Here is a 113,738-nt window from a genome sequence, read left to right on the forward strand (position 1 = left end):
GGTACGGCGTGAGTGGAGGCGGGACTCGCGTGATCAGGGACGTGACTCGCGTGACTGGATGCCGCACTCGCGAGTTCCGCCTCTGATCACGCGAGTTCCGGCTTCGATCACGTGAAGGCGGCGCCACGTCTCGTGAGTGGTAAGGATGGCTAGAACCAACCGTGTCCTGGGTACCTACTGGCGATCTCGCGTGATTGGCGGATGACACGCGTGTCGTCCACGCGCGGCCCGCCCTGGGCTAGGCGACTCGCCGGTCCCGCCGGGTGCCGGCCTTGGCCCGAGGGGTTACGAAAGCCACTTTCGCAACGTTGAAGGTTGCGAAAGTGGCTTTCGCAACGTCGGCCGTGGCCGGGCCCGTTAGGTAGCCAAGACACCCTTGGTTAAAACTCGAATCGCCACTCACGACCACCTGTACCGACGCGCGTCCGCCGGCGTTACGCCGACCGGCCGCTCGGAAGCCATCCGGTTGGACCTGTCGCGTCATCGGGGCGAGCCCTACTCTCCAGTATTGAGAGTGACACAGGACACACCACGGTCTTGGGAGGCTCCATTGGGTTGGCACGTTCGCGAGACGATCGACGAGGATCAGCGCGAACGGCGGATCCGCCACGTCACCCGCTGCCTGAGTTGCACGCTCACCTGCGTCCATTGTGGACTCCCCGCGAGATTCTCCGTGCCCGCCGGACATCCCGGCCTCGGCGTCGTCGAACACCTCCCCGGCGTGACCTCCCCCGGTCTCCCCGATCTCGCGCTGCTGCACCGATTCTGCCGGGACAACCTCGCCGCGGAGCCGGGGATCGCGCTCCGGCGCGCCTATCTCGGCCTGGCGACCGAACTCTTCGAAGCGGGGCGGCGGATCCGCCGTCACCGCAGGCTCGGCGTGCATCCGCCACGGCCGGGACATCTCGAGGCCTACCGAAAACGGTGGCGAGTGGCCAAAATGCGGTACGCCTGCAAGGCGTGCCGGTACTACACCGGCTCTCACTGAGCCGATTCTCCCCCGGAGGACTCGTGCTCGTTCGTCTCATCCTCGGTCTGCTCATCACCGTCGCCGGCCTCGCCTTCGCCGCCCGTCGCGCCGCCTGGCTCTACAAACTGATCCGCTCCGGCCAGCCGGACGAGAAACGCTCCGACGTCATGGCCGTCCGCGCGAAAACGCATTTGGCCGAGGTCTTCGGACAGCGCAAGCTGCTCAAGTGGTCCGTCCCCGGGCTCGCGCATCTGTTCACCTTCTGGGGTTTCGTGATCCTCGGCTCGGTCTACGTCGAGGCGTACGGCGCCCTGTTCGACCACGACTTCCACATCCCGCTCATCGGGCACTGGGCGGTGCTGGGTTTCCTGCAGGACTTCATCGCGGTCGCGGTGCTCGTCTCACTCGCGGTCTTCGCGGTCATCCGGATCCGCCAAGCACCCGAACGGAAAGAGCGCGCGTCGCGGTTCTTCGGCTCGCACACCGGTGGCGCCTGGCTGATCCTGTTCATGATCTTCAACGTGATCTGGACGATGTTCCTCTTCCGCGGCGCGTCGGCGGCGGTCGGCGTCTTCCCGTACGAGTCGGGCGCGTGGGTCTCGCTCGGCGTGGGCGAACTCCTGGAGCCGCTGGGCACGTCGGTCACCGAGCCGCTGGAGACCGTCGGGCTGCTGCTGCACATCGGCGTGATGCTGGCGTTCCTGTCGATCGTGCTCTATTCGAAGCACCTGCACATCTTCCTGGCGCCGGTCAACGTCACCGCGAAACGGCTCCCGGACGCGCTCGGCCCGCTGCTGCCGATGGAATCCGGCGGCAAGCCGATCGACTTCGAGGATCCGGGCGAGGACGACACGTTCGGCCGCGGCAAGATCGAGGACTTCACCTGGAAGGGCATGCTCGACTTCGCCACGTGCACCGAATGCGGCCGCTGCCAGTCGCAGTGCCCGGCGTGGAACACCGGGAAACCGTTGTCCCCCAAGCTGTTGATCATGGATCTGCGGGACCACCTCTTCGAGAAGGCGCCGTACATCCTGGACGGCAAGGAAGCCCCCGAGGAGCGTCCGCTCGTCGGCACCAAGGAGGACTTCGGCGTCATCGACCCTGACGTCCTGTGGTCGTGCACCACCTGCGGCGCCTGCGTCGAGCAGTGCCCGGTCGACATCGAGCACGTGGACCACGTCGTGGACATGCGCCGCTACCAGGTGATGATCGAGTCGGCCTTCCCGAGCGAGCTCGGCGTGCTGTTCAAGAACCTCGAAACCAAGGGAAACCCCTGGGGCCAGAACAACTCCGATCGGCTCGCCTGGACGAAGGACCTCGGCTTCGAGGTGCCGATCTTCGACGGTGAGCTCGCCGGCGACGTCGAGTACGTGTACTGGGTCGGGTGCGCGGGCGCCTTCGACGACAACGCCCGCAAGACCGTCCGCGCCACGGCGGAACTCCTGCATCTCGCCGGGGTGAAGTACACGATCCTCGGCACCGACGAGTCCTGCACCGGCGACCCGGCGCGCCGCTCCGGCAACGAATTCCTCTTCCAGATGCTCGCGCAGCAGACCGTCGAGACGCTGAACGCGGTGTTCGATGGCCGTGAACCGGGGACGCGCAAGATCGTCACCACCTGCCCGCACTGTCTCAACACCCTCGGCCGCGAGTACCCGCAACTGGACGGGCACTACGAGGTCCTGCACCACACGCAGCTGCTGAACCGGCTCGTGCGCGCGGGCGAACTGACGCCGGTCAAACCGGTCGACGCCGGCCCGGTGACCTACCACGACCCGTGCTACCTCGGCCGCCACAACAAGGTCTACGAGCCGCCCCGCGAACTCGTCGGTGCGACCGGCGCGACGCTCAGCGAGATGCCCCGGCACGCGGACCGCTCGCTGTGCTGCGGCGCCGGTGGCGCGCGGATGTGGATGGAGGAGCAGATCGGCAAGCGCATCAACCTCGAACGCGTCGACGAGGCGCTCGGCACGGACGCCGAAACGATCGTCACCGGCTGCCCGTTCTGCCGCGTGATGCTGAACGACGGTCTCGTGCAGCGGCAGAGCGAAAAGCGTGGCGAGAACGTCACCGTGCGCGACGTCTCCCAGCTACTGCTGGAGTCCGTACGGGAGCGGGACCGGACCGCGACCGAGATTTAAGGCACACGTGAGTTGGAAGTTCGGCACACCGAACTCTAGACTCACGGGATGGCGAATCTGCGCAAGACCGTGTGCGCGCTGGCGGCGTCGGCACTCGTCCTGTCCGCATGCGGAGGGCCCGCCGGCGGCACGGACGACAAGCGGCCCGTGGTGCTGACGACGTTCACGGTGCTGGCGGACATCGCCTCGAACGTCGCGGGCGACAAGCTGAAGGTCGAGTCGATCACCAAACCCGGCGCGGAGATCCACGGCTACGAGCCCACTCCGGACGACATCAAGAAGGCCGCGAAGGCCGACTTGATCCTCGACAACGGACTGAACCTGGAGGCGTGGTTCGCCCGGTTCGTCAAGGAGAGCGACGCTCCGCACAAGGTCGTCAGCGAAGGCGTCCAGCCCATCGCCATCGGCGAAGACGCCTATCAGGGAAAGCCGAACCCGCACGCGTGGATGTCCCCGAAAAATGTGGGTATCTACGTGGACAACATGGTGAAGGCGTTCAGCGAGCTCTCCTCCGGCGACGCCGCCGTGTTCAAGGCCAACGGCGATGCCTACAAGGCGAAACTGCAGCAGGTACAGGACGAGATGACGAACGCGCTGAGCACCCTGCCGAAGAACGAACGCGCCCTGGTGACCTGTGAAGGCGCCTTCTCCTACCTCGCGCGCGACACCGGTCTCACCGAGCGGTACATCTGGGCGGTCAACGCCGAACAGCAGGCGACCCCGCAGCAGATCACCCGCGCCATCGGGTTCGTCAAGGAGAACAAGGTCCCCGCCGTGTTCTGCGAGTCGACCGTCTCCGACGCGCCGATGCAGCAGGTCGTCTCCGCGACGGGGGCCGCGTTCGGCGGCGTGCTCTTCGTCGATTCCCTGTCCGGGCCGGAAGGTCCGGTGCCGACGTACCTCGACCTCATCCGCCACGACTCGAAGACGATCGTCGCCGCGCTCACCGGGGCGAAACCGTGACGGCCGCGATCCGCGTCGAACGCGTCACCGTCCACTATGGCGACGTCCTCGCGCTCGACGGTGTCGACGTCACCCTCGACCACGGCCGCGTCTGCGGGCTCGTCGGGATGAACGGTTCCGGCAAGTCGACGCTGTTCAAGACGATCATGGGCATGGTCCGGCCGGACACCGGCACGGTCTCGATCGACGGCGGCACCCCCGTCCGCGCGCGTAAGACCGGTGTGATCGGGTACGTGCCGCAAAGTGAGGACGTCGACTGGTCGTTCCCGCTCTCCGTGCGCGATGTCGTGATGACCGGCCGCTATGGACGGCTCGGCTTCACCCGCCGTCCGCGTCGTGCCGACCACGAGGCCGTCGACCACGCGCTGGAGCGGGTCGAACTGACCGACCTCGCCGGACGGCAGATCGGCCAGTTGTCCGGTGGGCAGCGCAAGCGCGCGTTCGTCGCGCGGGGAATCGCCCAGGGCGCGCGTGTCCTGCTGCTGGACGAGCCGTTCGCCGGGGTGGACAAGCGCTCCGAGGCCACGATCACCCGGCTGCTCAAGGAACTCGCGGCCGACGGCGCCGCGGTCCTGATCTCCACCCACGACCTGCACGCGCTGCCCGGCCTGGCCGACGAGGCGATCCTGCTGATGCGCAAGGTGCTCGCGCACGGCTCCCCCGGCGAGGTGCTCCGCCCCGAGAACCTCGCGCTGGCCTTCGGACTCGACGTCCTGCAACGGGAAGAAGAACCCGCGTGAGTCTCTACGACCTGTTCCTCGAACCACTGAGCTACGACTTCATGGTGCGGGCGCTGGCGTCCACGGTCGTCGCGTCCGCGGTCTGCGCGGTGCTCTCCTGCTGGCTGGTGCTGATCGGCTGGTCGCTGATGGGCGACGCGGTCTCGCACGCGGTACTGCCCGGCGTCGTGCTCGCGTACGTCCTCGGCGCACCCTTCGCGCTGGGCGCCGTGGTGTTCGGTTTCCTCGCCGTGGCGCTGATCGGCGTCGTCCGGGACACCAGCCGGGTCAAGGAGGACGCCGCGATCGGCATCGTGTTCACCACGCTGTTCGCGCTCGGGCTGGTGCTGATCTCGGTGACGCCGAGCCAGACCGACCTGAACCACATCATCTTCGGCAACCTGCTCGGCGTCGACACCTCGGATCTGATCCAGATCGGCGTCCTCGGCGCGATCACGCTCACCGTGCTGGTGCTCAAACGCCGCGATTTCACCTTGTACGCCTTCGATCCCACGCACGCGCACGCGATCGGGCTCAACCCGCGGGTGCTCGGCGCCGCGCTGCTCGGCCTGCTCGCGCTGACCGCGGTGGTGGCGCTGCAGGTGGTCGGCGTGATCCTGGTGGTGGCGATGCTGATCATCCCCGGCGCGACGGCGTACCTGCTGACCGACCGGTTCGGCCGCATGCTGGTGATCGCGCCGTCGTTCTCGGTGCTCGCGGCGGTGGCCGGGCTGTACCTGAGCTACCACCTCGACACCGCGTCCGGCGGGATGATCGTGCTGGTGCAGGGCGCCGGGTTCACGGTGGTGTACCTGTTCGGGCCGCGGCACGGGATCGTCGGGAAGCGGCTGGCCAGGCGCCGCCGGGAGACCGCACGGGCCGCGTAACCGGACAATCACCCCGCGCTCTGTGTCTCTCGTGACATGGGTCCGGGCCTCCTCTTAGGTTAGGCTCCCCTCATGTCTACGGAAGACGCGCTGCTCACCGGCCATGACCTGGTGCTCGCGCACCAAGAGCGGGCCGTGGTGGACGGGGTGTCCCTGTCCTTGCGCGCCGGTACGGTGACCGCGCTGGTCGGGCCGAACGGCTCCGGCAAGTCGACGCTCCTGCGTTCGCTGGCGCGGCTGCACAAGCCCCGCGAGGGCGGCGTCCGGCTCGGAGAGCGTGCCGTCTGGGGCGGCAACGCGTTGTCCGGCAAGGAATTCGCCCGTCAGGTCACGCTGCTGACCCAGCACCGGCCCACCCCGAGCGGGGTTTCCGTGCGCGACGTCGTCTCTTACGGCCGGTATCCGTACCGCTCCGGCTGGCGCGGGGTCGACATCGACGGCGCCGCCGCGATCCGCCGCGCCATGGAGCTCACCGGCGTGACGGCGATGGCCGAACGCGGTGTCGACGAGCTCTCCGGCGGCGAGCTCCAGCGCGTCTGGCTCGCTTCCTGCCTCGCGCAGCAGACCTCGGTGCTGCTGCTCGACGAGCCCACCAACCATCTCGACCTGCGCTATCAGGTCGAGATCCTCGACGTCGTCCGCGATCTGGCCAACGAAGGCGTCGCGGTCGGCGTGGTGCTGCACGACCTCGACCACGCGGCGATCATCGCCGACGAGGTCGTCCTGCTGAGCGAGGGAACCATCGTGGCCACGGGTGACATCGGGCAGGTGCTCACCTCCGAGCACCTCTCCCAGGCCTACGGCGTCACCGTCCACGTCGCGAACGACCCGGTGACGGGCGCGATCCACTGCAGGCCACTCGGGCGGCATTCGCCCAGGCCCGCCTGAGAAATCCAGGAAGAACCATGCGTTTGCTGCCCCCTGCCGCCCTCGTCGCGGCGACGGCCCTGCTGTTGTCCGCCTGCGGCACCACGGAGAACACCGCGGCCGCGCCGAGCGAATCCGCCGCCGCGAGCGGACCGGTCACGGTGACCGACGCGCGCGGCAAGGCCGTCACCCTCAAGGCCCCGGCGAAGCGCGTCGTCGCGCTGGAGTGGGGCGAGGCCGAGATGGTCGCGTCGCTCGGTGTCATGCCGGTCGGCGCCGCGGACGTCGCGGGCTACAACGTCTGGGACAAGGCCGCTCCCCTGACCCCGGAGGTCAAGGACGTCGGCAAGCGCAACGAGCCCAGCGTCGACGCGATCGTGGGGCTGAACCCCGACGTCGTCATCATCGCCGACGAGCGCGATTCGACGCTGGTCCCGCAGATCGAGAAGTACGTGCCGGTCGTGGTGACCAAGTCCAGCGACGCGAGCCGGAACTTCGACCGGCTGCGCGAGGACTTCAAGCTGATCGCCAAGACGGTCGGCAAGGAGGCCGAGGCGGACAAGCAACTGTCCGAAATGGACGCCAAACTCGCCGAGGGCAAGAAGGCCGTCGAGGCCAAGGGCGCCGCGGGCACCCCATTCCTGATGGCCGACGGCTACCTCGAAGGCAGCACCGTCAGCATCCGCCCGTTCGGCAAGGGTTCGCTGGTCTCCGACACCGCCGAGGCCGTCGGCCTGAAGAACGCCTGGACCGGCAAGGTCGACCCGCAGTGGGGTCTCGGCCAGACCGACGTCGAGGGCCTGACCGCGATCACCGACCCGAAGACCGTGCTGTTCTACAGCGCTTCCGAGGAAGACGTCTTCACCACCGGGCTCGCGCAGAACGCCGTCTACCAGCGGCTGCCGTTCGTGGTGTCGAAGAAGATCCACAAGCTCGAGTCGGGCACGTGGACCTTCGGCGGACCGAAGTCGATCATCATGACCGCCGATCAGATCGTGAAGGCAGTCACGACCTGATGCGTGCCCGCACCATCGCGGTGTCGGCGGGGCTGGTGGTGCTCATCGCCGTCCTCGCCGGCATCCACCTGACCCAGGGCACTTCGACGTCCGGTCCGCTGGACGTGGTGAAGGCGATCTTCGGCCAGGGCGACGCGCAGACCCTCGCGGTACTGGAGGGCGCGCGCGTCCCCCGGCTGCTCGCCGCGTTGCTGCTCGGGATCGCGCTCGGTGTCGCGGGCGCGGGAATGCAGTCCGTGGCACGGAATCCGCTCGCCTCGCCGGACACGCTCGCGGTCAACGCGGGCGCGCATTTCGCCGTGGTCGCCATCTCCGCGTTCGGGCTCTCGCTACCGCTCGTGCCGGTGGGCGGTGCGGCGTTCGTGGGCGGGCTCGCCGCGGCCGTCGTCGTCCTCGGTCTCGCGGGCGGCGGTGCCGCGAGCCCGCGGCTGGTGCTCGTCGGTTCGGCGATGCTGCTGGCGCTCCAGTCGGTGACCGTCCTGCTGCTGCTCCTGTTCGAGGAGGAGACGAGCGGGCTGTTCGCCTGGGGCAGCGGTTCGCTGACGGTGGCCGATCTGCGCGCGACCGGCCAGATGACGCCGATCGTGGTGATCGCCGTGGTGGCGCTCATCGCGATGGGCGGCAGGCTCGACATCCTCGCCCTCGGCGACGACAACGCGACCGTGCTCGGCCTGCGCGTCCGCCGCACGCGGGTCACCGCGATCGTGCTGACCGTCGCGCTGACCGCGGCGGCGGTGACCGTCGCCGGACCGGTCGGGTTCGTCGGGCTGAGCGCGCCGGTGATCACGCGGCTGCTGCTGCCGATCGCCAAACATCGTGCCCTGCTGCCGGTTTCCGGGCTCGTCGGCGTCGTCACGGTGCTCGGCGCCGACGTCGTCCTGCGGGCGATCATGGGTTCGGCCGCCGCCGTGCGGGTGCCGACCGGGGTGGTGACCACGATCGTCGGCGCCATCGTGATGGTGTGGCTGGCGCGGCGCGGCCGGGGAAGCGGCTCGCGCCGTCCGGCACCGGCCGGGCGGGTCGGGGTCGCCGGATCGACCCGGCGGCTCGTGCTCATTTCCGTCGTCCTGGTGGCTCTCCTCGCTGTCGTCCCGGTGGTGGGCCTGATGCTGGGCGACCGCCTGGTGCTGCTCGGCGATCTCGCGAACTGGGTCACCGGCAACACCGGGACCGCGCTCACCTTCGTGCTGGACCAGCGACTTCCGCGGGTGCTGGCCGCGCTGCTCGCCGGTGCCGCGCTGGCCGTGTCCGGCTGCGGGATCCAGTCGGTCAGCCGCAACCCGCTCGCCGAACCCGGCCTGCTCGGCATCACCGCGGGCGCCGGGCTCGGCGCGATCACGCTGATCACCATCGTCCCCGCGGTCGGCGCCTGGTCGATCGCCGGTGCCGCCGGCGTCGGCGCGACCGTGGTGTTCCTGCTGGTCTACGGGCTGGCGTGGCGGTCCGGGCTGGATTCGGACCGGCTGGTGATCATCGGCATCGCGGTCTGGTCGGCCGGGATGGCGCTGATCACGCTGCTGATCGTGGTCTCCGACCCGTGGAACTCGGCCAAGGCGCTGACCTGGCTGTCCGGTTCGACCTACGGCCGCACGCTGGAGCAGGTCGTGCCGGTGGCGCTAGCGCTCGTCGCGCTGACGCCGTTGCTGTGGATCAAGCACCGCGAACTCGACCTGCACGCCCTCGACGAAGACACCCCGCGCGTGCTCGGGGTGCGCATCGAACGGTCACGGCTGGTGGTGCTGGCGGCGTCCGGGATCCTGGCGGCCACCGCGGTGTCCGCCATTGGCGTGGTCGTCTTCGTCGGCCTGGTCGCACCGCATCTGGCGCGCTCGCTGGTCGGTGGACGGCACGGGCGGGTCGTCCCGGTGGCCGCGGCGCTCGGTGCGCTGCTGGTGAGCGTCGCGGACACGCTGGGGCGGACAGTCATCGCGCCGGCCCAGATCCCGGCGGGTCTGGTCATCGCGATGGTCGGGACGCCGTACTTCGTGCTGGTGCTCTGGAAGACCCGGCCGTAGCGAGCCGTCAGGATGCCGGGAAGGCGAAGGTGCGTGATGGAGTCGGCGGTGCCAGCGGGCTCACCACTGAGGCCTAGCGTCCCCGGACTGTCCAAAAAGGTCACTTTTCGAGATGAAAGCGTCCGATTTGGGTACTTTGCGTAGTATTGCCCGGGGGTCGTGAGTGGCAATGGTCGTTCTAACCCTCTTTACCACTCACGACCCCAGCACAAAGCGCTCAAATCGGGCATCGAACCAGTCTCGGCGTCCCTGGTGGACAGTTCAGCCACGATCGGCCACCGGGCAGGCGGCTGCAGTGCCGTGAGGCGTGTCGCGCCCCCACGGGTCGCCTGGGCTGAAGGGGCCCTTCACCGCATGCGATGCGGCGAAGGGCCCCTTCAGCCCACGGAACTACAGGGTCTTCTGAAGGTGCGTGGCGAGCAGCTTCGTGAAGCGCGCGGGGTCGGCCAGTTCGCCGCCTTCGGCGAGCAAAGCCATGCCGTACAACAGTTCCGCGGTCTCCGCGAGACCCTCGGACTCGCCCTTCTCGGTGAACGAGGACCGCAGCCCGGACACCAGCGGGTGCCCCGGGTTCAGTTCCAGGATCCGCTTGATCTGCGGCAGTTCCTGGCCCATCGCGCGGTACATCTTCTCCAGCGTCGGGGTGACGTCGTTCGTGTCGCCGACGATGCAGGCGGGCGACGTCGTCAGCCGCGACGAAAGCCGGACCTCCTTGACCTGCTCCCCGAGCGTCTTCGTCAGCCAGGTCAGCAGCCCGGAGAACTCTTCCTTCTGCTCGTCGGTGGTGTCGGAGTCGAGTTCGACCTCGCCCTTCGCGACCGACTGGAACTGCTTCTCCTCGTAGCCGGCGACGGCGTCGACCCACATCTCGTCGATCGGGTCGGTGAGTACGAGCACCTCGTAACCCTTGGCCTGGAAGGCTTCCAGATGCGGGGAGTTCTCGATGCTCTGCCGCGATTCACCGGTCAGGTAGTAGATGTGCTCCTGGCCGTCCTTCATCCGCTCGATGTACTCACGCAGCGACGTGAGCTTCTCCGGGTCGTTCGTCGAGGCGAACGAGCAGATGTCGAGGATCGCGGTGCGGTTCTCGTGGTCGTCCAGCAGGCCTTCCTTGACGGCGCGGCCGAACTCCTTCCAGAAGGTGTCGTACTTGTAGCGGTTCTCGTCGGCCATCAGGGTCTTGACCGTCGAGAGCACCTTCTTGACCAGGCGACGGCGGATCAGCTGGATCTGCCGGTCCTGCTGCAGGATCTCGCGCGAGACGTTGAGCGAAAGGTCCTGCGCGTCGACGACGCCCTTCACGAAGCGCAGGTACTCCGGCATCAGCGCTTCGCAGTCGTCCATGATGAAGACGCGCTTCACGTACAGCTGGACGCCGCGTTTGCGCTCCCGCATGAACAGGTCGAGCGGCGCGTGTCCCGGCAGGAACAGCAGCGCCTGGTACTCGAAGGTGCCCTCGGCCTGAAGCCGGATCGTCTCCAGCGGGTCGTTCCAGTCGTGCGCGACGTGCTTGTAGAACTCGTTGTACTCGTCCTCGGTGACGTCGGACGACGGGCGCGCCCACAGTGCCTTCATCGAGTTGACCGTGACGACCTCTTCGCCTTCGGTCATCCGGATGGGCCAGGTGATGAAGTCCGAGTACTTCTTGACGATCTGCTTGATCTTCGTCGCCGAGGTGTAGTCGAAGAGCTGGTCTTCGGCGTCCTCGGGCTTGAGGTGCAGGACGACCGACGTGCCCTGCGGCAGGTCCGGGACCGTCTCGATGGTGTACGTGCCCTCACCCTCGGACTCCCAGCGGACGCCCTCGTCCGATCCGGCGCGGCGGGTCAGCAGCGTGACCTTGTCGGCCACCATGAAGCTGGCGTAGAAGCCGATGCCGAATTGGCCGATCAGATCCTGCGACGCCGCGGAATCCTTGGTCTCCTTCAGTTTCTTCAGGAATTCGGCGGTGCCGGATTTCGCGATCGTGCCGATCAGCGCCACGACGTCGTCCCGGCTCATCCCGATTCCGTTGTCCCGCACGGTGAGGGTGCGGTTTTCGGGGTCGGTCGCGATCTCGATGTGGAGATCGTCGGTGTCCGCCTGGAGTTCCTTGTCGCGGAACGCCTCAAGGCGGAGTTTGTCCAGTGCGTCGGAGGCGTTGGACACCAGTTCCCGCAGGAAGGTGTCCTTGTTCGAGTAGATCGAGTGGATCATCAGCTGAAGCAGCTGACGTGCCTCCGACTGGAACTCGAGTGTTTCGGCAGAGGTTGTCACGGGCCGATATTACCGAGCGCGTGACCGGCTCAAACCAGCCTCTGCCGGGCCACCTCGGTCAGCCCGTCACCGGTGGCCTGTTCGATCGTCGTGACGGCGGTCCGGCCCTCGGTCTCGACGGTCGCGATCACATTGCCGAAATGCGGTCCCGACGTCTTCCTCCAGTCGAGGGGAAGGGGTGCGACGCCACCTCGTTCCGCCCACCGGCGGGCGAGCGACGCGAGCCGGGAAGACCAGGTCACGGCGAAGGCCGTCCGGAGCGGCCGCGGCATCGCGTTGTGCACCGGCGAGCAGGTGAGCTGGTACACCGCCGACGCCACCGGCTCCGGGTATCGCGCCTCGACGATGTAGGCGTGGTGGACGTCGCCGGAGAGCACCGCGATGGTGGCGGGCGGATCGCCCCGGCGGCCCTCGCGCGCGATCATCGCCGCGAGCCGGTCGAACGACGCGCGGAACGACGCCCAGTGTTCGAGGTCGCCCGCCTGCCGGATCTTCTCCGCGAGCCGTCCGCGCCATCCGGGACGGTCACAGGCACGCTCGTTCAGCGATTGCAGGTGGGACACGACCGGCGGCAGCAGCCACGGCAGCGAGGATCCGATGAGCAGGTGGTCGCACGGCGCGGCGGCGTTCTGCTCGATCCAGGCGAACTCGTCGTCGTCCACCATGCACCGGGCGCCGCCCACCAGGATCCGCCCCGCCCGGCTGTCGATGACCAGCAGCCGCACGGAGCCGAAGTCGCGGCGGTAACTCCATCGCGCGCCCTTGGTGCCGTCACGGTCGTCGTCGGCTTCGTCGGCGAATTCGGTGAGCAGGCCGGCGTTGTCCCCGCCGGAGGCGATGGCCTTCTGGAAGGTCGGGTCCTCGGCGAGTTCGGCGGGGCCGAGGTTCCCGAGGTGCTGGTAGACCCAGTACGACATGATCGCCCCGCGCAGGCGCTCCCGCCACCACGGCCGCGCGCGCATCTCCTGCCGCCAGATGTGGGAGGTGTTCCAGTCGTCGCGGACGTCGTGGTCGTCGAAGATCATCGACGTCGGCACGGTGGACAGCAGCCAGCGGATCGACGGCTCACCCCACGCTTCGAGGTAGAGGTGCGTGTACTCCTCGAAATCCGTCACCTCGGTGCCCGGCGGTTTCGACGTGTCACGGCGCCGCTTCAGCCATTCCTGCGTCTCGTCCGTGGTCTCGTCGGCGTAGACCTGGTCGCCGAGCATCAGCATCGCCTGCGGCCACTCGGCTTCCTCGCCGCCGGCCATCCGGCGGGCGTACGCGGCCAGCGCGTCCGGGCCGAAGGCGTCGTCTTCGTGCGGTTTGCGGCAGGAGCCGAACACGAGCCGGACCCGGGACTCGTCCGAGGGCAACGTCCGGATCCGGCTGGGCGGGAACCCGGAATCCTCCGGGGGCCAGACCTTTTCGCCGTCCACGCGCACGTCGTACTCGTGGGAGGAGCCGGGTTCGAGGCCGGTCAGCACCAGCAGGGCGTAGTGGTGACCCCGGATCTCGAACGTCCTCGCGGTCGTGCCGAGGACCTCGACCTCACTCGCGGTGGCGGTCTCGACCCACACCGTCGCCGACGTCTCGTCGACGTGACGCAGCAGCGGACCCAGGCGCAGGCTCATTCCCGAAACGGTGCCACAGCGGAGCCATGATCGTGCGCTGAGCGGCGCCTCACCGGTGCGGATTACCGGCCCGCGGGCCCCGTCCAGCCCGCGGGCACGTGGCCGATCCGGATCCGCTGCGGGTGGTCGCCGACCGGGACGGACTTCACCTTCGCGCCGGTCGCGAAGTCGATCGCGGTCACCTGGTCCGATCCGCTTTCCGAGATGACGCAATGCCTTCCGTCACCGCTCACGGTCGCCCAGTACGGCTTCGCCGCCGCCACGAGCTGCGCCTCCCGCAGGCTCGCGCGGTCCACGATGGTCGCGTAATCGTCCATCGTCCCGGCGACGCAGAGCTTGTCGCCCGCCGGGCTCATCGAGAGCCCGTGGTGCCGCGAGTCGTTGACCCAGGTGGTGCGGTCTTCACTGGTGTTCGGGTTCTTCGGCAGCGTCTTCGACCGCGTGATCCGGTCGGTGGCGACGTCGTATTCGAGAAGGCCGTTGAAGAACGACACCTGGAAGTACAGCTTCGACTCGTCGGGGGTGAAGGCCACCGGCCGGACCGCGTCGGAGAGGTCCTTGCGCCCGAAGGCGTCCAAGCGCTCACGCATGTCGATCACCTTCACCTGCTGGAAGGTGGTCGCGTCGACGACGGTGAGCCGCCGGTCGCCCTTGGTGAAGTCCTGCCATGGCGCGTCGAGCGCGGTGTTCACTTCGCCGATCGAGCTGTTCCAGAGGTACCGGCCGCCGTCGGTGTAGGTGTTCTCGTGCGGTTTGTCGCCGGTCTTGAACGAGCCGAGCTGCCGCCCGGTCTCGATGTCGAGCACGTGGACGGTGTTCGACGTCGAGGCCGACACCGCGATGCTGCGGCCGTCCGGCGACACGGCCATGTGGTCGGAGCGGAAACCCGACACCGGGAACCGCCAGTTGACGCGGCCGGTGGCGAGGTCGATCGACACGACGTCGGCGAAACTCGGGCGCGACGCGACCACCGCGCGGCCGTCCGGGGTGGTGTAGAGGTCGTCGACGAGCTGGTCGTGTCCCTCGCCGACGCCGTTGCGGATGCCGAGGAAGAACGCGAGCTTGATCGGGTTCAAATAGATCTCGGTGAGCCGTTCGTCCTTGTCCGGCACCATGTTCACGCGCGCGATCTTGGCGTAGTCGCCGGAGGGCGCGATGACGTCCGCGGTCCCCTCCCAGTTGTTGCCCACGAACAGGACCTGTCGCAGTTCGTCCGCCGCGGCGGCGGGCGCCGAGCCCAGTGCCGCGGCGAGGCAGGTCACGAGGACGGTGGTCAGCAACCGGCGTTTCCGCATCACGCGCACCTTTCGGCGAGGGCCTGTTACCTTTCGGTAGCTCACAGGAAACCAACCGGCCGGACACCCTCGGTAGGGGACGGTCGCCAAGGACCGCCGGCTTCGTTGTGCACCGGGCACAATCCGCGCGGGAAGGCGGTGGCGATGGCGCACCGGTCACTCCACGACGTGCTGGCCACGATGGCCGCCGACGCCGACGTCGTCGACGAAGTGGTCCGGGCGGCCCGCACGGAGTCGCCGGAAGTCGCGACCCTGCCGGTGAGCGAGAACCGGCGGCACGTCGCGATCGTGCTCGCCGCCGGGCTCGCCTCCTTCGACCGGCCGGGCGGGGCCGGGGAGCAGGACTACGCCGCGGCCGCCGTCCTCGGCGCGGACCGGGCCGCGCAGGGCGTGCCGCTCGCCGCGCTGCTGCGCGGGGTGCAGGCGGGCCGCAGCCGCGCGGTCGAGATCGCCGTCGAACGCGGCAAGGCGGCCGGGGTGCCGGACGACGTCATGCTGGCGGCGCTGGTCGACTTCGACCGGAACACGCGCGCGCTCGAACGGCAGGTCATCGCCGGGTATCACGAGGCCGAACTCGAACTCTCCCGGACGGTGCACGACAGCCGTGCCCGGGTGCTGCGGCGGTTGCTGGGCGGCGACACCACGGCGCCCTCGGCCGAGGAGGTCGCGAACGCCGGGCTGAACCCGGGCGGGCGCTATCACTGCCTGCTCTCCGACGTCGGCGATCCGTACCAGGCGCGGGTCGTCGAGCGACGGCTCGGCGCGACGGGCGGCGTCTTCGGCCTGGTCGACGGGCGGCTGACCGGGCTGGCGCCACGGCTACCCGCCCCGTCGGCGCTCGGGGACGACGTCCTCATGGTGGTCTCGCCCGCCGTCCCGCTCGCGGAGGTCCGCGGGATGCACGCGCTGTGCGTGATGGCGCTGCCGACGGCCGCGCGGTCCCGCGGTCTGCACGCGGTGGCCGATCTGGCCGTCGAGACCGCGCTCGCCGCCCAGCCGGGACTCGCGGCGCTGCTCGGTGACACCCTGCTGAGCGCGCTGACGCCGGGCGACCCCTTCCACGAACAGCTCGTCTCGACCGCGCTCGCCTACCTCGACCACGGGCGGCGGCTCGACCAGACGGCCGCGGCGCTGCACGTCCACGCGAACACGGTGCGGTACCGGCTCGCCCGGCTCGGCGAGATCACCGGCGCGTCGCTCGACCCGCCGGAAGACGACGGCGGTACGCATGTGCGGCACACCGTCGGCTGGTGGTGGGCGCTGCGTACCTGGCGCTCGGGCTGAACCGCCGGGGTCCGTCGTCCGTGTAATCCGGTGAAGGCTTCTCCACCCGGAAGGAATCCGCCTTGTCGGTTTTCACGCGCCCCGCCCTCGTGGGCCTGCCGGGCGACCGGACGGCCGCCCGCGAGATCGCGTCCAGCGCGGTGACCACCCTGTCCGCCGTCCTCGTGCTGTTCGCGCTGCTCGCGCCGAACGACCTCGACGCGCTGACGCCCGAGGCGTTCGTGCGGTTGCCGGTGGAGGCGCTGCTCGGGGTGGCGGTGGTGCTCATGCTGCGCGACGGCGCCCGGCGGATCGTCGCGGTTTCGGCGGGCGCGATCCTCGGGCTGCTGACCGTGTTCAAGGCAATCGACATCGGTTTCGGGCTCACGCTGAACCGGCCGTTCAACCCGGTTTTCGACTGGGGTGTGCTGGGCAACGGCGTCGATCTGCTCGGCACGTCCATCGGCCGGGCGGGCGCGATCGCGTCGTTCGCCGGGCTGACGCTGCTCGCCGTGGTGGTGATCGTGCTGATGGCGCTGGCCGTGCTGCGGTTGAGCCGGGTGGTGGCCGGACGGCGTACGGCGTCGACCCGGGTGACGGCCGTGCTCAGCGTGGTCTGGATGGTGTGCGCGGTCTCCGGCGCGCAGCTCGCTCCGGGGCAGCCCCTCGCTTCGCGCAGCGCGGTCGCCTTCGCCTACGACGACCTCCGCCAGGTTCGGGCCGGCATCCGGGACAGGCAGGCCTTCGCCGAGGAAGTCGCCGTCGACGCCTTCCGTGGCACGCCGTCTTCCGGACTGCTGAACGCGTTGCGCGGCAAGGATGTGCTGTTCACCTTCATCGAGAGCTACGGCCGGGTGGCCGTCCAGGACTCCGATATCGCGCCCAAGGTCGACGCGGTCCTCGACGCCGGGACGGCACGGCTGAAGAACGCCGGCTACGGCTCGCGCAGCGCGTTCCTGACGTCGCCGACGACGAGCGCGGGCAGCTGGCTGGCGCACTCCACGTTCCAGTCCGGGGTGTGGGTCGACAGCCAGCACCGCTACGACGACTTCGTGAAGACCGACCGGTTCACCCTCGGCGGTGCGTTCAAGCGCGCGGGCTGGGAGACCGTCGGCGTCGTTCCCGCGCACACCGAGGACTGGCCGGAGGGCAAGGTCTACGGTTACGACCGCTATTACGACTCGCGAAGCATCGGGTATCACGGCCCGCAGTTCTCCTACGCCACGATGCCGGACCAGTTCACGCTTTCGGCTTTCCAGCGCGCCGAACGCGGGAGAGCGGACCGTCCGCCGCTGATGGCGGAGATCGACCTCGTCACCAGTCACTGGCCGTGGACACCACTCCCCCGCATGATCGACTGGGCCGCCGTCGGCGACGGATCCGTCTACGACCCCATGCCCTCGCAAGGGAAAACGCCCGAAGAGGTCTTCACCGACCCCGCCAAGGTGCGCGGCGCGTACGGCGACTCGATCGCCTATTCGCTGGACTCGCTCATCTCGTACGTGGAGACCTACGGCGACGACGACCTCGTGCTCGTGTTCCTCGGCGACCACCAGCCGAACCCGATCGTCGCCGGCGCGGGCGCGGATCACGACGTCCCGATCACCGTGGTCACGCGGGACGAGGCCGTGCTCGACAAGGTCGCGGCGTGGCACTGGCAGGACGGCCTGAACCCGGACCGGAACGCGCCGGTGTGGCGGATGGACACGTTCCGGGACCGGTTCCTGACCACTTTCGCCCGCTAGCCGGTGGCGTCGCGATACCGGTCGGCCAGCTCGCGCAAGTAGTCGACCAATTGCGGGGGTTCGGTGACCCGGAAAGGGGCGTTGAGGAGTCCTAAGTGGACGGCCATCGTCTCGATGCTGTCCGCGCCGGTGTGCAGGACGCAGGTGTTCGCGTCGACGGCCTCCACCGTCCCGACGGCCGGGTTGATCCGCGCGGTCACCTCTTCGGCGGACGCGTGCACGGTGACGTCGGCGCGGTATCGCCAGGCGGCGGACGACACCCCGCGCCGCACGCGGTCCGTGACGTCTTCGGGCAGTTCGCGCGCGGTGAACCGCGGACCGGTCGGGACGCGCGGGGTCAGCCTGTCGACGCGGAAGGTGCGCCAGTCGCCGCGGTCGAGGTCCCAGGCGACCAGATACCAGCGGCGTCCCCAGTTCACCAGGCGATACGGCTCGACCTTGCGGGTGCTTTCCGAACCGTCGTGGGTCCGGTAGCCGAAGCGCAGCACCTCGCGATCCCGGCAGCAGGCCGTCAGCACGGTGAGCGTCCCGGCGGCGACGCGCGGGCCGGGCTCGTCCCTCGGCACCGGGACCGTGTACGCCTGCAAGGCGTTCACGCGGCGCCGCAACCGGGACGGGAGCACCTGCTCCAGCTTGGCGAGCGCCCGCAACGACGTCTCCTCCACGCCCGCGATGGTGCCGCCTGCCGCGGTGCGCAGGCCGATCGCGACCGCGACGGCCTCCTCGTCGTCCAGCAGCAACGGCGGCAGATCGGCGCCCGCGCCGAGCCGGTAGCCACCGACGGAACCTCGGGTCGCGTTCACCGGGTAACCGAGCGCGCGGAGACGCTCGACGTCGTTGCGGATCGTGCGGGCGCTGACCTCCAGGCGTTCCGCCAGTTCGGTGCCGGTCCAGTCACGGGGAGTCTGCAGCAAGGAGAGCAAACGGAGTAATCGTGCCGAAGTTTCCAACATTTCTTCAGACTGCTCCTCCATTAGGAACGGGATGTTCCTAATGGCACTCTACCTTGGTCTCATGAGCGAAAACACCGAGATCAAGCCCTTCCGCGTCGAGGTCCCGCAGGCCGAGCTGGACGACCTCGCCGACCGCCTGGCCCGCGTCCGCTGGGCGAACGAACTGCCCGCCGACCAGGTGACCGACGGGGTGCAGCGCGGACCGGTCACGCCGGGCTGGGAGTACGGCGTGCCGCTGGAGTACGTGCGACGGCTGGTCTCGTACTGGCGCGAGGGCTACGACTGGCGGAAGTGGGAGGCGAAGCTCAACGAGTACCCGCAGTTCACCACGGAGATCGACGGACAGAACATCCACTTCCTGCACGTCCGCTCGCCGGAGCCGGACGCGACGCCGCTGATCCTCACCCACGGCTGGCCGAACTCGGTCTTCGAATACCTCGACCTGATCGACCAGCTGACGGACCCGCGCTCTCATGGGGGCGACGCGGCGGACGCGTTCCACGTGGTCATCCCGTCGCTGCCCGGATTCGGCTTCTCCGGTCCGACGCGCGAGAAGGGCTGGAACCGGTACCGCACGGCCCGGGCCTGGGCCGAGCTGATGCGCCGCCTCGGCTACGAACGCTATGGCACGCACGGGAACGACGCCGGTTCGTTCGTCGCCCCCGAGGTCGGCCGCGTCGACGCCGAGCACGTGCTCGGCGTGCACGTCACGCAGCTGTTCTCGTTCCCCAGCGGCGATCCGGCGGAGTTCGAGGGCATGACCGAGAAGGAACTGGAGTACATGCAGTTCCTCCAGTCCTTCAACGACGACATGTCCGGCTACGCGAAACTCCAGGAGAGCGCGCCGCAGAACCTCGCGCACGCGCTGGCCGACTCGCCGACCGGGCAGCTGGCCTGGAGCGCGCAACTGCTGTCGGCCACGAGCGACGACCACGTGCTCACCAACGCCACGTTGTACTGGCTCACCAACACCGCGGCTTCGGCTGCGCGGTTCTACTACGAGGACAAGCACAGCGAGCACCCGGCGGAGCCGACGACCGCGCCGACCGGGCTGGCCAGCTTCGCCTACGACTTCCGGCCGCTGCGGCGCTTCGCCGAGCGGGACCACGCGAACATCGTTTCGTGGCAGGAATTCGACCGCGGCAGCCACTGGGCGACGCAGGACGCGCCGGACCTGCTGGTGGGGGACATCCGGGCGTTCTTCCGGAAACTTTCCTGAGCGGCGGAACACACGAGTTCGGCCTCCAGTCACGCGAGTCACGTCCCTGATCACGCGAGTCACGCCTCCGCTCACGCCGTACCTGGTCCGTGAAGGCCCCCTTCATTGCGTCTAGCGCAGTGAAGGGGGCCTTCACGGACTGGGGAAGGTGTGAAGGTCGAGTTTCCTCGGCTGAGCCGAGGGAAGGGGGCCTTCACGCGCCACCGTGGTGATCGCTGTGGTTGCTGGTGCAGGTGAGCTGCAGGTGGCGATCCCTGAAGGCCGTGAAGGCCTCCTTCACTACCTTCAGGGTAGGCAAGGAGGCCTTCACGGACCCGACCCGTGATCAGAGGCGAAACACACGAGTGCGGCCTCCAGTCACGCGAGTCACGTCCCTGATCACGCGAGTCACGCCTTTGCACACGCCGCGCTGCGTTCCCGACCAGGACTCGCTACCACTCACGAGGTCACTCGGCCATGCGGTGCAACAGGAAGATCCCGTTCAGCAGCGGCCGGTCGAGCCGCTGCCCGTCGGTCGCCACGTACTCGTCGAGGATGTCGAGGATGCGGTTGTCGAGTTCGGTGGCCTCTTCCGGCGACAAGTGCAGCGCGAACCGCTCGACCACCCGCACCGAACCGGGCCCGGCCTCGCGGAGTTCGTCCTGGAAGGCCTCGATCGGGCCGAACCGGGTGTCTTCGTCCTCGTCGTTCAACGGCCCATTCAGCCACCAGCTCTTGCCGGCACTGCGATAGGGCTTTTCGAGCGCGCCGCTCGCGCCGGTGCGCACCGGCGCCTGCTCCAGCAGACCGGCCTCGGTGAGCTGCCGCACGTGGTAGAGCACGGTGCCGGGGTCCTTGCCGAGCCGGTCGGCGAGCTCCTTGTTGGTCAGTTCCCGCTCGCCGCAGAGCCGGAGAATGCGCAGCCGCAAGGGATGCCCGAGCGCTTTGGCCTCGCGCGCCGTCGCCTCGCGCCGACGGTCCGCGACCCTCGCGGCGACCTGATCGTCCATGAGCGCAGCGTAGCCGACCGATGGGGAAGAGACACATCGATGGAGTTTTCTCAATCGATGTGCGATCCTCGATCGATGACCTCGCTGGGGAGCGTTTACTGGCGGCTGTGGAGCGCGTCGGGCCTGTCGAATCTGGCCGACGGCATCGTCAAGGTCGCGCTCGGCCTGGTGGCCGTCCAGTTCACCCGGTCGCCGTCGCTGGTCGCGGGGCTGGCGGCCGTGTCTTCCTTGCCGTGGCTGGTGTTCGCCCTGCACGCCGGGGTACTCGCCGACCGCGTCGACCGTCGCCGCGCGATGCTCGCCGCGAATCTGGTCCGCGCGGCGCTCGTCGCCGTGCTCGCGGCGGCGATCGCACTGGGGTTCGGATCGATCTGGCTGCTTTACGTCGTCGCGCTGGGACTCGGGATCGCCGAAACGGTCCACGACACGGCCGCGCAGGCGATCCTCCCGCAGATCGTCGGCCGCGACCGGCTGACGCGGGCCAACAGCCGTCTCTTCGCCGCCGAACTCACCGCCAACGAATTCGCCGGCCCACCACTGGGCGGTTTCCTCGTCGCAGCGGGCGCTTCTGTAGCATTCGCGGCGCCCTCGGCGCTCTGGATCGTCGCGCTCGCCGCGCTTTTCTTCGTCCCCGGCTCGTTCCGCGCCGATCGGCCCCAAGGCACGAGCGTGCGCGAAGATCTGGTCGAAGGCCTGCGTTTCCTGTGGGAGAACCGGATTCTCCGGATCCTGGCGATCATGGTCGGCGGATTCAACTTCGCCACGAGCGCCGTGATCACGCTTTTCGTGTTGTACGCGGTGGGCCCGTCGTCCGCGATGGGACTGTCCGAACAGGCCTACGGATTCCTGCTCGCCGTCATCGCCCTCGGCAGTCTCGCGGGGTCGTTCGTGGCCGAGCGGATCGAACTCGCGCTCGGCCGCTCCCGCGCGCTGGTGCTCAGCCTGCTCACCGGCGCCGCGTTCGCCGGGATTCCCGCGGTGACCACGGATCCGTACGTGATCGGCGCGGTGTTCTTCCTCGGCGGGGCCGGGGTCGTGCTGTGGAACGTGATCGTCGTTTCGCTGCGGCAGCGGATCATCCCGGACCACCTGCTGGGCCGGGCCACCAGCGGCCACCGGCTCGTCGCCTGGGGGACCAAACCGCTGGGCGCGGCGGCGGCCGGGCTGCTCGCGGAGGTCTTCGGGCTGCGGCCGGTGTTCGCGGGGGCGGCGGCGGTGATCCTGGCGCTGCTGCCGGGACTGCGGGTCTTGACGAACGAACGGCCGGCGGCCTGACCTCGGCGACCTTCACATCGCGCGGGATTCACCGGTCCAGCATCCGGCGAGCGTGGTCGAGCAGGTCCGCGGCGGAGGCACCGGCCGCGTACCGGGCGGCGTTCAGCGTGCCGATCGCGGCTCCCAGCGGATCCGGGTTGGTCGCGCGGTGGATCGCTTGCCACAACCAGGCGTGTTCCCGGTGCGCGTGCAGTTGCGATCTCCTGGCCAGTAGCTCCGCCTCCGGGCTCAGCCCGCGGCGCGCCAACGTATCCGCGAAGGCGGGCTCGCCGACCACACCAGCGTTTTCGGCCGCGACGGTGGCGGCGTGCCAAGCCAGGTCCCGCAACGTCTCGTCGGCGAGGAAGGCCAGGCGGTCGGTGTCGGCGCCCAGCGGGCCGTCGCCAGGGTATTTCCGTGAACCGTCCGCGTTCCGCACCTCGGGATACAGCCGCGGCAGCCGCGGCACGATCCGGTACGCGACGTCCGCCGCCGTCATCCGCTCGATGTCCTCGGCCTTCATCCGGTATCCGGTGTACCGCTCGACGGCGACGAACGCCTTCTCCCGCCGGTCGCGATAGCTGCCGAAATCGAGGTCCGCCAAGGCTTCGCGCACGCCCTGGTCCGCGATCTCCTCCTGGTGCCCGAGTTCGAACCCTGCGAGGACCTTTCCCTTGTCCGCGAACGACAACCGGGTCAACCCGTTGACGTTCCAATACATACTCGCCGTCCGGCCCGCCAAGGACAGCGGCTCCAGGACCGGCTCGTACGAACCCTGGTAACCGTTGAACTCGGCGGCCAGCACCCCGCCGTCGACGCGGAGCACGACCACCCACGGGTCCAGCTCGAACAGCTGCGACAGTTCCAGCGCGGACACCGGCTCGGCGGGATCGGCACCGAAGCCGCGGAGCACTTCGGCCGCGTCGCCTCCCGCGATCACAGTGACAGTCGCCGCATCACCGAGCGCGCTCTCGCCGATCCACCGGTAGTCGGCCTCCGGCGGGCTACCCCTCTCCGGTACGGGCTCGCCGCGAAGCACGTGGCCGAGCCGATCCGCTTGCTTGTGAACGACGTCAGGCGCAGGCGACGCTTCCCAGAGCATCAGTTCATAGCGTTCGCGCTCGTCACCGTCCCGGCCGATCGCGTGCACCCGGACCCGGAAATCTCCCGGCCACGGTGGGGTCACGGGCCGACGGCGGTCATCTTCGCCGAAGGTCGCGTCACCCCGCTCCGCCCGCCAGGAGATCTCGACGACCTCGTCCCACCAGTCGACGTCCAGCCTGTCCGGTGGCCCCTCGAGGATCTGCGTCGACACCTGCATCTGCCCATCGCCGAGCCCGGTCCGGACGGCGACTCCACCGGGAACCGTTGCGACGAGGCCATTTCCGCTGAAGTCGGCCTCGTCTTCCACCGGCCGCTCGGCCAGCACGAAGCGATGCCCGCGCACGGGTGCCGAACCCGACGAATGCGACGGGAGCAGATACTCGGCTCGGCGTTTCTCGAGCAACGCGGCCGGATACGCGGACGGCATCGGACTTTCACGCAACAGGGCCGAGACGGCGCCGAGCGCGACACCCACGACGACCGGCGGCTTTCCGGCGAGCAGCGGAGCCTCGATCCGCTTCAGGATCGGCATCGCGACCGCGACGGCCAGCGCGAGGTGGGCCGCGCCGTGTTCCGCGGCGAGTTCCTCCTCGCCGTCGGACTCCGGCGCCGGCCGCAGCATCGGGCTCACGTCCGCGTGCGCGGCCAGCTCCGCGACCAGCGCCACGATCAACCCGGACACCCCTGGGCTGAGCTGATCGAGCAACCGCACCTGGGTCACGGTCTCGGCGACCGGCCCGTCGATCATCATGAAGCCGAAGGAGCGCGGTGTCCCCTCCGGCTCCCGCACAGCCGCGGCGACCTCGTCCGGGACAGCGACCGACAGCCCGTCCAAGGTCAGTTCGAGCGCGCCGAGCAGCCGTTCGGAGACCGGGTCGCCGAGAGAACGCAACAGGCTCAACGCTTCCGACTCGCCGTGCCCGGTCATCAGCCGCCCTGCTCGCGGGGTGAAAGCGTCCGGCCTGGCCTCCGGCGCGCCCAGCCTGCCGAGGGCCGCGGCCGGACCGCGAGGGATCCGGGCGCGGATCACCGGGGCCAGCTCGGCGACCACCGGCACGAGTGCCTCCACCAATCCCGGCGGTGTTCCGACGTGCTCGTCCACCCCAGACCTCCTGCGCTTCGTCGTCGGCAGGCACCGTAGCGATTCCCACCGACAACTTCCGGCGCCGTCAGCCGGGCAGCACCGATCGAACGGCCTCCGGGGTCCGCCCGACCACGGTCGTGCCGTCGTCGGCGGTGATGATCGGCCGCTGGATCAGCTTCGGATGCGTCGCCAGCGCCTCGATCCACCGGTCGCGGTCGGCGGGAGTGCGCCCCCACGTCTTGAGTTCGAGTTCCTTCGCGATCGGCTCGGCGGTGCGGGTGATGTCCCACGGCTCGAGCCCGAGCCGCTTGAGGACGGCCTTCAGTTCCTTCGCCGTCGGCGGCTCCTCGAGGTACTTCCGCACGGTGTACTCGGCCCCCGCCTCGTCCAGCATCGAGACCGCGGACCGGCATTTGGAACACGCCGGGTTCACCCAGATCTCCATCCGGGACCACCTCCCTTCGAAAAGTACTCACTCGATGAGCACTTTGCTTCCGATGATGGTCACAGACCCTACGACGAAAGGACTCCCGGCCATGGACGAGACCATCTTCAGCGCCGCCTCCCCCGCCGAGTGGCGTGCCTGGCTGGCCGAGCACGCCGGGACCGGAAGGGAGGTCTGGCTGGTCATCCGGCACAAGGACAGCGGCGTCCCCAGCGTCCGGATCGAAGAGGCGATGGAGCAGGCGCTGTGCTTCGGCTGGATCGACGGGCTGCACCGCAAGAACGACGCCACCAGCTCGCGGCTGCGGTTCACGCCGCGCAACCCCCGGAGCACGTGGAGCCGGGTCAACCGCGAACGGGCCGCGCGCCTGATCGCCGAAGGGCTGATGACCGAACGCGGCCAGGCGATGATCGACCTCGCCAAGGCGAAGGGCCGCTGGCAGGTCGTGCCGGACGGCGACGGCGTCCCGGAGGACCTGCGCGCCCGGCTCGACGCCGACGACGCCGCCCGCAACCACTTCGAGAAGTTCCCGCCGTCGTCGAAGCGGCTGATCCTGGAATGGATCCTGACGGCGAAGAAGCCGGAGACCCGGGAGCGGCGGATCGCCAGGACCGTCGAACTCGCGGCCGTGAACGTCCGCGCGAATCACCCGGTCCGGTGACTCAGTTCGGTTCGAACCGGGTGACGAGGAGGGCGATGTCGTCCTGCGCCGGGATGTTGCCGACGAGCGCGGCCATCACGCGTGCGCAGACCACATCGGGCCGGTCCGCGGAGATCACGCCCGCGAGCCGCTGCAGGCCGACGTCGATCAGCTGGTCCCGGCGCTCGACGAGACCGTCGGTGTAGAAGGCGAGCACGGCGCCGGCCGTCAATTCGACGACGGTTCTTCGGCGCCCCGGCCCGGTGACCCCGATGGGCGGATCGACCGGCGCGTCGACGAACACCGACGGCCCGCCGGGCGGCGCGAGCACCGGCGGCAGATGCCCGGCCAGCGAGATCGCCATGCTGTCGCGCGAAGCCGTCACCAATCCGTACACGACGGTGGCGAGCGAACCCGGTTCGAAATGCTGCACCTTCCGGTCCAGTTTGGTCAGCACTTCCGCCGGGTCGTCCGATTCGAGCGCGTAGGCGCGAAGCGCGCTGCGCAGCCGTCCCATGATCACGGCGGCGTTGAGGCCGTGCCCGGCGACGTCGCCCATCACGATGCCGAGCCGTCCGCCCGGCAGCGCGAACAGGTCGTACCAGTCACCGCCGACCCCGGGTTCGGTACCCGGTACATACCGCGCGGAGAACTGGATCCCCGGGACGGCGGGCAGCCGCGCGGGCACCAGGCTCCGTTGCAGCGCCGCCGCGGCCGCGCGATCGGTCGACGAGAGTTCGATCTGCGCCGCCAGCGCGAGCCGCGCGGCCACCAGCTGCAGCAGCTCGATGTCGGTCTCGGAGAACTCCCTCGGCGTCAGCGACCCGACGTGCAGGACCCCGATCAGTTCGTCGCCCGCGAGCATCGGCACGCCGAGCAGCGTGCTCAGCCCCCGTTCCCACAGGAGCGAGTTCACCACCGTGGTCTCGTCGACGTGGTCGATGACCACCGGACGGCGTTGCTCGGCGACCTTGCCCGCGAAGCCGGCGCCGACGGGCACTCGCACGTCCTGGTAGACCTCTTCCTCGATCCCCGAAGCGGCGATCGCCAGCAGCTGGTGGGCCGACGGGTCGTGCCGGAGCACCGTGGCGGTGTCGACGCCGAGCACCTCGCGTACGCGCGCCAGGATGGTGGCCATCACCTTGTCCTGGCCGAGGTGCCCCAGCTCCGTGTCGGTGATGGCTTCGAGCACCTGGAGCCGGTCGTCGGCGGTCGGGGTCTCGGGCATGCGCAGAGCCTAGCCAGCCCGGTCGGCGGCCACCGCCCAGCCCGCCGCCAGTCCGTCGAGGTCAGCCGTCAGTACGGCACTCGGCGGAATGGCGTCCCGCGGGACCCGGCAGGCGAGTGCCGTACCGAGCCCGGCCATCCGGATGACGCTGTCGATCAGCGCCTCCGGCTCCTCCGGCCAGTCGAATCCCGGCTGGGCGATCAGCAGGCTCACGCAACCGTGCATCGCCGACCAGAGGCCCATCGAGAGGACCTCCGGTTCGCCGCGCAGGATCCCGGCCCGCACGCAGGCGGCGGTCGCGTCGGCGAGATACCGGAAGCAGGCGACCGCGCCGGGCGACGAACCGCCGGAGGGACGCATTAGGAGCACGCGGTACTGCACCGGATGGTCGAGGGCGAACCGGGCGTACACCCGCGCGCGGCGGCTGAGGGCTCGCATCGGATCGGCGACCTCGACGGCGTGCTCGCGCATGCGGCGGGCGAGTTCGTCCCACACCCGCAGGCAGACCGCCTCCAGCAAGGCGTCCCGGCTGGGGAAGTGCGCGTACACCGACGGAGTGGAGACCCCGGTGCGGCGCGCGACGGCCCGCAACGTCAGCGCCTCGTCGGTGCCCGCCTCGCCGAGCAGGGCGTCGGCGGCGGACAGGATCTCGCCGCGCAGCCTGTCCCCTTCACCCGGCCGCGCCTTCGTCCGCTTCGCGCCCATGCCGTGATGCTGCCAGCATTGACTTGACACCGTCAACTTGACAGTGTCAGCTTGACGGCATGGCGCATTTCCGGACCGCGACCGCCCTCCGCCGCCGAGGCGGCGACCCGGTCTTCGACACCGAGCTCGATCCACAGTGGACGATCGGGACGAAACTGCACGGCGGCTACCTCCTCGCCGTGCTGGCCAAGGCGGCCGCTGAGGTGTCCTCGCATCCGCATCTGACCGCGATCAGCGGCTCGTTCTCGGTGGCCCCCGAGCCCGGCCCCGCGGTCGTGGAGGTCGAAGTGCTGCGCGAGGGCCGCGGCCTCACCCAGCTGCGCGCGCGGCTGAGCCAGGGCGGCGCGCCCTGCACCGAAGCACTGATCACCCAAGGCGTCCTGACCGACGGCGACGCGTGGTGGTCCGGAGTGGACCCGGTCGAGATCCCGCCGGAGCAGGACTGCCTGCCCGTGCCCGCCGACGGCGGTGGCGGCTTCCGCATCGGCCTGATGGACGTCGTCGAGCAGCGCCTCGACCCGGCCGCGGCGGGTTTCGCGGTGGGACAGCCGTCCCGGAAAGGCGTCATCTCGTCCTGGCTGCGGCTCGCCGACGGCAGCGACTGGGATCCGGTGAGCCTGCTCGTCGCGCTCGACCCGGTACCGCCGATCTCCTACGACCTCGGCATCGCGGGCTGGGCGCCGACCGTCCAGTTCACCGCGTACCTGCGTGGCCTCCCGGCGCCGGGTCCGGTGCGGGTGCGGATGCGCGCGGGCGAACTCGGCGGCGACCGGATGGACGAGGTCGCGGAGCTTTGGGACGAAAAGAACCGGCTGATCGGGCAGGCGACCCAGATCGCCGCCGTCCGTCTCCCCTGAACCACCCGAAAGCGGGTTCATGACGCGGCGCCGGGAGCTAAGATCCGGCTTCGACGTCATAGTTCTGGGGGCAGGACCATGGAAGTGGAACCACGTCGCGCGGGCGAGAACGAGATCACCCGGCTCTGCCGGGCCCTGGTGCCGCTGGCCGCCGCCGGCAAGTACGCCGAGGCCGCGTCGACCTATCGCTGGGTGAGCAGGGCCTCGTCCGGCGACCCGCTCCGGTACGGCGATCACGCGCTGCGGCTGGAATTCTGCGCCCTCACCGGCAACGAGCACACCGGCCTCGACCTTCTGTCGCTTTTGGACGGTGTCGGCGACCATTCGGACGCCGTCGGCAGGCTCGAGTTCTTCGCCTCGGCGGCACTGCTCACCCGCCGGTTGACGGAAACCGGATACGGCGAGATCCCGTTTGTCCTCAACGGCCCGTACGACGGCGTTTCCCTGAGCAGGCTGCACGAACGGATGCGGGCGGCGGCCTTCGTCGAAGCCGAAGAACTCGACGGACGCGAGCACTCCGGCTACTTCACCGGCTACGCCGAACGGAAGATGGCCGCGAAACCGGTCGCGGAATTCGTCCCGCTCCTGCCGTCGGCGCTCCCCCGGGCGCCGGTCCTGCCGCCGCCCGGACTGTCCGCGGAGGAACTCGTCATCCGGGCGGAGATCCACAATCACCGGTGCGAACCGGAGGAGGCGCGAGCCTGTCTCGACGCGATCGAAAGCGTTCCGGACGAAATCGCCCCTCGGCTGAGCGAACTGCGCGCGATCTTCTTCCAGGGCGAGGACACCGAGGAGCGGCTGCGCGAGGCCGCCGCCGGTTTCCGGCGCCAGGGCGACGAAATCCGGTTCCTGCTCACCCAGTGCTGGCTCGGCCTGTGGCTCGTTTTCGACGATCAGGCCGAGACCGGGGTGGCGCTGACGACGGTGGCCGCGTCCCGCTTGCGCGCCGGGACGGACGAACGCGCCGCCTGCTGGGGCGAATACTGGCTGGCGCACGTGCTTTCCGGGCAGGGCCGCACTTCCGAGGCATACGAGGCCTTGCGACGGGGCGCTGAGCGGGCCGGCGCGGTCGGTGATCCCTTGCTCCTCGGAACCCTGCTGTGTCTCGAAGCGTCGTTGCGCAACGGCGACGGCGAGGATCCGGTGACCACACTGGAACTCGCGCGGTCGGCGACGGACGCCTTCATCGTCGGGAACGTCGGCGAGAAGGCCGTCGAGGCGGTCGAACAGGTCCGGATCGCCTACGAGCGCACGGGATCGCTCGACGAATTGGACGTCTTCGTGGAGCACATGCTGGCGACGCTGCCCGTGGGCGGCCCGGAACGGTTGCGCGGACATCTCCGTCACCTACGGGCGTTGTCGCTGATCGGCACCGGCAGGTTCGCCGAAGCCGTCGACGACGCCTACGCGTCTCTCGGTGTCTCCGCGTCGAAAGGCAAGGACACCGCGGAACATTGGTACGTCCTCGTCACCGCACTGCACGGTGCGGGCCGCTACGACGAGGTGCTCGACGTCGCACCGCGCGCCATCGCCCTGCTCGCCGCGTCACCGGACTGGGGCCATCGCTGCCGGTGGATGTACGCCGACAGCTACCGCGCGCTCGGCGAATCTTCCCGCGCCTTCAACGAATACGCCGTCCTCGCCGAGATACTCCACGATTCGGGCGACACCGGGCACTCCTACATCTCGGTGAGCATGGCCGCCGCCGAACAGCTCGATCTGCTCGGCTACGGCGCGAACGCCGCGGATTTCTACGCGCGGGCCGCCGACGCGGCCTTGGCGATCGGCGGCGGCTACGTGGCCGCCACTTGCCGTAACGCGGCGACGCTTTCCCGGCTGCGGTCCGGCGATGTCGACGCGGCGCTGAGCGCGCTCGACGCCGCGGAAACCGCCGTGCAAGCGGTGGAAACCGAGACCGTGCCCGCCAGGGAACATCTCGTGGCGCAGCTCGACCACGTCGCCGCCCACGTGCTCAGCGCCGCCGGCCGGGTTCGCGAGGCCGCCCGCCGCGCGCTCCGCGCCGCCGAAACGTTCCACCGGATAGGCGAAGCCGAGTCCGCCCGCGACGTCGACCTGTTGCTCGAACAGATACTCCTCGGCGACCAGAAGTGACGTGCCGCTTCGGTCCAGTGGGTCGTGAGTGGNNCCGAAACGCCACTCACGAGGCCGGTTGGGCACCCGAGTGCGGCATCCGGTCACGCGAGTCACGCCCGTGCTCACGCCGCGCCCTGCGTTCCTAGTCCGTGAAGGCCTCCTTGAGGGAACCAGAGTCCCTCAAGGAGGCCTTCACGGACTTCCGGCCGGTAGGTATCCAAGGCACCTTTCGCCCTGAACCGAATCGCCACTCACGACCCACTGGACCGAGGCACGCCTTGCCAGCCCCGCTCACCAGGAGAAAGATCCCCGGCATGTCCGGACGAAGCCTGCCCATCGGCTCGATCGTGCTGTGGGTCGTGCGCATCGCGCTCGCAGCCGAGTTCCTCTACAGCGGCTACCTGCTGTTCTCGGGCGGCCACACCGAACAGGTCTTCGCCGAGATCGGGCTCGGGCAGTGGCTCCGGTACGTCACCGGCGTGCTCGAGGTCGCCGGCGCGATCGGCCTGCTGATCCCCCGCTTCGGCGGGCCGTCGGCGTTGCTGCTGGCGGGCGTCATGGTGGGCGCGAGCGTCACGGAACTGTTCATCCTCGCCAAGGGCGGCCCAGTCCTCCCGCTGATCCTGCTGATCGTCTGCGCGACACTGGCGTGGTTCCTCCAGGATCAGACGCGCGCGCTGCTCGGGATCCAGCCGCCCGAAGACGGCGACGACGACCGCTAGCCGAACGCGCGCCACCCTTACACCGAACGGCGCAAAGCTCGCCCGCCGAATGCCCCGATCACCGGGACGGACAAAGAAAAACCGCATGTCAGTCCGCCTCGCGAGGCGCTGACGAGCAGACCGAAATCCGATCATCAGCGTGATCATCCGCTCACTCAAGGTTATGGATTGCGGCTCGTTTACAACGAACCGGCCACCCGCTTGACAGTCGGAGTGGTACGTACCACGCTGCCCGCATTGGTCTACACCATTTTGTGGGAGCTCGGCATGGTGGCCGGGCATCGAAAGGACGGCACGAGTGAAGCGCTGGCTCAAGATGGCTGCGGGCGCCGCCGCCATCACCCTCGCGACGGCGGGCTGCGCCGGTTCCGGCAGTGGCGACAGCACGAATTCGAGCGCTGCGGCCTCGAACGGCTCGCTCACGGTCTGGCTCATGACGGGGACCGCCCCCGAAGCACTGACGAACTCGCTCCACAAGGAATTCGAAGACGCGCACCCCGGCGTCAAGGTCAAGTACGAGATCCAGCAGTGGAACGGCATCCAGCAGAAGCTGACCACCGCGCTGGCCAGTGACAACCCGCCGGACGTGATCGAGCTGGGCAACACCCAGACCCCCGCGTTCGCGAACCAGGGCGTGCTCGCCGACCTCACCTCGAGCGTGAACGACTTCAACGGCGCGCAGTGGCTGCAGGGCCTCAAGGCTTCGGGCGAGTTCGACGGCAAGACCTACGGCGTCCCGTTCTACGCGGCCAACCGCGAGGTCATCTACCGCAAGGACATGTTCGAGCAGGCGGGCATCACCGCGACGCCGAAGACGCGCGCGGAGTGGCTCGACGCGATCACCAAGCTCAAGGCCAAGTTCGGCAGCGACCCCGAGTTCCAGGCCCTCTACCACCCCGGCCAGAACTGGTACGAGCTGCTGTCCTACATCTGGGACGAGGGCGGCGACATCGCCCAGGCCAACGGCAAGTCCTTCAAGTCGACCCTGGACTCCCCGCAGGCGAAGGCCGGGCTCGAGTTCTACAAGCAGCTCACCGACGCTTCGGGCACCAAGGCCCCGAAGGACGCCGACGAGGCCACCCCGCAGCAGGCCGGCATCTACGGCGCGGGCAAGGTCGCGATGATGATCGGTGTCCCGGGTGAGGTCGACACCGCGGCGAAGACCGACCCGAAGATCAAGGAGAAGTCGGGCGCCTTCGCGATCCCGGGCAAGACCGCCGACAAGTCGGCCCCGGTCTTCCTCGGCGGCTCGAACCTGGTCATCCCGGCCAACAGCAAGAACGCGGCCGCGGCGAAGGACTACGTCAAGCTGTTCTCCACCCCGAAGTACCAGACCGAGCTGGCCAAGGCCGGTTACGTCCCCGGTACCTCGACCGACGTGTCCGCGCTCGACGCGAACCCGCTCACCAAGGTGATGGCCGAGGCTTCCAAGAACGGCCGCGCCGTGCCGACCAGCCCCAAGTGGGGTGACGTCGAGTCCGGTCAGAACCCGATCAAGGACATGCTGACCGCCTACCTGACCGGAACGAAGACGCTCGACCAGGCGACCGCCGACGCCAACGCAGCGCTCGACAAGCTCATCGGCGGATGACCACGACGAAAGATGTGACGATGCCGGCGGGGGCCACCCCGCCGGCATCGCCGCGCATCAAACCCCCGAAGTCGAACCGGCGCCTCCGCCTCGGCGAGCGGACGGCGCCGTACCTGCTGATCCTTCCCGCGCTGGTCGCGATCCTGGTCCTGCTGGGCTGGCCGACGCTGCAGCTGATCGGGATCAGTCTCCGCAAGCTCGACCTCCGTGAGCTGGTCTCCGGGGAGATGGTCTGGGTCGGATTCGAGAACTTCTCCGAGATCCTGTCCGACTCGGAATTCTGGGAGATCACCGTCCGGACGCTGGTGTTCACCGCGTCGGTCGTCATCCTCACCCTGCTGCTCGCGCTGCTCATGGCGGTGCTGATGCGGCATCTCAACCCGGTGGTCCGGGTGATCGTGCAGGTCGCGCTGATCCTCGCGTGGGCGACGCCGGTGGTCGCGACGACCACGGTGTTCCAGTGGATCTTCGACCAGCAGTACGGCATCTTGAACAAGACGCTCGCGAAACTCGGTTTCGAGAGCTTCATCGGGCATTCGTGGTTCTCCACCGGCCCGAGCACGCTCACCGTCATCGGGATCCTGGTGGTCTGGCAGGCCGTGCCGTTCGTGGCGTTCACGCTCTACGCCGGGCTCCTCGGCGTTCCCAAGGAGCAGTACGAGGCCGCGGGGATCGACGGCGCCAACGCCTGGCAGGCGTTCTGGGCGGTCAGCTGGCCGGCGATCCGGCCGATCCTGACCATGGTCACGTTCCTGTCGGTGCTGTGGGACTTCAAGTTGTTCGCCCAGGTGTGGGCGATCCGTCAAGGCGGGCCGGACGGCGCAAGCACGACGCTGCCGGTCTACATGTACCTCAAGGGCCTCGCGGGCAACCACTTCGGCCTGGCGGCCACCGCCGCCCTGCTGATGATGCTCGTGCTGATCCTGCTCACCGCCCGGTACGTCCAGCTGCTGGTGCGCACGAAGGAGGCCGACCTGTCATGAGGAAGTCCCTGACCCAGCGGATCGGCCTCGGCACGCTCGGCGTGGTCGTGGCCCTGCTGTTCGTCTTCCCGACGTACTGGATGTTCACCTCGTCGCTGAAGACCCCGGGCCAGGTCCTGTCCCCGGACTACGACCTCGTCCCGCTTTCGGTGACGTTCGAGAACTTCGTCTCGGCGCTGACGAAACCCGGTTTCACCACCTACCTCGCCAACAGCCTGATCGTCACGCTCGGCGCGGTGCTGTGCTCGCTCGTCGCGGGCGTGCTGGCCGCGGTTCCCTTGTCCCGTATGCGTTTCCGTGGACGCAAGGGGTTCCTGCTGCTGGTGCTCGTCGCGCAGCTGGCGCCGTTCGAAGCGCTGCTGATCCCGATGTACCTGCTGATGCGCGACGCCGGGCTGCTCAACCAGCTGCCTTCGCTGCTGCTGGTGTACTTCGCGGCGACGCTGCCTTTCACGTGCTGGATGCTCTACGGCTTCGTCAACGGCATCCCGTACGACCTCGAAGAGGCCGCGATGATCGACGGGTGCAGCCGGGCGGGTGCCTTCCGCCGGGTGACGCTGCCGCTGCTCGCGCCCGGACTGGTGACCACGTCGGTGTTCAGCTTCATCACCGCGTGGAACGAGTTCCTGTTCGCGTTCGTGTTCATGCGCGACCAGAACAAGCAGACGCTGCCGGTGTGGCTCTCGTCGTTCCGGACGGCGTTCTCCGTGGACTGGGGCGGCATCATGGCGGCGTCGGTGATCTACGCCGTGCCCGCGCTGGTGTTCTTCATCATCGTCCAGCGCAAGCTCGTGTCCAACCTGACCGCAGGCGCAGTGAAGGGGTAATCCTTGTCTTCACCGGAAAAGCTCGCCGCATCCGTTCTCGTATCGGGCTTCGACGGCACCACCGCGCCGGATTGGCTGCGCCGCAAGGTGGCGGACGGTCTCGGCGGCGCGATCCTGTTCGGCCGCAACGTGGTCGACGACGAGCAGGTGGCCGCGCTGAGCGCGCAGCTGCGGGCGGAACGGCCCGACGTGCTCGTCGGCATCGACGAGGAGGGCGGTGACGTCACTCGGCTCGACGTCGCCACCGGCTCGTTCGTGCCGGGACCACTCGCACTCGGCGCCGCGGACGACGTCGAGCTGACGACCTCGGTCGCGGCGGCGCTCGGCGAGCGGCTGGCCGCGTGCGGGGTGACGATCAGTTTCGCCCCGTGCGCGGATCTCACGCTGGCGGCCGAAGATCCCTCGATCGGCGTCCGGGCGTTCGGTTCGGATCCGGTGAAGGCGTCGCCGCATGTGGCGGCGTTCATCACCGGGCTGCAGAAGTACGGCGTGGCCGCGTCGGCCAAGCATTTCCCCGGGCACGGGGCGGCGACGGACGATTCGCACCACGCGCTGCCGGTGCTGCCCAGGACCGAGGCGGAACTGCACGAGATCGAACTCGTCCCGTTCAAGGCGGCGATCGCGGCGGGGGTGCGCGCGGTGATGACCGGGCACCTCGTCGTGCCCGCGTGGGGTGAGCTGCCCGCGACGCTCAACCCGAAGGCGCTCACCGACGTCCTGCGCGGCGAGCTCGGCTTCACCGGCGCGGTCATCACCGACGCGCTGGACATGGGCGCCGTCGCGGGCGAACTCGGCAAGACCGAGGGCGTCGGACGGGCGTCGGTGCGGGCGCTGATCGCCGGCGCCGACGCGCTGTGCCTCGGCGGGGTGTCGTTCGAAGAGGACGAGCTGAACCGGATCGCGGCGGTCATCGCGGCCGCCGTCGAGTCCGGTGAGCTGCCGCTGGAGCGACTGGTGGAGGCGTCGGAGCGGGTCGCCGCGCTCGGCACTCCCCCGGTGTCGACGCCGATCTCCCCGGTGGATCACCGGCTCGGCCTGGAGGCGGCGCGCAAGGCGTTGCGGATCCAGGGTTCGCCGAAGCTGGACGGGCCGCCGCTGGTGATCGACATCGAGACCGAGCCGATCATCGCGGCCGGACCAATGCCGTGGGGGCTCGGCTCGCATCTGACCGAGCTCGTGCCCGGCACCCGGGCGCTCAAGGTCGGCGCGGACGGGATCGCGACCGCGATCGAGGCCGTCCACGGTGCCCGCGACCTCGTGGTGGTGACCCGCGAGGCGCACCGGCACCCGGAGGTCCGCGAGTTCCTGAGCTGGCTGCGCGAGTCCTCTGTGGACTACATCCGGGTCGAGACCGGCGTACCGGGACCGGAGACCGACGGCCCGCGGATCGACACGTTCAGCGGGTCCTACGTCAGCCTCCGGGCCGCCGCTGAGTACCTGGCCTGATTTGCGCGTGAAGGCCCCCTTCCCTCGGCTCAGCCGAGGGAAGGGGGCCTTCACGCGCGTTATTCGGTTGCGAGGCCGGAGCGGGGGTGTTGTAGTCCTGGGGATCGGTTCCCGGCCTAGGAGATGATCGTCTTGCGAGTGACCACGTCCTTCCCTCAGGTAATTCCCGCCTACCTCAAGGACGAGACCACTCGTGAAGACCCTCAATCTGGGGATTCTGGCGCATGTTGACGCCGGGAAGACGAGCCTGACCGAGCGGCTGTTGCACACCGCCGGGATCATCGGCGAGCTGGGCAGCGTCGACGACGGCAGCACACAGACCGACACGCTGGCACTCGAACGCGCCCGCGGTATCACCATCAAGGCGGCCGTGGTGTCGTTCGCCCTCGGCGACGTCACCGTCAACCTGATCGACACCCCCGGCCACCCCGATTTCATCGCCGAGGTCGAACGCGCGCTCGGCGTGCTCGACGGCGCGATCCTGGTGCTGTCGGCGGTCGAAGGCGTCCAAGCCCAGACCCGTGTCCTGATGCGGACCTTGCGGCGGCTGGGCATCCCGGTGCTGCTGTTCGTGAACAAACTGGACCGCCGCGGCGCCGATCCGGAGCGCGTGTTCCGGGAGATCACCGAGAAACTCACGGCGTCGGCGAGCACGATGGCTCCCGATCGGGTGATCGATCTGCTGGCGACGCTCGACGAGGACTTCCTCACCGAGTACCTCACCACCCCGGAGGCTTTCACGCCGTCGCGGCTCCGCGCCGAGCTCACCGCGAAGGTCGCCGAAGGTCTCGCTCATCCCGTCTACTTCGGGTCCGCGATCACCGGCGCCGGGATCGACGCGCTCCGCGACGGTATCGAGAACCTGTTGCCCAGCAAGGACGCCGACGTCCACGCGCCGCTGTCCGGCACGGTGTTCAAGGTCGAGCGCGCGCCGGGCGGCGAGAAGATCGCCTACGTGCGGCTGTTCTCCGGCAGCGTCGCCGTGCGCGACAAGGTCCCGCTCGGTGACGGCGAAGGCAAGGTCACCGCGATCAGCGTTTTCGACAACGGCTCGGCCGTGCCGTCCGCATCGGCCGAAGCCGGGCGGATCGCGAAGATTTCGGGGCTAGACGTCCGGATCGGCGACGTGCTCGGGGCCCGGCCGCCGATGCGGGAAGCGCGGTTCTCGCCGCCGACGCTGGAAACCGTCGTCTCGCCGGTGCGCCCGGCCGATCGCGGGCCGCTGCATCAGGCGCTCACCCGGCTGACGGAACAGGATCCGCTGATCGGCCTGCGGCACGACGAGGTCCGCCAGGAGACTTCCGTTTCGCTGTACGGAGAAGTGCAGAAGGAGGTCATACAGGCGACGCTCGCGGACGAGTACGGCATCGACGTCACGTTCAGCGAGACGACCACGATCTGCGTCGAACGGGTCCGCGGCACCGGGTCGGCCGTCGAACTCATCGGCACGGCGTCGAATCCCTTTCTGGCCACCGTCGGACTGCGCGTCGAACCGGGAAGCGGGTTCTCGTTCCGTCTGGAGGTCGAACTCGGCTCGATGCCGTATTCCTTCGTCAAAGCCGTGGAGGACACGGTGAGGAAGACGCTGCGCGAAGGCATCCACGGCTGGGAAGTGCCCGACTGCGTCGTGACGATGACGCATTCCGGCTACTACGCCAGACAAAGCCACGCTCACGGCACCTTCGACAAGAGCATGTCCAGCACCGCGGGCGACTTCCGGGATCTGACGCCACTGGTGCTGATGGCGGCGCTGCGCGAGGCCGGGACGACCGTGCACGAACCGCTGCACCGGTTCACCCTGCAGACCCCGGCCGACACGCTCGGCCCGGTGACCGCACTGCTCGCGCGGGCACGCGCCGTCCCGCGGACGACGCTCACGAAAGGCGGGACGGCCGAGCTCGAAGGCGAGATCCCGGCGGCGAAAACCCATGAGGTGCACCAGCTTCTGCCCTCGGCGACCCGAGGCGAAGGCACGATGGAGACGACGTTCGACGGCTACCGGCCCGTCCGGGGAGCGGCGCCGTCGCGATCGAGGACCGATCACAACCCGTTGGAACGCAAGGAATATCTGTTACGCGTGCTGCGGCGCGTCTGAAGAACGGAGAACGTCATGGTCTCACGGCTCGGGGTCAGGATCCCGCGCGAGCTGCCGGCCGCCCGGCTGAAGAGCCTGGCCCAGCGCGCGGAGCAGGAAGGCTTGGACGAGGTCTGGATCGTCGAGGACTGCTTCTACGCGGGCGGGATCGCGACGGCGTCGGCGGTGCTGGCGGCGACCGAGAAGATCACGCTCGGCATCGGCATCATGCCCGCCGTGGCGAGGAACCCGGCCATCGCGGCGATGGAGATCGCGGCGATGGCGGAGCTGTACCCGGGACGGCTGATCGCCGGGTTCGGGCACGGGGTGCCGAGCTGGATGCGGCAGATCGACGCGTGGCCGAAGTCGGCGCTGGCCGCGTTCGAGGAGACGCTGACGGTCATCCGGCGGCTGCTGGCGGGTGAGCGGGTTTCCTTCGAGGGCAAGCACGTCCGGCTCGACGGGGTCGAATTGGAGTTCCCGCCCGCGCTGCCGCCGAAGCTCGTCGCCGGCGTCCGCGGCCCGAAGTCGCTCGCGGCGGCGGGCCGGGTCGCCGACGGGACGCTCCTCGCCGAACCGGCGACTCCGGAGTACGTCCGCGCGACGCGGGACCTGATCGGCGTCGAAAGCCATTCGATCGCCACCTACAACTGGCTGGCCCTCGACGCCGATCCCGAGCGGGCCCGCGAACGCGCCCGGTCCGACGTCGCGTCCGCGATCGGGCCGAACTCCGGCCCGGCATTGGAGCCGCTGGACTTCGGCGCCGAACTGCTGGCCGAGGTGAAGGCCGCCACCGACCGCGAAGACCTGGCGCGGCGGTTGCGGCCCGAGTGGATCGACAGGCTGAGCATCAGCGGCCCGCTCGACCGGTGCGTCGAGCAGATCCGCGCGCTGTACGCGGCCGGGACCGAGTCGGTCATCCTGCTCGGCGAGCCGGAAGAGGAGTCCTTCGCCGCCGCGGGCCGGATCGCCTCGGCCCTGCGCGGCTGACCCCTTCCGCATTTCGTCCTATGAATGCGGTCGGGGGCGGCGGTGCCTGAGGTGAAGGGTACTTTCCCCACATCTGATGCGGCGAAAGCTCCCTTCACAACATCCAAGCGACCGTGGGCACCGTCGTGAAGGCCTCCTTGGGGACGTTAGATGTCTCAAGGGTGGCCTTCAGGACATCGCCGGGCCCTGCCCCAAGCACCGCATTTAGAGGACTAAATGCGGTCCTTGCACACGCAACGACCGCGTTTAGTCCTCTGGATGCGGACGGGTGTCGAGCGCCCTGATCACGGCGACCATGTCCTCCTCGCCGAGACCGAGCCGCGCGGTCTCGGCGTAGAGGGCGCGGGACGCCTCGATCAGCGGCAGCTCCAGGCCCGCGTCCCCGGCCGCCGCCGCGATCAGCTCGACGTTGGCCAGCACGTTCGCGATCGACGCCTGCGGCGCGAAGTCCTCGTCGACCAGCTTGGGCGCCTTGACCCGCAGGATCGGGCTGGCGAGCTGCCCCGCGCCGAGAACGTCGGAGAGCAGGCCGAGATCCAGCCCGTGCGCCCGGGCGAAGTGCACCGTCTCGGCCAGCGAAGTCACGACCGCGGTCAAGTGCACGTTGACCGCCAGCTTCATCAGGAGCCCGTTCGGGACCGGCCCGCAGTACACGGTTTCCCGGCACATCGGCCCGAACAGCTCCCGGATCTCCTCGACCGCGCCGGGGTCGCCCGCGAGCATCGCGACCAGCTCCCCTGCCTCCGCCGGGACACGCGAACCCGAAACCGGCGCTTCGACGTACTTCGCCCCCGCCGCGACGAGGTCCGCCTCCAGCGCACGCGAATGGCCCGGCGCCGTCGTTCCCATGTGGACGATCGTGCGGCCGGCCACCCGCCCGGCGAATTCGGGCCCGCCGCGGTCGAGCACGGCGTCGACGGCGTCCGCGTCCTTGAGCATCAGGATCACGACGTCGCAGCGCGCGAAGAGGTCGGCGACGTCGGCCACCTGGTCGGCCTTGCCCGGCGTGCGGTTCCACCGGAGCACCGGGACCCCGGCCCGCACCAGGTTCCGTGCCATCGGCTCGCCCATGCTGCCCAGCCCGGCGAAACCGACTCGTTCGAGGTCCATGGGCTCCACTCTGCTGCACCGGAGGACGGCACCGGACCCGGTGCGACGATTGCGGCGGAAATCGCGAGGAATGCCTCGCGCCGCGATGACGAGGAGTGAGCACGATGGCCTGGCCCGAGAAGGACACTCGTCGAGTCTCGCTTCGCAACGGCCAGACGTTCCTCTGGCACCTCGACGCCGACTGGGAACGAACGACGCGCGCGATCCGCGTCAAGGAAGACGGCACCGACGGCCAGATCCTCGTCCTCGACCCGTACCACCACGCCTTCCTGCCGACTCAGACGCAGGTCCGCCGCGCCATTCGCGACGCCTTCCGCGCCGGGTGGCGGCCTGGCATCAGGCTCCCGCCACTCGAAATGGTCTTCGACGGCGAGCGCTTCCGCCGCCGCGAAGACTGAGCCGATCAGAACGGGTGCTCCATCCACACGTTCGCCTCCACGTACACCCCGCAGTCCCGCTCGATGTCCGCGTGCACCGGCGCGATCCCGCCGGGGATCACGTTGTCGCCGTCGACGAGGTCGACGCCGCTCCACTCCTTCCAGTCCGCGATCGAGCCCGAAATGGTCACCGCGAACGGGCACACCTTGATCATCCGCGCGCCGAGCCGTTCGTGGGTCCGCAGCCAGCGGTCGGCGAACAGCCCGTCCTCGCGCCGCCGGAGGGCGTAGTCCTCCATGAGCACGCCGGGTTCGTCCTCCTTGCCGATCGGGCGCACGGAGACGATCAGCCGCTTCAGCCCGGTCTCGGCCGCGCGCGCCTTCAGCGCCTTGAGCATCGGCGTGGACAGGCCGGTCCCGCGCATTCGCGGCGCCACAACGACTTCGAGGGCACAGAGGGTGTCCGGCGCGCGGCCGTCCATGACGTCCTGCGCGGCCCACTGGATCGCCTCGTCCCATCCGTGCGACGGCAGCTCGTGGCGGTCTTCGGCCGGATAGGTCAGCGGGACCGACAGGGCCCGCGCGATCGGCGCACCGTCGTCATCCAGCGCGATCAGGAAATACCGGGACCAGTGGCGCAGGAACCGGTCCGGCGTGATCATTTTGCCGCTGAACCCGGCGTAGATGAACTCACCGCCGACGTCGCCGAGATTCAGCGCGGCATCGAGGAGATCGGGACGGGACGCAAGGTCGACGATTCGCATGCCGCCCAGTCAACCGATCCGGTGATCTCCGCCGATAGCTGCTTCCGGGCGATGATCAAACCGGCTGACGCGGCGCCGCCTGCAACCGGGAGAGGACGTCGGTGAGCCTGCCCGCGGCGACGTCCCATTCCTCGAGGACGCTGCTGCGCGCGAGCGCCGACGTCCGCAGCGAATGGCGGAGTTCGGCGTCGAGCGACCAGCGCAGCAACGCCGCCGCGAGTGCCGAAGGGTTGTTCGGCGGCACCAGTATGCCGGGCACACCGCCGCCGGGAGCGGTTCCGAGCGCGTCGTGCGCGCCGGCGGTTTCCGTGGCCACCACGGGAATCCCGCGCGCCAGCGCCTCGGCGACGACCAGTCCGGACGTGCCACCGCGGGCGGGCAGGACGAGCAGATCCGCGCCGTCGTAGACCAGATCGAGGTCGCCCGGCGGCTGGATGAGGCTGATCCGGGAGCCGAGCCCGAGCCGTTCGACCGTCCAGCGCAGTTCGTCGACGTACGCGGGATCGTGGTGCGTCGCACCGGCGAACACGCATTTGAACGCCAGTTCGTCCACCATGGAAAGCGCCCGGATGAGCACGTCCTGGCCGTGACGCGCGGTCATGGGCGCGAGACACAGCAGCCGCGAGACGCCGTCGGCCCCGGCGGCGAGCGGCGCCGCGTCCGTACCGGGTGTCGCCACGTAGACGCGGGTCGGATCGAGGTCGTGGCGGTCGATCAGCTGCCGGGCGAGCCACGGCCCGGTGGCGACGATCATCCCCGCCAGCCGCAGGGTCTCGCGTTCGCAGGCGTCGAGTTCGGCGGCCTGCGCCGGGTCGAGCGCGGGATCGTCGGCGAGCGGCCGGTGGACCAGGACGGCCAGCCGGAGCCGCCGCGCGTGCGGGACGACGATCTCCGGGACTCCGCAGGCGACCGTGCCGTCGATCAGGACGACGGTGTCGTCGGGCAGCGCGGCGAGCGAACGGGCCAGTCTCGACCGGGACAGCGGCCCCGGCATCGGCCATTCCCCGGCGATCGGCAGTTCCAGCAGGGGAAGGCCGGTGGCCGGGAGGTTCTGGCACATCCGGCGGTCGTATTCACCGCTGACGTCCTCCGTTTCGCCCGGCAGGACGAAGACGACCGGTTCGGTCACGCGGACATTCGAGGTGAACACGGTTACCTCCAGATGCGGGCGCCTTATCTGGAGACACGGATGCGACACCCGTCCGGTTCATTTCCGGGCTGACAAAGTTCAGCCGCGCACGCGCGCGAGGGCCGCGACGATGTCGTCCCGCAGCCCGGCCCCGACCGCGATCGTCGCCGCCGAACGCACCGTGTGGTCGCCGCCGTCGATGTCGACGACCACTCCCCCGGCCTCGCGTACCAGCAGGACCCCCGCCATCGTGTCCCACGGTTTGTTGGCGAGGATGACGCTCGCGTCGAGTTTGCCGTCCGCGACCCAGGCCAGGTCGATCGCCGCGGAGCCGAGGAAGCGTACCCGCTGCACCCGGCCGCCGAGTTCGGCCAGCAACGCCATCCGGACGCGGTTCTTGACCTCCGCGCCCTCGCCGACCGCGAAATCGCCGATACTCACGATCGCATCGGACAGCTTCGTCGCTTTCGAAGCCGTAAGACGTTCTTCGCCCGCGTACGCGCCCTGGCCCTCCACAGCGGTGTAGGTGACGTCGAGGAACGGCAGGGAGATCACCGCGACCGTGCTCTTCAGACCGTCGACGAGCCCGAGCGAGACGCCGCACAACGGAATCCCCCGCGCGAAGTTCGCCGTGCCGTCGACGGGATCGAGCGCCCACCACAGGTTCTCGTTCCCCTCGTGCCCGCGCTCCTCGCCGAGGATGCCGATCTCCGGGGTCTCGCGCGCCAGGAACTCGCGGACGGCATCCTCGACGGCGAGGTCGACGTCGGTCACCATGTCGCGATCACCTTTGGCGGCAACGGAAAACGACGTCATCGAGCGGATGATCCCGGTCGCCTTGGCGACGGCCTCGCGGGCCACGGACAACACTGCGGCGTGGTCGGTCATGTGGGTACCGTAGCCCGCGTGAACCTGTTCCCGACGGCCACGACGGCCGACGAAAGCGCCCGTGGCGCCGAGGTCGCGGTGCTGCCCGTCGGCAGTTTCGAACAGCACGGCGCACACCTCCCGCTCGCCACCGACGCGGTGATCGCGACGACGATCGCCGACGCCCTCGCCGCGGCGTATCCGGTGCTGCGGCTCCCGCCGATCACCATCGGCTGCTCCCACGAGCACGCGGATTGGCCGGGCACGGTCAGCATCTCCGCCGCGACGCTGTACGCCGTGGTGAACGACGTCGCCGCCTCGCTGCGCCGGTCCGGTGTGCCGAAACTGGTGCTGGTGAACGCGCACGGCGGCAACTACGTCCTGTCCAACGTGGTCCAGGAGTCGACGTCGCCGATGGCGCTCTTCCCCGGCGTCGAAGGCTGGCAGGCGGCGCACGACGCGGCCGGGTTGGAGACGTCGCTGGACAGCGACATGCACGCCGGCGAACTGGAGACCTCCATCCTGCTCCACGCGCATCCTTCGCTGGTCCGGCCCGGTTTCACCGAGGCGGATCACCTCGCCGACGACAGGCGGCACCTGCTGACGGTGGGTCTGCGCCCGTACGCGGAATCCGGTGTGGTCGGGCGGCCTTCGCTGGCGACGGCGGAGAAGGGGCGGCTGGTGCTGGCGTCACTGGTGGAGAGCTTCGGGGACACCTTGGCCGCGCTCCGCTGACTCGATCAGGTCCAGATGCGGCAGGAAATGGTGCATCCGTTCCTGTTTGGTCCGCAGGTACCGCAGGTTCTCGTCGTTGGGCGTGACCAGCAGCGGCACCCGCTCGCTGATCCGCACGCCGTACTGTTCCAGCTGGTCGACCTTCGCCGGGTTGTTGGACAGCAGCCGCACCGACCGCACGCCGAGATCGTTCAGGATCTCGGCCGCGGCACGGTAGTCGCGGGCGTCCACCGGCAGCCCGAGCGCGATGTTCGCCTCGACGGTGTCGAGCCCTTCGTCCTGCAGCCGCATCGCTTTCAGCTTCGCGAGCAGGCCGATTCCGCGTCCTTCGTGGCCTTGGGCGTACACGAGGACTCCGGCTCCCTCGTCGACGATCGCCCGCAGCGCGGCGGCCAGCTGATCTCCGCATTCGCAGTGCATCGAGCTGAACACGTCTCCGGTGAGACATTCCGAATGGACCCGCGCCAGCGTGCCCGAGGTCGCGACGTCGCCGTGAACCAGCGCCATCTGTTCGGTGCCATCGGCGTCCAGGTACCCGTACGCGCGGAAAACGCCGTACCTGGTGGGCAGTCTGGTCTCCACGACCCTCTCGACGGTCATCGGGCTTCTCCTGTCTGTTCGGTGACTCTTGACAGAACGCGCGAGCAGGACGCCCGCGCCGGGAAGGCTGGAGACGAGCGCGAGCACGCCGTAGACGACGGCCACGGTGACTCCCTGCGCCGAACCGAGACCCGCGGCGCCGAACAGCAGCGCGCAAACGCCTTCGCGCGGGCCCCACCCACCGATGTTCAGCGGCAGCCCCATCGCCAGCAGGGCGAGGATCATCAGCGGCAGCAGATCGCCGACCGGCGCGGTGACGCCCGCCGCGCGCGCGGCGACGACGAACAGGGCGAGATGCCCGGCCAGGGTGGCGACCGAAAGCAGGCCCACGCCGGGCCAAGTCTCCTTCGTCAGCAGGCCGAGCCGGACGTCGGCGAGGGAGACGGCGAACCCGCGGCGCCATTTCGATCCACTGTGGATCCATCGCCGTCCGGCCGTCATCCCAGTGACGACGGCCGCGAGCGCGAGCACGACCACAGCGATCCCGGCGGCCGTCACCACCCGGTCGATCGGCGGCGGCACCACGGAAGGCACGCTGAGCACGACGGCTACCGAAGCGCCGATCACGACGATCTGCCCGGCCGTGCGTTCCAGCACGACCGCGCGGACGCCGCGCGGGACGTCACCGGTTTCGCGCCCGTGCTGAACGGCGCGGTTGACGTCGCCGAGCACGCCCGCCGGCAGGACACCGTTGAGGAACAACGCGCGGTAGTACTCGCCGACCGCGCTCTTCAGCGAGAGCTTGAGACTGAGCCGACGAGCGACCAGGCGCCAGCGCCAAGCGCTGAAAACCGTGGTGGCGAAACCGATCCCGAGCGCGGCGGCGATCCCGCCCGCGTCGACCTCGCGCACTCCGGCCAGGAACGCGCCGGTGCCCAGCTGCCAGACCAGCGCACCGAGGATGGCGAGCGCGCCGAGGATCCGAAGCCAGGGCCAGAGCCGTTTCACGCGGGCACCACCAGGAGATCTTCGTGCTGGATCACCGCGTTCAGCTCCCCGGCGGCGCACTGCGCGAGCCGCCACTGCAGGTAGGAGTCGCCGTCCGCCGCGAGTTCCGGCCGCTGTTCGCAAGCGGCGCCGACCCAGCCGGTGAGCCACTCCGCGGTCAGCGCGCCCTGATCCGCCCCGAGCCGCCACGGGCTCGGCGCACGCCGCACGGTGGCGCCGAGACGTTCGAAGACCCCGAAGGCGACGTCAACCGCGTCCGGTCCGAGCAGCCACCGGCCACCGGTCACCCGGCGCTGATGCGCGTTGAAGGCGTCCGAGATCTCGATGTCGAACTTGTCCTTGGGCGAAAGCACCACCCGGCCCGAAACGCTCAGCGTGAACAGGACCGCGCAGCGCGCCTCGACGCACGCCTCCGCCAACCGGGACATCTCCTCGGCGGTGAGCAGGTCGAGCAGTGCCGACGCGGCCACGAGCGAGGTCCCGGCGAGGTCGTCGGCGCGTAACTCGGTGATGTCACGCTGTTCGGTGACGACGGTGACCTCGCTTCCGTCCAAAGCGTGATCCGGACGGCTGGTGCGCGCCAGCGCGTGGGTGAGCAGGTCCGGGTCGCGGTCGTGCAGGATCCAGCGCTGGCGGCCGGGCAGCCGCCTGGCCAGCCAGCGGCCGAGCGAACCGGTGCCGCAGCCGAGATCCCGGATGACGACCTCGTCCTGTTCCGGCAAGAAGGACCGCACCGGCTCGATCAGCTCGGTCGCGCGAGCGGCGGCGTCGGCGTCTTCACGCAGCTGGAGCCAGCTGGGGGCGTACTTGGTCATGCCGCCGTCCGTTCGCTCAGTAGCACGGCGGCGACGCCGCGCGCCGTCTCGTCCCAGCCGGTCAGCGTCTCGCGGCGTAGGCGGGCGGAGGCGCGAAGGCGGTCACGCAGGTCAGGTTCGGTGAGCCAGCGGCGGAGGGCCGCGGCCAGCGCGTTGACGTCCTCACCGGGGACGAGCATCCCGGGCACACTGCCGTCGGGTGCCTGCCCGAGTGTGTCCGGCAGGGCGTCGACGGCGGTCGTGAGCACGGGGATGCCGCGCGCGAGCGCCTCGGTGACGACCATGCCGTAGGTCTCCGCGCGCGAAGGCAGCACGAGAAGGTCTGCCGCCGCGTACGTCGCTTCGAGCGCTTCGCCGGACCGGGGTCCGGTAAGGGTGAACCGGTCGCCGAGTGTGTGTCGCCGCAGGCGTTCGACGTAGCGGGTCTCGCGACGGATGGCGCCGACGCACTCACAGCTCCATGGGAGGTCCTTCAGCGACTTCAACGCGTCCGCGAGCAAGCCCTGTCCCTTGCGCGGCGTCACGTTGGCGACGCAGACCAGATGCGTCCCGTCCAGGCTCCCCGAAGCGATTTCGGCCTTGTCGACCCCGGGCGGCACCACGTGCACGCGGTGCGGGGCGAGGTCGTGGTGCTCGATCAGCCGTCGCGCCGCCCACTCGCTGGTCGCGACCACGGCGTCGACCGCGCCGAGCGTCTCCCGCTCCAGCCGGTCCAGCTCGGCGGCGAGCGAAGGCGAAAGTCCCGTCTCGTCGGCCAGCGGCAAATGCACCAGCACCGCGAGCGACAGGCGGCTCGCCGCGGGGGCGATCACCTCGGGCACCCCGCAGGCCACCAGCCCGTCGAGCAGGACCGCGGCGCCGTCCGGCAGTTCGGCCAGCTTGCGCGCCAGCACCTTGCGCGCTTCGGTGTCGGGCCGCGGCCAGTTCCCGCGCACGGGGATCTCGTGGACCTCCACCGCTTCGGCGGCGAGGCCGTCACACAGCCGGCGGTCGTAGACGTTGCCGCCGCTGGGCGCGCTCACGTCGTCGATGTCGTTGGGCAGGACGACGTGGAGGCGGCTCACAGCGCACGCTCGTAGCTCGCCCACGCGACGTGGGATTCGTGCAGCGAGACGGTGAGCCCTTCGAGGCCGCGCGCGCCCTCACCGAGCGCCCCCGAATGGACGCGGTCGGCCAGCCGATCCGCGATGACCTTCGCGAGGAACTCGGTCGAGGTGTTGATCCCGGCGAACTCGGGCACGTCGTCGAGGTTGCGGTAGTTCAGGTCGGCGAGCACCGCTTTGAGCTCTTCGGTGGCCTTGCCGATGTCGACGACGATGTTGTCGGCGTCCAGTTCGGACCGGCGGAACGTCGCGTCCACCAGGAAGGTCGCGCCGTGCAGTCGCTGTGCTGGGCCGAAGACCTCGCCGCGGAAGCTGTGGGCCACCATGACGTGGTCGCGGACGGTGATACTGAACAACGGACCTCCCGGGTCGCACCCTTAACGCGTGTCCTCCATCTGATAGGTGACACGGAGGCAGAGCGTTCCTGGTTCATTCGCGGCAAGACGCGGCAAGACGTCCGGTAGTTCACGGAACTGACATTCCCCGCTGACCAGCACTTCGAATCCCGGATCGGCGAGAAGACGCAGAGCGAGCGCCAAGCGGTCGGCGTAGGTCCGGTTCAGCCGGCGGGACGGCGAGACCATGCCGACCTGGCTGCTGCGGATGGCGAGCCGTCGTGAGTGGAAGTTCTCGCCGAGCGGGACGCTGATCCTCCGGTCGCCGTACCAGCTCAGCTCGATGACCTCGCCTTCCGGCGCGAGCAGCTCCAGCGACCGGGCGAGCCCCGCTTCGCTCGCGCTGGCGTGCACGACGAGGTCGCAGTCGCCGAGGGCGTCCTCGGGTGTCGAGAAGTCGACACCGAGGGCTTCGGCGATCTTCGCGCGCTCCGGGTCGACGTCGATCAGCTGCACCCTGGCCCCGGGGAAGCCGGCCAGCAGTTTCGCGACGCTGCTGCCGACCATTCCGGCGCCGACCACGGCGATCCGGTCGCCGATTTTCGGCGACGCGTCCCAGACGGCGTTGACCGCGGTCTCGACCGTCCCCGCGAGGATCGCGCGCTCCGGCGGAACCTCGCGCGGCACCGGCGTGACGGCGGACGCCGGGACGACGAAGCGCGTCTGATGTGGGTAGAGACAGAAGACGACCCGCCCGACGAGGTCCTCCGGACCGCGTTCGACCACGCCGACATTGAGGTACCCGTACTTCACGGGACCGGGGAAATCGCCTTCCTGGAACGGCGCGCGCATGGCCGCACGTTGACTCGGCGGGACCTCGCCGCGGAAGACGAGCGTCTCGGTACCGCGGCTCACGCCCGTGTACAGGGTGCGGACCAGCACTTCGTCGTCGCCGACCGGAGGGAGCGTGACGGGCCGGAGTTCACCGTCGCCGGAACCACTGAACCAGAAGGCGCGTTCCATCGTGTCCTCTCATGTCGGACCCTGGAAGCGGGGTCACCGCCACCATAACGAGGAGGCCTCGTGATCAACCCCGGAGTTTTCCTGGGGGTCCTCGTCCAGCTGGCGCTGCTGGGGACGCTGGACGCCGTCACCGGGCTGGGCCCGCTGGGCTGGCTCGCCGGAGCGGCCTACGGCCTCGCCGTGGGCGGATTCCTGACCTACGGCCTGAACCGGAGCACCGCGCGCTCCCTGGGCCCCGCCGACGCCGTCACGCTCGCCCGCTCGGGGCTGGTCGGCTGCGTCACCGCGCTCGTCGTCGACACCGCGGGACGGGAGATCGTCGCGATGGTCGTCATCGCGTCGGTCGCGCTCGCCCTGGACGCCGTCGACGGCCAGGTCGCCCGCCGCACCGGGACGGCGTCGCCGCTGGGCGCGCGGTTCGACATGGAGGTCGACGCGTATCTGATCCTGATCCTGAGCGTGGTCGTCGCGCAGTCGCTGGGCCCGTGGGTGCTCACGATCGGCGCGATGCGCTACGTCTTCGTCGCGGCGAGCAGGCTGTGGCCTTGGCTGAACACGCCGCTCCCGCCGAGCATGGCGCGCAAGACGGTCGCGGCGGTCCAGGGCATCGTGCTGGTCGTGGCGGCCTCGACGATCCTGCCGCTCTGGGCCGGTTTCGTGGTCACGCTGGGCGCGCTGGCGTTGCTGACCTGGTCGTTCGGCCGCGACACGTGGTGGCTGCTGGAGCAGCACGCCTTCGCCGCCGCGCCCGCGTGATCACGCGTACTGCGCTTCGCCGTTGCCGATCGACCAGTCGATGGGATTGTTCTCGGTGATCGTGACGAGCACGTTCCGTGGCTCGGTCCCCGCGTACTCCTCGGCGAGCTCCGCGATCCGCCGGTACAGCGACTTCTTCTGCTCGTCGGTGCGGCCCTGCCGCATGGTGATCGTGACGAACACGACCCCCTCGTCGCGGTGGATCCCCAGGTAGTCGTCGTATTTCAGGGTGTTCTGGCCGTTGAGGACCTGGAAGCGGTCGTCGGCCGGGATGCCGAGCGTCTCGACCAGCGCGTCGTGGACGGCGTTGCCGAGGGCTTCGAGCTTCTCGGTCCCGATGGTGTCGATACGGACGAAGGGCATGTCAGGTCTCCTTGGTGGTGAGCAGGCCGAGGGCGCCGTCGACGGCTTTCGCGAACACGTCCGGGGAACCGGCGGCGCGGGCGAGGATGTACCCGCCCTGCAGCGCCGCGACCAGCGCGGTCGCCGTGGCGAGCGGGTCCAGCGCCGGGTCGAGCTCACCGGCCGCGCGGCCCTCGTCGAGCAGTTCGGCGAGGCGGCCGGTGAGCCAGCCGAAGTACTCCTCGACCGGCTTGCGCAGCTCCGCGTCGGCCATCACGTCGGGATCCTGGGCGAGCCTGCCGACCGGACAGCCCTTGAGCACGTCACGCTCACGGCGCAGGTAGACCGTGATGCGCTCGACGACCGAACCGGGCCCGGCGAACTCGGCCTCCGCTTTGGCGCGCAGATCGTCGGCGCTGCGGCCGATCGCGGCGAGCGCGAGTTCGGACTTGCCCTGGAAGTGGTGGTACATGCTGCCCTGGCCGGCGCCGGAACGTTCCTGGATCGCCTTCGGGCTGGTGCCGACGTACCCGCGCTCCCACAGAAGCTCGCGAGTGCTCTCGATGAGCCTTTCCCTCTTGTCCACGTTCTGACCGTACATACTAGTAGGTACAGAGACAACCCAGGCGCACGGGAGCAAGGGACCTTTGCTACCACTTTGACGCTTCCCCGCAGGTCAGCGCCCACTTTCCGCATTTAGAGGACTAAACGCTCCCCATGTCCGTGAAGGCCTCCTTCACTACCCTCAAGGTAGGGAAGGAGGCCTTCACGGACCGCCAGACCGCCACATGCGCCCCAGCGACCTCAGGCCTCACAGCCGACGCGCGTGAAGGCCCCCTTCACTGCGCTAGACGCAATGAAGGGGCCTTCACGTACTTCAAGAACGCGAGTCCTGCCCGAACCGCTCCCACTCCCGATCCCAAGCCGCCCACCGCGCCCGGTTCAGCAGGTGCCGGGCGAGCAGATACCCCGCCACCAGCAGCGTCACCCCGCTCAGCCACACACCGACGCCGACCCCGATCCCCGTGCTGGCCGCGTCCAGCGGCATCACCGGCGGCTCGACCACGGCACCGGACTCGTCGAGCCACACGGTCACCGCGTCCCCCGCCGAAGCGCCGAGATCGACACTCACGGCAGCCTCCTGAAAACCCCCGTCCGGCAACGCCCACCGCGCCGCCACCTGAGCCGTCTCCGCCGAGGGCGTCCCATCGACACCGATCCGCGCCGGCGGAGCGTCTTCGAGCAGGAACGCGGTCGTCGAGTGACGCGAAGCCGTCTCAAGAGCCGAGCGCGCCATCATGGTCGCGTAGGCCTCCGAGCCCGCCGCCGCGGCCAGTGGCACACCGAGCAGCGCGATCAGGACGCAGGCGACCAGGATCGCCGCCTCGATCCGATCCCAGCTCCGGCCGAGGTGGATCCGGCGCCACAGGTGCACGAGCGACACGACGGACCTCCTTCACCGGTAAGCCTGCGCTGGGAAGAGCCGTCACGACAGGAGGCTTTGGTCCCGCATCCAAGACCACGTACGCGGCGAGCGTCCGGTTCACCGCACTACGTGTTCGTACGCGGACTTCAGGTCTTCGACCCGGCCCGGCGGAGCCACCAAAGGCCCCTTCGCCCAGTCGCAGCCGAGTTCGTGCAGCACCTCCAGTTGCCTCGCGGTCTCGACCCCTTCCGCGACGACGACGAGGTCGACGGCGTGCGCCATCGCCATGATCCCGGCGACGATCGGTTCGGCGTCGCTCGACCGCCCGAGATCGGCGACGAACGACCGGTCGATCTCGATCACGTTCAGATCGAGCCCGCACAGCTGGGCGAGCGAGGAATATCCGGCGCCGAACCGTTCCGCGGTCACCCGCACCCCGGTCTTCCGCAGCGCGTCGACGGCGTCGGCCGCGTCCTTCAGCGCCGTCTCGTCGACGTCGAGGCTCAGGTCCTGCGGCCCGAGGCCGGCGCCCTCCAGCGTTGTCTGAACCACTTGCAGCAACGTGGGATCGCCCAGTTGGCGGACCGAAAGGCTCACATTCACATTACAGTGCACACCATGATCGGCACGCCATCGAGAGATCTCGCAGGCGGCCTTGGCGAGAACCTCCGCCCCGATGACCGTCAAAAGATCGCCGTCGTCGGCGAGCTCGGCCAATTCCGCCGGATCGATCGGCCCGCGAACGGGATGATTCCAACAGGACTTCGCCTTCACCGCGACCGTCCACCCGGTCCGCAAATCGACGACGGGCTGATAAACGGTCTCGACCAGGCCTTCCGCGACGGCGTTCCGCAGATCCTGTTCCAGTGCGAAACGGTCCCGTACTCGTTTCCGCATGATCGGCGCATAGAACGCATAACGACCGGGGCCGAACGTTTTCGCCTGATACATCGCCAAATCGGCGTCTTCCAGCAATTCGTCGGCCGTGCGCCGATCGCCCGGTTCGGCGATCACTATTCCAATGCTCGTATTGATATGCAGTTCTCGGCCGTGCACGGTGAGCGATTCGGCGAGCCGCCGCTGGAGATGATCGGCCAGTGCCCGCACCTCGGCGGCTTCGGTATAACCGGTGGTGATGACCAGGAACTCGTCCCCGCCGAGCCGTCCGACCAGGTCCGAAGGCGCGGCGGCCCGCAGCCGGTCGCCGATGATGCGCAGCACCTGGTCGCCCACGGTATGACCGAGCGAATCGTTGATGATCTTGAACTTGTCGAGGTCGATGAACATCACCGTGGTCGTCCGGTCCGGATCGGCGATCGTCCGGCGCAGGTGGTTCAGCGCGAGCGTGCGGTTCGCGAGCCTGGTCAGCGGGTCGTGGGTGGCCTCGTAGGCCAGCCGCTCGCTGATCGCGCGCCGGTCGGTGATGTCGGCGAAGGACGTCAGCACCGAGGGCACGCTCTGGCCGGGCGCCATCAGCGGGCCGGAGGTCAGCGAAAGCCACCGATGCTCGCCGTCACGCCGCCGCACCTGCACGACCCGCCCGGTCTCGACCTTCCCGGACCGGCGCACCCGCGCGGACGGCAGATCGTCGACGGGCACCGGGACGCCGTGCTCGTCGTGCAGCCGCAGCGTCCGGCTCTCCAGGCCGACCAGGGAACCCGGGGGCACCCCGGCGATCCGGTGCGCCGCGGAGTTCGCCAGCTCGATCCGCCCGCCGGGGCCCACCAGCAGCACTCCCTCGTCGAGCGTCTCGACGACGGTGGCGAATTCGGCCTCGGCCCGGCGCTGTGCGGTCTCGTCGGCGCACAGCAGCACGTAACCGTCGAACATCTCGGCCGCGGAGACGCGCACCGCCAGCGCCGTGCCGTCGGCGCTGTAATGCGTCGCCTGCACGACACCGCCCGCGGCGACGACCTCCCGCGGGCTCATCGGCGCGCCGACCACCTCGGCCACCGGAACACCGATGACCTGGTCGAGGTCGTGCCCGTAGACGGCTTCCGCCGCCGGATTCCAGCTCGTCACCAGCCCGTCGGGCGAGGTCGCGATGATCGCGTCGCTCGCGTGGCCGACCAGCGCCGCCTGGAACCGCAGCCCGGCCTCGGCCGCCTTCTGCGTGGTCAGGTCGCGCATGATCACCTGGTACGCGGGTTTGCCCTCCCAGGTGGTGAGCACCGCCTGGGATTCGACGTCGACGCTGCGGCCTTGCAGGGTCCGCAGGGTCATCTCGGTCGGTTCACTGAACGAGCCGGGCGAGGCCAGCGAACCGATCCGCGCCAGCAGCGCGTCCTGCGAACCCTCGTCGACCAGGTCCGTGATGTGCATCCCGATGATCTCTGTCGACACCTTCGCGCCGACGAAGCGCATGGTGGCCGAGTTCACGAAGACGACTTTGCCCCGTTGATGGACACAGATCCCGTAAGGGCTCGCCTCCACCATCGTGAGATATTGCGTTCCCAAAGTGCCGCTGTCGGAATTTTGCTCCAAAAGGCGGTACCCCTGGCCGAGAAAAGCGAGCGCGGGGTCGCCGCGCCGATCCCTCTCGGCGGACAACTCGGTCAGCAGACGGACGAGCGACGCGTGCCGCCCGGGTTTTCCCACCGTGCGGGTCGCGGTGCCGTTCGCTGGCGAGGAATCCTGATCCGAGGGCCGGTGGGTGTCGGGAGTCCCACCGTCGAGATCGTCAGGATCCATCTGATCCAAACCCCCTACTCGACTGATGTAGCTTCCGATTAGATCACTAAATCGACGTAGCCGTCCTCCCCGGACAGCTGATCGGTGCGGCTATTCCACCCCAGCGTTGACTGAATGTAGTTGAAGGGAAACACGTGCGGAGCAAAACAGACATCTGCGGCATCGGCGCCGTAACCGCCTACGGCTGGGGGCGCGAATCACTGTGGGAGGGCCTGGCGAGCGGCGTCCCCTGCGCCCAATTCACCGACGGCTTCGGGGAAACCCCGGATCTGCCCGGCTGGGTCGCGCACGTCCCCGAGGGCGGCAAGGCGAGGGACGGCAGCCTGCACGCGCGCGCCCTGCTCGCCGCGGCACGGGAAGCGATCGAAGACGCCGGCTCGCGGGGCTGGACGCCGGGCCGCCGGGTCGGGGTCATCTCCGGCGGCGTCCGCGAGGACCTGCGCACCTGGGACCGGCTCACCGAACTCGGCGAACAGCTCATGTACCGGCGCGAGTTCATCGGCATGATGCCCTCGACCCCGATCGCCACACTGATGTCGGAGTTCGGTTTCCACGGCCCGTCGATGGCCACGTCCGCGATGTGCGCGACCGGGAGCGCCGCCGTGCTCACCGCGAAGATGTGGCTGGACGCGGACATGGCCGACGACGTCGTCGTGGTCACCACCGATCTGTCCGCGACCAGGCCGATGGTGCGCAACTTCGTGCACTGCGGGGTGGCGATCACCGACGTGCCCCCGCTCGAAGCCTGCCGTCCTTTCCAAGAGGGCACAAAGGGTTTCACCTTCTCCGAGGCCGCGGTCGCGGTGGTGCTGACCCAGCGCAAGACCGATTCGTACGCGACGCTGCGAGGCGGCGCGATGACGCACGAAGCGCACAACGCGATGGCGCTCGACCCCGATTCGACGAGCGCCATCGAGGCGGTGACCAGCGCGCTGGAGAACGCGGCCGCCGCGCCGTCGGACGTCCGCTACCTCAACGCGCACGGGACGGGCACGAAACTCTGCCACCGCACGGAATCCCAGATCCTCGAAGCGGTCTTCCCGCGCGAGACCGGGATCTACTCGATCAAACCGCTGACCGGGCACAGCCAGTCTGGCAGCGCGCTGACCGAGATCGCGGCGATCTGCCTCGCGGCGGAGCGGGATCTGGTGCCGGCGCCGAAACCGGTGGCGGACGGGCATCCGCAGCTGTTGGACGGACCGTCCCGGCCGGAAGGCGGGCTCACCGTCAAGACGTCGATCGGGATGGGCGGTTACGTCGCGGCTGTCGTGTTGGAGAACGCCTAGCGAGCAATTCGATAACACACGGTCTCTCCATCGTCACGAGCTGTCATCATATGGCGACAAGCACTGAGCACGGAGGCGACCATGAGCGCGCGAACGGCATCCGACAACCTCGTCCACAACTACCTGTTCTTGCGGCGCGCCATCGGTTTCCTCGGGATCGGGCTGCCGTTCGTGCTGGTCTTCGGGAAGCTGGTCGTCGATGGCGGCGGCCTGCTCAACTCGATCAGCGGTTACTACTACTCGGGAATGCGTGACGTCTGGGTCGGCGTCATGTGCGCCATCGGCGTCTTCCTGTTGTCCTACCGGGGTTACGGCCGGGTCGACGACATCGCCGGGAACATCGCGGCGGTGGCCGCGGTCGGGGTGGCGCTCTTCCCCACGACTCCGGCGAACGGCGACCGCACGGACGAGATCGTCGGGCTGCTGCACCTCGGCTTCGCCGCGGTCTTCTTCCTCACCTTGGCGTTCTTCTGCATCGTGTTGTTCACCAAGTCGGACAAGGAGATCCCCGGCGCCCGCAAACCCGAACGGAACCGGCTGTACGTCGCGTCGGGCGTGATCATGCTGGTGTGCCTGGCGTTGATCGTGCTCTGCGGCCTGGTGTTCGACGAGCTGACGAAGGACCTCTACCCGGCGCTGTGGCTGGAGTCGGTGGCGATCCTCGCGTTCGGTGTCGCGTGGCTCACCAAGGGCGGGACGCTCCTGCCGGACAAGACCGTGCTGCCCGGAACGCGCGTGACCGCCTGACCTGTGCCGATCCGGGTAAAGGAACCTTTGTCATCGGCCGGGTCGTTGAGGCCGTATGACCGATCGCATCGCACTCCGGCTCGGCCGTCGCGACCTGCTGGTGGTGGCGGGGATTCCCGGGGCGGGCAAGACCACCCTGCTGTCCCGGGCGGCGACCGGCCCGCTACCGGTGCTCGATTCCGACCAGGTCCGCGCGCGGCTGCGCGAGCGGTTGCCGCCCGCGCTGCCGTACCGGATCTACCGGCCGCTGGTCCACGGCTGGCATCGCGCGCGGGTCGTGCGGTCCGCGCTGGCGCACGGCGGCCCGCTCGTCGTGCACGAACCGTCGACCAGGGCCACCACCCGCGGCCTGCTGGCCCTGCTCGGCCTGCTGAGCCGCCGCCCGGTCCGGTTGCTGTGGCTCGACGTGGCGCCGGAGGACGCCCGCGCGGGCCAAGTCGCGCGCGGGCGGGTCATCCGGCGGCATTCGTTCGCCCGCCACGTCAAAAGGGCCGAGAAGGTACGCCGTGCCCTGCGTGAGGGCTGGGTCCCGGCGGGCTGGCACAGCGCGCGGATGGTGACCCGCGAGGTCACCGGTGCGCTGCGCTTCGTCACCGAGGAGGAGCCGGGGAGACACCGCTCAGGCGACGTCCGGCTCCTCCGCGTCGAGCTTCCCGCGACACACACAGTCCGCGCGGGCTAGCGGCTCCGGCTCGGGTTCGTCCGCGGGTGCGGGACGGCTCGGATGCGGGTTCGACGGCGTCCAGCGGATGCGTACCGGCATCGTCGTTCGTCCTTTCACTCCGCGATCCCCTCTTTCCCGGAATACGGACGCGACGGGCTTCCGGTTCAGATACCCACGTAGTTTTCGGCGAAGAAGTCTTGGTGCGCACGGGAAACCCGCAGGCTCTCCAGCCGTGCGTCCCGCAGCGCCCGCTGGAAGACGGCCTCGTCGTCGTAGCCTGCCGGGCCGTGCAGCAGATTGATCATCCAGAGCGAGAACTCCTGCGCACGCCAGATCCGCGGCAGGCAGTCGGCGGAGTAGCGATCGAGCGCCGTCGTGTCGCTCCCGCGGTGGGCCGCGATCAACGCGTGCGCGAGGATTTCGGCCTCCATCAAGGCGAGATTCGCGCCCTTCGCAGCGGCGGGACTGATGAGGCTCGCCGCGTCGCCCGCGAGGAACAGGTTCCCCCGCTGGATCGTGTCCATCACGCGCGAGGCCATGTCCACGATCCGGCGCTCGATGATGGCGCCGCGTTTGAGCTCGCCGTAGCGATCGGAGCGCATCCGCACGTGCAGTTCGTCCCAGATCCGGTCGTCTCCCCACTCATCCGGATCCTCGCCGCGCGGGACTTCGAGGTAATAACGCGTCACCGTCGGCGTCCTCGCCATATGCCCGGCGAATCCGCGTTCGTGGATCGCGTAACCGATCGCGGACATGCTCGGCGGCGCCTCGGCGAGGATCGCCAGCCACGAGATGTCGTGATCCCGCCGGAAGACCCGCGCGGGGACGGATCTCAGCGAGACCCCGCGTCTGCCGTCGCAGCCGGCGATGTACTTGGCACGCAACAGAAGATCATCGGCGATGACCGTCGCGTCCATCCCCGACACCGACGAGACCTCGGTGCCGAACCTGATCTCACCGCCGCGGGCGAGGAATTCCGCGATCAGATCGGTGACCAGGAACTGTTGCGGGTAAACGGTGTGCACCTCACCGTTCCCGAGTTCACTGTAGTCGAGCTCGAATTCGGCCTGATCGTTGCGGAAGGCGCAGGTGTCGTGCCTCGCGCCCTTCTCGATCAACCCGGCGGCGAGCCCGTTCTCGGTGAGCACACGGACACTGTTCGCGGCGAGAAAACCCGCCCTCGCCCGGTTTTCGACATGTTCACGGCTTTGCCGCTCGAGGATCAGGCAGTCGATCCCGGCGGCCCTCAACAGGTTCCCCAGCACGAGCCCCGCCGGGCCGGCCCCCACGATCACCACGTCGGCATCGATCTTCCCCACGAAAGCCCCCAGTACCTTCGCCCACCCCCAGCGCGGTCCAAGGTACACAAAACGGCGTACCGCCGTGGGTGTTCAGTCCTTCCGCTCGCGCGCCCTCGCCCGGCGTTTCCCCTCGTGCATCGCCACGACCCGCGCGATCGGGATCGTGTGGCCCTGCTCGACGAGGTCGGCGGGCAGCGTCTGCGGCTCCGGCATCGACTCGGCCCACGGGTCCTTGCCGCCGAGGAGATCGGGCGCCGTGTGCACGGTGAAATCGGCGGGGACCACGTTTTCGAGGTCGTCCCAGGACACCGGGAACGACACCGTCAGCCCTGGCCGCAGCCGCGGGCTGTACGCCGCCGCGACCGTGTTTCCGCCCGCCCGCGTCGAATCGAGGTACACCTTGCCCTCGCGGTCTTCCACGATGTACGCGGTCGTCGCGATCGACGGATCGAGCCGCTCCGCGCGGGCGGCCAGCGCGCGGGTCGCGGCGAAGACGTCTTCGAAACCTTGTCCCGGCACCAGGGGGACGAAGATGTGCACTCCCTTGGAACCGCTGGTCTTCACCGTCCCGACGAGCCCGGATTCGGCGAGTGCCTGGCGCACCAGAACGGCGGCCTTCACGACGTGCGCGAAATCGTCGCCGGCGGGCGGATCCAGGTCCAGCACGAGGTGGGTCGGCCCCGCGTCGACGTCCGCGGTCATCAGCGTCGGGTGATATTCGACGGCGCGCTGGTTCGCGAACCACAGCAGCGTGCGGCGGTCGTCGCAGAGCGCGTACGACACCTGCCGTTTCGACGTCTCCGCCCACATCCCGTACCGCTTCACCCAGTCGGGCGTGTACTTGGGCAGGTTCTTCTGCATGAACGGGTCTTGCCCGCGCAGGATGCGGATCACCGAAAGCGGCCTGTTCGCCAGCACGGGAACGAGGCGATCCGCGACGGCGTCCAGATAATCCACCAGGTCGCGTTTGGTCACGCCCTCGAACAAGGGCTGATCGAGATTGGTCAGCTTGACGCCGTCCCGTTCGCACATGGGACGAGCCTGACACAAAAGGCTCGTGAGCGGTAATGACGGTTAGAACCGGCATTACCGCTCACGAGCCCACTACCTAGCTGATGTTGGCGTCGATGCAGGCGTAGAACGCGTTCGCCGTGTCGTAGACGTTCCAGCGGGCGAGGATCTTGTGGCGCCCGCTCTGCTGCAGGTTCACGCTGTGGGTGACCGTGGCGCCCGGCTGCGCGCCGCCGTCGTTGAAGCTGGCGACCTTGGCACCGTCGACGAAGTACTCCCAGGTGCTGGTGCGGTGGCGAGCCGTCAGCGTCCACCGGAACGTGGTGGTACGGCCGAGGGAATGCACCTTCCAGCCCTTGCTGTCATCGTTGAGGTCCGCGAAACGGCCGACACCGCCGTTGCAGCTCATGAGACCCTTGGGGCCTTCGACACTTTGCGGCTCCCATTTGATGGAGCCACAGGAAACGGTGTTCTGGGCGCATTGTGCCTGCCTGCTCGCAGGCGAGGAAACGTAACCGTGCGCGCTGGCGGTGCCCGCCGGGATCGCGACCAGGGCCGCCGGCACCATGGCCGCACCGGCCGCCAGGGTCAAAAGCCGTCGTTTGAAGCTCATGCCTACCCCTTTCCCATCTCTACACCCACCGCGGACTCGAGATTCCTGGGTCACAGCGAGCGAAATACCAATGAAGGTTGGGACCCATCCGCCGAAGCGCCGAGCGGGCGAATGTGGTCTAGACCATAATTGGTTCAGACGACTCGGTCAAGAGTAACCAACCGGCCACTTGGAGTCGTGAAGATCGAACAGGGGTTGTCAAGCCGGACGATCAGCCCGCACCCAAACAGACGAACGGTCGCCGGAACGGATCAACGGCGATGGTGTCCGCCAGTGCGGTCGCCGGTCCGTCGCCTCCCGCGAGGCCGCGGTGGTAATCGTCCATCGCGGCCGCCGCGGCCTCGTCACCGACTCGGCTCAACGGCGCGATCACCGTCCGCGAACCGCTCGCGAGCAACCCGCTGGCGAAACCGAGGACCTCGTCGCCGGGCCGGATCCGGTTCAGCGCCAGTTCACACGCCGCGAAGACGACCTGCGACGGCGGCTGCGCCAGCCCGGCCATCTCGTGCGCGAAGAGCGCGCCGTCGGCCAATTCCAGCCGGGAGAACAAGGCGTTCTCTGGCTCGTGCGCACCGTGCGCGGCGATATGCGCGAGCTTCGCCCCGTCCAGCGCCCGCAGAACCGACGACACGGTCGCCTCGGCACCGGCCAGCGTATGCGCGGTCCGGTAGTGCATCGCGAGCTTGTCCAGCTCACCACGGGTCCCGACGAGGCCGGGGCCACGGACGAGCACGACCTTCCGCGCGCGGGACACCGCCGACCGCGCCGCCCCCAGCCAGGCCGTCGCCGACGGGGCGACGACGATCGGCCGGGACCGCAGCGCCGGCAGCACTCCCCACGGGACGGCGAACAACGGACCGGTCGGCACGACGATCAGGCCGCGGTCCCCCAGCAGCGCTTCGAGCGGCCGGATCAGCTGGATGTCCAACCGTTCGGCCTGTTTCCGCGCCGACCCCAGCACCGACTGGACCAAGGGCGCCGGCAGCTGATCCGGCGCAAGGGCGTCGAGGTCGACGTTCAGCATCCGCGCGGACTCCGCCGCCCGCGCGGCCGAACCGAGCCGCACCAGCTCGCATCGCCCGCCGACGACGACCATCGCCACGAGGTCGTCCCCCGACGACGCGAAACTCACCAGCGCGCGTTCGCCCAGCTCCTGGGCGACCTCCGCGAGCCGCGCGACCGGCCGCGGCCTGCCCCAGCGGCCGGTATGCCAGCCGAGCCGATGCGCCTCGCGCAACCGCTCGGCGTGCTTCGCCCGCAAGGCCGCCGTCGGATGTCCCTCGTGCTGCGCCTGGTGGATCGCCTGATCGAGCCCCCGGACCTCGCCGACCCGCTCGGCGAGCTCCGGGTCGGTCGCGACAACTGGTTCGTACCGGTAACTTTGCGCCCTGGTCCGCTCCGTCCAGCCGAACAACCGGGCCGCGTCGGCCCGCTCCAGCACGATCTTGACGGCCAGATCCGCCAATTCCCTGCCGTGCAGCGCCGTACCGGACACCAGCTCGATGCCGCCCATCCGGTCGCGGACGCGGTCGAGTTCGGTGAGCCCGGCCCGGATCTCGGCCAGCGCCTTGGTCTTGTCCCCCTCGGCCACCGCGAGTTCCGCACGGCAAAGCCGGCGCAGCATCCGATAATCGACGGAGGTCAGCCGTCCCGGCTGCGGAATCCGCGCGAGCAGCTCGGCGGCACGTTTGCGTTTTCCCTTCCGCAGCTCGACCCGGACAGCCAGCATCCGCGCCAGCGCGGCCTGGTCGGCGAGCCGCGGCATCGGCATCCCGTTCGCCGCCCGCAGCGCGCGCGAGGTCAGCGTGGGCGGGATTTCGTTGGTGCGCAAGGCTTCCTGCACGTCGGCGCGGAGGCCGACGATGGTCGCGTTGGCGACACACGTCTGGCAGCCCCAGCGCAGCGTACGACGCCGGGCCGAAGCGGCATAGGTTCGCGCGAGCTCCAGATCATCGGTCATCAACGCCGCGGTCGCGCGGAACAACTCCACCCCGCCCAGGTCCCTGGTGATACTCCGCTGTTCCAGCATCACCGGCAGGATCTCGTCGAGATGCGCTCCTGCCTCTTCGGCCAAGCCGGCGGTCAACAGCGCTTCGGCCCGCTCCCATCTCAGCAGGGGCGGAATGGCCAGCTCCAGCGAGCGGTAGATCCGCTCGCTTTCCTCGTAGAGCCGTAGCGCGGCGGGCACGTTGCCGACCCGGAGTTCGAGCGTGCCCAGCGGGCGGCGGACGTCCGCGGCCTGTGCCCGCAGCCCGTTCCGTTCCGCGAGTTCCACGGCGCTGACGAGATCCCGCCTCGCCCGCCGGACATCGCCGAGCCTGGTGTACGCGAGCCCCCGCGTGGTCAACGTGCCCAGATAAGGATCCAGCGAGGCCGAGGGATCCTTCGCCATGGAGAGCGCGGCCTCTTTGTGCGCCAGTGACGAATCGAAATACCCCGTGCTTTCCTCGTTCCGCCCCACCGCCATGAGCAGGAGTCCGTAATTGTGGTCGAGCTGTCCGCGTAATTCCGCGTAAAGGCGGGGGTCGTCCACCGCTTTCAGCAACAGCCGCACGTCGTCCAGACCGGCGAGACCGGAAGCGACGCCCCCGCTGGTCTCCGACCCCACGGTCGCGATACTGGAGGCCAGCCGGATCCGGGCGGCGAGCCAGTCGTGCCTCATCTCCTCGGCGACCGGATGGATGGAATCGAGCAACGCCATGCCGCGGCGGAGCAGGAGGATTCCTTCGCGTTGACGGGCCGAACACGCGGCATCGATACCGGCGCGCTGGAGTTCGCGCGCCTTGCGAATGACCTCGATTTGATCGAGCTGTGTTACCGCCACTGATCTATGACAGCACACTCCGTAGCCGAGAGTCGCCCGCCACCGGTTCGAAACCGGGTGACGGGCGAACATCTTTCGGCCAGGAGCATTGCTCAGGGAGTGGGCGGCGGCGTCTGAGCACATCCGCCGGGGCAGTCGCGGACCCGTTCGTTCTGGTGCTCACAATCGGGACCGTGCCGGTGTTCTCCCTGGTCGGGCTTGGGCTGAGCCGGGTCGACCGGCTCCTCCTCGCCGATGGGGTCCTTGACGTCCGTAGGCGTCGACATTTGACGATCTCCTCCCCTGGTGATCATTTTTGTCATATCAGGCAGCCCCATTCACGGCTGCCCCCCTCTGTTCGCAGGCCCTCTTCCTGCGAACGGGGCAATAGTGCCACAACGGAGCAGTGATCGGGAGCTTTTACCTACACTGAGTCATCGGCGGCACCCAATAGGGGGACGCCTGGTTAGCAAACCTCACGATCTCCGCTCAATGCGCACACCAGCGCACGCGAAGCGGCCCAAGAAAGATCAATTCACTGCGCCATCCGGCCTAAGATCCAAAACTTCTTGCGACACAAGGGTTTCCGGCTCGAAAAGCGGGGAATTCGCTGCCTGTCGGGGGATGACCGGCGAATATCCGGAGGAGATAGCGATGCCCACGTGGTTGGTCATCATCATCGTCATCGCCGCGATCCTGGTGGTGGGTGCGGCCGCCTGGTTCGTCATCGAAGGACAACGCAGGCGGCGATTGCGCGAGACGTTCGGGCCCGAATACGACCGGGCCGTGAAGGAACACGAAAGTCCGCGGGACGCCGAACGTGAGCTTTCGTCGCGGGTGAAACGACACTCGGATCTCGACATCCGGCCGTTGCCGGAGACCACGAAAGACCGGTACGCGCAGGAATGGGCGCTGATCCAGGAACAGTTCGTCGACCGCCCGTCCGGCGCCGTCGTCGAGGCGGACCGCGTACTGGTCTCGCTGATGGCCGAGCGCGGCTACCCGACCGAAGGGTACGACCAGCAGCTCGCGGATCTGTCCGTCCGGCACGCGAACGCGTTGCGGCACTACCGCGCCGGGCACGACACACTGGTGCGCCACCGGGAATCCGAAATGTCCACAGAGGACATGCGGGAAGCGATGAAGCACTACCGCGAAGTGTTCGAAGATCTGTTGACCGATGCCGGCGAAGGAGCGGAAAGCCATGGAAAGCAGGCCCCTGGAAACCGAGGGAACGGAACGGCTCGACGAGGATCGGACCACTGACGGCGATACCGGCCGCCCACTGGGCACCGAGGACCTGGTGGCCCCCGATCCCCAGCGCACCAACGAAGATGAAGCGCAGACGCTGTTCGAAAACGCCGACGTCGACCGGTTCCGCGACAGCTGGCAAGGTATCCAGACGGCCTTTGTGGACGATCCGCGGCGAGCGGTCAAGGAGGCCGACGAGCTCGTCGCGGTGGTGATCCAGAACCTGGCCACGACTTTCGCGGACCACAAGAAGGAATTGGAATCCGCGTGGAGTCAAGGCGAACCGGCCACCGAAGACCTCCGGATCGCGCTTCGCCGCTACCGGTCGTTCTTCAACCAACTGCTGAGCGCCTGAGAAAAGCCTCGTGAGTGGGGGATCCACTCACGAGGCTTTTCTCAGGCCCCGGTGGTCGATCCGGGCCGCACGATCATCAACACCGTCACCACGGCCCACAGCAGATTGAACATCCCGGTGTACATCGCCACCCGCCCGGCGGTGACCGGCGCCGACGGCGGCTCCGCGTCCAGCGCGGCGAGGATCGCGTTCTGCCCGGGCAGCACCAGCAACGCCAGCACACCGGCGGCCGCGGCGGTGAGCACGATCGACACGATCACCCACGCGTCGCCGAAGACCCGCATGCTGCCCGCCGTCGCCAGCCCGAAGAACGGCACCGCGATACCGAAGATCGCGTAGACGCGGCAGATCCGGTTGAGCGCGCGCAACACGGACAGGCCGGAACCCGGTTCGGCGAAGGCCTTCCGCGCCGCGGCGGGGAACATGCTCGCCGCGACGGTGACCGGGCCGACCGCGATGACGGCGGCGAGCACGTGGAGGATCAAGAGGATTTTCGACACGCCGCCGAGCCTATGATCGTCACCGCGGTGTCCGGTACCGGTGTTTTCGACAGATGTCGCAGGATTCCGGCCATCCGGCTACGTCCGACGACGTACGCGTGGTGCCGCTCGTGAACGGATGTGGTGACCGCCTCCCCCGGGACACCATTCGTCACCATGAACCTTCCCGTGGACACAGACGAACTCACGAAACGGTACGGCGAACAACTCGCCGTCGACCGGATGAAACTGACCGTGCTGCCCGGCGAGATCTACGGTTTCCTCGGCCCGAACGGCGCGGGCAAGACGACGACGTTGCGAATGCTGCTGGGCCTCGTCCGGCCGACTTCCGGCAGCGTCCGGCTGTTCGGCAGGCCGCCCGGCGACCTCGACGGTGTCGGCGCCCTGATCGAATCGCCGGGGTTCTACCCGTACCTCTCCGGCTCGGACAATCTCAAAGTTCTGGCCAGATACAGCGGAACGGACCCGCTGCGCGTCGGCGAGGCGCTCGCGATGGTCGACCTCGCCGATCGCGGCAAGGACCGGTATTCCACCTACTCCCTCGGCATGAAGCAGCGGCTCGGAGTCGCGGCGGCGCTGCTGAAGGATCCGCGGCTGCTGATCCTCGACGAGCCGACCAACGGGCTCGACCCGGCCGGGATGGCCGACATGCGGGTGCTGATCCGGCGGCTCGGCGCGGAGGGCTGCACCGTGCTGCTGTCGAGCCATCTGCTGGGCGAGGTGCAGCAGATCTGCGACCGCGTCGGCGTCGTCTCGCACGGGCGGCTGGTCGCGGAGAACACGGTGGCCGAACTGCGCGGTGGCACGGTGCTGCACATCGAGTCCGACGAGATCACGCGTGCCGCCGGCCTGGTGCGGCGCTGGATCGGCGCGGAGAACGTCCGCGAGAGCGGCACCGGTCTCGATCTGACCGTGGAGCCGGACCGCGCGTCGTGGCTGAACCGCGAACTCGTCACGGAAGGGATCGCGGTGCGTGAACTGCACGTCCGCGAACGGGATCTGGAACAGGTCTTCTTCGAGCTCACCGGAGAGGCGGCAGGTCATGTGGGGTAGCTGCACCGCCGAACTGGCGAAACTCGTCCGGCGCCCGGCGAACTGGTTCATGCTGGGGATCGCCGTCGCGCTCGGCCTGACGTTCACCTATCTGCTGCCGCTCGCGGGTGCGGCGGGCTCGTCGAGCGGGGCCCCCGGTACGGATCGCGGGCTGGCCGCGACCCTGCCGTCGAACCTGGTCGGCAACGCGATCGGCGGGCTGCCGGTGTTCCTCGGGGCGATCCTGCTCGTGCTCGGGGTGCTGGCCGTCGGCACCGAATACGGCTGGAGCACGTGGAAGACCGTGCTGACACAAGGACCTTCGCGGCTGACCGTCTACAGTGGAAAGTTGTTCGCACTGACCGTCGCTTCGCTGACCGTCGTGCTGACGAGCTTCGCGACCGGCGCGACCACCAGCGCGCTCATCGCCTCTTCGGAAGGCGAGCCGATGAACTGGCCGTCGTTCGGATCGCTGCTGACGGGGATCGGCGCCGGCTGGCTCATCGCGATGACGTGGGCGGCACTCGGCGCGGCGCTCGCCATCGCGATGCGCGGGGTCGCGCTGCCGATCGGGCTCGGCCTGGTGTGGCTGCTGGTGGTGCAGAACCTGCTGTTCGGGGTCGCGGCCCCGCTGGTGGACTGGGTCGCCACGCTCCAGCTGGCGCTGCCGGGAGCCAACGCCGGTTCGCTGGCGGCGTCGCTCGGTGCTTCGGGCGCGACGCCGGGAGTCGGGGAACTCGTCGGCGCCTCGCAGGCGACGCTGGTGGTGGCCGGCTACCTGGTCGTCTTCGCCGGTGTCGGCGGCTGGCTGCTGCGGCGCCGGGATGTCCTCTGAAGCGCGTGAAGGCCCCCTTCCCTCGGCTGAGCCGAGGGAAGGGGGCCTTCACGGACGGCTAGGCGAGGGCGTCGAGGTCCGCCAGGACGTCGGCGGGCAGTTCGAGGTCCGCCGCGGCGACGTTCTCCCGCAGGTGCGCGGGCGACGACGTGCCCGGGATCAGCAGGATGTTCGGCGACCGCTGGAGCAGCCACGCGAGCGCGACCTGCATCGGCGTCGCGCCGACCCGGCGGGCGCAGTCGTCGAGCACGCCCGATTGCAGCGGCGTGAACCCGCCGAGCGGGAAGTAGGGCACGAACGGGATGTTGATGGCCGCGAGGGCGTCGAGGAGCCCGTCGTTGGCGCGGTTCGCGACGTTGTACTCGTTCTGCACGCAGACGACCGGCGCGATGGCGCGCGCTTCCTTGACCTGCTCCGCCGAGACGTGGCTCAGGCCGAGGTGCCGGATCAGGCCCTGCTGCTGAAGCTCGGCGAGCACCTCGAACGGCTCCTTGATCGAGACCGGGATCGGGAAGACGCCGTGCTCCCCCGCGAGCCGCAGGTTGACCACGTCGAGGACGTCGAGGCCGAGGTTGCGCAGGTTGTCGTGGACCGCGGAGGTCAGCTCCTCGCGCGAGAGCGCCGACGGCCAGCCCTTGTCCGGAGACCGCTTCGCGCCGACCTTCGTGACGATGTGCAGCTCGTCCGGGTACGGGTGCAGGGCCTCGCGGATCAGCTCGTTGGTCGTGTGCGGACCGTAGAAGTCGCTCGTGTCGATATGGGTGACGCCCAGCTCGACCGCCTCGCGGAGGACGGCGATCGCGGCGTCGCGGTCGCTCGGCGGGCCCCAGATGCCGGGGCCGGACAGCCGCATGGCGCCGTAGCCCATCCGGCTCACGGTGAGATCGCCGAGGGTGAGGGTGCCGCCTGGGCTCATGATCGCTCCTTGTGCAAGTGGGTTCCGCTCACCTTATGCAGGGTCTCCTCGCCCGGCGCGTGCGGGAAGGGAGCAAGGGACCTTTGCTACCACTCGGGCCGCTGACCTGCGCGAACAGCCAGGCCGACCAGCTGGTTCGCCAGCCCTTCGGTCAGGCCGTGGACGAACATCGCCTGGCCGTCGGGCGCTCCGCGTTCGGCCAGGACCGTCGCCACGGCCTCGCCCGGGTTCGCGTAGGGCCACAGTCCCGCGACGAGGATGAAGACCGCCTTCGCGAAGTACCCGCCCGCTTCGGCGTCCAGCGTCACTCGAGCCCGAACGATTCCCTCGAGCCGTTCGGTCCGTTCAGCGGCCCGCGTCTTGAACGCCCGCGCGGTCTCCACGGAGATGTTGCGTTCCAGTACCGCGGCCATCGTGCTGATCAGCTCGCACAGCAGGCGCTGCCGCGAGATCGACGTCGCGATGACGCTCGCGACTCGCTCGTAGCCGGGACCGTCGAGGGCGGTCAGCTCGCCTTCGAGTTCATCGAGCCACGAGACCCAGGCCGAGTCCAGGACCTCCAGGAAGATCGCCTCCCGGCTGTCGAAGTACCGCAGCACGTTCGACTTCGCCAGGCCCACCCGATCGCTCAGTTCCCGCAGGCTGATGCGGGAGACGGGCCGCTCGGCCAGGAGTTCGCGCGCCACTCCGAGGATCGCCGCGCGCCGGGCCTCGACCTGTTCCGGCCGCCGTGCGCGCTGGAAGTCGGGTGCCACGCGGCGTCACGGTACCAGACCACCCGGCTGTTATTCGGCGTTCGCGGCCCTCCGCGCCTGCACCCGCTTGTAGCTCCAGATCAGCAACGCGAACAGGATGAGCCCGGAAAGGATCAGGCTCGACCCGGTGCTCCAGCCGCCGAGGGGCAACCCCGGCACGAGTCCCCAGACGACCCCCGCGGCCAGCAGCCCGAGCCCCGCGAGCACCGAACCCGCGATGCGCAGCGGAGACGAAACGCTGTCCTCGGCCGCCTTCATCGCCCTGTCGCGGATCGGATCGACGTACTTCTCCACGGCGGGGAACTCCGAGGCCAGCACGAGCAGACCCGCGAGCACCAGCAGCAACCCGGGCCCTGGCAGCACGAGCAGCGCGATCCCGACCAGCAGGAGAATGAGGCCCGCGATCAGGATCAACACCTGCTTCACGGGTTTTCCGATGCCCACCGTCGTCTCCTCGCCGTCGTCCGTTCCCTCGATTGTGCCGGTCGGGACGGGAAAGCGCTGGTCCTGATGGTCTGTTTCGGAGGAGACCGTTCGTCGGGGTGATGAACTGTACGACCTGAGGAGGACCGATGCGCTACATGTTGCTGATCTGCGGGACGCCGTTCCCCGGTGCGGACGACTGCGATGACCCGCTGGACGAACGGACCCAGGAATGGGTCGACGAGATGACCGCGCGCGGGGTGCGGCTGTCCGGCAGCAGGCTCCGGTCGGCTGCCACCGCGACCACCGTGCGCCACCGCGACGGCGAACTGCTCGTCTCGGACGGGCCGTTCGCGGAGACGAAGGAACAGATCCTCGGCTACGACCTGATCGAGTGCGCCGATCTCGACGAGGCGATCGAGGTCGTGTCGAAGCATCCGGTCTCGAAGTTCGCGACCGTCGAGATCCGGCCGGTCTGGCCGACCCCTTGAACGCGCCTCGTAAGCGGCAAGGACGGCCGTCCGATGTCATCGAACTCCGAGACCCGCGCGCCCTTCGACGAACGGCCGATCTGGCCGCCCCCTGAATGCGCCTCGTGTCGTGGCCGGCGAGTGTGGGGGTCACCGCGAGTAAGGGGTGTGTGGATATAGGGACGTTGAATGTCCCTATATCCACACACCCCCTCGTAACCGGACCGATCACGGAGGGACTGTGTGGATTTCTGGTCATCCAACGCCCCAATATCCACACAGTCGGCTCCCTGAACGTGCCTCGCCACTCACGAGAGCTCACGAGAGCAAAGGTCCCTTGCTCACCCACCGGCCAACAGCTGCTCGAACGGCACGAACCCGCTCTCCGGAGCTCCAGCGGGCGAGTCCGAAGACAGCCGCGAGGCGAGTTCCCGCCCAGCCCGCGACGCCCGTTTGTCGAGGTCGCCCGGAGAAGCCCAGTCCGACGAAGCCGCGTACACCGCCGTCGCGACCGGCTCGGCGCGAAGATAGGCGAAGAGCGGACGAAGCGCGAAGTCGAGCACCAGCGAGTGCCGTTCGGTCCCACCGGTGGCACCGATCAGCACCGGCTTACCGTCGAGCGCCTTCTGGTCCAGCACGTCGAAGAACGACTTGAACAGTCCGCTGTACGACGCGGTGAACACCGGCGTGACGGCGATCAGGGCGTCCGCGGTGGTCACCGTGTCGATGGCCGCCCGCAGGGCCGGGGAAGGGAACCCGGTCAGCATGTTCTTCGTGACGTCGACGGCCAGGTCGCGGAGTTCGATCACCTCGATCTTCACCTCCGGCAGCGCGACGGAAACCGCCGCGGCGAGCTTGTCGGCGAGCAACCGCGTCGAGGACGGCTGGCTCAAACCGGCGGTGACGACAGCGATCGTGGTCATGCCAGGACCTCCAAACGAGAAGCGTGCGTAGGGGCTTCCGGCACGTGCGCCGGCCGAAGCGAGTCGAGTTCCTTGCGCAGCACCGGGATCACGTGCTCGCCCAGCAGGTCGAGCTGTTCCAGCACGGTCTTCAGCGGCAAGCCGGCGTGGTCCATCAGGAACAGCTGGCGCTGGTAGTCGCCGAAGTGCTCGCGGAAGGTCAGCGTCTTGTCGATCACCTCTTGCGGGCTGCCGACGGTCAGCGGCGTCTGCTCGGTGAACTCCTCCAGCGACGGCCCGTGCCCGTACACCGGCGCGTTGTCGAAGTACGGCCGGAACTCCCGCACCGCGTCCTGCGACTTGGGCCGCAGGAACACCTGTCCGCCCAGCCCGACGATGGCCTGGTCCGCCTTGCCGTGCCCGTAGTGCTCGTACCGCTCGCGGTAGAGGTTGATCAACGCCTGGAAGTGCTCCTTCGGCCAGAAGATGTGGTTCGCGAAGAACCCGTCGCCGTAGTAGGCGGCCTGTTCCGCGATCTCCGGGCTGCGGATCGAGCCGTGCCAGACGAACGGCGGGACACCGTCGAGCGGCCGCGGCGTCGAGGTGAACTCCTGCAGCGGTGTCCGGAACTTGCCGGACCAGCTGACCACGTCCTCGCGCCACAACCGGTGCAGCAGGTGGTAGTTCTCGATGGCGAGCGGGATCCCCTGCCGGATGTCCTGCCCGAACCACGGGTACACCGGGCCGGTGTTGCCGCGTCCCATCATCAGGTCGACGCGGCCGTCGGCGAGGTGCTGCAGCATCGCGAAGTCCTCGGCGATCTTCACCGGGTCGTTCGTGGTGATCAGCGTGGTCGAGGTGGAAAGGATGATCTTCGACGTCTGCGCGGCGATGTAGCCGAGCATCGTCGTCGGCGACGAAGGCACGAAGGGCGGGTTGTGGTGCTCGCCGGTCGCGAAGACGTCGAGGCCGACCTCTTCGGCCTTGAGCGCGATCCGCACCATCGCCTTGATCCGCTCGTACTCGCTGGGCGCCTCCCCGGTGGTCGGGTCGGTCGTCACATCGCCCACCGTGAAGATTCCGAACTGCATGACCTGCTCCCTAGGCCGGGGTTACGTTGCTTGAGCGTTCAACTTCACGCACGCAAGAAGTATTCCAGACCATCGACGCGGGCTGAAAGGGTGACTTGATCGGCCCGAAAAGTGACCGCCCCCACACTCGAATCCATGTGGCTCACCTCCCTGCTTGTGACAACGTTGACATTCGCTCTCACGCCGGCCACCACTCCCGAACCCACCGTCGCGGCGACGATCTGCGCCAAGTACTGCGACAGCCGCGACCCCGCCTTGGCCGTCGGCGAAAGAAGACCCGGCACGGCCTCCGTATGGGGCCGCGCCATCACGCTTCACCTCTCCGACGGCGACAACATGGGCTGGGGCAGCATCGGCAACGGCGACCCCGGCGACGAAGTCTGGCTCGACCGCTCCTTCGACGGCGGCCGCACGTGGGCGGGCGACAGCCGGATCGGCGACACGAAGATCCCGGCCGGTCAACGCGGCTGGCGAACCCTGATGTTCAACGTCGACGACCCCGCCACCCACCGCTTCGGCGCCCTGCGCGCCTGCGGGAAGGCGGGCAACCGGCCGGAAATCGCCTGCACGGCTTGGTTCCGCACCACGGTCGCAGCCAAGGACCGCACGGAGGCCGCGGCCACCGCGCTCATGCAGTTCTACGACGACGGCACCGGGCTCTGGCAGACCACGGGCTGGTGGAACTCGGCGAACGCGCTCACCGCGATCCTCGACTACAGCACGCGAACCGGCTCACAGAACTACCGCTACGCCATCGGCAACACCTTCGACCGCAACCGCGGCAACAATTTCACCAACGAATACATCGACGACACCGGCTGGTGGGCGCTCGCCTGGATCCGGGCCTACGACCTCACGAAGGATCGCCGCTATCTCGACACCGCCGTCATCGCGGCGGACTACATGTACTCCTACCGCGACGGCACCTGCGGCGGCGGGCTCTGGTGGTCGACGGCGAAGACGTACAAGAACGCCGTCACCAACGAGCTGTACGTCAAGGTGGCCGCCTCACTGCACAACCGGCTCCCCGGCGACACCCGCCAGCTGGCGCGGGCACGCGAGGTCTGGGACTGGTTCCGCGCGAGCGGCATGATCAACGGGAGTTCCCTGATCAACGACGGCCTGAACGCCTCCTGCGCCAACAACGGCCAGGCCGTCTGGAGCTACAACCAGGGAATCGTCCTCGGCGCGCTGGTCGAACTGCGGCGCGCGACCGGTGACGCCGCCCTGCTCACCACGGCCCGGCGGCTCGCGGACGCCTCCACCACCACGTCGCTCCTGCACGCGAACGGGATCCTGCGCGACCCGTGCGAATCCGGTGACTGCGGCGCCGACGGGCCGTCGTTCAAGGGCGCGTACGCCAGGGGGCTCGGCGAGCTGGACCGGGCGCTGGCGGGCAGGCCGTACCGCGCTTACCTGACGCGCCAAGCGAACGCGACGATCACGAACAACCGCACGTCGCTCGACCAGCACGGCCTGCGCTGGGCGGGGCCGGTCGACAAGATCGACGCGGCCCGTCAGCACAGCGCGCTGGAGGTCCTCACGGCAGCTCTTTGAGCACCGGATCCGGGACGTGCAGCCAGGCGCGGACCTCGGTCTCCTTCTCGTGCACGAGCACCTGCCGGTAGCTCATCGTGTCGAGACCGGGGCCGCCCTGGTCCTGGACGTCCTCGTGGAACCGGTCCGACACGAGCACCACCACGGGCGACTCGTCCGGCGCTTCGGCGAGCGCGTCCCGCAGCACGCGCGAGTCCAGCAGCCGGGCAAGCAGCACCTTCGGCCGCCCCGTCACGCCGTACTCGTCGAGCGCGATCTCGCCGGCGTGGATCGCCACCCGCACCCGGATCCGTAGACCGGGTTCGGTGACGACGTTGTAGCGGGCCAGTTCCGCGGTCAGCCGGGAAAGCAGCGGATACACCAGCCGGAACTTCGGGAAATGCGGCGGGACCACGACGATCATGCCGTCCCCGGTGTCGCGCTTCAGGCAGGCGTCCCAGGCGATCCCGCTGGCCTCGAAGGCAGTGGCGAGGAGGCCGAAGAGCATCCGCCGGACCTGGACGAAGATCTCGCTGCTGCGGCCGACCTGGCCGAAACCGGAGATGTCGATCGAGAACAGCCCGCAGTGCATGCCGGACTCGACCCACGCCGTCGGCGGCGGATAGAGGATCTTCGTCCGCAACCTGGCGAGGTGGACGCAGGTCACGGTGACGAACAGGATCGTGCCGAAGAGCCAGGCGAACGAGAGCATCGCCTCCGACTCGCCTTCCGACGCCGCCCGCTCCAGCAAGAACGTCATCGCGACGGCGATGCCGCCGTAGCCGAGCACGAACAGCCAGAGGATGCCCCGCCGCAGCCGGATCGCGGCGTGCGCGACCGGGAGCAGCGCGAGCATGCCGAAGGACCCGACGACCACCACGAAATACCAGAGACTCACGACGCGTTGTGCGGTCGAGACGCGTGTGCGACCGGTTCCGACGGCCACCTTGTTCCCCCCGTCACCCTGTGACACCGGAAACGATAACGCCTCATCCGAGCCCGGTGGAAGCCGCTTTCCCCAGCCGTGACCCGCCCATCGGGACAGGGTGATGCGCCACACCGGGGGCTCGGGAGAACGAAGCTGTCGGAGGGGGCGGATATCCTCCAGTACGGTGTCGCGTTGAACACCACCTCCACGAGCTAGTTCGCGAGCCACGACTCCAGGAGAAGTACCCAGTGACTGCTGAGACCCTGTACGGGGCCGACGACCTGACGCATCTCGAGGGTCTGGAAGCGGTCCGCAAGCGCCCCGGGATGTACATCGGCTCCACCGACAGCCGCGGTATCAACCACCTGTTCTCCGAGGTCGTGGACAACTCGACCGACGAGGGCGTGGCGGGTCACGCCACGAAGATCGTGGTCACCCTGCACGCCGACGGCAGCGTCCAGGTCGACGACGACGGCCGCGGCATCCCCACCGGCACGCACGCCAAATCCGGTTTGTCCGGCGTCGAGCTGGTGCTCACCAGGCTGCACGCGGGCGGCAAGTTCGGCGGCTCCGGCTACAAGACCTCCGGTGGTCTGCACGGTGTCGGCGCCTCGGCGGTGAACGCGCTGTCGCACCGCTTCGACGTCACGGTGAAGCAGAGCGGCAAGGTCCACCAGATGTCGTTCGCGCACGGCGTCCCCGGCGTGTTCGACGGGCCCGGCCCGAAGGCCAAGTTCACCCGCAAGTCCGGGCTGAACATCACCGGCAAGATGAAGCGCGGGGAGCGCTCCGGCACGTCGATCCGGTACTGGTACGACTCGCGCTACTTCGAGAGCGGCGCCGCGCTCGACGTCGAAGGCGTCCGCGCGAAGATGCGCAACACGGCGTTCCTCGTCCCCGGCGTCACGTACGTGTTGCGCACGGCCGTGGACGATTCGATCAGCGAAGAGACCTTCCACTTCCCCAACGGCCTCGCCGACATGGTCGACTTCCTCGCCCCGGACAGCGAAAAACCCGTCTGCGGCACGCTGATCATCAACGGCGAGGGCACGTACAAGGAGAACGCGGCCGACGCCAGCGGTGTCATGCAGTCCAATGTGGTGCGTCACGCGGAGGTCGAGGTCGCGCTGCGCTGGGGCACCGGCTACGAGCGCACGGTGGAGTGCTTCACCAACACCATCCGCAACGTGCACGGCGGCACCCACCGCCGCGGTTTCGACCGCGCGGTGCTGAAAGCCTTGCAGGACGCCATTTCCAAAACCCGAGGGCTGCTCAAGCCCAAGGAGGACATGCCCACCGTCGAAGACGTGCTCGAAGGCATGACGGCGGTCGTCCACGTCCGGCTGCCCGAGCCGCAGTTCACGTCGCAGACCAAGGACGAGCTGTCCACCGCCGGCATCACCCGCGTCATCCAGGGCATCGTCGACAAGCACATCCGCGCCTGGACCGAAGAGCGCAAGACCAAGTCCGAGGCGAAGATCGTGCTGCAGAAGGTGGTCGACGCGGCACGCGTCCGGCTCACCCAGAAGCAGCAGAAGGACGCCGCCCGGCGCAAGACCGCGCTCGAAGGCGCGGCCATGCCGCCGAAGCTGGTCGACTGCCGCACCACCGGCGTCGCCCGCAGTGAGCTGTTCCTCGTCGAGGGTGACAGCGCCCTCGGTTCGGCGCGGATGGCGCGCGTCTCGGAGTACCAGGCGCTGCTTCCCTTGCGCGGCAAGATCCTCAACGTCCAGAAGGCGTCGCTCGGCGACACCTTGAAGAACGCCGAGATCGCCTCGATCGTGCAGGTGCTCGGCGCGGGCAGCGGGCGCACGTTCGACCTGTCGACCATGCGCTACGGCCGGGTGATCCTGATGGCCGACGCGGACGTCGACGGTTCGCATATCCGCACGCTGCTGATCACGCTGTTCGCCAAGTACATGCGGCCGGCGATCGAGGACGGCAGGCTCTACGCCGCGATGCCGCCGCTGCACAAACTGGTCACCAAGGGCCGCAACCCGGAAACCCATTTCACCTTCACCCAGAAGGAGATGGAGACCAAGTACGCGGAGCTGGAGCGGGCGGGCAAGCAGATCGTCACGCCGGTGCCGCGGTTCAAGGGTCTCGGCGAGATGGACGCCGACGAGCTGTGGGAGACCACGATGAACCCGGCCACCCGCTCGGTCCGCCGGATCACCCTCGACGACGTCGAAGCCGCGGAGAACGCGCTCGAACTGTTGATGGGCGAGAAGGTCGAGCCACGCCGCAACTGGCTGGTCGAATCCTCCGACCGGGTCGACCGCGAAGCCATCGACGCCTGATTTCGCTGCTATTCAAGGAGCTTTGAGCAATGGCACGCCGCAAGGGCACCACCACCAAGGTCGATCCCTCCGCGTTCGACAAGCCCGGCGCGAACGTCTTCGACAACTCGCTGAAGACGGAGATCGAGGATTCGTACCTGGAGTACGCCTACTCGGTCATCCACTCGCGGGCGCTCCCGGACGCGCGGGACGGTCTGAAGCCGGTGCACCGCCGGATCATGCACTCGATGAACGAGAACGGCTACCGGCCTTCGCACGCGTACGTGAAGTCGGCGCGTGTCACCGGCGACGTGATGGGCAAGTACCACCCGCACGGTGAGACGGCGATCTACGACGCCATGGTCCGGCTCGCGCAGGACTTCTCGCTCAACGTCCCGCTGATCGACGGGCACGGCAACTTCGGCTCCCCCGACGACGGCCCGGCCGCCTCGCGGTACACCGAGGCGCGGCTGTCCCCGGAAGCGATGCTGCTGGTCGGTGAGCTCGGCGAGGACACCGTCGACTTCCGGCCGAACTACGACGGCTCGCTCGAAGAGCCGTCGGTGCTGCCCGCGGCCTTCCCGAACCTGCTGGTGAACGGCACGTCCGGGATCGCGGTCGGGATGGCGACCAACATGATCCCGCACAACCTGTCCGAGGTCATCGGCGCGGCGCGGTGGCTGATCAACCACCCGAACGCCACCCTCGACAAGCTGATGGAGTACGTCCCGGGTCCCGACCTGCCGACCGGTGGTTCGCTGCTGGGGCTGGACGAGGTCCGCCGCGCGTACGAGACCGGCCGTGGTGTGGTGCGGATGCGCGCCAGCGCCGAGACCGGGCCGCTGGAAGGCAGCCGCGGCCGTCAGGCGATCACCATCACCGAGCTCCCGTACGGCGTCGGCCCGGAGAAGGTGATCGAGAAGATCACCGACGAGGTCAACAAGTCCAAGCGGCTCACCGGGATCGCCGACGTCAAGGACCTCACCGACCGCGAGAACGGCACGCGGCTGGTCATCGAATGCAAGGTCGGCGTGAACCCGCAGGCGCTCCTGGCGGATCTGTACCGGCTCACGCCGCTGGAGCAGTCGTTCGGCATCAACAACCTGGTGCTGGTGGACGGGCAGCCGCAGACGCTGGGGCTCAAGGCACTGCTGGAAGTCTTCCTCAGCCACCGCTACGAGGTCGTCACCCGCCGCACGCGCTACCGGCGCCGCAAACGCGAAGAGCGTCTGCACCTGGTCGACGGTCTGCTGATCGCCCTGCTCGACATCGACAAGGTGATCAAGCTGATCCGCGACAGCGAGAACGCCGCGGCCGCGAAGGACGGCCTGATGAAGCGGTTCAAGCTCTCGGAGATCCAGGCGACCTACATCCTGGACACCCCGCTGCGGCGGCTCACCAAGTACGACCGGATCGAACTCGAAGCCGAGCAGGACAAGCTGCGCGGGGAGATCGCCGAGCTGTCGAAGATCCTCGACGACGAGTCGGTGCTGAAGAAGGTCGTCTCGGGCGAGCTGGCCAAGGTCGCCAAGGACCACCCCACCGAACGCCGCACCGCGCTGATCGACGGTGACCTCAAGGAGGTCCTCGCCGCGTCGAAGCCGTCGGGTCCGCTGGAGGTCGCCGACGATCCGTGCCAGGTGATCCTGTCGGCCACCGGGCTGGTCGCCCGGACCGCGGCGGAATCGGAGGAGGCGTCGGAAGTGCGGCGCCGCAACGGCCGCGTCAAACACGACTCGGTGGCCGCGGTGGTCCATTCGACCGCGCGCGGGCAGGTGCTGCTGGTGACGAACCGCGGCCGCGCGTTCAAGACCGACGTGCTGCCGCTGCCGGTTCTGCCCGAACAGGCGGGCACGGTGTCGCTTCGCGGCGGTATGGCCGCGAAGGAACTGGCGCCGCTGGAGAAGGGCGAGCGCGTCATCGGCCTGGCCCCGCTCGGCGAGCAGGCCGCAGGCTCCCCCGGCCTCGCGCTCGGCACGAAGCACGGCGTCGTGAAGGTGTGCGCGCCGGAATGGCCGGTCCGCTCCGACGAGTTCGACGTGATCAGCTTGAAGGACGGCGATGAGGTCGTCGGTGCCACCTGGCTCACCGACGGCAACGAGACGCTGGCGTTCCTGTCGTCCGAAGCGTCACTGCTGCGCTACGCCGCTTCGCTGGTGCGGCCGCAGGGTCTCAAGGGCGGCGGCATGGCGGGCATCGTCGTCCGCGGCGACGCGGAAGTGGTCTTCTTCGGCGCGATCCGCACCGACGACGCCGAACACGGCGAGCCGATGGTCGTCACCGCGACCGGCGCGAGCGTCAAGGTGACCCCGTTCAGCGAGTACCCGGCCAAGGGCCGCGCGACCGGCGGTGTCCGGGCGCAGCGGTTCCTCAAGGGCGAAACGCGCTTGATCGTCGGCTGGATCGGTCCGCGTCCCGCCGGTGCCGCCCGCAACGGCGACCCGGTGGAACTCCCCGAGGTCGACCTCCGGCGCGACGGCTCCGGCCACGCCCACCCCGGCCCCGAGGTCGTCGGTCACCTCATCGAACGCGACTGACCCCGCACTCACGTGATTGGGCGCGTAACTCGCGTGATTGAAGCCGGAACTCACCCACCTCGTGAGTTCCGCCTCCAATCACGCGAGTTCCGGCCCCAATCACGCGAGTCACGCCTTCAGTCACGCGTGTCGTCCATCTGATCACGCGTGTCGTCCGTCCGATCACGCGTGTCGTCCGTCCGATCACGCGTGTCGTCCGTCCGATCACGCGTGTCGTCCGTCGGGCCGCCGGATCCCGAGTGGTAGCAAAGGTCCCTTGCTCCCTCAGCGGCCCAGCAGGCCCTTCGCGATGTGCGTCACCTGGATCTCGTTGCTCCCCGCGTAGATCATCAGCGACTTCGCGTCCCGCGCCAGCTGCTCCACCCGGTACTCCGCCATGTACCCGTTGCCGCCGAACAGCTGCACGGCCTCCATCGCGACCTCGGTGGCTGCCTCCGACGAGTACAGCTTCATCGCCGAAGCCTCGGCCAGCGTCGGCATCTTGCCCGCGCGCAGGGTCTCGATCAGCTGGAACACCATGTTCTGCACGTTGATCCGCGCGACCTCCATCTTCGCCAGCTTGAGCTGGATCAGCTGGAACCGCCCGATCTCCTGGCCCCACAGCTTCCGGTTCTTCGCGTAGTCCACGCACAACCGGTGGCATTCGTTGATGATCCCGAGCGCCAGCGCCGCGACCCCGATCCGCTCGACGGCGAACCCGGACTTCACCTCGGCCTTGCTGTCACCGTCGCGGCCGCTCTCGGACTCGCCGAGCAGCCGGTCCCGCCCGAGCCGGACGTCGCTGAAGAACAACTCGCCGGTCGGTGACGACATCATGCCCATCTTCTTGAACGGCTTGCCTTGGGTGAGTCCCGGCATGCCCTTGTCGAGCACGAACGTCAGCACCTTGCGATCCCGCACGTCCGAGCCGTCGTCGAGCTTCGCGTACACGATGATCGTGTCGGCATAAGGCCCGTTGGTGATGAACGTCTTCTGTCCATTGAGGACGTACTCGTCACCGTCGCGCCGCACCGACGTCTTCATACCGCCGAAAGCGTCCGAGCCGGAGTCGGGTTCGGTGATCGCCCACGCCCCGACCTTCTCGAACGTCGCCAGCCCAGGCAGCCATCGTTCCTTCTGCGCTTGCGTGCCCTTGGTCAGGATCGTCTGCGCGGTCAGCCCGATGCTCACGCCGAGCGAAGCGACGATGCCGAGGCTGACCCCGGCCAGTTCGCTCACCGCGATGAGCGCCATCGCCTCCTGCCCACCGAACGCCAGACCGCCACCCGAACCTGATCCAGGAGACTTCGACAGCAGTTTCGACACCGATTCCCGCGCGAGCGCGTCGATGCCGAAGGACGCGAACATCTTCCGGATGATGTCGTACGGCGGCAGCGTCCCGCTTTCCAGCGCGTCGAGGTGCGGCCGGATCTCCTTGTCGACGAACTCCCGGATCGCGTCCCTGATCAGCAGTTCTGTCTCGGACCACTCGATCACGGGAGCCTCGCGGCGATGTCGTCGATCTCCCAGGCGGCCTCGGTCTCGATCACCTTGACGTCGTGCCAGCCCGCGAGTTCGGAGATCGCGCCGCCCTGCACCGCGAACACCTTGCCGGTGAGCGGGCACTTCTCGGTCGCCAGGTAGGCCACCAGCGGTGAGATGTTCGCCGGGGAGAACGCGTCGAACTCCCCTTCTTCCACTTCCTGCGCGAAGATCGCGCCCATGCCCGGCGTCGCCAGGGTGAGCCGCGTGCGCGCGATCGGCGCGATCGCGTTCACCCGCACGCCGTAGCGTTCCAGCTCCTCGGCGGCGACCAGCGTCAGCGCGGCGATACCCGCCTTCGCCGCGCCATAGTTCGCCTGGCCAGCGTTAGGCAGTGTGGTCCCGGACGCAGAGGCGGTGTTGATCACCGAACCCGCCACCGGCTCGCCGGCCTTGCTCGCGCTCTTCCAGTACGCGGCCGCGTGCCGCAGCACCGCCGCGTGCCCCTTCAGGTGCACGGCGATCACGGAATCCCATTGGGACTCCTCCAGTCCCGCGATGAACGCGTCGCGCAAGATGCCCGCGTTGTTCACGACGACGTCCAGCCTGCCGAACTCACCCACCGCCTGCGCGACCAGGTCCTCGGCGCCCGACCAGTCGGCGACGTTGGCCGTGTTCGCCACCGCCTTCCCGCCCGCCGCGCGGATCTCGTCGACGACCTCCTGCGCGGGCCCGGCGTCGCTGCCGCTGCCGTCGTTCGCGCCGCCGAGGTCGTTGACCACCACGCTCGCGCCCTCCCGCGCGAACAGCAGCGCGTGCTCGCGGCCGATCCCGCGTCCGGCGCCGGTGATGACGGCGACGCGTCCGTCGAGTGCTCCCATGGCTTTGCTCCTACTCCGCGAATTCCGCGAGACCGTCTTTGATCACGACGGTTTGGCCGACGGTTGTTTCGAACGCGTAGCTCCCGGCGCCCGCGCGCCAGATGTGCGTCGTCAGGTCCTGGCCGGGCAGCACCGGCTTGGCGAACCGGACGGCGAACCGCTTCAGTCTGTCCACATCGGACTCGGCGACCTCGGTCAGCAGCGCCCACGAAGTGAACGCCATGGTGCACAGGCCGTGCGCGATGATCCCCGGCAGCCCCGAGTCCTTCGCGACCTCTTCGTCGAGATGGATCGGCATCGGGTCGCCGGCGGCGGGCGCGTACCGATAGGTCTGGTCGTCGTCGACGTGCTGGTTCACCTTCGCCACCGGCGCCTGCGCACGGAGGCCTTCGTCGAACTTGTGGTCCGGCCCGAGTTCGCCGCGCGTCTCCCCGGTGTCGAACCCTCGCACGAACAGTGTCACGTACTGCTCGTTGACCAGGTCGCCGTCGTCGGTCCGGCATTCGAGGTGGATGGTGCCGCGGGTGCCGTTCGGCAAGCCTTCGTAGCCGGTCATCCGCGCCCGCGACACGAGCTTGTCGCCGGGACGGATCGGCCGGTGCAACCGGAACTCCTGCTCCCCGTGCACGATCCGGCCGAACAAGCCGACCGGGACGACCTCGAGCGCGGGCTCCATCAGCGACTCGAACACCGGCACGATCGCGAACACGGGGCTCGCGACGTCACCGGCGAGATGTGCCGGGATCGGGTCGTTCGTGGCCTTCGCGTACTCGATCAGCCGCTCGCGGGTGACCTCGAACCGCGAGTCGTCGGTCCATTTGCCGAGCCCGCCGGGGTCGAACCGCTCGGTCACGAGACCAGCGCCTTGAAGTTCTCGAGGGAGGCGTCGAGGTTCTTCTTGCCGTCCTTCTCGACGGCCTTGCCGAGCGCGCCGACGATCATCTGACCGGCGAACTCCGCGTCGATGCTGGCGAGTGAACCGTCTCCGGACGCCTCCACGGACAGCTCGAACTTGACCTTCACCCCGGCCATCCCGGTGCCGGAGATCGCCAGCTTCGACGGTGCCTCGAACTCGTCGACGGTCCAGGTGATGGTGTTCGGCATCCCGAGCATCGTGACGACCTCGGAAGCCTGTGCTCCCTTGGAGAATTCCGCGGGGACCTCGCCCTTCCACTTGGTGTGGATGGTCAGCCACTTCTCGAAGTTGTTGGGGTTGGAGAACTCCGCCCACACCTTGTCGGGAGCGGCGGGGAGTTCGACGGAGGCACTGATCTTGCCCATGGTTCTTTCCTTTCGGGATCAGCGCTCGGCGCGCTGGTAGGCGGTGACGACGGCGGCGCCGCCGAGTCCGATGTTGTGCTGCAACGCGGCCTGGACGCCGTCGACCTGGCGTTTGTCGGCGGTCCCGCGCAGCTGCCAGGTAAGTTCGGCACACTGCGCGAGGCCGGTGGCGCCGAGCGGGTGTCCCTTGGAGATCAGCCCGCCGGAGGGGTTGACGACCCACTTTCCGCCGTAGGTGGTGTCGCCGGAGTCGACGAGCTTCCCGGCCTCCCCTTCGGCGCAGAGCCCGAGCGCTTCGTAGAGCAGGAGTTCGTTGGCGGAGAAGCAATCGTGCAGCTCGATGACCTGGAAGTCCTCCGCGCCGAGCCCGGCCTGGTCGTACACCTGGCGGGCGGCCTGGACGTTCATGTCGTAGCCGATGATGTTCTTCGCCGTCCCGTCGAAGGTGCTGGCGAAGTCGGTGGTCATCGCCTGCCCGACGATCTCCACGGCCTGCCCGGCCAGCCCATGCGAGTCCACAAAGGACTCGCTGGCGAGGATCGCCGCGCCGGAACCGTCCGAGGTCGGCGAGCACTGGAGCTTGGTGAGCGGGTCGTAGATCATCCGCGAATCGAGGATGTCCTGCAGGGAATAGCTTTCCTGGAACTGCGCGTACGGGTTGTTCACCGAGTGCCGGTGGTTCTTCTCGCCGATCTTGGCGAAGTGCTCGGCGGTGGTGCCGTAGGTCTTCATGTGCTCGCGGCCCGCCGCGCCGAACATCCACGGCGCTGGAGGGAAGAGCACCTCCGAGATCTCCGCGAGCGCCTGGATATGCCTGCCCATCGGCTGCTCGCGGTCGTCGTAGGTCGAGCCCAGTGATCCAGGCTGCATCTTCTCGAAGCCGAGCGCGAGCGCGCAGTCCGCGCGGCCGCCCCGGATCGCTTCCGCGGCCAGATAGAGCGCGGTCGACCCGGTCGAGCAGTTGTTGTTGACGTTGACGACCGGGATCCCGGTCATGCCGAGTTCGTAGACCGCGCGCTGCCCCGAGGTCGACTCGCCGTAGACGTAGCCGACGTAGGCCTGCCGCACCTCGTCGAAGGAGATCCCGGCGTCGGCGAGCGCCTTGGTCCCGGACTCCTTGGCCATCTGCGGGTAGTCCCAGCCCTCGCGGCGTCCGGGTTTCTCGAACTTCGTCATGCCCACGCCGACGACGTACACCTTGTTGGCCACCACGACGCTCCTTGTCGTTGCCGGGTCGCTGCTGCCACTGAAGATACAGACAGGTCTGTATTTATCAACCCTTACATACAGGTCTGAACGGATGTTATTCACGGCACGTTACGTGTCAGGTGACGCAGACGGGCGAGCCACACCCCCGTTAAACAGGGAGAACACGGCTCACAGGGGGTAAAGATGAAACGGACGAGCATGGTCTTGGCGGCCACCGTCGCCGCCGGTCTGCTGTCGGCGGGCACCGCGTCGGCGAGCGGCTGGACGATGAGCTACCTACGCCCGCCAGGTGGAGACGCCATCCGTGTGGTGGCCACCGACGGGGCCGGGAGCTACGCGGGACACTCCAACCGGGGACTGCTCACCTGGTCGGGCTGGATGGTGCGGAACCACGGTTTCCCGGCGGGCTACGACACGGTCGAAGCCGTGGACGAGAACACGTCGAGGGCCATCCTCGCGAACGGGTACTCGATCTCGACGAGGACCGACCGCTCGTTCGTGTACCAGAACGGCGGGTTCCAGCTCCTGGAGACGGTCCCGGGGTACGCCCAGACGGTCGTCACCGGGATGAACAACCGCGGCGACATCGTCGGCGAAGTGTTCAACGATCCGCGATACGGCTCGTGGGCGGCGTTCTGGCCGGCCGACGACCGCGCGCACCCGGTGTTGCTGGACTCCGCGCCGCTGCTCGGGCCGGTGGACATCGATCACGACGGCACGATCCTGATGCAGGAGCAGGGCGGCGGCGCCTGGCTCTGGAAGGACGGCGTGGCACGGCAACTCGTCCTTCCCGAGGGCGTCCGTGAGGCACGCGCCATCGCGATCCGGGACGGCAAGGTGCTGGCCGACCTCCAAGGGGGCCAACGGCTTTGGACGGCCCATGACACGTCCATCCCGGTGCCGGAGACCATGACGGTGACCGCGCTGAACGGGTCGGGACTCCTCACGGGCTGTTTGCGAACCATGGGGACCGACACGATTCCCGCGGCGTGGACGCCGGGCGGCCCGGTCGAGACGCTTCCCGCGCCGTCCAGCGCTTGCGGCGCCATCGTGGGCGACAACGGTGAAGTCATGGGGACGCTGCAGGACGACGACTACTACGACAAGCTCGTGGTGTGGCGCCGTGGCTAAAGTCGGGGTATGGATCCCGAAGAGCTTCGGCAGCGGTTCTCCCTGCTGACCACCGCACACCTGACCGACGGCTGCGTCCGCGCCGGCGTTCAGGTCCGGTGCGCGCCCGCGGGCACGCACTCGGTCGTGCCCGGCGCCCGCGTGGCCGGGCGGGTCACCCCCGTCCGGCACGTCGGCAGCGTCGACGTCTTCCTGGAGGCGTACGAAATCGCGAACCCCGGCGACGTCCTCGTCGTCGACAACGGCGGCAGGCTCGACGAGAGCTGCGTCGGGGACCTCGCGGTCCTTGAAGCGGAGGCGGCCGGGCTGAGCGGCGTGGTGATCTGGGGACTGCACCGCGACACCACCGACATCAAGAAGATCGGACTGCCGGTGTTCAGTCTCGGCTCGATCCCCACCGGTCCGCTTTCGGTCTCCGCCCGCCCGGACGGCGCGCTCGAATCGGCCGTCGTCGGGGAGTGGACGGTGACGCGGGAAGACCTCGTGTTCGGCGACGAGGACGGCGTCCTGTTCATCCCGTCCGCCCGGGCGGACGAGGTCCTGGACCGCGCCGAGGGCATCCGCGACACCGAGCGCCGCCAGGCCGACCGGATCCGCGCCGGAGAGTCGCTTCGCGAGCAGGTCCGCTTCGCCGACTTCCTCGCGGAGCGGGCGAAGTCGCCTTCGCTGACGTTTCGGCAGCACCTGCGGGCGGTCGGGGGCGCCATCGAGGAGTAGCAAGGGACCTTTGCTACCACCTGGCCCGGGGCACACCGCGCCCGTCGTCCGTGAAGGCCTCCTTCACTACCTTCAGGGTAGGCAAGGAGGCCTTCACGGCACCACGGGAGAGCAAGGGACCTTTGCTACCACTCGCGGCCCGGCTCACCCTCGCACGGCTTGCCTCCCGCCGAGCCACAGCAGCCCGTCGACGACGAAGCGGTTCTGCACCTCACTGGCGAAACTCGACGAAAGCGGCTGGTTCGTCTCGTAGTTCATCTTGTTGTGCCCGAAGTTCGCGTAGAGCATCTTGTACTTCGCGTTGGTCCAGAGGATCGGGTAGTACCCGCTGTACCAGGACTGGTTCGGGTCGGTGCCGAGCGGGAAACTCACCGGATCCACCGACGCGAGGATCCTGATGTCCGGGTTCCCGCGGAGGTCGCGGTTCCAGGCGTACCACTCGCTCACCGACGAGGTGAACGTCGCGGGCAGCCGCGTGGTCGAGGGATGCGGCCGGTTCTCCACCTTCAGTGTCGCCGTCGTCGGGCCCCAGGTGTTGGACTTGAACGCGCCCGTGCCGAGGAACCTGTTGTGGTACCAGTCCCATGTGGACGGATTGGTGTTGAAAGCGGCCACGTGGAAGCCGAAGAACGCGCCGCCCGCGTTCATGTAGCGCTCGAAGCCCGAGCGCTGCGCGGAGGTCTGCGGCAGGTCGTCCAGGAACAGCACGACCTGGTACTGCGAGGGCTGCAACGAGCTCAGCCGGTTCCAGTCGTTGGTCGCCGTGTAGCTGAAGTCGTTCTGTGAAGCGGTTTTCGGGAACCACTGATTGGCTTCCTTGACGAAGCTGATGTGCGCCGCGTCGTAGGTGCCGTTGTAGAAAGCGAGCACCTTGAACGCGGGTGCCGCCTGCGCCGTCACCGGCGCCAACGCCAGTGCGAGACACGAAACGAACAGCAGAGCGAGCCGGACCGCGAATTTCGTCATACCCACCACCCATGCCGGAAGCGTGTAAGTTCACATCTTGAATTAACATTTGACAAAGCGCCAGACCTGCGAAAAAGACGGTTCCCACTGACCGGCACCGGCGCCTATCGATAACCTGGAGATTATGGAACTGCGGGATATCGAGATCTTCCTGGCGCTGGCCGACGAACTGCATTTCGGCCGCACCGCGGAACGCCTGCACGTCTCGCAGGCGAGGGTGAGCCAGACGATCAAGCAGGTGGAGCGCCGGATCGGCGTACCGCTGTTCGCCCGCACGAGCAGGCGGGTCCGGCTCACGCCGATCGGCGAGCGGCTGCGGGACGACCTCGGCCCCGCCTACCGCGCGCTGCACGAAGGCATCGACCGCGCGATCGCGGCCGGCCGCGGGATCGGCGGTGTGCTGCGGCTGGGCTTCGAAGCACCGGGCGTCGCCGACCTGACCGGAGACCTGCTGGACCGTTTCCGGCAGCGCTACCCGGACACCGAACTGCTGATCCGCGAGGCCGACTTCGCCGACCCGTTCGCGATGCTGCGCTCGGGTGAGATCGACGTGCTGGTGACACTGCTTCCGGTCGACGAACCCGATCTCACGACCGGACCGGCCGTGTACACCGAACCGATGGTGCTCGCGGTGTCGTCGAAACACCCTTTCGCGCGACGTGAGTCAGTGACCCTGGACGACCTCGCCCGCGACACCGTCCTTCGCGCGGCGCATCCGCCGGAGCCGTACTGGATCGAGGAACCGCGACAGTGGCTGACGCCGGCAGGGCACCCCGTAAGCCGTGGAACGCCCTTCGCGACCTTTCAGGAACTACTCGCCGCGATCGCCACCGGAGCCGGCATCTGCCCGCTCGCCGCACACGCGCGGGAGTACTTCAGCCATCCGCGGATCCGCTTCGTGCCCTTCGCCGGCTCACCCGACGTCGAGTGGGGCCTCGTCTGGCCGCGCTCCGCCGAGACAGCCCGCGTACAGGCCTTCACCTCCGTCGCTCCACGCCCCTGACCTGCGAAAAGGGAGCAAGGGACCTTTGCTACCACGTCCCCGGCGGGCGGAAGTGTGTGGAAATAGGGACGTTGAGTGTCCCTATTTCCACACACCCTGCACGGCGCGTAGCGGTGTTGACTGACCGTGTGGATTTTTGGCGCGTTGGATGACCAGAGATCCACACGGTCACCACGGCGCGGGGAGCAAGGGACCTTTGCTACCACCCGGCCGCCCCCACCGACCCCGAACAGCGTGAAGGCCCCCTTCCCTCGGCTGAGCCGAGGGAAGGGGGCCTTCACGGGAAAACTAGCTGACGACCTTCGTCACCCAGTCCGGCGCGAGCTTCACGACCTGCCCGTTCGAGGTGACGGTCGGCGTGCCGAAACCCGGGCCGTTGCCGAAGTCCTGCTGCAGCGACGGGTCCGTCGAGATCTTCTTGTACGCGTCCTGGATCTCCTGGTCGTACGCGCCGCTGTTGACCTTGAGCGCGAAGGCCGGGTCCGTGATGCCGACGTCCTGGCCCAGCTTGATCAGCTGCGCCTTGTCGAACCCGCGGCCACCTTCCTCCGGCTGGTCCTTGAACAGCGCGTCGTGGAAGGCGAGGAACTTGCCCGCGTCGGCCGCGGCGAGCGAGGCGTTGGCGGAGTCCAGCGAGTAGCCCGGCGGGTCGGAACGCTGGTTCAGCATCGGCAGCATGTGGTACCGGACCTGCAGGGTCCCGTTGTTCACCTGCTCCTCGATCTGCCCCTTGAACGACTCTTCGAACTGTTTGCAGACCGGGCAGAGGAAGTCGGCGTAGATGTCGATGGTCTTCTTCGCCTCGGGCTTGCCGACGACCACGGCGGCCCCGTCGCGCTTCTCGACCACGCCGGGCGCCGAAGCGGTCGGCTGTGCCCCGATCACCTTGCCCTCGGTGCTGTCCTTGCTGGACGTCGTCCAGATCACGCCGCCGATCACCAGCGCGGCGAGGACGACCACCGCGACGGTGATCGCGACGACCTTCTTCTTGTCGCCGCCCGCGACGCCCCTGGCCTGTGCCACCGAGCGCGCCGCCGTCTGCTGCTGCTTGCGTTTCCGAGCGTTGCGCTCAGCTCCACCCACGATTATTCGTTCCCTTCAGCGATACCCACATAGTCGTCGTCGGCGGGGGCCCCGGAGTTCCCGAGCCAGCCGTCCACCGACAGCCAGGTCCGCGGCCGCACGATCAGCCACACACCCAGGAGCGCGAATCCGAGGTCCCTGGCGATCTCCTGCGGATACTGCGTCTGATCCGCGGCGATCTGGCCGCCACCGCCGAAGCAGCCGCAGTCGATGCTCAGCCCGCGCGCCCAGGATTGGGCGATGGCGGCGATGAGCACCGCGAGCAGCAGCACCGACAGCACCGACACCCACCGGGTCACGAACCCGGCGAGCAGGAACAGGCCGAGCGCCAGTTCGACGAGCGGCATACCGATCGCGACCGGGCGGACGAGCCCGTCCGGCAGGACATCGAAGGCCTGGACCGCGATGTAGGTCTGCCCCGGATCGCTGATCTTCAGCGCTCCGGAAATCAACCAGACGGCGGCCAGTCCGAGCCGGGCGAGTGTGCCCACGGCGTCGAGTACGACTTGGGGCGGTCTACGCACGGGCCTAGGCTAACCGCCGACCCTGAGAACAATGTGAGGCGGCGGACGGAGGCACCCGATGAGGGGACGCGCCCTGCTGGTGGCCTGCTTGACGCTGGTCACAGCGGCGGCCTGCGGCGAAGAGGCCGGTCCGTCGGATTCACTCGTCGCGCGCGCCGTCGCGTCCAACAAGCTCACCATCGGCATCCGCTTCGACCAGCCGGGGCTTTCCAAACGGACGGTCGACGGCCGGTACGTCGGCTTCGACGTCGACGTGGCGAAGTACGTCGCGAGCGAACTGGGCGTCGACGAGGATCACATCACCTGGCACGACAGCAGGCCGTCGTCCCGCGAGACGGACATCACCTCGGGCATCACGGATCTGATGGTGGCGACCTACTCCATCACCGAAAAGCGCAAACAGGTGGTCGGATTCGCCGGGCCCTATTTCGACACCGGCCAGGATCTCCTCGTCCGCCTCCGGTCGACCGACATCACCGGTCCCGAGAACCTCAACGGCCGCAAGCTGTGCGCCGTGGGCGGCACCACCTCCGCCGAGCAGGTGCGCGACAAGTTCGCCCAGGCCGTGCAGCTCGTCGAGTACCCGCGCTACCAGGACTGCGTCACCGCGCTGCTCGCCGGACAGGTGGACGCGGTGACCACCGACGACGTCATCCTCGCCGGCTACGTGGCGCAGAACCCGGAGCTGCTGAGAGTCGTCGGGAAGCCGTTCTCGAAGGAGAAGTACGGCGTCGGCCTGCGCAAGGAGGACACCGAGGGCAGGGCGGCGGTGGCCAAGGCGATCCAGAAGATGATCTCGTCCGGCGAATGGCTCGAATCGCTGAACCGCAACATCGGCCCGTCCGGCTACCGGATCCCGCCTCCGCCGCAGGTCACCGAGAAGTGACCCTTCCCGATCTGCCGGTTCGCGCCGTCCTGCCCGAACTCGAAGCCGCACTCGACGCCCACGGGACCGCCGTCCTCGTCGCGCCCCCTGGCACCGGCAAGACCACTTTGGTGCCGCTCGCGCTGGACAACGGCGAAGGCCGGGTGATCGTCGCCGAACCGAGGCGGCTCGCCGCCCGGGCCGCGGCCGCGCGGATGGCGTCCCTGCTCGGAGAACGCGTCGGGGAGACGGTCGGTTACTCGGTCCGCGGCGATCGGAAGGTGTCGTCGTCGACGCGGATCGAGGTGGTCACCTCAGGGTTGCTGGTGCGGCGGGTGCAGGGCGACCCGGAGCTGGCCGGGGTGTCGACCGTCCTGCTCGACGAATGCCACGAACGCCATCTCGACGCGGATCTGCTGCTCGCACTGCTGCTGGACGTGCGCGCCGGGCTGCGGGACGACCTGCGGCTGCTCGCGACGTCCGCCACGGTGGCCTCCGGGCGGCTGGCGGCCCTGCTCGGCGACGCGCCGGTGATCGCCGCGCACGCGAGGACCTATCCGGTCGAGGTCTCGTACTCCCCGCCCGCGCGCGGCGAACGGATCGAGGCGACCGTGGCCCGCGTGATCCACAAAGCACTGTCCGAAGGGGACGGTGACGTACTCGCCTTCCTGCCCGGCGCCGGTGAAATCGCCAGGGTGAGCGGACTTCTCCACAGCCTCGACGCCGACGTGCTGCCCTTGCACGGACGGCTTTCGGCGGCGAGCCAGGACGACGTGCTGCGCCCGCGCGACCGGCGCAGGGTGGTGCTCTCGACGTCGGTCGCCGAGTCCAGCCTGACCGTGCCGGGGGTGCGGGCGGTGGTGGACTGCGGGCTTTCCCGCGTTCCCCGGGTCGATCACCGGCGCGGCCTGCCCGGGCTGGCGACGGTCCGCGTTTCGGCCGCGGTCGCCGAACAGCGAGCCGGTCGCGCCGGGCGTGAGGCGCCGGGCCGCGCGTACCGGTGCTGGGCCGCGCACGAGCAGGGGTCGCTGCCCGCCTATCCCGAACCCGAGATCCGGACGGCGGAACTGGCGCGGTTCGCCCTCGAACTCGCCTGCTGGTCCACTCCGGACGGTTCCGGCCTCGCCTGGTGGGACCCTCCCGGCGAAGGCGCGCTGGCCGCCGGACGCGCGTTGCTGACCACCCTCGGGGCCACCACGGAGGACGGCACGGTCACCGAGCGCGGGCGGAAGATGGCCGGGCTGGGCCTGCATCCGCGGCTGGCGAGGGCGTTGCTGGACGGCGCGGCGCGCACCAACGCGCGTTCGGCCGCCGAAGTGGTCGCGCTGCTGGACAGCGGCGGCACGCTGACCGACCTCGAAGCCGAGCTGCGCCGAGTACGCGGCGACGAGCGTTGGAAACGCGACGTGCGACGGCTTTCCAAGCTGGTGCCCGACGGCGGCAACGCCTCCGATCCGGCGCTGGTGGTGGCGCTCGCGCACCCCGAGCGGCTCGCGCGGCGTCGTGCCGTGGGGACGCCGGTGTACTTGATGGCCGGCGGAACGGCGGCCGAACTCCCGCGTGGCAGCGGGCTGGCCGACGTCGAATGGCTGGCGGTGGCCGAAGCGACCCGGGATCCCGGCCGCGCACAGGGCATCATCCGCCTGGCGGCACCCGCGGACGAAGAGCTCGCCGTGCGTGCCGCGCCGAATCTGGTGTCCACAGTGGACGAAGTGGGCTGGTCATCGGGCGACGTCGCGGCGCGGTCGGTGCGACGGCTCGGCGCGATCGTGCTCTCGGAGAAGCCGCTGCGCTCGCCCGCGCCGGACGCGATCCGCTCCGCACTGCTGGACGGATTGCGCACCGAAGGGCTCGGCCTGCTGCGCTGGTCGGAAGACGGCAAGCGACTGCGCGAACGCCTGTCCTTCCTGCACCGGGTGCTGGGCGCACCTTGGCCCTCTGTCGCCGACGCCGACTTGCTGTCTACTTTGGACAGCTGGCTCGATCTCGGCTCGGCACGCCGCCGCTCGGATCTGGCCTCGCTGGACGCGGGCGCCGCGCTGCGGGGGCTACTGCCCTGGCCCGAGGCGTCGCGTTTGGACGAACTGGCGCCGGACCGGCTGGAGGTGCCGTCGGGTTCGCGGATCCGGGTCGACTACTCGGGCGAGCAGCCGGTGCTGGCGGTCAAACTGCAGGAGACCTTCGGCTGGCTCGCGACGCCGGAGCTGGCGGGTGTCCCCGTCGTGCTCCACCTGCTCTCCCCCGCCGGACGGCCCGCCGCGGTCACCGCCGATCTGGAATCGTTCTGGCGCAACGGTTACGCGGCCGTGCGGGCCGATCTGCGCGGGCGCTACCCGAAACATCCGTGGCCGGAGGACCCGCTGACCGCCGCGCCCACCCGGCGCACGTCACGAGGTCAGTCCATCAACTGATGCTGAGGTCTGGTCGGCAACCGCGCCGCCAGCTCCTCGTCGTCCTCACGTTCGTTCAGCCCCAGCTGCACGGCGCTGCGGATCTGCTCCCGGTTCTCCCGCACCACATGCGCGAAGAACTCGTCGATCCGCGGATCGGTCAGCACTTCGAGGATCACGCGCATCGCGGTGTCGATCACCGAACGCACCACCTCGTCGTGGAACGGCAGCTTCGAAAGCCGCCCGGCCTGCGGATCGTTCTTGAGTTTCTCCGCGATGATCCCACGCAGCAACGTCTGGTTCTCGCCGAGTGAGCGTGCGAGGTTCTGCGGATAGTTCCCGGTTTCCAGTACCTTCACGACCTCGTCGAGCACCGCGATCGTGATCGGCTTCTTGATCGCCAGCACGATCGGCCGCGAAAGCCTTTCGACCAGCCGCTGCGTGAACCGCTCCCCGAACGCGCGGTCCGCCGTCCGGGCGAGCCGGACCAGGACCACGATGATCCGCAACAGCCGGAAACCGCGCAGTGCCGGATGCGCGATGGGGATCATGCCGAGGATTTCGTACCAATTCCGCAGCGGGAACCGCTTCTCCCAGCCGTTGCGCCGCCACCGCCAGAGGAATTCCAGCGCGAAGATCCCGCACACCGTCGTGTCGATGACGAAGACGCGGTGCGCCGTCTCCTCCGAATGCGGGAAGAACGTCACGTAGGCGAGCAGCCCGACGGAGAACACGGCGAGGACGAGCATCACCAGGTCGAGCGGATTCACGCGCCGTTGTTCGCGGGTGGTCATGGCGCCGATTCTGCCTTTCCGCGGCGACTCGTGCCGAGCGGCACCTGCCGAAAGTAAGGGGTGGCCGATGACTTCGGGTCACTGTCCGCGGGTGTCCCCGCATCGGAGGATTCAGGGACACGAAGGAGGACGCGGATGATCACGCTTCGAGGACTCACGAAGCGCTATGGCGAGAAGACGGTGGTCGACGGGCTGACCTTCGCCGTCGAGCCGGGCAAGGTGACCGGCTTCCTCGGTCCCAACGGCGCGGGCAAGTCGACGACCATGCGGATGACGCTCGGCCTCGACGCGCCGAGCGCGGGCGAAGTCCGCATCGACGGCAAGAGGTACGAGGAACTGCGCTTCCCACTGCGCGAGGTCGGCGCGCTGCTGGAGGCCAAGGCACTGCATCCCGGCCGGAGCGCGGCCAAGCACCTGCTGGCGATGGCGCGCAGCAACGGGATCCCGGCGAGCCGGGTGGACGAAGTGCTCGCGACCGTGGGCCTCACGGACGTCGCGGGGAAACGCGCCGGGACGTTTTCCCTCGGCATGGGGCAGCGGCTCGGGATCGCCGGCGCACTACTGGGTGATCCCGGTGTGCTGATGTTCGACGAGCCGGTGAACGGTCTCGACCCCGACGGCGTCCGCTGGGTGCGGCACCTGATGCGTTCGCTCGCGGAAGAGGGCCGCACGGTGTTCGTATCGAGCCATCTGATGAGCGAGATGCAGCTGACCGCCGACCGGCTGGTCGTCATCGGCAAGGGAAGGCTCCTCGCCGACGCGCCGGTCGACGAGTTCATCACGGGCAATTCGCGGACGTCGGTCGTGGTGCGGGTGCCCGCTCCCGCCGACCTGCGCGTCCTCGACCAGCGTCTTCGCGCCCTCGGCGCGATCACGGAAGCCGATCAGGACGAACTGCTCGTGCACGACCTTCCCGTTCATCTCGTCGGCGACGCGGTGCACGAACTGGGGATCCGCGTGCACGGGCTGACCGAACGGACCGCCTCGCTCGAACAGGCGTACATGGAACTGACCGCGTCGTCGGTCGAATACGGAACGGGAGTCGCGGCATGAAGTCACTCATGGTCCTGGTGGCGGTGATCGCCGGCCTGCTGGGGGTGCCGGCGGTCGCGTCGGCGGCACCGGCGTTGTCGCTGCCCGCGCCGGACGGCCCGTTCCCGATCGGACTGCGCACGCTGCATCTCACCGATCAGCGGAGAGCTGATCCCTGGGTGCCCGAAAAGCGCCGGGAACTGATGGTCAACGTCTGGTATCCAGCCGTGCCGTTCGGGCGCGCGCCGCGGTACATGACCGAGGCGGAGTCGGCGGCCGCGGTCGCCGGGCGGAAGCTCGACCTGCCGCCGGACGCGCTGAGCAAGGTACGGGTCCACTCGCGGGAGAACGCACCCTCGTTGCCGGGACGACGTCCGCTGGTGGTTCTTTCACCGGGCGCGGGCAACAACCGGATCACCCTGACCTCGGTGGCCGAACACCTTGCCGCGCAAGGCTTCGTGGTCGCCGGGATCGATCATGCCTACGAGGCCTGGGCGACGGAGTTCCCCGACGGCCTGCGCCAGTGTGTCGCTTGTGGACTCCCCGGCGAGCCGTGGCCCGCCGCGATCGCGAACCGCGCCGTGGACACGACGTTCGTCGTCGACACGCTACTGAAGGACCGGCGCTGGTCGATCGACGCGGCGAAGATCGGGATGGCCGGTCACTCCGCCGGAGGTTCGGCGACCGCCGCCGCGATGGTCGCCGACCGGCGGATCAAGGCGGGTGTGAACGTCGACGGCCCGTTCTACGGCGGCGTCTCGCTCGACCGGCCGTTCCTGCTGCTGACCAGCCCGACCGGCGAGAAGTACTTCCGCGCGTCCTGGGACGAGACGTGGCCGCGGCTCACCGGCCCGAAAAAGCAGGACCTGGTCGAGAACAGCGGCCATTCGTCGGTGACCGACGCGGCGATCCTGATCGACCAGCTGGGGCTGCGCCCGAAGCTCCCGCCGACCGAGATCGAAAACCAGTACGGCTCGATCGACTCGCGGAAGGCGCTGGAGTTCTTCCGTACCGAGCTGACCGGTTTCTTCAAGCAGTGGAGCGCACGATGAACGCGATCTCTTCGGAATGGACCAAGTTCTGGTCGGTCCGGTCGACCTGGTGGTGCCTGATCAGCGGCGTCTTCCTGATGCTCGCCTACTCGGCGGCTCTCGGTTTCGCGCTCCAGGACGGCAGCGACCGTCCGATGGCCCCGCACGCCGTGGTGACCGGAGCGGCGTTCTATCTCACGCAGTTCGCCGTGGTCGCGCTGGCGACGTTGTTCATCACGAGCGAATACGCCAGCGGCAGCATCCGCTCGACCCTGCAGTGGGTCCCGGTCCGGAACCGGGTCCTCGCGGCGAAGTCGGCCGTCCTGCTGCCGGTGCTGTTCGGCTACGGCGTGCTGAACACGCTCGCCGGCGTGGCGGTCTCGGCGCCTCTGATCCCCGCGCCCGACTCCTCGGTCGGCGAGGTCCTCGCGACCGCGGCGGGCATGGGGGCCTACTTCGCGCTACTGGGGCTGCTCTGTCTCGGCCTGGGGACGGCGCTGCGTTCGACGGCGGGAACGATCGTGTCGGTGTTCGTGCTGCTGGTGATGATCCCGATGTTCGCCGGTTCGCTCGGCTGGGAAGACCTCGTGAACTACTTCCCCGGCTTCGCGGGTGTCAACGCGATGGTCACTCCCGGGGAGCGGAACCCGATCTTCGGCGGCGTCGCGCCCTACGCGCCTTGGGTCGGCGTCGCGCTCTGTGCGGCTTGGGCCGCGGCTGGGCTTGTCGCCGGTTCCACCGTGCTGCGGCGGCGCGACGCCTGACGGGGAGCAAGGGACCTTTGCTACCACCCGGGCCGGCCGCGCGTCGCTCCAGGACCGGCGCCTCCACCTGGTAGCAAAGGTCCCCTGCTCCCTTTCCGCAGGTCAGCGCCTCAAGTGGTAGCAAAGGTCCCTTGCTACCCCGCCACCCCGAGCCCCGCCAAAACCTCCCGCGCCCCCCGCGTCAGCTCCTCCAACCCAGGCGGCCGCAGCGAGCCGGTCCCCGCCAGCGCGTCGAACACCGTCCCCTCCAGCCAAGCGACGAGCACCCGCGCGTGCCGCTCCGGCTCCGCCGATCCGCACGCCGTGAGCACCTCCGCGCACCGCCGCCGGATCACCAGCCCGCCCCGGTCGTAGGCCTCCCGCAGCTCCGGCCGCCGCGTCGCCTCCAGCGCGAACTCGTACCGCGCGAGCATCCGCGTCCGCCCGCCGGTGATCGCCGCGTGCGCGAACCCCGCCACGTACTCGGCCAGCTGCCCTGGCGGCGGGTCGAGGGTGACCTCGTCGAGTTCGACCATCCGCGAGATCGCCAGTTCCAGCAGCGCCGCCCGCGTCCGCGCGTAATACGAGGTCGACCCCGGCGGCAGCCCGGCGACTCGGTCGACCGCGCGATGCGTCAGCCCCCGCATCCCCTCGGCCGCGATGACCTCGATGGCCGCGTCCCCGATCGTCGCCTTTCGCACTCTACAAGTGTAGTAGTACTCTACAAATGTAGAGGAGGTCGACATGCGCAAAGCGATCGTGATCGGCGGGGGAATCGGCGGACTGAGCGCCGCCATCGGGCTGAACGGCATCGGCTGGGAGGTCACCGTCCTCGAACGAGCACCGGAACTCACCGCGGTCGGCGCGGGTATCTCCCTGTGGCCGAACGCCCTGCGTTCACTCGAGACGCTGGGCGTCCACCTCGGCAAGCTGCGGGAACAATCGTCCGGCGGGCTCCACGACCGCGAGGGCCGCCGCATCACCCGATGGGATGCCGAGGCGTTCCGCCGTCATCACGGCCGCCCGCTCGCCGCCATCCACCGCGCGGATCTCATCGGAGCGCTCCACGACGCCCTTCCCGACGGTTGCGTCCGCACCGGCGTCGAGGTCACCCGCCTCGACGACCTCGACGCCGACGTCATCGTCGCCGCGGACGGGATCCACAGCATGGCCCGCAAAGCACTTTGGCCGCGCCATCCCGAACCGGTCTACAGCGGCAGCACGGCGTTCCGCGCGGTGACCACCCTCCCGCACCCCACAAAGCTCAGCACGAGCTGGGACGACGGCGCCGAGATCGGCGTCATCCCGTTGCACGACGACAGCGTCTACTGGTGGGCGAGCTACGTCGCCGAACCGGGCGTCCGCCACGAAGACCCGAAGTCGTATCTGCGAGACCGCTTCGGCGGCTGGCACGACCCCATCCCCGAACTCATCGAGGCGACCGTGCCCGAGACGCTGCTCCACCACGATCTCGACCTGCTCGGCACTCCCCTGCCCGCATACGTGAAAGGCCGCGTCGCGCTGCTCGGCGACGCGGCCCACGCGATGCCGCCGTTCCTCGGCCAGGGCGGCTGCCAGGCGATCGAAGACGCCGTCGTCCTCGCCGCCGAGCTCAGCACCACCGAAGACGTCGACGCGGCACTGAAGGGTTACGACGAGCAGCGCCGCCCCCGCAGCCAAGGCGTCGTGAAAGCCTCGGTCCAGGCGGGAAAGGTCGGACCGCAGTTGCGCAATCCGCTCGCCGTGGCCGTCCGCAACGGCGTGTTCCGGCTGCTCCCCGGCGCGCTCACCGCCCGCATCGGCGCCGGCGTCAGCGGCTGGACTCCTCCCGTCCCCCGCCGACCAGCCCCGCCTCGTACGCGGTGATCGCCGCCTGCACCCGGTTCCGCGCACCGAGCCGGTTGAGGATGGTGCTCACGTAGGCCTTCACCGTGCCCTCGACGACGAAAAGTTTCGCGGCGATGTCCGCATTGGACAGTCCGGAACCCAGCAACGCCAGCACTTCCTGTTCACGCGGGGTGAGTTTCCCGATCAGTACCTTCGCCTCTTCGGCGCGGGACACCTGGTTGCCGGAGAAGCGGGCGATGACCCGCTGCGCGACCTTCGGCGAAAGGAACGCCGCCCCGCCCGCGACCGCGTGGATGCCGCCGAGCAGTTCGCGGGGATCGCCGGATTTGAGCAGGAAACCGCTCGCGCCCAGGCCGAGTGCGCGTTCGATGTAGGCGTCCTCGCCGAACGTCGTCAGCATGATCACGCCGACGTCGGGCAGCAGCCGCCGGATCTCTTCGGCCGCCTTGAGACCGTCCATCACCGGCATCCGGATGTCGAGGAGTACGACGTCCGGCCTGGTCGCGCGGGTCTGCTCGACGGCGGCGCGCCCGTCCTCGGCCTCCGCGACCACCTCGATCCCGGCGTCCGCGGCCAGGATGGCCGACACCCCGGCGCGGATCATCGCCTCGTCATCGGCCAGCACCACCCGGATCATCCGGGTCCCCCCTTTTCTCGTCTTCCGTGATCACGTCCTTCGCGACGACTCTCCCGTCGGCGAAGCACAGCCTGTAGGCCTCGTAGTTCAAGTTGAACACGTTGCGCTCGGTGCCGTAGTACTCGCATGCCGCCCCCGCGGGCACCGGCGGCTCCACCGCACGCGGTCGCGCGATCCGTTGCCCCGCCGGCAGCAGGGAGGCGATCTCCGCGCGCGTCTGGCCGATCCGGATGCGGTCGTAGTCGCCGACGGCGAGTTCCGAGCGGTACCACTGGACGAGGAACACGGTCCCGCTGATGCCGACCACCAAGCCGAAAAGCCCGATCGGCACGACGATCGCCTGGATCAGGCTGCGCCGGACGTCCCGGCGGGCCCGTTCCAGTTCCCTCGCCGACGTCGACTGCCCCACCTCGGCGTCCATCGCCGCCTGGCTCTCCGGTGATTCCTCCGACGGCGCAGCGTCGTGCGGCAAGGTCGCGCTGACCTCGAATCCGCCGTCACGAGGCCCTGCCCGCAGGGTCCCGCCGACCAGGCGGACCCGTTCGCGCAGGCCGATCAGCCCGCGTTTGCCCGACGTCCGGCCCGGGAGCGGGCCCGCGGGCGGCGCGGCGTTGGTGACCACGACGTCCGTCCGCCCCTCGGATCGCACGACCCGGACCGTCACCGCGGCACCCGGCGCGTGTTTCACCACGTTCGTGACCGATTCCTGGACCACGCGATACGCGGCACGGTCGACCATCGGCGGCTCACCGTCGACCGGTTCGTCCACAGAGGACTCGATCAGCACGCCCGAAGCCCTCGTCCGGTCGAGCAGTTCGTCGATGCTCTCGTGCACCGGCTCGGTCGGCGCATCGTCCTCGCGCAGGACGCCGATGATCTCGCGCAGCCGTTCGGTCGCCGTCGCGGCGCTCTGCCGCAGCTCGCCCGCGGCCTGCCGCTGCGGTTCGTCGAGTCCGCCCGCGACCTCCAGCGCCGCCGCGCGCACCGCGATCAGGCTCAGCTCGTGGCCCAGCGAATCGTGCATGTCGCTGGCGATCCGGGTGCGCTCGCGCAGCCGCGCGCGGTCGGCGACGAGCCGCTGACGGCTCTCCATCTCCTCGGCGCGCCGCCAGCCGTCGCGCGCCATGTCCTCGCGCTGGCGGACGTACCTGCCCAGCAGCCAGGGCGTCACCCCCGCGAAGACCAGGACACCGAGCAACGCGCCCCAGGCCGCGAAGCCGTCCTTGCTCCACAGCAGCGCGACAGGGACCGCGATCACGGAAACAACGGCGAAAAGGCGCAGCATCGGTTTCGCGACCGGTTGCCGATAGCCGGCGAGGTAACCCACGGCGACGAGGACGAAGCCCTCCCAGATCGGTACCCGACCGCCGAAGCTCCCCATCACCACGAAGCCGGCCACCATCGCGATGGCGAGCGAGACGAGCGGATACCGGCGCGCCGCCGCGATCGCCGCGGTGGTCGCGGCGAGCCCGAAGAGCAGTTCCCAATGCTTCGTGCTGGACCCGGCGTCGATGACCACCCAGCCGCAGAGGCCGAGCCACAAAGCGACGTCCATGACCAGCCGCCGCCCGCGCCGCACGGGCTCCTCTCCGTCCATCACACGACAGGACGCTACAAGCCGTGACGAGCGGTCCGCCATGGACGAAAGTAAAGGTCCCCTGCTTCCCGGGCCCGATGAGGCATGATGATCGACCATGGCCGAGCGCACACTCACCGGTCAGCTAGGCGGTCCTGTCCCGGCAGGCATCGAAGCGCTGGCAGACCACGAGAAACAAGACCTCTCCGACGCGCTGCGCGACGCGCGCCACCGCCAGGCCAAGGCGTTGGCCGAAGCGGGCGAAGAGGGCTTGAAGTACGTACCCGCGCTTCTGCGCGGCGCCGTTCGCAAGGTGGTGGGCCTGTGACCACCGAAAACTTCGCTTCGCAGGCGGAGATCCTCAAGCTCGCGCGTGTCCTGGGCACCTCCCCGGAGCGGCTCTCCTACCTGGAGAACGTCGACGCCGCCGAGCTCCAGGCGTTCCGCGAGCAGGTCACGGACACGCTGTTCGACGCCAACCTCGCCGCACTGGAGCGGATGGCGATGGCCAGCAAACTCGTCCCGAGCCCGATCCTCGCGAAGATCGCCGAGAAGGTCTTCGGCCCGCTTCTGTGCGCGCGGATCGCCGGATTGGTGGACGTCTCCCGTGGCGTCGACGTCGCGAAGCGGCTGAGGACGCCCTTCCTGGCCGACGTCGCCGCCGAACTGGACCCGCGCCGGGCGAGCGCGATCATCGCGCGGATCCCGCTCGACACCGTCGTCGAGGTGGCCGGTGAGCTGGTGCGCCGCGAGGACTGGATCACCGTCGGCCGGTTCGTCGGCCACCTGCCCGATCCGACCGTGCGCCGGGCGCTGGCCGTCATCGGCGACGAGGCACTGATCCGGATCGCGTTCGTCCTCGACGACAAAAGCCGGATCGATCACGTCCTCGGGCTGCTCCCCGAGGCCCGCTTCCGCGGTCTCCTTCAGGTCGCGGCCGCCGACGAGGACCTGTGGGCGCCGGTGCTCGACCTGCTCACGCACCTGAGCGAGAAGCGGGTCGAGCAGTGGTCGCACCTGCTCGGCGATCTCCCGCCAGAGCTGCGTATCCGCGTCGAAGAGACCCTCCGGTAGCGCGCTTCTCAGTACGCTCCACGCCGAGGTGATTCGACGTGAACAACGTTTCGGTGATCTCCGCGGTGGTCTCGGTGTCCGGCGCGGTGCTGACGGCGGTGCTCGGCGGGGTGTTCGAGGCGCGCCGTCGCCGCTCAGACCGCGAGCAGTTACGCCGGGACCTGGTCAGCCGGTACCGGGATCCGCTGCTGCAGTCGGCGGCGTCGCTGGCAGCGCGGCTGCGAAACGCGATCCGCCTGCTGTCCGGCGAAGAAGTCCATCAGGCGGCGCCGGGCAGCGAACGCCAAGACGAATACAACCGCTATGACAGCCTTTACCGGCTTGCCGCCTATCTCGGCTGGGTGCAGATCCTGCAGCAGGAGGCCCATTTTCTCGATCTGGGCAGCCGTCGCCGGAACCGGCGGCTGATGCGCCGTCTCGGCGAAGTCAAAGGGGCGCTTTCCGGTCACATCGAGCCAAGCGACACGCGGGTGTTCCTGCTGCTCGGCGGCGAGCAGCAGGCGATCGGCGAATTGATGATCGATCCGGACAGCCCGGACCGTCCTCGCTGCCTCGGCTATGTGCAGTTCCGTCGCAGGTACCGGGACGACGCCGAATTCGCCGGCTGGTTCGAACCGCTACTCGAAGAAACCACCAAAGTCCTGGAGCACCCCGAGGAGGGGGCCGCACGGCTCACCACCGTCTACAACGCCCTGGTCGACCTGATCGTCTACCTCGATCCCAAGAAGGTCTGGATCCTCGGGCCGAACCGCAAGTTCGAACACGCTCTCACAACCGCTTCCCCCGACGCCACACCGACGAAGTAAGCGGCACCCCCGGCCGGTACGCGAGGTGCGTCGTCGAAGGCGCCTCCAACACGTGAAGATCGGCCCGCGCCCCCGGCCGCACGTAGCCCACATCGTCGCGCCGCAGGGCTCGAGCGCCGCCCGCCGTCGCCGACCACACCGCCTCGTCGATCGTCATCCGCATCTGCAGCACCGCGGTCGTCACGCAGAACGCCATCGACGTCGTGTACGAGCTGCCCGGATTCGCGTTGCTGGCCAGCGCCACAGTCGCCCCCGCGTCGAGAAGCCGCCGCGCCGGCGCCAGCGGCTGCCGCGTCGAGAGATCGCACGCCGGAAGCAGGGTCGCGACAGTCTCCGAAGCAGCGAGAGCCTCAACGTCCGCTTCGCTCAGGTACGTGCAGTGGTCGACACTCGCCGCCCCCAGCTCGACAGCGAGCCGCACGCCCGGCCCCTCCCCCAGCTGGTTCCCGTGCACCCGCAGCCCGAGCCCACGCTCCCGCGCCGCCTTCAGCACCCGCCCGGATTGAGCCTCGTCGAACGCGCCGGTCTCGCAGAACACGTCGGCCCACCGCACGAGTGGCGCCGCGGCGTCGAGCATGTCCCCGCACACCAGGTCCACATAGGACTCCGCGTCCGCGCCCGGCGGCACCAGATGTGCGCCGAGGAACGTGACCTCGTCGGCCACCTCGGCGGCGATCCGCGCCGAACGAGCCTCGTCCTCGACGTTGAGCCCGTACCCGGTCTTCGTCTCCAGGCAGGTCGTGCCCTGCCTCGCCGCCTCGTCGACGTGACGCCGCAGATTCGCCGCCAGCTGCTCGTCGGAAGCCGACCGCGTCGCGTCGACGGTGACCGCGATCCCCCCGGCGCTGTACGCCTTCCCGGCCATCCGCGCCTCGAACTCGGCCGTCCGGTCCCCGGCGAAAACGAGGTGCGTGTGGCTGTCCACCCAGCCGGGTAGCACCGCGCGCCCCTCGACGTCGACCCGCTCGTCCGCGTCGGGCGCGGCCGCGGCGGCACCGACCCACGCGATCGCTTCGCCATCGATGGCGACGGCCGCGTCGCGGAGCTTGCCCAGTTCGGCGTCGTTCGTGGTGAGCTCGCCGATTCCCGTGATCAGGACTGCCACAATGCCTCGATCTCCTTGGCCAAGACCGTTTCCGGCCGGTCGATCAGCTGATGCGTGCCGTCGCGGACGATCTCACGTCCGGAGACGACGACGTCCCGCACGTCCGCGCCGGAAGCGGCGAAGACCACCCCGGACGGCTCGATCCCCGCGGTCCGCACCGATCCGAGCCCGACCGTGACCAGGTCCGCGCCCGCGCCCGGAGCCAGCGCGCCGACCTCGTCCCAGCCGACCGCGCCGTGATCCGTCGCGGCCGCGAGCAGTTCCTCGGCGGTGAACCGGCCGCGTTTCTCGCTGGCGAGCCGCTCGTTCAGTTCCAGCGCCCTGGTCTCCTCGAACGCGTCGACGACCGCGTTGCTGTCGCTGCCGATCGACAACCGAACCCCCGCGTCCAGCAGCGTCCGCGCGGGGCCGATGCCGTCACCGAGATCCCGTTCGGTCGTCGGGCAGAAGCAAGCCCGGCTCCCCGCCGCACCGAGCCATTTGATATCGCCCGGCGTCAGATGCGTCGCGTGCACCGCGGTGAGCCGCTCGCCGAGCACGCCGCGGTCATGAAGCAACTCCGTTGGCGTCCGGCCATAAGCCGCCACACATTGCTCGTTCTCGGCACGTTGTTCCGAAAGGTGGATGTGCAGCGGCCCGATCCCACCGGCCACTTCGGACAGTTGATCCTCGGGAACGGCTCGCACCGAATGGATCGCCCCGCCCACCCGGAACGTCTCGTCCTCCCGCAATTCGCCGGCTCGTTGCGCCCACCTGGTGGCCGTCCCGTCGGAAAACCGCCGCTGCACCTCGTCGGGCTCGACGCCGATCCCGCCCGCGAGGTAGCACGTGTCGAGCAACGTCAGCCGGATCCCGGCGTCCTTGGCCGCCTGCCGCAGCGCCCCGCCCATCGCGTTCGGCTCGGCGTACGGCTTTCCGCCCGGCGCGTGGTGCAGGTAGTGGAACTCGCCGACACTCGTGTACCCCGCCAGCACCATCTCCGCGTAGACCCCGCGCGCCAGGCGGTAATACGAGTCCGGATCCAGCCGGGACGCGAGCGAGTACATCCGCTCGCGCCACGTCCAGAAGGTCCCGCGGTCGTGGTGCGTCCGCCCGCGCAGCGCACGGTGGAACGCGTGCGAGTGCCCGTTCGCGAAGCCCGGCAAGGTCAGTCCACTCAGGACAGTGCCCGCACGAGGCGCGTCCGCCGTCACGGAAACGATCTTGCCGCCGTCGACCTCGATCCGGACGGCATCGGCGATCCCGTCCGGCAGCCAGGCACGTTCACACCAATATGTCGTCATGTCGACAGTTTCTCCAGGACGTCCGCGAGCGCGCGAGCACCGTGGTCGACGTCCTCCGCTTCGGAGAACTCCTCCGGGGAATGGCTGATCCCGGTGGGGTTACGCACGTAGAGCATTCCGGACGGGACGAACCCGGCGAGGATCGCCGCGTCGTGCCCGGCGCCGGTCGGCAGTTCCGGCGGCCCGCCCAGCCAGGTGCCCAGGTCTCGGCGCAGCGCGTCGTCGAAGATCACGTCGTCGGAGTACGACTCCCTGGTGACCTCGACGCGGCAACCCTCCTGCCCTGCCGCCTCTTCGGCCAGCTTCGCGATCTCCGCGACCAGTTCGGGCGTGGCCGTGCCCGGTACTCGCGCGTCCAGCCAAAGGTCCACAGTGGACGCGATGACGTTGGTCCCGCCGGGCACCGGCACGAGCCTGCCGACGGTCGCCCTCGCGTCGGCGGTCGCCTTCGCCAGTTTCCGTACGGCGAGCACGGTCTCCGCCGCCGGGATCATCGGGTCGCGACGATCGCCGATCAGCGTCGCACCGGCGTGATTTCCCTGCCCCTGGAAGGAGAAACGCCATCGGCCGTGCGCGATCACCGTGTTGCCGACGGCGACCGGCGAGCCGAGGTCGATCAGCCCGCGCCCCTGCTCGACGTGCAGTTCCAGGAACCGCCCAATGAGCCCGAGCCGCTCCGAGTCCCGGCCGACCCGCTCGGGATCGAGGCCGGATTTCGCCGCCGCTTCGGCGAACGTGACGCCGTCCGGGTCGCGCAGGCCGCGCGCCTTGTCCGCGTCGATCGTCCCGGTCAGCAGGCGCGAGCCGAGGCATGGCACGCCGAATCGGCCACCTTCCTCCTCCGCGAACACCACCACGGCGAACGGCTTGGCCGGGCGGAATCCCTTCGCCTGCAGGATCTCCACCGCGTCGAGCGCGCTCGCGACGCCGAGCGGGCCGTCGAACGCGCCACCGCCGGGCACCGAGTCGAGATGGCTCCCGGTGACGACCGCGTCCGGGCCGGGGGTGCCCCACCAGGCCCAGATGTTGCCGTTGCGGTCGGTCTCGACGCCCAGCCCCAGCCGCCCGGCGCGCTCGACGAACCACGCGCGCAGCTCGGTTTCGGCCGCGTCGAAGGCGTGACGGGAGTATCCGCCGCGCTTCGGGTCGCGGCCGACGTCCGAGATCTCCTCCAGCAGCGAGGACGCGGTCACTCGGCGTCCCGCATCGGCACGCGCACACCGCGCTCGCCGGCGACGTCGGCGGCGCGGTCGTAACCCGCGTCGACGTGCCGGATGACGCCCATGCCCGGGTCGTTGGTGAGCACACGCTCGAGTTTCTGCGCCGCCAGCAGGGTTCCGTCGGCCACGCTGACCTGGCCCGCGTGGATGGAACGGCCCATACCGACGCCGCCGCCGTGGTGGATCGACACCCAGCTGGCGCCCGACGACGTGTTGACCAGCGCGTTCAGCAGAGGCCAGTCGGCGATCGCGTCGGAGCCGTCCGCCATCCCCTCGGTCTCGCGGTACGGCGACGCGACGCTGCCCGAGTCGAGGTGGTCACGGCCGATGACGACCGGCGCCTTCAGCTCACCGCTGGCGACCATCTCGTTGAACCGCAGGCCCGCGAGGTGCCGCTCGCCGTAGCCGAGCCAGCAGATCCGCGACGGAAGGCCCTGAAAGGCGACGCGTTCCCCGGCGAGCCGGATCCAGCGCGCGAGGGATTCGTTCTCCGGGAACAGTTCCAGCATCGCGCGGTCGGTCGCCGCGATGTCCTCGGGGTCGCCGGAGAGCGCCGCCCAGCGGAACGGGCCGTTGCCCTCGCAGAACAGGGGGCGGATGTAGGCGGGCACGAATCCCGGGAAGTCGAACGCGCGCTCGCAGCCGCCGAGTTTCGCCTCGCCACGCAGGGAGTTGCCGTAGTCGAAGACCTCGGCGCCCTTGTCGAGGAAGCCGAGCATCGCCTCGACGTGCTCCGCCATCGACTCGCGGGCGCGTTCGGTGAACTCGTCGGGCTTCTTGTCCGCGTAGTCCTGCCACTCGTCGACGCCGATTCCCTTGGGCAGGTAGGAAAGCGGGTCGTGCGCGGAGGTCTGGTCGGTGACGATGTCGACCTCGACACCGCGGCGCAGCAGCTCGGGCAGCACCTCGGCGGCGTTGCCCACCACGCCGACGGACAGCGCGCGCTTCTCCTTCTTCGCGGCCTCCACCCGGCGGATCGCGTCGTCGAGGTCGTCGGCGACCTCGTCGAGGTAGCGGGTCTCGACGCGGCGGTGGGCGCGCTGTGGGTCGCACTCGATGACGAGCGCGACACCGTCGTTCATCGTGACCGCGAGCGGCTGCGCGCCGCCCATGCCGCCGAGACCGGCGGTGACGGTGAGCGTGCCCTTGAGGCTGCCGCCGAACCGCTTCTTCGCGACGGCGGCGAAGGTCTCGTACGTGCCCTGGAGGATTCCCTGGGTGCCGATGTAGATCCAGGACCCCGCGGTCATCTGGCCGTACATGGTCAGGCCCTGCGCCTCCAGGCGGCGGAACTCCGGCCACGTCGCCCAGTCGCCGACGAGGTTGGAGTTCGCGATGAGCACGCGCGGCGCCCACTCGTGCGTGCGGAACACGCCGACCGGCTTGCCGGACTGGACGAGCAGCGTCTCGTCCTGCTCCAAAGCGGTCAGTTCGCGGGTGATCGCGTCGAAGCTGGCCCAGTTGCGGGCGGCCTTGCCGGTGCCGCCGTAGACCACCAGGTCCTCGGGGCGCTCGGCGACCTCGGGGTCGAGGTTGTTGTGGAACATCCGCAGCGCGGCTTCGGTCTGCCAGTTCTTCGCGGTGAGCGTGGTGCCTCGGGCGGCACGGACCGTGTGGGTCATGGGCTCAGACCTCCAATTTGGCCGCGGCGAGGACGGCACCCGACGCGACGAGTTCTTCGGCGGCGGCGATCTCCGGCGCCAGATGACGGTCGGGGCCGGGGCCCTCGACCTTGGTGCGGACGAGATCCCGGACCCGGCCGGTGACCGGCGACGGGGCCAGGGGCGCGCGCATGTCGAGGGCGCGCGCGGCGGTGAGCAGTTCGATGGCGAGGACGGTGTTGAGGCCCTCGACGGCCTTGCGCAGCTTGCGCGCGGCGGACCAGCCCATGGAGACGTGGTCCTCCTGCATGGCGCTGCTCGGGATCGAGTCGACCGACGCCGGCACCGCGAGCCGCTTGAGCTCGCTGACCACGGCCGCCTGCGTGTACTGGGCGATCATGTGGCCGGAATCGACGCCGGGGTCGAACGCGAGGAACGGCGGCAGACCGTGCGAACGGGCCTTGTCGAGCATGCGGTCCGTGCGGCGCTCGGCGATGCTCGCGACGTCCGCGAGCGGGATGGCGAGGAAGTCGAGCACGTACGCGACCGGGGCGCCGTGGAAGTTGCCGTTGGACTCGACGCGGCCGTCGGACAACACGACCGGGTTGTCGACCGCGGACTGGAGCTCACGCCCGGCGACGAGTTCGGCATGCGTGAGACTGTCGCGTGCGCCGCCGTGCACCTGGGGCGCGCAGCGGAGCGAGTACGCGTCCTGGACGCGGTTGCAGTCCGGGCCGCGGTGGCTCTCGACGATCTTCGAATCCTGCAGTGCCGTCCACATGCGGAGCGCACTTCTTGCTTGCCCGGGGTGCGGACGCAGCGCCTGGAGGTCGGCCGCGAAGGCGCGATCGGTGCCGAGGAGCGCTTCGACGCTCATCGCCGCGGTGATGTCGGCGGTGTCGAGCAGCTTGCGCAGGTCGGCGGCGGCCAGCAGGAGCATGCCGAGCATGCCGTCGGTCCCGTTGGTGAGGGCGAGGCCCTCCTTCTCCGCGAGAACGACAGGCTCGATCCCCGCGTGCTTCAGCGCTACGGCGGCCTGGACGACTTCGCCGTTGTACTCGACTTCGCCCTCCCCCATCAGCGCGAGCGCGACGGCGGCCAGAGGCGCGAGGTCACCGGAGCAACCGAGGCTGCCGTACTCGTGCACGAGCGGCGTGATCCCGGCGTTGAGCATGGCCGCAAGCGCTTGCGCGGTCTGCGGGCGGATGCCGGTGTACCCGCTGGCGAGGGTGCGGAGACGCAGCAACATCAGCGCGCGGACGACCTCGGTCTCCACGACCGGGCCCGCGCCGGCCGCGTGCGATCGGATCAGCGACCGCTGGAGCGCGGTGCGGCTTTCGAGCGGGATGTGCCTCGTGGCGAGCGCCCCGAAGCCCGTCGAAACGCCGTACGTCGGCGTCTCGGCGTGCGCGAGGTCGTCGATGTGCTGACGCGTCGCGGCGAGGTTCTTCTCGGCCGCTTCGCTGACCGCGACGGGCGAGTGGTCACGGGCGACCGCGACGACCTGTTCGGGCCGAAGCGGTTCGGACCCCAGAAGTACGGTTTCCGGCATAGCCCCATTGGACAACGCCATGCCCGCTGGTGGGCGGCGCCAACCGGTGGTTGTGTCTGGTATCCAAGACACGCGCGGTGGGAGCAAGGGACCTTTGCTACCACTTTTCTCGACATCAAGAGAAGTGGTAGCAAAGGTCCCTTGCTCCCCCGCCGAGCGAAAAAGGAGGTCCGGACATGGGCGAGAGCAGCGAAGTACCAGCCCTCCGACGCGGCCTCGGGATCCTCCGCGCCCTGGCCGCGAGGCCCGGCCCGGTGTCGGCGGCCGCGATCGCGCGCGAACTCGGCCTCCCGCGTTCGACGACGTATCACCTGCTCGCCGAACTGGAAGCCGCCGGTTTCGTGACACACCTGCCGGCCGAGCGCCGGTACGGCCTCGGCATCGCCGCGTTCGAGCTCGGCTCGGCCTACCTGCGGCACGACCCACTGGAACGGCTCGCGCTCCCACTGCTGCGCAAACTCGCCGACCGGGTCGGCCACACCGCGCATCTCGGCGTGCTCCACGGCAACGAGTCGCTCTATCTGGTCAAAGAGCGACCCGCCCGGCCGGAAACCCTGGTGACCGAGGTCGGTGTCCGGCTACCGGGCCAGCTCACCGCCTCGGGCAGGGCGATCCTCCGGCATCTGCCCTCGCCGCACGTGCGCGCGCTCTTCCCGGCCGCGTCGGCGTTCGTCCTGCGCACCGGCCGCGGCCCGCGCACCCTCGCCGAACTCCGCCGCACACTGAACGCGGAAGGCAGGCTCGGCTGGGCGGTCGAAGACGGTCACGTCACCGAGGGATTCGCCTCGGTGGCGTGCCCGGTCTTCGACCACGGCGGCCGGCCGATGGCCGCGATCAGCGTGACCCTCCGCCACCTGTGCCCAGGGGGCGAAGGGTGCGAGGAGACTTGGCCCGATCTCGCCGAAGAGGTCCGTCTGACCGCGGCCGAATTGACCACCCGGATCGGGGGTCAGGTGCGCTGAGCGTGCTTCTTCTGCACTCCCTCGAGTCCGAGCATCGCCAGCAGTTCCGCGCAGTCGATGGCATCCGAGGCGTGCCCTGCGACGGTTCGGGCGGCTCTGCCGTTCTGCAGCGTGAGGCGGACTTCTTCCTCCGCACGCACACCGGCCATCCGGCTCTGGTCTTCAGCGGGGTCGGGACGACTGGAATGCCTGGCCCAGGTCATCTGCCACCTTCTTCCGGCCCTCCGGCGACACGGGGTCGTTTCGAAAGAGGGCCATGGTCGGACACACAGCATGACACCCCACCGGAACAAGATCGCCATTGCGGGTGAATCGAGATGAAATCAGCTACCCTCTGTGATTCAGAAATTCTTCCAAAAGCTCGTTGAACGGTGCCCCGGTGTCAGGCACCAAATGCCCCATCCCGCGCACGATTTCGCGTCGAGCGCCGGTCCGGTCCGCGATCGCGTCGGCGATGATCCCGTACTCCGGCCGATGGCCGCCGGTGACCGCGAGCATCGGGAAGCCCGCCTCGGCCAGCACATCGAGTGGCAGTTCCGCGTCACCCGGCGGCCGCATCCCGACCAGCGCACGGGCGCCGCGCCGCAACGTTTCCGGCACGGGATCCGGGATGGGCAGCGGCACCCCGGCGAGCGGGAAGAACACCTTGAACACCTCGCGAGGATCGTCGAGCGGCCCGTCGAGAAATCGCCGCAATTCGGCATCCCACGCGTCGACGACCTGGTCCCCTCGGACGACCCCGGCCGCGGGCGGTTCGACCACGGTGAGCGTCCGGACCATCTCCGGCCGCCGCGCGGCGGCCAGCATCGCGACGATCGCGCCATAGGACAGCCCGACCAGATGCGCGGGCTCGTCGAGCACCTGCTCAGCGATCAATTCCGAGTCGACCTCGAAATCCTGTACGCCGTCCGGCGATTTCCCGTGCCCGAGGCAGTCCGGCGCGAGCAACGTCCACCGCTCGGTCAGCGGGCGCTGCGCCCGCCACGCCTCGCGGCCGCCGAGCAGCACACCGTGCACGAGAACGACACGCGGCCCGGAACCCCACTGATGCACATGAAGGCGCATGACTTCGAGGCTATGAGATTCTCACGATTCGAGCCCGCCCGATCGGGCGCACGAAGACGCCTCCCTGATGCCCTCGGCGAGCGCACCGACGAGGACCGGCCCACGCGTGAGGCGAACGTCGCTGCCCAACCGGCCCAGCACGTCGTCATCGCCGACGATGCCGAGGAGTACCGCGACACCGTCGGAATCCAACAGTTCCGGCATGTGTGATCCCAGCAGCCAGGCCCCCGCGAGCGCAGGGTCGAAGCCGTGCCGTTCGAGCACTTCGAGTTCCTCGTCGTAGAGCCGATCCCAATACGGTCCCGACGAGTACCAGCCGATCATCGTCCCGAGGTCGATGGCGTCGTGCGTGGTCGTGGCGCGCCGATCCCACCAGGTCAAGAGCTTGAGCAGAGCCAACGCCGGTACCGCGGGAACCTTGATGACGAGCCCGCCGGGCAGGATCACCGACTCGGCCGATGCCACGGCTTCGCGCAATCCGCGGACGTTCATGCGGTGGTCGTCGGGCCAGAGGATGGTCCGGTCGTCATCCTCGATACCGCCGTAAGGCAGCACGTCGACCTCGATGCCCTCCACCAGAAACGAATGCGCGCTCCGGCCATGTCGTTCCAGCCGGCTCACGAATTCTTCGAAATCGTCCCAGGTGCCCATCGCGGCGGCGATGTCGATATCCTGGGTGGCCCGCTCGGGCGGGCCGCCGACCAATCCGATCGACAAGATCGTGCGCGCGGTCGCCCCGACCACGAGGTACTCGACCCCGACGGCATTGGCGACGTCATCCACCCGAGTCAGCACTCTCGCGGCGAGCCGGAGATCAGGTTCGGTCGATGCGCTCAAGTCGATCATCATCGCTCCGAATCCGGTCGCCATGCTCGCGCTGGCGCGGATCGCCCGAGGCCAGCAGGTCAGCGTAGATCAGCGGCGAAGGCACGATCCACGACTCCGGCCCGGGCGCCTGCCAGAACCGGCGCCTGATGTGTACGTTGCCGCCGTTATCCGCTCGCGCCAAGCGATACCGGCCGATCAGCCGCGCCGGTAGCTCGCCGGCATAGAGGGTGAGCGAGGCGGGCCGCAGACGCGGATCGATGAGGCTCGCCCCGGCTTCTCCGCCCACCTGGACCCCGGAGGAAAGCAGGTCGTCTTCCGCGTCACGCCACCACGACAGGTCGGCCGCCACGAAGTCGCCGAGAGCCAACGATGTGTCCAAGGTGATCGAGTAAGCCTCCGACCACCGGTCGAGCAACTCGGTTCCACGGGCCAGCCGTCGCTCGTTCCCTCGTTCGTACAGGTAGCCGGCACGGGTGAGTTCATCGATGACCGTCTTGACCGTACCGAGCGAAACACCGCTCATCTCGGCCAATCGACGGTACGGAAAGGCGGCCGTCTCCGGCCAGCTGAGCAGGACGAACAGGACCTGAAGGCCTGCCCTGCCGAATGCTCCCGCACCTCGCGACGAGACTCGCCCGGCCGGAACGGCGGGCTTGCGGCGGCCTCGGACATCGATCAGGACGTCGTCCCACGAGAGGTGGGCGTTGCCCGCGGCGTCCACGTAGTCGACACCCCTGGCTCGCAGCCGCTCGGCAACCGGTTCGCTGAGGTAGGTGGTGAACAGCAGCGGCGGAGGGGACGGCGGGAAATGGACCGCTGTGGCCAGTTCCGCGGTCATCCGTCGCTTGAACTCGACACCGTAGGTCCGGGCGGCACCGGATCGCGTTGTGAGCTTCACCAGCGCGTCGGCGAGTACTTCGACACGGAAGCCCAGCTCCTGGAGCCGGGAGCGCATCTCGGCGTACAGCGAATCATCATGTTCATTCAAATTGAACATACGCATATTTTGAACACGCGCGGACCTTCGGCGCAACCCGCACCGCCGTCGAAACGACGAATGGCGAGCGCTCGATCACGAGCACTCGCCATTCGGGCGGTGGAGGTGCCGGGAATTGAACCCGGGTCCTCTGGCGCATCATCAGGGCTTCTCCGTGCGCAGTCCGCTATGTCTCTACTTGGCCCCTTCAGTCACGCGAACAAGCTGAAGTGACGAGCCCAGCCACTGTTTGTTTCCCAATCACACCCCGTAGCCGAGTGTGACGGTAAGCCTCCTAGCTGATGCCGGTGACCGGGTCGGAGGCGACCCCGGACCGACAGAGTTGCTCTACTGCTTAGGCAGCAAGAGCGAACTCGCGCTGGCTCTTAGGCTCGGCGCTTATTGGTTTGCGATGACGCTTACGGTGGTCTCTCGCCTGCACCGGCACGCTTCTCCTGATTCAACGACCAAAGTCGAAACCGTTCACCCCCTTGGTGGGACACAACCTGTACATCATAACGCGCTCGGCAACCGGGTTAATCCCGCAGGTGGGGCTAGCCCTACCTGGGAGATGCCCGCGCGCACCATGTCAGCGGACGGCCCCTGGCGCGATGCTTGACTCCTCGAACAGGAGAGGAGCACGACCATGAGTTCGCTGGCGGCCGAGCGGGAGCTGAGCAGGTCCGATCCGTCGTTCGGCGGCTCGCTGGCCTACCTGCTGATGAACCTGCCGATGGGCGTCCTGGCCTTCGCGCTCCTGACGGCCTTCATCTCGGCGGGCGTCGGCACGGTGGTCGTCTGGATCGGGCTGCCCATCCTCGCGCTGGTGATCCTGACGGTCCGCGGCGCGGCCCGGATGGAGCGCGCCAGGGTGTACGCGCTGCTCGACCGCTACATCGACCTGCCGTACCTCCCGTTGCCCGCCGCCGGCCAGTCCGTGCGCTGGAAGGCGCGGCTGAAGGACGGCTCGACCTGGCGCGACCTCGGCTACTTCTTCTTGCTCTTCCCGCTCGGGATCATCGAGTTCGTCCTGGTCACGGTCTTCTGGTCGACCAGCCTCGGCCTCGCCGGGCTGCCGATCTACTACCGCTTCCTGCCCGGAGGCGAGTACCGCTTCCCGACCTGGGAGAACGCGTGGTTCACCGTCGATTCGACGGTCTCGGCGCTGCCTTGGGCTGCGCTCGGAGTGCTCTGCATCGCTCTCTCGGTAGCGTTGACGAAGGCGCTGGCCGGGACGCATGCCCGGCTGGCGACGGCGTTGCTCGGGCCGACCTACGCCCAGCGTCGCCGTCTGGAAGATTCTTGGGGCGAGGTTCACGGATGACGATCGACCAGCAGGTACAGCAGGTGGGGATCCCGCGGCCGCGGCCGATGCGAACGATCGCCTACATGATCGTCAGCTTCGTGTTCCGGCTGCTCCAGTTCGTCCTCATCGTCGTCGGACTGGCGGTCGGCATCGCCACCGCGGTGGTGTGGATCGGCTTCCCGATCCTGATGGCCACGACCAGCTTCATCCGCTGGTCCGCCGACCGGGAGCGGGGCTGGGCGCGGACGATGCTCGAAACCCCGCTGGAGCCGGTCGAGCGCCTCCCCCTCGAAGGGCTTCCGCTGGTCAAGCGCTGGCTGACCCGGCTGACCGACGCGACGACGTGGCGCGACCTCGCCTACCTGATGGCGGCGTTCCCGCTGGCCTGCCTGGAGCTGCCGATCGCGATCGCGTCGATCGTGCTCCTGCCGATGGCGATCTGGGTGACCCCGTGGGTCGGGTGGCTGCACGGCAACCTGGCGTACTCGCTGCTCGGCCCGAACCGCGCCGCGAAGCTGGAGCAGAAGGCCGAGCGCCTGCAGGCGTCGCGGGCTCGCGGTGTCGACGCCGCCGA

General features: G+C 69.0%; 106 protein-coding genes and 1 other RNA gene (1 of these 107 running past the window's edge). 51 read left to right on the forward strand and 56 right to left on the reverse strand.

Annotated features, from left to right (window positions below; translation table 11 throughout):
• Positions 1 to 550: 550 nt before the first annotated feature.
• The 8 genes from AVR91_RS28630 (at position 551) to AVR91_RS28665 (ending at position 9,578) form a co-directional block, all read left to right on the forward strand.
• Positions 551 to 988, forward strand: a complete 438-nt coding sequence (locus AVR91_RS28630) for a hypothetical protein (RefSeq protein WP_063271527.1) — start codon at positions 551 to 553, stop codon at positions 986 to 988.
• Between the two features lie 23 nt (positions 989 to 1,011).
• The gene (locus tag AVR91_RS28635) at positions 1,012 to 3,111 is read left to right on the forward strand and encodes a (Fe-S)-binding protein (protein WP_063271528.1); all 2,100 of its coding nucleotides are present in this window, start codon (positions 1,012 to 1,014) and stop codon (positions 3,109 to 3,111) included.
• 48 nt (positions 3,112 to 3,159) lie between these two features.
• On the forward strand, positions 3,160 to 4,074 hold the full coding sequence (locus AVR91_RS28640; RefSeq protein WP_063271529.1) for a metal ABC transporter substrate-binding protein: 915 nt from the start codon (positions 3,160 to 3,162) through the stop codon (positions 4,072 to 4,074).
• On the forward strand, positions 4,071 to 4,814 hold the full coding sequence (locus AVR91_RS28645) for a metal ABC transporter ATP-binding protein (protein WP_063271530.1): 744 nt from the start codon (positions 4,071 to 4,073) through the stop codon (positions 4,812 to 4,814). Before AVR91_RS28640 ends, AVR91_RS28645 begins: the two co-directional genes overlap by 4 nt.
• On the forward strand, positions 4,811 to 5,680 hold the full coding sequence (locus AVR91_RS28650; RefSeq protein WP_063271531.1) for a metal ABC transporter permease: 870 nt from the start codon (positions 4,811 to 4,813) through the stop codon (positions 5,678 to 5,680). Before AVR91_RS28645 ends, AVR91_RS28650 begins: the two co-directional genes overlap by 4 nt.
• 72 nt (positions 5,681 to 5,752) lie before the next feature.
• Positions 5,753 to 6,568: an ABC transporter ATP-binding protein gene (locus AVR91_RS28655; protein ID WP_016331746.1), complete on the forward strand. Its 816-nt coding sequence runs from the start codon at positions 5,753 to 5,755 to the stop codon at positions 6,566 to 6,568.
• Positions 6,569 to 6,585: 17 nt separating this feature from the next.
• Entirely contained in the window at positions 6,586 to 7,563 is a 978-nt protein-coding gene (locus AVR91_RS28660) for an ABC transporter substrate-binding protein (RefSeq protein ID WP_063271532.1), read from the forward strand.
• The gene (locus AVR91_RS28665; RefSeq protein ID WP_063271533.1) at positions 7,563 to 9,578 is read left to right on the forward strand and encodes an iron ABC transporter permease; all 2,016 of its coding nucleotides are present in this window, start codon (positions 7,563 to 7,565) and stop codon (positions 9,576 to 9,578) included. The genes AVR91_RS28660 and AVR91_RS28665 overlap by 1 nt, the downstream gene beginning before the upstream one ends.
• A gap of 390 nt (positions 9,579 to 9,968) precedes the next feature.
• Here AVR91_RS28665 and htpG read toward each other — a convergent pair whose 3' ends face one another.
• The 3 genes from htpG to AVR91_RS28680 form a co-directional block, all read right to left on the reverse strand.
• Positions 9,969 to 11,834 carry a molecular chaperone HtpG gene (gene htpG / locus AVR91_RS28670; RefSeq protein ID WP_063271534.1) on the reverse strand — a complete coding sequence of 622 codons (1,866 nt, stop codon included), beginning with the start codon at positions 11,832 to 11,834 and terminating at the stop codon, positions 9,969 to 9,971.
• 29 nt (positions 11,835 to 11,863) lie between these two features.
• Positions 11,864 to 13,450 (reverse strand): alkaline phosphatase D family protein, encoded by a 1,587-nt coding sequence (locus tag AVR91_RS28675; protein WP_063271535.1) that lies wholly within the window; start codon positions 13,448 to 13,450, stop codon positions 11,864 to 11,866.
• A gap of 62 nt (positions 13,451 to 13,512) precedes the next feature.
• Positions 13,513 to 14,745, reverse strand: coding sequence for a YncE family protein (locus AVR91_RS28680; protein ID WP_143254134.1), 1,233 nt, complete (start codon positions 14,743 to 14,745; stop codon positions 13,513 to 13,515).
• 144 nt (positions 14,746 to 14,889) lie between these two features.
• On the opposite strand from AVR91_RS28680, the gene AVR91_RS28685 reads away from it, so the two are divergent.
• A complete protein-coding gene (locus tag AVR91_RS28685; protein ID WP_043847930.1) occupies positions 14,890 to 16,029 on the forward strand; it encodes a PucR family transcriptional regulator in 1,140 nt (379 codons plus the stop codon).
• Between the two features lie 62 nt (positions 16,030 to 16,091).
• On the forward strand, positions 16,092 to 17,753 hold the full coding sequence (locus AVR91_RS28690) for an LTA synthase family protein (protein WP_063271536.1): 1,662 nt from the start codon (positions 16,092 to 16,094) through the stop codon (positions 17,751 to 17,753).
• Here AVR91_RS28690 and AVR91_RS28695 read toward each other — a convergent pair.
• Positions 17,750 to 18,706: a helix-turn-helix transcriptional regulator gene (locus AVR91_RS28695; RefSeq protein ID WP_063271537.1), complete on the reverse strand. Its 957-nt coding sequence runs from the start codon at positions 18,704 to 18,706 to the stop codon at positions 17,750 to 17,752. The genes AVR91_RS28690 and AVR91_RS28695 overlap by 4 nt on opposite strands.
• Before the next feature lie 61 nt (positions 18,707 to 18,767).
• Between AVR91_RS28695 and AVR91_RS28700 the strand changes: the two genes are divergently transcribed.
• The gene (locus tag AVR91_RS28700) at positions 18,768 to 19,925 is read left to right on the forward strand and encodes an epoxide hydrolase family protein (protein WP_063271538.1); all 1,158 of its coding nucleotides are present in this window, start codon (positions 18,768 to 18,770) and stop codon (positions 19,923 to 19,925) included.
• Between the two features lie 446 nt (positions 19,926 to 20,371).
• On the opposite strand, the gene AVR91_RS28705 is transcribed toward AVR91_RS28700, so the two are convergent.
• Positions 20,372 to 20,914: an ArsR/SmtB family transcription factor gene (locus tag AVR91_RS28705; RefSeq protein WP_063276984.1), complete on the reverse strand. Its 543-nt coding sequence runs from the start codon at positions 20,912 to 20,914 to the stop codon at positions 20,372 to 20,374.
• A 75-nt stretch (positions 20,915 to 20,989) separates the two neighbouring features.
• On the opposite strand from AVR91_RS28705, the gene AVR91_RS28710 reads away from it, so the two are divergent.
• On the forward strand, positions 20,990 to 22,189 hold the full coding sequence (locus tag AVR91_RS28710; protein ID WP_228709381.1) for an MFS transporter: 1,200 nt from the start codon (positions 20,990 to 20,992) through the stop codon (positions 22,187 to 22,189).
• 28 nt (positions 22,190 to 22,217) lie between these two features.
• On the opposite strand, the gene AVR91_RS28715 is transcribed toward AVR91_RS28710, so the two are convergent.
• Together AVR91_RS28715 and AVR91_RS28720 are read right to left on the reverse strand one after the other, a co-directional pair.
• Entirely contained in the window at positions 22,218 to 24,374 is a 2,157-nt protein-coding gene (locus tag AVR91_RS28715; RefSeq protein ID WP_063276982.1) for a DUF6461 domain-containing protein, read from the reverse strand.
• A 67-nt stretch (positions 24,375 to 24,441) separates the two neighbouring features.
• Positions 24,442 to 24,801, reverse strand: coding sequence for an arsenate reductase family protein (locus tag AVR91_RS28720; RefSeq protein WP_063276981.1), 360 nt, complete (start codon positions 24,799 to 24,801; stop codon positions 24,442 to 24,444).
• Positions 24,802 to 24,892: 91 nt separating this feature from the next.
• On the opposite strand from AVR91_RS28720, the gene AVR91_RS28725 reads away from it, so the two are divergent.
• Complete coding sequence (locus AVR91_RS28725) at positions 24,893 to 25,462, forward strand: YdeI/OmpD-associated family protein (RefSeq protein WP_063276980.1); 570 nt, start codon at positions 24,893 to 24,895, stop codon at positions 25,460 to 25,462.
• A gap of 1 nt (position 25,463) precedes the next feature.
• Here AVR91_RS28725 and AVR91_RS28730 read toward each other — a convergent pair whose 3' ends face one another.
• Together AVR91_RS28730 and AVR91_RS28735 are read right to left on the reverse strand one after the other, a co-directional pair.
• On the reverse strand, positions 25,464 to 26,669 hold the full coding sequence (locus AVR91_RS28730; RefSeq protein WP_063276979.1) for a PP2C family protein-serine/threonine phosphatase: 1,206 nt from the start codon (positions 26,667 to 26,669) through the stop codon (positions 25,464 to 25,466).
• 9 nt (positions 26,670 to 26,678) lie between these two features.
• Positions 26,679 to 27,374 (reverse strand): TetR/AcrR family transcriptional regulator, encoded by a 696-nt coding sequence (locus AVR91_RS28735; protein ID WP_063276978.1) that lies wholly within the window; start codon positions 27,372 to 27,374, stop codon positions 26,679 to 26,681.
• A 59-nt stretch (positions 27,375 to 27,433) separates the two neighbouring features.
• On the opposite strand from AVR91_RS28735, the gene AVR91_RS28740 reads away from it, so the two are divergent.
• The 9 genes from AVR91_RS28740 to AVR91_RS28780 all read left to right on the forward strand — a co-directional run bounded on the left by AVR91_RS28740 (position 27,434) and on the right by AVR91_RS28780 (position 38,958).
• Complete coding sequence (locus tag AVR91_RS28740; RefSeq protein ID WP_063276977.1) at positions 27,434 to 28,231, forward strand: thioesterase family protein; 798 nt, start codon at positions 27,434 to 27,436, stop codon at positions 28,229 to 28,231.
• Positions 28,232 to 28,309: 78 nt separating this feature from the next.
• Positions 28,310 to 30,343, forward strand: a complete 2,034-nt coding sequence (locus tag AVR91_RS28745) for a hypothetical protein (RefSeq protein WP_063276976.1) — start codon at positions 28,310 to 28,312, stop codon at positions 30,341 to 30,343.
• A 296-nt stretch (positions 30,344 to 30,639) separates the two neighbouring features.
• Positions 30,640 to 31,047, forward strand: a complete 408-nt coding sequence (locus AVR91_RS28750) for a DoxX family protein (RefSeq protein ID WP_063274538.1) — start codon at positions 30,640 to 30,642, stop codon at positions 31,045 to 31,047.
• Between the two features lie 298 nt (positions 31,048 to 31,345).
• Positions 31,346 to 32,638, forward strand: coding sequence for an extracellular solute-binding protein (locus tag AVR91_RS28755; protein ID WP_016331726.1), 1,293 nt, complete (start codon positions 31,346 to 31,348; stop codon positions 32,636 to 32,638).
• Positions 32,635 to 33,621 (forward strand): carbohydrate ABC transporter permease, encoded by a 987-nt coding sequence (locus AVR91_RS28760; protein WP_038518598.1) that lies wholly within the window; start codon positions 32,635 to 32,637, stop codon positions 33,619 to 33,621. Before AVR91_RS28755 ends, AVR91_RS28760 begins: the two co-directional genes overlap by 4 nt.
• The gene (locus AVR91_RS28765; protein WP_016331724.1) at positions 33,618 to 34,448 is read left to right on the forward strand and encodes a carbohydrate ABC transporter permease; all 831 of its coding nucleotides are present in this window, start codon (positions 33,618 to 33,620) and stop codon (positions 34,446 to 34,448) included. Before AVR91_RS28760 ends, AVR91_RS28765 begins: the two co-directional genes overlap by 4 nt.
• Positions 34,449 to 34,451: 3 nt before the next feature.
• A complete protein-coding gene (locus AVR91_RS28770) occupies positions 34,452 to 35,894 on the forward strand; it encodes a glycoside hydrolase family 3 protein (RefSeq protein WP_063274537.1) in 1,443 nt (480 codons plus the stop codon).
• 193 nt (positions 35,895 to 36,087) lie between these two features.
• Positions 36,088 to 37,989, forward strand: coding sequence for an elongation factor G (locus tag AVR91_RS28775; protein WP_063272418.1), 1,902 nt, complete (start codon positions 36,088 to 36,090; stop codon positions 37,987 to 37,989).
• 15 nt (positions 37,990 to 38,004) lie between these two features.
• On the forward strand, positions 38,005 to 38,958 hold the full coding sequence (locus AVR91_RS28780; RefSeq protein ID WP_063272419.1) for an LLM class flavin-dependent oxidoreductase: 954 nt from the start codon (positions 38,005 to 38,007) through the stop codon (positions 38,956 to 38,958).
• Positions 38,959 to 39,204: 246 nt separating this feature from the next.
• Here the strand turns inward: AVR91_RS28780 and AVR91_RS28785 are convergent, their stop codons facing one another.
• Positions 39,205 to 40,068 carry an NAD(P)-dependent oxidoreductase gene (locus tag AVR91_RS28785; RefSeq protein WP_063272420.1) on the reverse strand — a complete coding sequence of 288 codons (864 nt, stop codon included), beginning with the start codon at positions 40,066 to 40,068 and terminating at the stop codon, positions 39,205 to 39,207.
• A 104-nt stretch (positions 40,069 to 40,172) separates the two neighbouring features.
• On the opposite strand from AVR91_RS28785, the gene AVR91_RS28790 reads away from it, so the two are divergent.
• Complete coding sequence (locus AVR91_RS28790; protein ID WP_143254137.1) at positions 40,173 to 40,466, forward strand: hypothetical protein; 294 nt, start codon at positions 40,173 to 40,175, stop codon at positions 40,464 to 40,466.
• A gap of 5 nt (positions 40,467 to 40,471) precedes the next feature.
• Here AVR91_RS28790 and AVR91_RS28795 read toward each other — a convergent pair whose 3' ends face one another.
• The 3 genes from AVR91_RS28795 to AVR91_RS28805 form a co-directional block, all read right to left on the reverse strand.
• On the reverse strand, positions 40,472 to 41,209 hold the full coding sequence (locus tag AVR91_RS28795; protein ID WP_063272422.1) for a GNAT family protein: 738 nt from the start codon (positions 41,207 to 41,209) through the stop codon (positions 40,472 to 40,474).
• Positions 41,210 to 41,264: 55 nt separating this feature from the next.
• Positions 41,265 to 42,359 (reverse strand): glycosyltransferase family 4 protein, encoded by a 1,095-nt coding sequence (locus AVR91_RS28800; RefSeq protein ID WP_143254138.1) that lies wholly within the window; start codon positions 42,357 to 42,359, stop codon positions 41,265 to 41,267.
• 78 nt (positions 42,360 to 42,437) lie between these two features.
• Entirely contained in the window at positions 42,438 to 43,226 is a 789-nt protein-coding gene (locus tag AVR91_RS28805; RefSeq protein WP_063272423.1) for an inositol monophosphatase family protein, read from the reverse strand.
• 18 nt (positions 43,227 to 43,244) lie between these two features.
• Here AVR91_RS28805 and AVR91_RS28810 point away from each other — a divergent pair, with 18 nt between their 5' ends.
• On the forward strand, positions 43,245 to 43,940 hold the full coding sequence (locus AVR91_RS28810; protein ID WP_063272424.1) for a creatininase family protein: 696 nt from the start codon (positions 43,245 to 43,247) through the stop codon (positions 43,938 to 43,940).
• Here the strand turns inward: AVR91_RS28810 and ribA are convergent.
• From ribA to AVR91_RS28835, 5 genes are read right to left on the reverse strand one after another with little or no spacing between them, the layout of a single operon-like run.
• Complete coding sequence (gene ribA / locus AVR91_RS28815; RefSeq protein WP_076857460.1) at positions 43,896 to 45,488, reverse strand: GTP cyclohydrolase II; 1,593 nt, start codon at positions 45,486 to 45,488, stop codon at positions 43,896 to 43,898. The genes AVR91_RS28810 and ribA overlap by 45 nt on opposite strands.
• A complete protein-coding gene (locus AVR91_RS28820; protein ID WP_063272425.1) occupies positions 45,485 to 46,303 on the reverse strand; it encodes a methyltransferase domain-containing protein in 819 nt (272 codons plus the stop codon). The genes ribA and AVR91_RS28820 overlap by 4 nt, the downstream gene beginning before the upstream one ends.
• The gene (locus AVR91_RS28825) at positions 46,300 to 47,367 is read right to left on the reverse strand and encodes a glycosyltransferase family 4 protein (RefSeq protein WP_063272426.1); all 1,068 of its coding nucleotides are present in this window, start codon (positions 47,365 to 47,367) and stop codon (positions 46,300 to 46,302) included. Before AVR91_RS28825 ends, AVR91_RS28820 begins: the two co-directional genes overlap by 4 nt.
• A complete protein-coding gene (locus AVR91_RS28830) occupies positions 47,364 to 47,762 on the reverse strand; it encodes a 6-pyruvoyl trahydropterin synthase family protein (RefSeq protein WP_016331711.1) in 399 nt (132 codons plus the stop codon). The genes AVR91_RS28825 and AVR91_RS28830 overlap by 4 nt, the downstream gene beginning before the upstream one ends.
• Positions 47,763 to 47,783: 21 nt before the next feature.
• Positions 47,784 to 48,764, reverse strand: coding sequence for a zinc-dependent alcohol dehydrogenase (locus AVR91_RS28835; protein ID WP_063272427.1), 981 nt, complete (start codon positions 48,762 to 48,764; stop codon positions 47,784 to 47,786).
• A gap of 60 nt (positions 48,765 to 48,824) precedes the next feature.
• Here AVR91_RS28835 and AVR91_RS28840 point away from each other — a divergent pair, with 60 nt between their 5' ends.
• Positions 48,825 to 49,520 carry a CDP-alcohol phosphatidyltransferase family protein gene (locus AVR91_RS28840; RefSeq protein WP_063272428.1) on the forward strand — a complete coding sequence of 232 codons (696 nt, stop codon included), beginning with the start codon at positions 48,825 to 48,827 and terminating at the stop codon, positions 49,518 to 49,520.
• Here AVR91_RS28840 and AVR91_RS28845 read toward each other — a convergent pair whose 3' ends face one another.
• From AVR91_RS28845 to AVR91_RS28860, 4 genes are all read right to left on the reverse strand, one after another.
• Positions 49,521 to 49,883: a tautomerase family protein gene (locus tag AVR91_RS28845; protein WP_063272429.1), complete on the reverse strand. Its 363-nt coding sequence runs from the start codon at positions 49,881 to 49,883 to the stop codon at positions 49,521 to 49,523.
• Between the two features lies 1 nt (position 49,884).
• Positions 49,885 to 50,448 carry a TetR/AcrR family transcriptional regulator gene (locus AVR91_RS28850; protein ID WP_172843523.1) on the reverse strand — a complete coding sequence of 188 codons (564 nt, stop codon included), beginning with the start codon at positions 50,446 to 50,448 and terminating at the stop codon, positions 49,885 to 49,887.
• A 291-nt stretch (positions 50,449 to 50,739) separates the two neighbouring features.
• Positions 50,740 to 51,306 carry an Rv1733c family protein gene (locus AVR91_RS28855; protein ID WP_063272431.1) on the reverse strand — a complete coding sequence of 189 codons (567 nt, stop codon included), beginning with the start codon at positions 51,304 to 51,306 and terminating at the stop codon, positions 50,740 to 50,742.
• 99 nt (positions 51,307 to 51,405) lie between these two features.
• Positions 51,406 to 53,979, reverse strand: a complete 2,574-nt coding sequence (locus tag AVR91_RS28860) for a sensor domain-containing protein (protein ID WP_063272432.1) — start codon at positions 53,977 to 53,979, stop codon at positions 51,406 to 51,408.
• Between the two features lie 134 nt (positions 53,980 to 54,113).
• On the opposite strand from AVR91_RS28860, the gene AVR91_RS28865 reads away from it, so the two are divergent.
• The 3 genes from AVR91_RS28865 (at position 54,114) to AVR91_RS28875 (ending at position 56,694) form a co-directional block, all read left to right on the forward strand.
• Complete coding sequence (locus tag AVR91_RS28865) at positions 54,114 to 55,265, forward strand: beta-ketoacyl synthase N-terminal-like domain-containing protein (RefSeq protein WP_063272433.1); 1,152 nt, start codon at positions 54,114 to 54,116, stop codon at positions 55,263 to 55,265.
• Between the two features lie 81 nt (positions 55,266 to 55,346).
• On the forward strand, positions 55,347 to 56,012 hold the full coding sequence (locus AVR91_RS28870) for a DUF998 domain-containing protein (protein ID WP_063272434.1): 666 nt from the start codon (positions 55,347 to 55,349) through the stop codon (positions 56,010 to 56,012).
• A gap of 55 nt (positions 56,013 to 56,067) precedes the next feature.
• On the forward strand, positions 56,068 to 56,694 hold the full coding sequence (locus AVR91_RS28875) for an AAA family ATPase (protein WP_063272435.1): 627 nt from the start codon (positions 56,068 to 56,070) through the stop codon (positions 56,692 to 56,694).
• 146 nt (positions 56,695 to 56,840) lie between these two features.
• On the opposite strand, the gene AVR91_RS28880 is transcribed toward AVR91_RS28875, so the two are convergent.
• From AVR91_RS28880 to AVR91_RS43205, 5 genes are all read right to left on the reverse strand, one after another.
• A complete protein-coding gene (locus tag AVR91_RS28880) occupies positions 56,841 to 57,995 on the reverse strand; it encodes a 4-hydroxybenzoate 3-monooxygenase (protein ID WP_063272436.1) in 1,155 nt (384 codons plus the stop codon).
• Positions 57,996 to 58,067: 72 nt separating this feature from the next.
• Complete coding sequence (locus AVR91_RS28885) at positions 58,068 to 59,009, reverse strand: DNA polymerase domain-containing protein (RefSeq protein WP_063272437.1); 942 nt, start codon at positions 59,007 to 59,009, stop codon at positions 58,068 to 58,070.
• A 76-nt stretch (positions 59,010 to 59,085) separates the two neighbouring features.
• Positions 59,086 to 59,601 (reverse strand): lytic polysaccharide monooxygenase auxiliary activity family 9 protein, encoded by a 516-nt coding sequence (locus tag AVR91_RS28890; RefSeq protein ID WP_016331699.1) that lies wholly within the window; start codon positions 59,599 to 59,601, stop codon positions 59,086 to 59,088.
• Between the two features lie 211 nt (positions 59,602 to 59,812).
• Positions 59,813 to 62,425, reverse strand: coding sequence for a CHAT domain-containing protein (locus tag AVR91_RS28895; RefSeq protein WP_063272438.1), 2,613 nt, complete (start codon positions 62,423 to 62,425; stop codon positions 59,813 to 59,815).
• A 92-nt stretch (positions 62,426 to 62,517) separates the two neighbouring features.
• A complete protein-coding gene (locus AVR91_RS43205) occupies positions 62,518 to 62,691 on the reverse strand; it encodes a hypothetical protein (RefSeq protein ID WP_158077416.1) in 174 nt (57 codons plus the stop codon).
• A 367-nt stretch (positions 62,692 to 63,058) separates the two neighbouring features.
• On the opposite strand from AVR91_RS43205, the gene AVR91_RS28900 reads away from it, so the two are divergent.
• On the forward strand, positions 63,059 to 63,670 hold the full coding sequence (locus AVR91_RS28900; RefSeq protein WP_063272443.1) for a hypothetical protein: 612 nt from the start codon (positions 63,059 to 63,061) through the stop codon (positions 63,668 to 63,670).
• Entirely contained in the window at positions 63,609 to 64,010 is a 402-nt protein-coding gene (locus AVR91_RS28905) for a hypothetical protein (protein WP_063272439.1), read from the forward strand. The genes AVR91_RS28900 and AVR91_RS28905 overlap by 62 nt, the downstream gene beginning before the upstream one ends.
• A 41-nt stretch (positions 64,011 to 64,051) precedes the next feature.
• Here the strand turns inward: AVR91_RS28905 and AVR91_RS28910 are convergent, their stop codons facing one another.
• Positions 64,052 to 64,510, reverse strand: a complete 459-nt coding sequence (locus tag AVR91_RS28910; protein ID WP_037346056.1) for a membrane protein — start codon at positions 64,508 to 64,510, stop codon at positions 64,052 to 64,054.
• Positions 64,511 to 64,666: 156 nt separating this feature from the next.
• Here AVR91_RS28910 and AVR91_RS28915 point away from each other — a divergent pair, with 156 nt between their 5' ends.
• The gene (locus AVR91_RS28915) at positions 64,667 to 65,563 is read left to right on the forward strand and encodes an ABC transporter ATP-binding protein (RefSeq protein WP_063272444.1); all 897 of its coding nucleotides are present in this window, start codon (positions 64,667 to 64,669) and stop codon (positions 65,561 to 65,563) included.
• A complete protein-coding gene (locus tag AVR91_RS28920; protein WP_063272440.1) occupies positions 65,553 to 66,377 on the forward strand; it encodes an ABC transporter permease in 825 nt (274 codons plus the stop codon). Before AVR91_RS28915 ends, AVR91_RS28920 begins: the two co-directional genes overlap by 11 nt.
• Before the next feature lie 58 nt (positions 66,378 to 66,435).
• Here the strand turns inward: AVR91_RS28920 and AVR91_RS28925 are convergent, their stop codons facing one another.
• The 3 genes from AVR91_RS28925 to AVR91_RS28935 all read right to left on the reverse strand — a co-directional run bounded on the left by AVR91_RS28925 (position 66,436) and on the right by AVR91_RS28935 (position 68,492).
• Positions 66,436 to 67,293: an aldo/keto reductase family oxidoreductase gene (locus AVR91_RS28925; RefSeq protein WP_063275703.1), complete on the reverse strand. Its 858-nt coding sequence runs from the start codon at positions 67,291 to 67,293 to the stop codon at positions 66,436 to 66,438.
• 86 nt (positions 67,294 to 67,379) lie between these two features.
• Positions 67,380 to 68,048 (reverse strand): TetR/AcrR family transcriptional regulator, encoded by a 669-nt coding sequence (locus AVR91_RS28930; protein ID WP_063275704.1) that lies wholly within the window; start codon positions 68,046 to 68,048, stop codon positions 67,380 to 67,382.
• Positions 68,049 to 68,078: 30 nt separating this feature from the next.
• Complete coding sequence (locus AVR91_RS28935; RefSeq protein ID WP_016331690.1) at positions 68,079 to 68,492, reverse strand: PGPGW domain-containing protein; 414 nt, start codon at positions 68,490 to 68,492, stop codon at positions 68,079 to 68,081.
• A gap of 128 nt (positions 68,493 to 68,620) precedes the next feature.
• Between AVR91_RS28935 and AVR91_RS28940 the strand changes: the two genes are divergently transcribed.
• The gene (locus AVR91_RS28940; RefSeq protein ID WP_063275705.1) at positions 68,621 to 68,962 is read left to right on the forward strand and encodes a YciI family protein; all 342 of its coding nucleotides are present in this window, start codon (positions 68,621 to 68,623) and stop codon (positions 68,960 to 68,962) included.
• Between the two features lie 320 nt (positions 68,963 to 69,282).
• Here the strand turns inward: AVR91_RS28940 and AVR91_RS28945 are convergent, their stop codons facing one another.
• A complete protein-coding gene (locus AVR91_RS28945) occupies positions 69,283 to 69,864 on the reverse strand; it encodes an FMN reductase (protein ID WP_063275706.1) in 582 nt (193 codons plus the stop codon).
• On the reverse strand, positions 69,861 to 70,934 hold the full coding sequence (locus tag AVR91_RS28950) for an LLM class flavin-dependent oxidoreductase (RefSeq protein WP_016331687.1): 1,074 nt from the start codon (positions 70,932 to 70,934) through the stop codon (positions 69,861 to 69,863). Before AVR91_RS28950 ends, AVR91_RS28945 begins: the two co-directional genes overlap by 4 nt.
• Before the next feature lie 135 nt (positions 70,935 to 71,069).
• Between AVR91_RS28950 and AVR91_RS28955 the strand changes: the two genes are divergently transcribed.
• Positions 71,070 to 72,491: a glycoside hydrolase family 76 protein gene (locus tag AVR91_RS28955; protein ID WP_211282783.1), complete on the forward strand. Its 1,422-nt coding sequence runs from the start codon at positions 71,070 to 71,072 to the stop codon at positions 72,489 to 72,491.
• Here the strand turns inward: AVR91_RS28955 and AVR91_RS28960 are convergent.
• A complete protein-coding gene (locus AVR91_RS28960; protein ID WP_228709382.1) occupies positions 72,475 to 73,368 on the reverse strand; it encodes a hypothetical protein in 894 nt (297 codons plus the stop codon). The genes AVR91_RS28955 and AVR91_RS28960 overlap by 17 nt on opposite strands.
• A 278-nt stretch (positions 73,369 to 73,646) precedes the next feature.
• Here AVR91_RS28960 and AVR91_RS28965 point away from each other — a divergent pair, with 278 nt between their 5' ends.
• Both AVR91_RS28965 and AVR91_RS28970 read left to right on the forward strand, forming a co-directional pair.
• Positions 73,647 to 75,698 (forward strand): DNA gyrase/topoisomerase IV subunit B, encoded by a 2,052-nt coding sequence (locus AVR91_RS28965; protein WP_063275708.1) that lies wholly within the window; start codon positions 73,647 to 73,649, stop codon positions 75,696 to 75,698.
• Positions 75,699 to 75,727: 29 nt separating this feature from the next.
• On the forward strand, positions 75,728 to 78,214 hold the full coding sequence (locus AVR91_RS28970) for a DNA gyrase/topoisomerase IV subunit A (RefSeq protein ID WP_063275709.1): 2,487 nt from the start codon (positions 75,728 to 75,730) through the stop codon (positions 78,212 to 78,214).
• A gap of 264 nt (positions 78,215 to 78,478) precedes the next feature.
• Here AVR91_RS28970 and AVR91_RS28975 read toward each other — a convergent pair whose 3' ends face one another.
• From AVR91_RS28975 to AVR91_RS28995, 5 genes are read right to left on the reverse strand one after another with little or no spacing between them, the layout of a single operon-like run.
• A complete protein-coding gene (locus AVR91_RS28975) occupies positions 78,479 to 79,690 on the reverse strand; it encodes an acyl-CoA dehydrogenase family protein (protein WP_063275710.1) in 1,212 nt (403 codons plus the stop codon).
• Positions 79,687 to 80,556, reverse strand: a complete 870-nt coding sequence (locus AVR91_RS28980) for an SDR family oxidoreductase (RefSeq protein ID WP_063275711.1) — start codon at positions 80,554 to 80,556, stop codon at positions 79,687 to 79,689. The genes AVR91_RS28975 and AVR91_RS28980 overlap by 4 nt, the downstream gene beginning before the upstream one ends.
• 10 nt (positions 80,557 to 80,566) lie before the next feature.
• Positions 80,567 to 81,409: a MaoC/PaaZ C-terminal domain-containing protein gene (locus AVR91_RS28985; protein ID WP_063275712.1), complete on the reverse strand. Its 843-nt coding sequence runs from the start codon at positions 81,407 to 81,409 to the stop codon at positions 80,567 to 80,569.
• On the reverse strand, positions 81,406 to 81,837 hold the full coding sequence (locus AVR91_RS28990; RefSeq protein WP_016331679.1) for a type II toxin-antitoxin system Rv0910 family toxin: 432 nt from the start codon (positions 81,835 to 81,837) through the stop codon (positions 81,406 to 81,408). The genes AVR91_RS28985 and AVR91_RS28990 overlap by 4 nt, the downstream gene beginning before the upstream one ends.
• Before the next feature lie 18 nt (positions 81,838 to 81,855).
• On the reverse strand, positions 81,856 to 83,049 hold the full coding sequence (locus tag AVR91_RS28995) for a lipid-transfer protein (protein ID WP_199755096.1): 1,194 nt from the start codon (positions 83,047 to 83,049) through the stop codon (positions 81,856 to 81,858).
• A gap of 180 nt (positions 83,050 to 83,229) precedes the next feature.
• On the opposite strand from AVR91_RS28995, the gene AVR91_RS29000 reads away from it, so the two are divergent.
• Positions 83,230 to 84,177: a hypothetical protein gene (locus AVR91_RS29000; protein WP_228709383.1), complete on the forward strand. Its 948-nt coding sequence runs from the start codon at positions 83,230 to 83,232 to the stop codon at positions 84,175 to 84,177.
• Between the two features lie 9 nt (positions 84,178 to 84,186).
• Positions 84,187 to 84,894: an RraA family protein gene (locus AVR91_RS29005; protein WP_063275714.1), complete on the forward strand. Its 708-nt coding sequence runs from the start codon at positions 84,187 to 84,189 to the stop codon at positions 84,892 to 84,894.
• A 144-nt stretch (positions 84,895 to 85,038) separates the two neighbouring features.
• Here the strand turns inward: AVR91_RS29005 and AVR91_RS29010 are convergent, their stop codons facing one another.
• Positions 85,039 to 85,860, reverse strand: coding sequence for a ThuA domain-containing protein (locus tag AVR91_RS29010; RefSeq protein WP_063275715.1), 822 nt, complete (start codon positions 85,858 to 85,860; stop codon positions 85,039 to 85,041).
• A gap of 124 nt (positions 85,861 to 85,984) precedes the next feature.
• Here AVR91_RS29010 and AVR91_RS29015 point away from each other — a divergent pair, with 124 nt between their 5' ends.
• Positions 85,985 to 86,863, forward strand: coding sequence for a LysR family transcriptional regulator (locus AVR91_RS29015; RefSeq protein ID WP_063275716.1), 879 nt, complete (start codon positions 85,985 to 85,987; stop codon positions 86,861 to 86,863).
• Between the two features lie 288 nt (positions 86,864 to 87,151).
• Here the strand turns inward: AVR91_RS29015 and AVR91_RS29020 are convergent, their stop codons facing one another.
• Both AVR91_RS29020 and AVR91_RS29025 read right to left on the reverse strand, forming a co-directional pair.
• Positions 87,152 to 87,946, reverse strand: a complete 795-nt coding sequence (locus AVR91_RS29020; protein ID WP_063275717.1) for a DsbA family protein — start codon at positions 87,944 to 87,946, stop codon at positions 87,152 to 87,154.
• A gap of 2 nt (positions 87,947 to 87,948) precedes the next feature.
• Positions 87,949 to 88,437 (reverse strand): MauE/DoxX family redox-associated membrane protein, encoded by a 489-nt coding sequence (locus AVR91_RS29025; RefSeq protein WP_016331672.1) that lies wholly within the window; start codon positions 88,435 to 88,437, stop codon positions 87,949 to 87,951.
• 91 nt (positions 88,438 to 88,528) lie between these two features.
• Between AVR91_RS29025 and AVR91_RS29030 the strand changes: the two genes are divergently transcribed.
• Complete coding sequence (locus tag AVR91_RS29030) at positions 88,529 to 89,356, forward strand: glutamate ABC transporter substrate-binding protein (RefSeq protein ID WP_063275718.1); 828 nt, start codon at positions 88,529 to 88,531, stop codon at positions 89,354 to 89,356.
• Positions 89,353 to 91,746 (forward strand): ATP-dependent helicase HrpB, encoded by a 2,394-nt coding sequence (hrpB, locus tag AVR91_RS29035; protein WP_063275719.1) that lies wholly within the window; start codon positions 89,353 to 89,355, stop codon positions 91,744 to 91,746. The genes AVR91_RS29030 and hrpB overlap by 4 nt, the downstream gene beginning before the upstream one ends.
• On the opposite strand, the gene AVR91_RS29040 is transcribed toward hrpB, so the two are convergent.
• On the reverse strand, positions 91,731 to 92,519 hold the full coding sequence (locus AVR91_RS29040; RefSeq protein ID WP_063275720.1) for an ion transporter: 789 nt from the start codon (positions 92,517 to 92,519) through the stop codon (positions 91,731 to 91,733). The two genes, hrpB and AVR91_RS29040, sit on opposite strands and share 16 nt — an antisense overlap.
• Positions 92,520 to 92,654: 135 nt before the next feature.
• Here AVR91_RS29040 and AVR91_RS29045 point away from each other — a divergent pair, with 135 nt between their 5' ends.
• The 3 genes from AVR91_RS29045 to AVR91_RS29055 are packed head-to-tail and all read left to right on the forward strand — an operon-like array spanning position 92,655 to position 95,346.
• A complete protein-coding gene (locus AVR91_RS29045; RefSeq protein WP_063275721.1) occupies positions 92,655 to 93,572 on the forward strand; it encodes an ABC transporter ATP-binding protein in 918 nt (305 codons plus the stop codon).
• A complete protein-coding gene (locus tag AVR91_RS29050; RefSeq protein WP_063275722.1) occupies positions 93,569 to 94,603 on the forward strand; it encodes an alpha/beta hydrolase family protein in 1,035 nt (344 codons plus the stop codon). Before AVR91_RS29045 ends, AVR91_RS29050 begins: the two co-directional genes overlap by 4 nt.
• Entirely contained in the window at positions 94,600 to 95,346 is a 747-nt protein-coding gene (locus AVR91_RS29055) for an ABC transporter permease (protein WP_063275723.1), read from the forward strand. The genes AVR91_RS29050 and AVR91_RS29055 overlap by 4 nt, the downstream gene beginning before the upstream one ends.
• A gap of 134 nt (positions 95,347 to 95,480) precedes the next feature.
• On the opposite strand, the gene AVR91_RS29060 is transcribed toward AVR91_RS29055, so the two are convergent.
• Positions 95,481 to 96,026, reverse strand: a complete 546-nt coding sequence (locus AVR91_RS29060) for a TetR/AcrR family transcriptional regulator (RefSeq protein WP_063275724.1) — start codon at positions 96,024 to 96,026, stop codon at positions 95,481 to 95,483.
• A 43-nt stretch (positions 96,027 to 96,069) separates the two neighbouring features.
• Between AVR91_RS29060 and AVR91_RS29065 the strand changes: the two genes are divergently transcribed.
• Complete coding sequence (locus AVR91_RS29065) at positions 96,070 to 97,191, forward strand: FAD-dependent monooxygenase (protein ID WP_063275725.1); 1,122 nt, start codon at positions 96,070 to 96,072, stop codon at positions 97,189 to 97,191.
• On the opposite strand, the gene AVR91_RS29070 is transcribed toward AVR91_RS29065, so the two are convergent.
• Positions 97,136 to 97,810, reverse strand: a complete 675-nt coding sequence (locus tag AVR91_RS29070) for a response regulator transcription factor (RefSeq protein ID WP_063275726.1) — start codon at positions 97,808 to 97,810, stop codon at positions 97,136 to 97,138. The genes AVR91_RS29065 and AVR91_RS29070 overlap by 56 nt on opposite strands.
• Positions 97,785 to 99,407, reverse strand: a complete 1,623-nt coding sequence (locus AVR91_RS29075) for a histidine kinase (protein WP_228709384.1) — start codon at positions 99,405 to 99,407, stop codon at positions 97,785 to 97,787. Before AVR91_RS29075 ends, AVR91_RS29070 begins: the two co-directional genes overlap by 26 nt.
• Before the next feature lie 97 nt (positions 99,408 to 99,504).
• Between AVR91_RS29075 and AVR91_RS29080 the strand changes: the two genes are divergently transcribed.
• Genes AVR91_RS29080 through AVR91_RS29090 form a run of 3 tightly spaced genes read left to right on the forward strand, consistent with a single transcriptional unit; the run spans position 99,505 to position 101,266 of the window.
• Entirely contained in the window at positions 99,505 to 99,714 is a 210-nt protein-coding gene (locus AVR91_RS29080; protein WP_016331662.1) for a hypothetical protein, read from the forward strand.
• Positions 99,711 to 100,460, forward strand: coding sequence for a hypothetical protein (locus tag AVR91_RS29085; RefSeq protein ID WP_063275727.1), 750 nt, complete (start codon positions 99,711 to 99,713; stop codon positions 100,458 to 100,460). The genes AVR91_RS29080 and AVR91_RS29085 overlap by 4 nt, the downstream gene beginning before the upstream one ends.
• Before the next feature lie 38 nt (positions 100,461 to 100,498).
• The gene (locus AVR91_RS29090; RefSeq protein WP_063275728.1) at positions 100,499 to 101,266 is read left to right on the forward strand and encodes a hypothetical protein; all 768 of its coding nucleotides are present in this window, start codon (positions 100,499 to 100,501) and stop codon (positions 101,264 to 101,266) included.
• On the opposite strand, the gene hutI is transcribed toward AVR91_RS29090, so the two are convergent.
• From hutI to hutH, 5 genes are read right to left on the reverse strand one after another with little or no spacing between them, the layout of a single operon-like run.
• Positions 101,229 to 102,371, reverse strand: coding sequence for an imidazolonepropionase (gene hutI / locus AVR91_RS29095; RefSeq protein WP_063275729.1), 1,143 nt, complete (start codon positions 102,369 to 102,371; stop codon positions 101,229 to 101,231). The genes AVR91_RS29090 and hutI overlap by 38 nt on opposite strands.
• On the reverse strand, positions 102,359 to 103,654 hold the full coding sequence (locus AVR91_RS29100; RefSeq protein ID WP_063275730.1) for a formimidoylglutamate deiminase: 1,296 nt from the start codon (positions 103,652 to 103,654) through the stop codon (positions 102,359 to 102,361). The genes hutI and AVR91_RS29100 overlap by 13 nt, the downstream gene beginning before the upstream one ends.
• Positions 103,651 to 104,847, reverse strand: a complete 1,197-nt coding sequence (locus AVR91_RS29105) for an allantoate amidohydrolase (protein ID WP_063275731.1) — start codon at positions 104,845 to 104,847, stop codon at positions 103,651 to 103,653. The genes AVR91_RS29100 and AVR91_RS29105 overlap by 4 nt, the downstream gene beginning before the upstream one ends.
• Complete coding sequence (gene hutU, locus AVR91_RS29110) at positions 104,844 to 106,496, reverse strand: urocanate hydratase (protein ID WP_063275732.1); 1,653 nt, start codon at positions 106,494 to 106,496, stop codon at positions 104,844 to 104,846. The genes AVR91_RS29105 and hutU overlap by 4 nt, the downstream gene beginning before the upstream one ends.
• 4 nt (positions 106,497 to 106,500) lie before the next feature.
• Positions 106,501 to 108,027 carry a histidine ammonia-lyase gene (hutH, locus tag AVR91_RS29115; protein WP_063275733.1) on the reverse strand — a complete coding sequence of 509 codons (1,527 nt, stop codon included), beginning with the start codon at positions 108,025 to 108,027 and terminating at the stop codon, positions 106,501 to 106,503.
• 176 nt (positions 108,028 to 108,203) lie between these two features.
• Between hutH and AVR91_RS29120 the strand changes: the two genes are divergently transcribed.
• A complete protein-coding gene (locus AVR91_RS29120) occupies positions 108,204 to 108,989 on the forward strand; it encodes an IclR family transcriptional regulator (protein WP_063275734.1) in 786 nt (261 codons plus the stop codon).
• Here AVR91_RS29120 and AVR91_RS42920 read toward each other — a convergent pair.
• The 5 genes from AVR91_RS42920 to ssrA form a co-directional block, all read right to left on the reverse strand.
• The gene (locus AVR91_RS42920; protein ID WP_037345970.1) at positions 108,977 to 109,192 is read right to left on the reverse strand and encodes a hypothetical protein; all 216 of its coding nucleotides are present in this window, start codon (positions 109,190 to 109,192) and stop codon (positions 108,977 to 108,979) included. The two genes, AVR91_RS29120 and AVR91_RS42920, sit on opposite strands and share 13 nt — an antisense overlap.
• A gap of 124 nt (positions 109,193 to 109,316) precedes the next feature.
• A complete protein-coding gene (locus tag AVR91_RS29125; protein WP_063823184.1) occupies positions 109,317 to 110,054 on the reverse strand; it encodes an alpha/beta fold hydrolase in 738 nt (245 codons plus the stop codon).
• 21 nt (positions 110,055 to 110,075) lie between these two features.
• A complete protein-coding gene (locus tag AVR91_RS29130) occupies positions 110,076 to 110,891 on the reverse strand; it encodes a nucleotidyl transferase AbiEii/AbiGii toxin family protein (protein ID WP_158077417.1) in 816 nt (271 codons plus the stop codon).
• On the reverse strand, positions 110,869 to 111,915 hold the full coding sequence (locus AVR91_RS29135; protein ID WP_143254140.1) for a type IV toxin-antitoxin system AbiEi family antitoxin: 1,047 nt from the start codon (positions 111,913 to 111,915) through the stop codon (positions 110,869 to 110,871). Before AVR91_RS29135 ends, AVR91_RS29130 begins: the two co-directional genes overlap by 23 nt.
• Before the next feature lie 61 nt (positions 111,916 to 111,976).
• Positions 111,977 to 112,349, reverse strand: a transfer-messenger RNA (tmRNA) gene (gene ssrA, locus AVR91_RS29140).
• A 155-nt stretch (positions 112,350 to 112,504) separates the two neighbouring features.
• On the opposite strand from ssrA, the gene AVR91_RS29145 reads away from it, so the two are divergent.
• The gene (locus tag AVR91_RS29145) at positions 112,505 to 113,182 is read left to right on the forward strand and encodes a sensor domain-containing protein (protein ID WP_063275737.1); all 678 of its coding nucleotides are present in this window, start codon (positions 112,505 to 112,507) and stop codon (positions 113,180 to 113,182) included.
• Positions 113,179 to 113,738, forward strand: the 5' portion of a protein-coding gene (locus AVR91_RS29150; protein ID WP_063275738.1) for a sensor histidine kinase. It continues 580 nt past the right edge of the window; the window shows 560 of its 1,140 coding nt (coding positions 1–560); the start codon lies at positions 113,179 to 113,181; the stop codon falls past the right edge of the window. The genes AVR91_RS29145 and AVR91_RS29150 overlap by 4 nt, the downstream gene beginning before the upstream one ends.

Origin of the sequence: Amycolatopsis keratiniphila subsp. keratiniphila (assembly GCF_001620365.2) — a bacterium.
GTDB classification, from domain to species: Bacteria; Actinomycetota; Actinomycetes; order Mycobacteriales; family Pseudonocardiaceae; genus Amycolatopsis; species Amycolatopsis keratiniphila.

Bases quoted from the DNA above. Each gene is read 5' to 3' on its own strand.
- AVR91_RS28640 (WP_063271529.1), top strand. From the start codon at position 3,160: ATGGCGAATCTGCGCAAGACCGTGTGCGCGCTGGCGGCGTCGGCACTC.
- AVR91_RS28655 (WP_016331746.1), top strand. From the start codon at position 5,753: ATGTCTACGGAAGACGCGCTGCTCACCGGCCATGACCTGGTGCTCGCG.
- AVR91_RS28660 (WP_063271532.1), top strand. From the start codon at position 6,586: ATGCGTTTGCTGCCCCCTGCCGCCCTCGTCGCGGCGACGGCCCTGCTG.
- AVR91_RS28665 (WP_063271533.1), top strand. From the start codon at position 7,563: ATGCGTGCCCGCACCATCGCGGTGTCGGCGGGGCTGGTGGTGCTCATC.
- AVR91_RS28675 (WP_063271535.1), bottom strand. From the start codon at position 13,450: ATGAGCCTGCGCCTGGGTCCGCTGCTGCGTCACGTCGACGAGACGTCG.
- AVR91_RS28680 (WP_143254134.1), bottom strand. From the start codon at position 14,745: ATGCGGAAACGCCGGTTGCTGACCACCGTCCTCGTGACCTGCCTCGCC.
- AVR91_RS28685 (WP_043847930.1), top strand. From the start codon at position 14,890: ATGGCGCACCGGTCACTCCACGACGTGCTGGCCACGATGGCCGCCGAC.
- AVR91_RS28695 (WP_063271537.1), bottom strand. From the start codon at position 18,706: ATGTTGGAAACTTCGGCACGATTACTCCGTTTGCTCTCCTTGCTGCAG.
- AVR91_RS28700 (WP_063271538.1), top strand. From the start codon at position 18,768: ATGAGCGAAAACACCGAGATCAAGCCCTTCCGCGTCGAGGTCCCGCAG.
- AVR91_RS28705 (WP_063276984.1), bottom strand. From the start codon at position 20,914: ATGGACGATCAGGTCGCCGCGAGGGTCGCGGACCGTCGGCGCGAGGCG.
- AVR91_RS28710 (WP_228709381.1), top strand. From the start codon at position 20,990: ATGACCTCGCTGGGGAGCGTTTACTGGCGGCTGTGGAGCGCGTCGGGC.
- AVR91_RS28720 (WP_063276981.1), bottom strand. From the start codon at position 24,801: ATGGAGATCTGGGTGAACCCGGCGTGTTCCAAATGCCGGTCCGCGGTC.
- AVR91_RS28725 (WP_063276980.1), top strand. From the start codon at position 24,893: ATGGACGAGACCATCTTCAGCGCCGCCTCCCCCGCCGAGTGGCGTGCC.
- AVR91_RS28730 (WP_063276979.1), bottom strand. From the start codon at position 26,669: ATGCCCGAGACCCCGACCGCCGACGACCGGCTCCAGGTGCTCGAAGCC.
- AVR91_RS28735 (WP_063276978.1), bottom strand. From the start codon at position 27,374: ATGGGCGCGAAGCGGACGAAGGCGCGGCCGGGTGAAGGGGACAGGCTG.
- AVR91_RS28740 (WP_063276977.1), top strand. From the start codon at position 27,434: ATGGCGCATTTCCGGACCGCGACCGCCCTCCGCCGCCGAGGCGGCGAC.
- AVR91_RS28745 (WP_063276976.1), top strand. From the start codon at position 28,310: ATGGAAGTGGAACCACGTCGCGCGGGCGAGAACGAGATCACCCGGCTC.
- AVR91_RS28750 (WP_063274538.1), top strand. From the start codon at position 30,640: ATGTCCGGACGAAGCCTGCCCATCGGCTCGATCGTGCTGTGGGTCGTG.
- AVR91_RS28760 (WP_038518598.1), top strand. From the start codon at position 32,635: ATGACCACGACGAAAGATGTGACGATGCCGGCGGGGGCCACCCCGCCG.
- AVR91_RS28765 (WP_016331724.1), top strand. From the start codon at position 33,618: ATGAGGAAGTCCCTGACCCAGCGGATCGGCCTCGGCACGCTCGGCGTG.
- AVR91_RS28780 (WP_063272419.1), top strand. From the start codon at position 38,005: ATGGTCTCACGGCTCGGGGTCAGGATCCCGCGCGAGCTGCCGGCCGCC.
- AVR91_RS28785 (WP_063272420.1), bottom strand. From the start codon at position 40,068: ATGGACCTCGAACGAGTCGGTTTCGCCGGGCTGGGCAGCATGGGCGAG.
- AVR91_RS28790 (WP_143254137.1), top strand. From the start codon at position 40,173: ATGGCCTGGCCCGAGAAGGACACTCGTCGAGTCTCGCTTCGCAACGGC.
- AVR91_RS28795 (WP_063272422.1), bottom strand. From the start codon at position 41,209: ATGCGAATCGTCGACCTTGCGTCCCGTCCCGATCTCCTCGATGCCGCG.
- AVR91_RS28805 (WP_063272423.1), bottom strand. From the start codon at position 43,226: ATGACCGACCACGCCGCAGTGTTGTCCGTGGCCCGCGAGGCCGTCGCC.
- AVR91_RS28820 (WP_063272425.1), bottom strand. From the start codon at position 46,303: ATGACCAAGTACGCCCCCAGCTGGCTCCAGCTGCGTGAAGACGCCGAC.
- AVR91_RS28835 (WP_063272427.1), bottom strand. From the start codon at position 48,764: ATGGAACGCGCCTTCTGGTTCAGTGGTTCCGGCGACGGTGAACTCCGG.
- AVR91_RS28845 (WP_063272429.1), bottom strand. From the start codon at position 49,883: ATGCCCTTCGTCCGTATCGACACCATCGGGACCGAGAAGCTCGAAGCC.
- AVR91_RS28860 (WP_063272432.1), bottom strand. From the start codon at position 53,979: ATGGATCCTGACGATCTCGACGGTGGGACTCCCGACACCCACCGGCCC.
- AVR91_RS28870 (WP_063272434.1), top strand. From the start codon at position 55,347: ATGAGCGCGCGAACGGCATCCGACAACCTCGTCCACAACTACCTGTTC.
- AVR91_RS28875 (WP_063272435.1), top strand. From the start codon at position 56,068: ATGACCGATCGCATCGCACTCCGGCTCGGCCGTCGCGACCTGCTGGTG.
- AVR91_RS28885 (WP_063272437.1), bottom strand. From the start codon at position 59,009: ATGTGCGAACGGGACGGCGTCAAGCTGACCAATCTCGATCAGCCCTTG.
- AVR91_RS28890 (WP_016331699.1), bottom strand. From the start codon at position 59,601: ATGAGCTTCAAACGACGGCTTTTGACCCTGGCGGCCGGTGCGGCCATG.
- AVR91_RS43205 (WP_158077416.1), bottom strand. From the start codon at position 62,691: ATGTCGACGCCTACGGACGTCAAGGACCCCATCGGCGAGGAGGAGCCG.
- AVR91_RS28900 (WP_063272443.1), top strand. From the start codon at position 63,059: ATGCCCACGTGGTTGGTCATCATCATCGTCATCGCCGCGATCCTGGTG.
- AVR91_RS28905 (WP_063272439.1), top strand. From the start codon at position 63,609: ATGGAAAGCAGGCCCCTGGAAACCGAGGGAACGGAACGGCTCGACGAG.
- AVR91_RS28915 (WP_063272444.1), top strand. From the start codon at position 64,667: ATGAACCTTCCCGTGGACACAGACGAACTCACGAAACGGTACGGCGAA.
- AVR91_RS28920 (WP_063272440.1), top strand. From the start codon at position 65,553: ATGTGGGGTAGCTGCACCGCCGAACTGGCGAAACTCGTCCGGCGCCCG.
- AVR91_RS28925 (WP_063275703.1), bottom strand. From the start codon at position 67,293: ATGAGCCCAGGCGGCACCCTCACCCTCGGCGATCTCACCGTGAGCCGG.
- AVR91_RS28940 (WP_063275705.1), top strand. From the start codon at position 68,621: ATGCGCTACATGTTGCTGATCTGCGGGACGCCGTTCCCCGGTGCGGAC.
- AVR91_RS28945 (WP_063275706.1), bottom strand. From the start codon at position 69,864: ATGACCACGATCGCTGTCGTCACCGCCGGTTTGAGCCAGCCGTCCTCG.
- AVR91_RS28950 (WP_016331687.1), bottom strand. From the start codon at position 70,934: ATGCAGTTCGGAATCTTCACGGTGGGCGATGTGACGACCGACCCGACC.
- AVR91_RS28955 (WP_211282783.1), top strand. From the start codon at position 71,070: ATGTGGCTCACCTCCCTGCTTGTGACAACGTTGACATTCGCTCTCACG.
- AVR91_RS28970 (WP_063275709.1), top strand. From the start codon at position 75,728: ATGGCACGCCGCAAGGGCACCACCACCAAGGTCGATCCCTCCGCGTTC.
- AVR91_RS28980 (WP_063275711.1), bottom strand. From the start codon at position 80,556: ATGGGAGCACTCGACGGACGCGTCGCCGTCATCACCGGCGCCGGACGC.
- AVR91_RS28990 (WP_016331679.1), bottom strand. From the start codon at position 81,837: ATGGGCAAGATCAGTGCCTCCGTCGAACTCCCCGCCGCTCCCGACAAG.
- AVR91_RS29000 (WP_228709383.1), top strand. From the start codon at position 83,230: ATGAAACGGACGAGCATGGTCTTGGCGGCCACCGTCGCCGCCGGTCTG.
- AVR91_RS29005 (WP_063275714.1), top strand. From the start codon at position 84,187: ATGGATCCCGAAGAGCTTCGGCAGCGGTTCTCCCTGCTGACCACCGCA.
- AVR91_RS29010 (WP_063275715.1), bottom strand. From the start codon at position 85,860: ATGACGAAATTCGCGGTCCGGCTCGCTCTGCTGTTCGTTTCGTGTCTC.
- AVR91_RS29015 (WP_063275716.1), top strand. From the start codon at position 85,985: ATGGAACTGCGGGATATCGAGATCTTCCTGGCGCTGGCCGACGAACTG.
- AVR91_RS29030 (WP_063275718.1), top strand. From the start codon at position 88,529: ATGAGGGGACGCGCCCTGCTGGTGGCCTGCTTGACGCTGGTCACAGCG.
- AVR91_RS29040 (WP_063275720.1), bottom strand. From the start codon at position 92,519: ATGACCACCCGCGAACAACGGCGCGTGAATCCGCTCGACCTGGTGATG.
- AVR91_RS29045 (WP_063275721.1), top strand. From the start codon at position 92,655: ATGATCACGCTTCGAGGACTCACGAAGCGCTATGGCGAGAAGACGGTG.
- AVR91_RS29050 (WP_063275722.1), top strand. From the start codon at position 93,569: ATGAAGTCACTCATGGTCCTGGTGGCGGTGATCGCCGGCCTGCTGGGG.
- AVR91_RS29055 (WP_063275723.1), top strand. From the start codon at position 94,600: ATGAACGCGATCTCTTCGGAATGGACCAAGTTCTGGTCGGTCCGGTCG.
- AVR91_RS29065 (WP_063275725.1), top strand. From the start codon at position 96,070: ATGCGCAAAGCGATCGTGATCGGCGGGGGAATCGGCGGACTGAGCGCC.
- AVR91_RS29070 (WP_063275726.1), bottom strand. From the start codon at position 97,810: ATGATCCGGGTGGTGCTGGCCGATGACGAGGCGATGATCCGCGCCGGG.
- AVR91_RS29075 (WP_228709384.1), bottom strand. From the start codon at position 99,407: ATGGACGGAGAGGAGCCCGTGCGGCGCGGGCGGCGGCTGGTCATGGAC.
- AVR91_RS29080 (WP_016331662.1), top strand. From the start codon at position 99,505: ATGGCCGAGCGCACACTCACCGGTCAGCTAGGCGGTCCTGTCCCGGCA.
- AVR91_RS29100 (WP_063275730.1), bottom strand. From the start codon at position 103,654: ATGACGACATATTGGTGTGAACGTGCCTGGCTGCCGGACGGGATCGCC.
- hutU (WP_063275732.1), bottom strand. From the start codon at position 106,496: ATGACCCACACGGTCCGTGCCGCCCGAGGCACCACGCTCACCGCGAAG.
- hutH (WP_063275733.1), bottom strand. From the start codon at position 108,027: ATGCCGGAAACCGTACTTCTGGGGTCCGAACCGCTTCGGCCCGAACAG.
- AVR91_RS29120 (WP_063275734.1), top strand. From the start codon at position 108,204: ATGGGCGAGAGCAGCGAAGTACCAGCCCTCCGACGCGGCCTCGGGATC.
- AVR91_RS42920 (WP_037345970.1), bottom strand. From the start codon at position 109,192: ATGACCTGGGCCAGGCATTCCAGTCGTCCCGACCCCGCTGAAGACCAG.
- AVR91_RS29125 (WP_063823184.1), bottom strand. From the start codon at position 110,054: ATGCGCCTTCATGTGCATCAGTGGGGTTCCGGGCCGCGTGTCGTTCTC.
- AVR91_RS29145 (WP_063275737.1), top strand. From the start codon at position 112,505: ATGAGTTCGCTGGCGGCCGAGCGGGAGCTGAGCAGGTCCGATCCGTCG.